At 63.0% G+C, this 111941-nt stretch carries 118 protein-coding genes and 5 tRNA genes (1 of these 123 running past the window's edge); 14 read left to right on the top strand and 109 right to left on the bottom strand.

Annotated features, from left to right (window positions below):
* Window positions 1-546 carry the 5' portion of an endo alpha-1,4 polygalactosaminidase gene (locus tag MFF62_RS21980; RefSeq protein WP_238265225.1) on the bottom strand. 354 nt of this gene lie to the left of the window's left edge, so only the first 546 of its 900 coding nucleotides appear in the window; it begins with the start codon at window positions 544-546; the stop codon falls past the left edge of the window.
* Window positions 547-902: 356 nt separating this feature from the next.
* On the opposite strand from MFF62_RS21980, the gene MFF62_RS21975 reads away from it, so the two are divergent.
* Complete coding sequence (locus MFF62_RS21975; RefSeq protein WP_238265224.1) at window positions 903-2783, top strand: PhoX family protein; 1881 nt, start codon at window positions 903-905, stop codon at window positions 2781-2783.
* Between the two features lie 153 nt (window positions 2784-2936).
* On the opposite strand, the gene MFF62_RS21970 is transcribed toward MFF62_RS21975, so the two are convergent.
* From MFF62_RS21970 to petA, 6 genes are all read right to left on the bottom strand, one after another.
* Window positions 2937-3012, bottom strand: a tRNA-Thr gene (locus MFF62_RS21970).
* Window positions 3013-3064: 52 nt separating this feature from the next.
* The gene (locus MFF62_RS21965; protein ID WP_238265223.1) at window positions 3065-3565 is read right to left on the bottom strand and encodes a ClpXP protease specificity-enhancing factor; all 501 of its coding nucleotides are present in this window, start codon (window positions 3563-3565) and stop codon (window positions 3065-3067) included.
* Between the two features lie 29 nt (window positions 3566-3594).
* On the bottom strand, window positions 3595-4206 hold the full coding sequence (locus MFF62_RS21960) for a glutathione S-transferase N-terminal domain-containing protein (RefSeq protein ID WP_010812311.1): 612 nt from the start codon (window positions 4204-4206) through the stop codon (window positions 3595-3597).
* Window positions 4207-4501: 295 nt separating this feature from the next.
* On the bottom strand, window positions 4502-5245 hold the full coding sequence (locus tag MFF62_RS21955) for a cytochrome c1 (protein ID WP_238265222.1): 744 nt from the start codon (window positions 5243-5245) through the stop codon (window positions 4502-4504).
* Window positions 5246-5282: 37 nt separating this feature from the next.
* A complete protein-coding gene (locus tag MFF62_RS21950) occupies window positions 5283-6686 on the bottom strand; it encodes a cytochrome b (RefSeq protein ID WP_238265221.1) in 1404 nt (467 codons plus the stop codon).
* 2 nt (window positions 6687-6688) lie between these two features.
* Window positions 6689-7306 (bottom strand): ubiquinol-cytochrome c reductase iron-sulfur subunit, encoded by a 618-nt coding sequence (gene petA / locus MFF62_RS21945; RefSeq protein ID WP_238265220.1) that lies wholly within the window; start codon window positions 7304-7306, stop codon window positions 6689-6691.
* Window positions 7307-7549: 243 nt separating this feature from the next.
* On the opposite strand from petA, the gene mscL reads away from it, so the two are divergent.
* Window positions 7550-7984, top strand: a complete 435-nt coding sequence (mscL, locus tag MFF62_RS21940; protein ID WP_283205364.1) for a large conductance mechanosensitive channel protein MscL — start codon at window positions 7550-7552, stop codon at window positions 7982-7984.
* 40 nt (window positions 7985-8024) lie between these two features.
* On the opposite strand, the gene MFF62_RS21935 is transcribed toward mscL, so the two are convergent.
* The gene (locus MFF62_RS21935; RefSeq protein ID WP_238265219.1) at window positions 8025-8771 is read right to left on the bottom strand and encodes a Nif3-like dinuclear metal center hexameric protein; all 747 of its coding nucleotides are present in this window, start codon (window positions 8769-8771) and stop codon (window positions 8025-8027) included.
* Window positions 8772-8791: 20 nt separating this feature from the next.
* On the opposite strand from MFF62_RS21935, the gene MFF62_RS21930 reads away from it, so the two are divergent.
* The gene (locus tag MFF62_RS21930) at window positions 8792-9985 is read left to right on the top strand and encodes a Do family serine endopeptidase (RefSeq protein ID WP_238265218.1); all 1194 of its coding nucleotides are present in this window, start codon (window positions 8792-8794) and stop codon (window positions 9983-9985) included.
* Window positions 9986-10565: 580 nt separating this feature from the next.
* On the opposite strand, the gene MFF62_RS21925 is transcribed toward MFF62_RS21930, so the two are convergent.
* The 27 genes from MFF62_RS21925 to MFF62_RS21795 all read right to left on the bottom strand — a co-directional run bounded on the left by MFF62_RS21925 (window position 10566) and on the right by MFF62_RS21795 (window position 31373).
* Window positions 10566-11639 (bottom strand): porin, encoded by a 1074-nt coding sequence (locus MFF62_RS21925; protein WP_238265217.1) that lies wholly within the window; start codon window positions 11637-11639, stop codon window positions 10566-10568.
* Between the two features lie 254 nt (window positions 11640-11893).
* Window positions 11894-12676, bottom strand: coding sequence for a twin-arginine translocase subunit TatC (gene tatC / locus MFF62_RS21920; protein WP_238265216.1), 783 nt, complete (start codon window positions 12674-12676; stop codon window positions 11894-11896).
* A gap of 2 nt (window positions 12677-12678) precedes the next feature.
* Window positions 12679-13197, bottom strand: coding sequence for a Sec-independent protein translocase protein TatB (tatB, locus tag MFF62_RS21915; protein WP_238265215.1), 519 nt, complete (start codon window positions 13195-13197; stop codon window positions 12679-12681).
* Window positions 13198-13287: 90 nt separating this feature from the next.
* Window positions 13288-13524 carry a Sec-independent protein translocase subunit TatA gene (gene tatA, locus MFF62_RS21910; RefSeq protein WP_238265214.1) on the bottom strand — a complete coding sequence of 79 codons (237 nt, stop codon included), beginning with the start codon at window positions 13522-13524 and terminating at the stop codon, window positions 13288-13290.
* Window positions 13525-13688: 164 nt separating this feature from the next.
* Entirely contained in the window at window positions 13689-14045 is a 357-nt protein-coding gene (locus MFF62_RS21905) for a histidine triad nucleotide-binding protein (protein ID WP_238265213.1), read from the bottom strand.
* 84 nt (window positions 14046-14129) lie between these two features.
* Window positions 14130-14522 carry a DUF4870 family protein gene (locus MFF62_RS21900; RefSeq protein WP_238265212.1) on the bottom strand — a complete coding sequence of 131 codons (393 nt, stop codon included), beginning with the start codon at window positions 14520-14522 and terminating at the stop codon, window positions 14130-14132.
* A gap of 68 nt (window positions 14523-14590) precedes the next feature.
* The gene (locus tag MFF62_RS21895) at window positions 14591-14959 is read right to left on the bottom strand and encodes a phosphoribosyl-ATP diphosphatase (protein ID WP_238265211.1); all 369 of its coding nucleotides are present in this window, start codon (window positions 14957-14959) and stop codon (window positions 14591-14593) included.
* The gene (gene hisI, locus MFF62_RS21890) at window positions 14956-15363 is read right to left on the bottom strand and encodes a phosphoribosyl-AMP cyclohydrolase (protein WP_238265210.1); all 408 of its coding nucleotides are present in this window, start codon (window positions 15361-15363) and stop codon (window positions 14956-14958) included. Before hisI ends, MFF62_RS21895 begins: the two co-directional genes overlap by 4 nt.
* A 2-nt stretch (window positions 15364-15365) precedes the next feature.
* Window positions 15366-16136, bottom strand: a complete 771-nt coding sequence (gene hisF / locus MFF62_RS21885; RefSeq protein WP_238265209.1) for an imidazole glycerol phosphate synthase subunit HisF — start codon at window positions 16134-16136, stop codon at window positions 15366-15368.
* 67 nt (window positions 16137-16203) lie between these two features.
* A complete protein-coding gene (hisA, locus tag MFF62_RS21880) occupies window positions 16204-16947 on the bottom strand; it encodes a 1-(5-phosphoribosyl)-5-[(5-phosphoribosylamino)methylideneamino]imidazole-4-carboxamide isomerase (protein WP_238265208.1) in 744 nt (247 codons plus the stop codon).
* A 173-nt stretch (window positions 16948-17120) separates the two neighbouring features.
* Window positions 17121-17774, bottom strand: coding sequence for an imidazole glycerol phosphate synthase subunit HisH (gene hisH / locus MFF62_RS21875; protein WP_238265207.1), 654 nt, complete (start codon window positions 17772-17774; stop codon window positions 17121-17123).
* Window positions 17771-18394, bottom strand: a complete 624-nt coding sequence (locus MFF62_RS21870) for a YchE family NAAT transporter (RefSeq protein WP_238265206.1) — start codon at window positions 18392-18394, stop codon at window positions 17771-17773. The genes hisH and MFF62_RS21870 overlap by 4 nt, the downstream gene beginning before the upstream one ends.
* A gap of 101 nt (window positions 18395-18495) precedes the next feature.
* Window positions 18496-19083 (bottom strand): imidazoleglycerol-phosphate dehydratase HisB, encoded by a 588-nt coding sequence (hisB, locus tag MFF62_RS21865; RefSeq protein WP_238265205.1) that lies wholly within the window; start codon window positions 19081-19083, stop codon window positions 18496-18498.
* A gap of 7 nt (window positions 19084-19090) precedes the next feature.
* Entirely contained in the window at window positions 19091-20191 is a 1101-nt protein-coding gene (gene hisC, locus MFF62_RS21860) for a histidinol-phosphate transaminase (RefSeq protein WP_238265204.1), read from the bottom strand.
* 22 nt (window positions 20192-20213) lie between these two features.
* Window positions 20214-21551 carry a histidinol dehydrogenase gene (gene hisD / locus MFF62_RS21855; RefSeq protein ID WP_238265203.1) on the bottom strand — a complete coding sequence of 446 codons (1338 nt, stop codon included), beginning with the start codon at window positions 21549-21551 and terminating at the stop codon, window positions 20214-20216.
* Between the two features lie 59 nt (window positions 21552-21610).
* Complete coding sequence (hisG, locus tag MFF62_RS21850) at window positions 21611-22285, bottom strand: ATP phosphoribosyltransferase (RefSeq protein WP_238265202.1); 675 nt, start codon at window positions 22283-22285, stop codon at window positions 21611-21613.
* Between the two features lie 64 nt (window positions 22286-22349).
* A complete protein-coding gene (gene murA, locus MFF62_RS21845; RefSeq protein WP_238265201.1) occupies window positions 22350-23600 on the bottom strand; it encodes a UDP-N-acetylglucosamine 1-carboxyvinyltransferase in 1251 nt (416 codons plus the stop codon).
* Window positions 23601-23676: 76 nt separating this feature from the next.
* Window positions 23677-23925, bottom strand: coding sequence for a BolA family protein (locus MFF62_RS21840; RefSeq protein ID WP_238265200.1), 249 nt, complete (start codon window positions 23923-23925; stop codon window positions 23677-23679).
* Window positions 23926-23960: 35 nt separating this feature from the next.
* Window positions 23961-24788: an ABC transporter permease gene (locus tag MFF62_RS21835; RefSeq protein ID WP_404990813.1), complete on the bottom strand. Its 828-nt coding sequence runs from the start codon at window positions 24786-24788 to the stop codon at window positions 23961-23963.
* Entirely contained in the window at window positions 24785-25735 is a 951-nt protein-coding gene (locus MFF62_RS21830) for an ABC transporter ATP-binding protein (protein WP_238265199.1), read from the bottom strand. Before MFF62_RS21830 ends, MFF62_RS21835 begins: the two co-directional genes overlap by 4 nt.
* Window positions 25736-25989: 254 nt before the next feature.
* On the bottom strand, window positions 25990-26286 hold the full coding sequence (locus tag MFF62_RS21825) for an STAS domain-containing protein (protein ID WP_238265198.1): 297 nt from the start codon (window positions 26284-26286) through the stop codon (window positions 25990-25992).
* Between the two features lie 123 nt (window positions 26287-26409).
* Window positions 26410-27039, bottom strand: coding sequence for an MlaC/ttg2D family ABC transporter substrate-binding protein (locus MFF62_RS21820; RefSeq protein ID WP_238265197.1), 630 nt, complete (start codon window positions 27037-27039; stop codon window positions 26410-26412).
* A gap of 261 nt (window positions 27040-27300) precedes the next feature.
* Window positions 27301-28083, bottom strand: coding sequence for an MlaA family lipoprotein (locus MFF62_RS21815; protein WP_238265196.1), 783 nt, complete (start codon window positions 28081-28083; stop codon window positions 27301-27303).
* A complete protein-coding gene (mlaD, locus tag MFF62_RS21810; protein ID WP_238265195.1) occupies window positions 28080-28655 on the bottom strand; it encodes an outer membrane lipid asymmetry maintenance protein MlaD in 576 nt (191 codons plus the stop codon). Before mlaD ends, MFF62_RS21815 begins: the two co-directional genes overlap by 4 nt.
* Window positions 28656-28678: 23 nt before the next feature.
* Window positions 28679-29455, bottom strand: coding sequence for a lipid asymmetry maintenance ABC transporter permease subunit MlaE (gene mlaE, locus MFF62_RS21805; RefSeq protein ID WP_238265194.1), 777 nt, complete (start codon window positions 29453-29455; stop codon window positions 28679-28681).
* Entirely contained in the window at window positions 29452-30303 is an 852-nt protein-coding gene (locus tag MFF62_RS21800) for an ABC transporter ATP-binding protein (protein ID WP_238265193.1), read from the bottom strand. The genes mlaE and MFF62_RS21800 overlap by 4 nt, the downstream gene beginning before the upstream one ends.
* Window positions 30304-30452: 149 nt before the next feature.
* Window positions 30453-31373, bottom strand: a complete 921-nt coding sequence (locus tag MFF62_RS21795) for a tripartite tricarboxylate transporter substrate binding protein (protein ID WP_404990812.1) — start codon at window positions 31371-31373, stop codon at window positions 30453-30455.
* Window positions 31374-31711: 338 nt separating this feature from the next.
* Here MFF62_RS21795 and MFF62_RS21790 point away from each other — a divergent pair, with 338 nt between their 5' ends.
* Window positions 31712-32266: a GNAT family N-acetyltransferase gene (locus MFF62_RS21790; RefSeq protein ID WP_238265191.1), complete on the top strand. Its 555-nt coding sequence runs from the start codon at window positions 31712-31714 to the stop codon at window positions 32264-32266.
* A 233-nt stretch (window positions 32267-32499) separates the two neighbouring features.
* On the opposite strand, the gene MFF62_RS21785 is transcribed toward MFF62_RS21790, so the two are convergent.
* The 11 genes from MFF62_RS21785 to pilM form a co-directional block, all read right to left on the bottom strand.
* On the bottom strand, window positions 32500-33966 hold the full coding sequence (locus MFF62_RS21785; RefSeq protein ID WP_238265190.1) for a glutamate synthase subunit beta: 1467 nt from the start codon (window positions 33964-33966) through the stop codon (window positions 32500-32502).
* Between the two features lie 113 nt (window positions 33967-34079).
* The gene (locus MFF62_RS21780; RefSeq protein WP_238265294.1) at window positions 34080-38747 is read right to left on the bottom strand and encodes a glutamate synthase-related protein; all 4668 of its coding nucleotides are present in this window, start codon (window positions 38745-38747) and stop codon (window positions 34080-34082) included.
* Window positions 38748-39127: 380 nt separating this feature from the next.
* On the bottom strand, window positions 39128-39862 hold the full coding sequence (locus tag MFF62_RS21775; protein WP_238265189.1) for a transposase: 735 nt from the start codon (window positions 39860-39862) through the stop codon (window positions 39128-39130).
* Window positions 39863-39919: 57 nt separating this feature from the next.
* Window positions 39920-41080 (bottom strand): deoxyguanosinetriphosphate triphosphohydrolase, encoded by a 1161-nt coding sequence (locus MFF62_RS21770; RefSeq protein ID WP_238265188.1) that lies wholly within the window; start codon window positions 41078-41080, stop codon window positions 39920-39922.
* A 55-nt stretch (window positions 41081-41135) separates the two neighbouring features.
* A complete protein-coding gene (aroB, locus tag MFF62_RS21765; RefSeq protein ID WP_238265187.1) occupies window positions 41136-42242 on the bottom strand; it encodes a 3-dehydroquinate synthase in 1107 nt (368 codons plus the stop codon).
* The gene (locus MFF62_RS21760; RefSeq protein WP_238265186.1) at window positions 42239-42838 is read right to left on the bottom strand and encodes a shikimate kinase; all 600 of its coding nucleotides are present in this window, start codon (window positions 42836-42838) and stop codon (window positions 42239-42241) included. The genes aroB and MFF62_RS21760 overlap by 4 nt, the downstream gene beginning before the upstream one ends.
* 213 nt (window positions 42839-43051) lie before the next feature.
* The gene (locus tag MFF62_RS21755) at window positions 43052-45190 is read right to left on the bottom strand and encodes a type IV pilus secretin PilQ (RefSeq protein WP_238265185.1); all 2139 of its coding nucleotides are present in this window, start codon (window positions 45188-45190) and stop codon (window positions 43052-43054) included.
* Entirely contained in the window at window positions 45187-45726 is a 540-nt protein-coding gene (locus MFF62_RS21750) for a pilus assembly protein PilP (protein WP_238265184.1), read from the bottom strand. Before MFF62_RS21750 ends, MFF62_RS21755 begins: the two co-directional genes overlap by 4 nt.
* Window positions 45723-46397, bottom strand: a complete 675-nt coding sequence (locus MFF62_RS21745; RefSeq protein ID WP_238265183.1) for a type IV pilus inner membrane component PilO — start codon at window positions 46395-46397, stop codon at window positions 45723-45725. The genes MFF62_RS21750 and MFF62_RS21745 overlap by 4 nt, the downstream gene beginning before the upstream one ends.
* Window positions 46398-46399: 2 nt before the next feature.
* Window positions 46400-47044: a PilN domain-containing protein gene (locus MFF62_RS21740; RefSeq protein WP_238265182.1), complete on the bottom strand. Its 645-nt coding sequence runs from the start codon at window positions 47042-47044 to the stop codon at window positions 46400-46402.
* Window positions 47045-47061: 17 nt separating this feature from the next.
* Window positions 47062-48132 carry a type IV pilus assembly protein PilM gene (gene pilM / locus MFF62_RS21735; protein WP_238265181.1) on the bottom strand — a complete coding sequence of 357 codons (1071 nt, stop codon included), beginning with the start codon at window positions 48130-48132 and terminating at the stop codon, window positions 47062-47064.
* Window positions 48133-48597: 465 nt separating this feature from the next.
* Here pilM and MFF62_RS21730 point away from each other — a divergent pair, with 465 nt between their 5' ends.
* A complete protein-coding gene (locus tag MFF62_RS21730; RefSeq protein WP_238265180.1) occupies window positions 48598-50976 on the top strand; it encodes a penicillin-binding protein 1A in 2379 nt (792 codons plus the stop codon).
* A gap of 76 nt (window positions 50977-51052) precedes the next feature.
* On the opposite strand, the gene cyaY is transcribed toward MFF62_RS21730, so the two are convergent.
* Window positions 51053-51388 carry an iron donor protein CyaY gene (gene cyaY, locus MFF62_RS21725; protein ID WP_238265179.1) on the bottom strand — a complete coding sequence of 112 codons (336 nt, stop codon included), beginning with the start codon at window positions 51386-51388 and terminating at the stop codon, window positions 51053-51055.
* Between the two features lie 118 nt (window positions 51389-51506).
* On the opposite strand from cyaY, the gene lptM reads away from it, so the two are divergent.
* The gene (lptM, locus tag MFF62_RS21715) at window positions 51507-51773 is read left to right on the top strand and encodes an LPS translocon maturation chaperone LptM (protein WP_404990811.1); all 267 of its coding nucleotides are present in this window, start codon (window positions 51507-51509) and stop codon (window positions 51771-51773) included.
* A 15-nt stretch (window positions 51774-51788) separates the two neighbouring features.
* A complete protein-coding gene (gene lysA / locus MFF62_RS21710; RefSeq protein ID WP_238265178.1) occupies window positions 51789-53051 on the top strand; it encodes a diaminopimelate decarboxylase in 1263 nt (420 codons plus the stop codon).
* Between the two features lie 64 nt (window positions 53052-53115).
* On the opposite strand, the gene msrQ is transcribed toward lysA, so the two are convergent.
* The 5 genes from msrQ to MFF62_RS21685 all read right to left on the bottom strand — a co-directional run bounded on the left by msrQ (window position 53116) and on the right by MFF62_RS21685 (window position 56721).
* Window positions 53116-53802 carry a protein-methionine-sulfoxide reductase heme-binding subunit MsrQ gene (gene msrQ / locus MFF62_RS21705; RefSeq protein WP_238265177.1) on the bottom strand — a complete coding sequence of 229 codons (687 nt, stop codon included), beginning with the start codon at window positions 53800-53802 and terminating at the stop codon, window positions 53116-53118.
* Window positions 53802-54812, bottom strand: coding sequence for a protein-methionine-sulfoxide reductase catalytic subunit MsrP (msrP, locus tag MFF62_RS21700; RefSeq protein ID WP_238265176.1), 1011 nt, complete (start codon window positions 54810-54812; stop codon window positions 53802-53804). The genes msrQ and msrP overlap by 1 nt, the downstream gene beginning before the upstream one ends.
* A gap of 84 nt (window positions 54813-54896) precedes the next feature.
* A complete protein-coding gene (locus MFF62_RS21695) occupies window positions 54897-55727 on the bottom strand; it encodes an anti-sigma factor (RefSeq protein ID WP_404990817.1) in 831 nt (276 codons plus the stop codon).
* Window positions 55727-56260 carry an RNA polymerase sigma factor gene (locus MFF62_RS21690; protein WP_238265174.1) on the bottom strand — a complete coding sequence of 178 codons (534 nt, stop codon included), beginning with the start codon at window positions 56258-56260 and terminating at the stop codon, window positions 55727-55729. Before MFF62_RS21690 ends, MFF62_RS21695 begins: the two co-directional genes overlap by 1 nt.
* A gap of 32 nt (window positions 56261-56292) precedes the next feature.
* Window positions 56293-56721 carry a COG4315 family predicted lipoprotein gene (locus MFF62_RS21685; protein ID WP_238265173.1) on the bottom strand — a complete coding sequence of 143 codons (429 nt, stop codon included), beginning with the start codon at window positions 56719-56721 and terminating at the stop codon, window positions 56293-56295.
* Between the two features lie 294 nt (window positions 56722-57015).
* Between MFF62_RS21685 and MFF62_RS21680 the strand changes: the two genes are divergently transcribed.
* Window positions 57016-57726: a DUF1120 domain-containing protein gene (locus MFF62_RS21680; protein ID WP_238265172.1), complete on the top strand. Its 711-nt coding sequence runs from the start codon at window positions 57016-57018 to the stop codon at window positions 57724-57726.
* A gap of 84 nt (window positions 57727-57810) precedes the next feature.
* Here the strand turns inward: MFF62_RS21680 and ccsB are convergent, their stop codons facing one another.
* From ccsB to MFF62_RS21665, 3 genes are all read right to left on the bottom strand, one after another.
* Window positions 57811-59034, bottom strand: a complete 1224-nt coding sequence (gene ccsB / locus MFF62_RS21675) for a c-type cytochrome biogenesis protein CcsB (protein ID WP_238265171.1) — start codon at window positions 59032-59034, stop codon at window positions 57811-57813.
* 105 nt (window positions 59035-59139) lie between these two features.
* Complete coding sequence (locus MFF62_RS21670) at window positions 59140-61392, bottom strand: cytochrome c biogenesis protein ResB (RefSeq protein WP_238265170.1); 2253 nt, start codon at window positions 61390-61392, stop codon at window positions 59140-59142.
* A 200-nt stretch (window positions 61393-61592) separates the two neighbouring features.
* A complete protein-coding gene (locus tag MFF62_RS21665) occupies window positions 61593-62252 on the bottom strand; it encodes a c-type cytochrome (RefSeq protein ID WP_238265169.1) in 660 nt (219 codons plus the stop codon).
* Window positions 62253-62583: 331 nt separating this feature from the next.
* Between MFF62_RS21665 and yihA the strand changes: the two genes are divergently transcribed.
* The 3 genes from yihA to MFF62_RS21650 all read left to right on the top strand — a co-directional run bounded on the left by yihA (window position 62584) and on the right by MFF62_RS21650 (window position 65817).
* The gene (gene yihA, locus MFF62_RS21660; RefSeq protein ID WP_238265168.1) at window positions 62584-63273 is read left to right on the top strand and encodes a ribosome biogenesis GTP-binding protein YihA/YsxC; all 690 of its coding nucleotides are present in this window, start codon (window positions 62584-62586) and stop codon (window positions 63271-63273) included.
* Window positions 63274-63559: 286 nt separating this feature from the next.
* Complete coding sequence (gene hemB / locus MFF62_RS21655; RefSeq protein ID WP_238265167.1) at window positions 63560-64558, top strand: porphobilinogen synthase; 999 nt, start codon at window positions 63560-63562, stop codon at window positions 64556-64558.
* 17 nt (window positions 64559-64575) lie between these two features.
* Complete coding sequence (locus tag MFF62_RS21650) at window positions 64576-65817, top strand: magnesium transporter CorA family protein (protein WP_238265166.1); 1242 nt, start codon at window positions 64576-64578, stop codon at window positions 65815-65817.
* 21 nt (window positions 65818-65838) lie between these two features.
* On the opposite strand, the gene dsbD is transcribed toward MFF62_RS21650, so the two are convergent.
* The 34 genes from dsbD to MFF62_RS21480 all read right to left on the bottom strand — a co-directional run bounded on the left by dsbD (window position 65839) and on the right by MFF62_RS21480 (window position 86713).
* Window positions 65839-67806, bottom strand: coding sequence for a protein-disulfide reductase DsbD (dsbD, locus tag MFF62_RS21645; RefSeq protein ID WP_404990810.1), 1968 nt, complete (start codon window positions 67804-67806; stop codon window positions 65839-65841).
* A 47-nt stretch (window positions 67807-67853) separates the two neighbouring features.
* On the bottom strand, window positions 67854-68168 hold the full coding sequence (gene cutA / locus MFF62_RS21640; protein WP_404990809.1) for a divalent-cation tolerance protein CutA: 315 nt from the start codon (window positions 68166-68168) through the stop codon (window positions 67854-67856).
* A 165-nt stretch (window positions 68169-68333) separates the two neighbouring features.
* Entirely contained in the window at window positions 68334-68729 is a 396-nt protein-coding gene (gene rplQ, locus MFF62_RS21635; protein WP_010812373.1) for a 50S ribosomal protein L17, read from the bottom strand.
* A 160-nt stretch (window positions 68730-68889) separates the two neighbouring features.
* Window positions 68890-69870 (bottom strand): DNA-directed RNA polymerase subunit alpha, encoded by a 981-nt coding sequence (locus tag MFF62_RS21630; RefSeq protein ID WP_061956534.1) that lies wholly within the window; start codon window positions 69868-69870, stop codon window positions 68890-68892.
* A gap of 172 nt (window positions 69871-70042) precedes the next feature.
* Entirely contained in the window at window positions 70043-70666 is a 624-nt protein-coding gene (gene rpsD / locus MFF62_RS21625) for a 30S ribosomal protein S4 (protein WP_238265163.1), read from the bottom strand.
* Between the two features lie 279 nt (window positions 70667-70945).
* Window positions 70946-71347: a 30S ribosomal protein S11 gene (gene rpsK, locus MFF62_RS21620; protein WP_130393144.1), complete on the bottom strand. Its 402-nt coding sequence runs from the start codon at window positions 71345-71347 to the stop codon at window positions 70946-70948.
* Between the two features lie 24 nt (window positions 71348-71371).
* A complete protein-coding gene (gene rpsM, locus MFF62_RS21615; protein WP_011299299.1) occupies window positions 71372-71737 on the bottom strand; it encodes a 30S ribosomal protein S13 in 366 nt (121 codons plus the stop codon).
* 19 nt (window positions 71738-71756) lie between these two features.
* Complete coding sequence (gene rpmJ / locus MFF62_RS21610; protein ID WP_008642959.1) at window positions 71757-71873, bottom strand: 50S ribosomal protein L36; 117 nt, start codon at window positions 71871-71873, stop codon at window positions 71757-71759.
* Between the two features lie 31 nt (window positions 71874-71904).
* On the bottom strand, window positions 71905-72021 hold the full coding sequence (locus MFF62_RS21605) for a S1 domain-containing protein (protein ID WP_473700886.1): 117 nt from the start codon (window positions 72019-72021) through the stop codon (window positions 71905-71907).
* A 31-nt stretch (window positions 72022-72052) separates the two neighbouring features.
* Window positions 72053-73396: a preprotein translocase subunit SecY gene (gene secY, locus MFF62_RS21600; RefSeq protein ID WP_238265162.1), complete on the bottom strand. Its 1344-nt coding sequence runs from the start codon at window positions 73394-73396 to the stop codon at window positions 72053-72055.
* A gap of 49 nt (window positions 73397-73445) precedes the next feature.
* Window positions 73446-73880 carry a 50S ribosomal protein L15 gene (gene rplO / locus MFF62_RS21595; RefSeq protein WP_238265161.1) on the bottom strand — a complete coding sequence of 145 codons (435 nt, stop codon included), beginning with the start codon at window positions 73878-73880 and terminating at the stop codon, window positions 73446-73448.
* Between the two features lie 19 nt (window positions 73881-73899).
* Entirely contained in the window at window positions 73900-74082 is a 183-nt protein-coding gene (rpmD, locus tag MFF62_RS21590) for a 50S ribosomal protein L30 (RefSeq protein WP_008642953.1), read from the bottom strand.
* Window positions 74083-74092: 10 nt separating this feature from the next.
* The gene (rpsE, locus tag MFF62_RS21585) at window positions 74093-74611 is read right to left on the bottom strand and encodes a 30S ribosomal protein S5 (RefSeq protein WP_008642951.1); all 519 of its coding nucleotides are present in this window, start codon (window positions 74609-74611) and stop codon (window positions 74093-74095) included.
* A 21-nt stretch (window positions 74612-74632) separates the two neighbouring features.
* Window positions 74633-74989 carry a 50S ribosomal protein L18 gene (gene rplR, locus MFF62_RS21580; protein WP_066731243.1) on the bottom strand — a complete coding sequence of 119 codons (357 nt, stop codon included), beginning with the start codon at window positions 74987-74989 and terminating at the stop codon, window positions 74633-74635.
* Between the two features lie 11 nt (window positions 74990-75000).
* Window positions 75001-75534, bottom strand: a complete 534-nt coding sequence (rplF, locus tag MFF62_RS21575) for a 50S ribosomal protein L6 (protein ID WP_238265159.1) — start codon at window positions 75532-75534, stop codon at window positions 75001-75003.
* 9 nt (window positions 75535-75543) lie between these two features.
* Window positions 75544-75939 carry a 30S ribosomal protein S8 gene (rpsH, locus tag MFF62_RS21570; protein WP_238265158.1) on the bottom strand — a complete coding sequence of 132 codons (396 nt, stop codon included), beginning with the start codon at window positions 75937-75939 and terminating at the stop codon, window positions 75544-75546.
* Between the two features lie 27 nt (window positions 75940-75966).
* Window positions 75967-76272 carry a 30S ribosomal protein S14 gene (gene rpsN / locus MFF62_RS21565; protein ID WP_008642942.1) on the bottom strand — a complete coding sequence of 102 codons (306 nt, stop codon included), beginning with the start codon at window positions 76270-76272 and terminating at the stop codon, window positions 75967-75969.
* A gap of 9 nt (window positions 76273-76281) precedes the next feature.
* Window positions 76282-76824: a 50S ribosomal protein L5 gene (gene rplE / locus MFF62_RS21560; RefSeq protein WP_019451027.1), complete on the bottom strand. Its 543-nt coding sequence runs from the start codon at window positions 76822-76824 to the stop codon at window positions 76282-76284.
* A gap of 25 nt (window positions 76825-76849) precedes the next feature.
* Window positions 76850-77158 (bottom strand): 50S ribosomal protein L24, encoded by a 309-nt coding sequence (gene rplX, locus MFF62_RS21555; protein ID WP_238265157.1) that lies wholly within the window; start codon window positions 77156-77158, stop codon window positions 76850-76852.
* Window positions 77159-77167: 9 nt separating this feature from the next.
* Window positions 77168-77536 carry a 50S ribosomal protein L14 gene (gene rplN, locus MFF62_RS21550; RefSeq protein WP_006576237.1) on the bottom strand — a complete coding sequence of 123 codons (369 nt, stop codon included), beginning with the start codon at window positions 77534-77536 and terminating at the stop codon, window positions 77168-77170.
* Between the two features lie 272 nt (window positions 77537-77808).
* A complete protein-coding gene (rpsQ, locus tag MFF62_RS21545; protein ID WP_238265156.1) occupies window positions 77809-78087 on the bottom strand; it encodes a 30S ribosomal protein S17 in 279 nt (92 codons plus the stop codon).
* On the bottom strand, window positions 78084-78278 hold the full coding sequence (rpmC, locus tag MFF62_RS21540) for a 50S ribosomal protein L29 (protein ID WP_238265155.1): 195 nt from the start codon (window positions 78276-78278) through the stop codon (window positions 78084-78086). Before rpmC ends, rpsQ begins: the two co-directional genes overlap by 4 nt.
* A gap of 10 nt (window positions 78279-78288) precedes the next feature.
* Window positions 78289-78705, bottom strand: coding sequence for a 50S ribosomal protein L16 (gene rplP / locus MFF62_RS21535; protein WP_006160465.1), 417 nt, complete (start codon window positions 78703-78705; stop codon window positions 78289-78291).
* Window positions 78706-78707: 2 nt separating this feature from the next.
* Window positions 78708-79505: a 30S ribosomal protein S3 gene (rpsC, locus tag MFF62_RS21530; protein ID WP_066731250.1), complete on the bottom strand. Its 798-nt coding sequence runs from the start codon at window positions 79503-79505 to the stop codon at window positions 78708-78710.
* Between the two features lie 9 nt (window positions 79506-79514).
* Window positions 79515-79844, bottom strand: coding sequence for a 50S ribosomal protein L22 (gene rplV / locus MFF62_RS21525; RefSeq protein ID WP_238265154.1), 330 nt, complete (start codon window positions 79842-79844; stop codon window positions 79515-79517).
* Window positions 79845-79853: 9 nt separating this feature from the next.
* Complete coding sequence (gene rpsS / locus MFF62_RS21520; protein ID WP_092602200.1) at window positions 79854-80129, bottom strand: 30S ribosomal protein S19; 276 nt, start codon at window positions 80127-80129, stop codon at window positions 79854-79856.
* Between the two features lie 22 nt (window positions 80130-80151).
* Complete coding sequence (gene rplB / locus MFF62_RS21515) at window positions 80152-80982, bottom strand: 50S ribosomal protein L2 (protein ID WP_008642926.1); 831 nt, start codon at window positions 80980-80982, stop codon at window positions 80152-80154.
* A 2-nt stretch (window positions 80983-80984) separates the two neighbouring features.
* Entirely contained in the window at window positions 80985-81299 is a 315-nt protein-coding gene (gene rplW / locus MFF62_RS21510; RefSeq protein WP_238265153.1) for a 50S ribosomal protein L23, read from the bottom strand.
* Window positions 81296-81916 carry a 50S ribosomal protein L4 gene (gene rplD / locus MFF62_RS21505; RefSeq protein WP_238265152.1) on the bottom strand — a complete coding sequence of 207 codons (621 nt, stop codon included), beginning with the start codon at window positions 81914-81916 and terminating at the stop codon, window positions 81296-81298. Before rplD ends, rplW begins: the two co-directional genes overlap by 4 nt.
* A gap of 12 nt (window positions 81917-81928) precedes the next feature.
* The gene (gene rplC / locus MFF62_RS21500; protein WP_101680470.1) at window positions 81929-82573 is read right to left on the bottom strand and encodes a 50S ribosomal protein L3; all 645 of its coding nucleotides are present in this window, start codon (window positions 82571-82573) and stop codon (window positions 81929-81931) included.
* A 268-nt stretch (window positions 82574-82841) separates the two neighbouring features.
* Window positions 82842-83357 carry a flavin reductase family protein gene (locus MFF62_RS21495; RefSeq protein WP_238265151.1) on the bottom strand — a complete coding sequence of 172 codons (516 nt, stop codon included), beginning with the start codon at window positions 83355-83357 and terminating at the stop codon, window positions 82842-82844.
* A gap of 1 nt (window position 83358) precedes the next feature.
* Window positions 83359-84600 carry a styrene monooxygenase/indole monooxygenase family protein gene (locus tag MFF62_RS21490; protein ID WP_238265150.1) on the bottom strand — a complete coding sequence of 414 codons (1242 nt, stop codon included), beginning with the start codon at window positions 84598-84600 and terminating at the stop codon, window positions 83359-83361.
* A gap of 31 nt (window positions 84601-84631) precedes the next feature.
* Window positions 84632-85420 (bottom strand): SDR family oxidoreductase, encoded by a 789-nt coding sequence (locus tag MFF62_RS21485; protein ID WP_238265149.1) that lies wholly within the window; start codon window positions 85418-85420, stop codon window positions 84632-84634.
* Window positions 85421-85483: 63 nt separating this feature from the next.
* Window positions 85484-86713, bottom strand: a complete 1230-nt coding sequence (locus MFF62_RS21480) for a dienelactone hydrolase family protein (RefSeq protein WP_238265148.1) — start codon at window positions 86711-86713, stop codon at window positions 85484-85486.
* Window positions 86714-87032: 319 nt separating this feature from the next.
* Here MFF62_RS21480 and MFF62_RS21475 point away from each other — a divergent pair, with 319 nt between their 5' ends.
* Window positions 87033-88046, top strand: coding sequence for an AraC family transcriptional regulator (locus MFF62_RS21475; protein WP_238265147.1), 1014 nt, complete (start codon window positions 87033-87035; stop codon window positions 88044-88046).
* 98 nt (window positions 88047-88144) lie between these two features.
* On the opposite strand, the gene rpsJ is transcribed toward MFF62_RS21475, so the two are convergent.
* From rpsJ to recQ, 6 genes are all read right to left on the bottom strand, one after another.
* Window positions 88145-88453 carry a 30S ribosomal protein S10 gene (rpsJ, locus tag MFF62_RS21470; RefSeq protein WP_006160488.1) on the bottom strand — a complete coding sequence of 103 codons (309 nt, stop codon included), beginning with the start codon at window positions 88451-88453 and terminating at the stop codon, window positions 88145-88147.
* Window positions 88454-88534: 81 nt separating this feature from the next.
* Window positions 88535-89725 (bottom strand): elongation factor Tu, encoded by a 1191-nt coding sequence (gene tuf / locus MFF62_RS21465; protein ID WP_238265137.1) that lies wholly within the window; start codon window positions 89723-89725, stop codon window positions 88535-88537.
* Between the two features lie 78 nt (window positions 89726-89803).
* Window positions 89804-91912 (bottom strand): elongation factor G, encoded by a 2109-nt coding sequence (gene fusA, locus MFF62_RS21460; RefSeq protein ID WP_238265146.1) that lies wholly within the window; start codon window positions 91910-91912, stop codon window positions 89804-89806.
* Between the two features lie 118 nt (window positions 91913-92030).
* Complete coding sequence (gene rpsG, locus MFF62_RS21455) at window positions 92031-92501, bottom strand: 30S ribosomal protein S7 (RefSeq protein ID WP_066734316.1); 471 nt, start codon at window positions 92499-92501, stop codon at window positions 92031-92033.
* Between the two features lie 206 nt (window positions 92502-92707).
* On the bottom strand, window positions 92708-93085 hold the full coding sequence (gene rpsL / locus MFF62_RS21450; RefSeq protein ID WP_008649178.1) for a 30S ribosomal protein S12: 378 nt from the start codon (window positions 93083-93085) through the stop codon (window positions 92708-92710).
* 338 nt (window positions 93086-93423) lie between these two features.
* Window positions 93424-95274 carry a DNA helicase RecQ gene (gene recQ / locus MFF62_RS21445; RefSeq protein WP_238265145.1) on the bottom strand — a complete coding sequence of 617 codons (1851 nt, stop codon included), beginning with the start codon at window positions 95272-95274 and terminating at the stop codon, window positions 93424-93426.
* A 203-nt stretch (window positions 95275-95477) separates the two neighbouring features.
* On the opposite strand from recQ, the gene MFF62_RS21440 reads away from it, so the two are divergent.
* A complete protein-coding gene (locus tag MFF62_RS21440; protein WP_238265144.1) occupies window positions 95478-96098 on the top strand; it encodes a GntR family transcriptional regulator in 621 nt (206 codons plus the stop codon).
* Between the two features lie 230 nt (window positions 96099-96328).
* Window positions 96329-96796, top strand: a complete 468-nt coding sequence (locus MFF62_RS21435) for a 3-hydroxyacyl-ACP dehydratase FabZ family protein (RefSeq protein ID WP_238265292.1) — start codon at window positions 96329-96331, stop codon at window positions 96794-96796.
* Between the two features lie 18 nt (window positions 96797-96814).
* Here the strand turns inward: MFF62_RS21435 and MFF62_RS21430 are convergent, their stop codons facing one another.
* The 14 genes from MFF62_RS21430 to MFF62_RS21365 form a co-directional block, all read right to left on the bottom strand.
* Entirely contained in the window at window positions 96815-97195 is a 381-nt protein-coding gene (locus tag MFF62_RS21430; RefSeq protein ID WP_238265143.1) for a hypothetical protein, read from the bottom strand.
* A gap of 126 nt (window positions 97196-97321) precedes the next feature.
* Window positions 97322-101563, bottom strand: a complete 4242-nt coding sequence (gene rpoC, locus MFF62_RS21425) for a DNA-directed RNA polymerase subunit beta' (RefSeq protein WP_238265142.1) — start codon at window positions 101561-101563, stop codon at window positions 97322-97324.
* A 120-nt stretch (window positions 101564-101683) separates the two neighbouring features.
* Window positions 101684-105790, bottom strand: a complete 4107-nt coding sequence (rpoB, locus tag MFF62_RS21420; protein ID WP_238265141.1) for a DNA-directed RNA polymerase subunit beta — start codon at window positions 105788-105790, stop codon at window positions 101684-101686.
* A 437-nt stretch (window positions 105791-106227) separates the two neighbouring features.
* A complete protein-coding gene (rplL, locus tag MFF62_RS21415) occupies window positions 106228-106602 on the bottom strand; it encodes a 50S ribosomal protein L7/L12 (RefSeq protein ID WP_238265140.1) in 375 nt (124 codons plus the stop codon).
* 60 nt (window positions 106603-106662) lie between these two features.
* Window positions 106663-107184: a 50S ribosomal protein L10 gene (gene rplJ, locus MFF62_RS21410; RefSeq protein WP_238265291.1), complete on the bottom strand. Its 522-nt coding sequence runs from the start codon at window positions 107182-107184 to the stop codon at window positions 106663-106665.
* 368 nt (window positions 107185-107552) lie between these two features.
* Complete coding sequence (gene rplA, locus MFF62_RS21405; RefSeq protein ID WP_019447979.1) at window positions 107553-108248, bottom strand: 50S ribosomal protein L1; 696 nt, start codon at window positions 108246-108248, stop codon at window positions 107553-107555.
* Window positions 108249-108680, bottom strand: a complete 432-nt coding sequence (rplK, locus tag MFF62_RS21400; protein WP_238265139.1) for a 50S ribosomal protein L11 — start codon at window positions 108678-108680, stop codon at window positions 108249-108251. It abuts the gene before it with no gap.
* Between the two features lie 165 nt (window positions 108681-108845).
* Window positions 108846-109427: a transcription termination/antitermination protein NusG gene (gene nusG, locus MFF62_RS21395; protein WP_008649197.1), complete on the bottom strand. Its 582-nt coding sequence runs from the start codon at window positions 109425-109427 to the stop codon at window positions 108846-108848.
* Window positions 109428-109437: 10 nt separating this feature from the next.
* Window positions 109438-109818, bottom strand: a complete 381-nt coding sequence (secE, locus tag MFF62_RS21390; protein WP_238265138.1) for a preprotein translocase subunit SecE — start codon at window positions 109816-109818, stop codon at window positions 109438-109440.
* Window positions 109819-109877: 59 nt separating this feature from the next.
* Window positions 109878-109953 (bottom strand) — tRNA-Trp (locus MFF62_RS21385).
* Window positions 109954-110041: 88 nt separating this feature from the next.
* Window positions 110042-111232, bottom strand: coding sequence for an elongation factor Tu (tuf, locus tag MFF62_RS21380; protein WP_238265137.1), 1191 nt, complete (start codon window positions 111230-111232; stop codon window positions 110042-110044).
* Between the two features lie 44 nt (window positions 111233-111276).
* A tRNA-Thr gene (locus MFF62_RS21375) sits at window positions 111277-111351 on the bottom strand.
* Window positions 111352-111388: 37 nt separating this feature from the next.
* Window positions 111389-111462: transfer RNA gene (locus MFF62_RS21370), tRNA-Gly, on the bottom strand.
* 50 nt (window positions 111463-111512) lie between these two features.
* A tRNA-Tyr gene (locus MFF62_RS21365) sits at window positions 111513-111598 on the bottom strand.
* Between the last annotated feature and the right edge of the window lie 343 nt (window positions 111599-111941).

Here is a 111941-nt window from a genome sequence, read left to right as displayed (position 1 = left end):
GTTGGTGTAGCCGTCGACGTTGTCTGCATCGATGCCATCGCAGCCCTTCGACTTCGCCAGGTCCATGCGCGCCTGCATGATCGCGCGGACATTGGCCGAGCGCGTGTCGAGCCAGCGCTCACCGGCCCAGCCATCGAGCGCGTTGCCCATGTCGGCCGCCTTGAACTTCGAGAAATCGGGGCGCCAGTCCTCGCTGCTGCCAGCCGAGAAGTAGCACACCACCCGCTTGCCCTGCGCCTTCAACGCGTTGATGGTGGCCTGGGGCGTATCGAACAGGTCGATGTTGTAGACCGCGACGTTGTAGCCGGTGTTGATCGTGCCTTGCAGCTGGATCTGCCACGTGTCCGTCAGCGACGGCATCCAGCGCGTGGGATTGGTGATCGTGTTCTGGGAAACGGCACTCGTAGACAGCGTGGTGGCTGCTTCGGACACGCGCACCACCGAACCGCCATCGTCGTCGCTACCACCGCCGCACGCGGCCAGCGAGGCGACAAGGGTTGCCAGCGCCAGTCGCGACGCGCGACGGCCTGCAAGTCTGCTATGCATATTTGACCTCTCCTGTTGTACCCAATAAACCCAACAAAAAATGACCGCTGTGTATTGCCCTTTTCAGGAAGGGTCGATCAGCGTGCTGCCGATTATGCGCGAGACAAGCGCCGATGCCATCTTCGTGTCATCGGACACCGCAACCCTTTTGGGGACTTGCCTGCCTTAGCGTTATCGGAGACGCCATCGCAAACTGAAGCACGCCTCGAATCAGACGCATCGCGCCGGCGATATTGGCTGAATGTCCGGTCATTCAGTAACCAAAACGACACATTTGTTCCCTAGTATCTGCGGCGGCTCTCTCCCCGCCCGTCCCCGCTGCCGCGGAGGACACCCCACAAATACTGGAGGAACACATGTCGTACATCACCGACAAGCTGCGCGCCCCGCGCCGCGAAGCCGAAGGCAACAAGACTGTCCCGGGTCAGACGCTGGAAGAACTGGTTGCCGCCAATCCCGCACGCCGCCGCGTGCTGCGCGGCAGCCTCGGCGTTTCGCTGCTGTCCGCGTTCGGCGGCAGCTCGCTGCTTGCCGCCTGCGGTGGCGACGACGACAACAACAGCGCCGCGCCGGCACCTGCCCCGGCGCCCGCCCCGGCCCCAGGGCCGGCCCAGCAACCGCTGGACTACAGCGTCAACTTCCAGTCGCTGCCCTCGAAGATCACCGAAAACAAGGTGACCGTACCCAACACGTATGACACGTACGTGCTGTTTTCCGCCGGCGATCCTGTGGCCGCTGGCGCGGCCGGCTACAAGGGCGCATTCCAGTCGTCGATGGAAACCGAGCAGCAGGCCGGTGGCAACCACGACGGCATGCACTACTTCGAGGTCCCCGGCGTCGATCCGCAGAAGGGCGGCCTGTTGGTGATGAACCACGAGGCACCGGATTCCGCCATCCTGCTGCCCACCGCCTACAACCCAGCCACCGCCACGCCCGAGGAAAAGCGCATCGTGCTGTCGTCGGTCGGCGTGTCGGTCATCGAAATCGAACTGGTGGCCAACAAGTGGCAGGTCAAGCGCAACTCGCTCTACAACAAGCGCTACTCGGGCAACACGTCGTATCGCGTGTCCGGCCCCGCCGCCAGCGTGGTGGGCCCAGTGGTCATCGGCACGCTGAACAACTGCTCCAGCGGCCATACGCCGTGGGGCACCTACCTCACGTGCGAGGAAACCACCGACAACTACATCGATCCGACGCAAGCCGAGGAAGGCTACGGCTGGGTCGTGGAAATCGACCCGCTGCAGCAGATCAGCGGCATGCCGGTGAAGCGCACCGCCATGGGCCGCTTCGACCATGAAAACACCGCGTTCATGGCCAATGCCAGCAACCGCGTGGCCTTCTACATGGGCGACGACGGCACGCCGGGCTGCATCTACAAGTTCATCCCGAGCAACGCGTTCGATGCCTCCAATCGCCTGAACAACGCCAGCCTGCTGGACAACGGCACGCTGTACGCCGCCAAGTTCAACGGCGACGGTACCGGCGAATGGATCGAACTGACCCAAGGCAAGAACGGCCTGGTCGCGGGCGCCTCCGACCCCGGCAACTGGACCCAGGCCGCCGCAGGCGTGGTGGTGCCAGTCAACGTCGACTTCAATACCCAGGCCGACGTGCTGGTGAACACCAAGGCCGCCGCCCGCGTAGCCGGCGCCACGCTGATGGACCGCCCCGAGTGGATCACGGTGGGCCAGGACAAGACCATCTACTGCACGCTGACCAACAACGGCGGCCGCGTGCAAACCGACGCCGCCAACCCGCGCGCCAACAACCCGCACGGCCACATCGTCCGCTGGCGCGAAGACGGCGATTCGCCGCTGGCCACCAAGTTCAAGTGGGAAATCCTGCTGCTGGCCGGCGACCCGTCAATCGCCGCCGCCAACCAGAAGGGCAACATGATCGGCGCCACCTTCAGCAGCCCCGACGGCATCCGCATAGACCCGAAGGGCCGCCTCTGGATCCAGACCGACGCCGGCACCGGCTCGTCGGTGACCAGCATCTTCGGCGCCAACTCGATGCACTACCTGGACCAGGCAACCCGCGAAGTCCGCCGCATCCTGGTAGGTCCTGCTGGGTGTGAGATCACTGGGTTGGCATATACGCCGGATCTGACGACGTTCTTTGTGAATATTCAGCATCCGACTGGGGATTCCACCGGCCAGTGGCCGGACAAGGCGCTGCCGTCGAGGTCGTCGACGGTGGTGTTGCGGCATAAGGAGGGGAAGCCGGTGGGGGCTTGAGGTTCTGGCTGATTTTTCTTGTTGAGTGATTGCAGGAAAGGACACCGCGGGGGCTTTGATTCTTGCGGTGTTTTTATTTGCTTAAGCGTTCGCGCAAAAGAGACCGCGGAAAGCAAAAAGGCCACGCTCTCGCGTGGCCTTTTCACATGAAACTGGTGCCGGCTGCAGGACTCGAACCCGCCACCTGATGATTACAAATCAACTGCTCTACCTGATGAGCTAAGCCGGCATGTTTGGTGCAGACCGCGATTCTACTGTATGCGGTGTGTCTTGGCGATGGCTTATTTGACTACCTTCAGGGAAGGCTTTTTGCCGCCGATTCGCGGGACGGGGGGCGGGTTGGGATCGTCGTCCGAGCCCTCGATGCCCTCTTCCGCGGTGACCGGTGCTGGCGTGTCGGCGTCGACCGAGGCCAGTTTCGGAGGCGGGTTGTTTTCGCGTTCCGTGGCGGCCTGGGTTTCGGGGATGCTGCGCTCGACGGGGAACGCCATACCCTGGCCGTTTTCACGTGCATAGATGGCGAGCACGTTTTCCACGGGCACGTCGATCTTGCGCGAAACGCCACCGAAGCGCGCGCTGAAGCCGATCCACTCGTTGCCCATATCCAGGCCGCTGGTCGCGTCGAAGCTTACGTTCAGCACGATCTCGTTGTTCTTCACGAACTCGCGTGGCACGTTGGTGTTGCCGTCGACAAAGACTGCGATATACGGCGTGAAGCCGTTATCCGTGCACCATTCGTAGATGGCACGGATCAGGTAGGGCTTGGTGGAGGTTTCTGGCATTACGCTTGAGCGGTGGCGTCGGGGGCGACTTAACGACGCATGACCTTTTCAGACGGGGTCAGCGCTTCGATGTAGGCCGGGCGGCTGAAGATGCGTTCCGCGTACTTCAGCAGCGGCGCGGCGTTCTTCGACAATTCGATGCCGTAATGGTCCAGGCGCCACAGCAGCGGGGCGATGGCCACGTCGAGCATCGAGAACTCTTCGCCCAGCATGTACTTGTTCTTCACGAAGATCGGAGCAAGTTGCGTCAGGCGGTCGCGAATCGCGGCGCGGGCGCGCTCGTGGTTCTTCTCGGCGGCCTTGCCCTTTTCGTTCTCCAGCGTGTACACGTGGGTGAACAGTTCCTTTTCGAAGTTGAACAGGAACAGGCGGGCGCGGGCGCGCTGCACCGGGTCAGCCGGCATCAGCTGCGGGTGCGGGAAGCGCTCGTCGATGTACTCGTTGATGATGTTCGATTCGTACAGGATCAGGTCGCGTTCGACGAGAATCGGCACCTGGCCGTACGGGTTCATCACCGAAATATCTTCCGGCTTGTTGAACAGGTCAACGTCGCGGATTTCGAAGTCCATGCCCTTTTCGAACAGGACAAGGCGGCAACGTTGGGAAAACGGGCAGGTGGTACCCGAATACAACACCATCATGGTTGAATTCCTTGGGTGTGAAGTGCGCCAAATTTATGGAAATTCGGCGAACTTGATCATGCTGGTTCTAGACAGGGCAAACATTCTGCCGGATCGCCCCATCGAAAAGCAAATTAGTTACAAATAGCAGGCGCCCCACTCCGAGTGACTTTTCAGGCTGGTCTCGTGGAAAGGCACAAAACAAAAGGGCCGGCGCGGTGCTGCACTGCTGCAACTTCCGCGCCGGCCCTCGGGGCGGCATTCCTTCGCTGTTACATATTCTGTTACAACTGCCGGCACCGCGCCCTGCTAATACTTACTTCACGTCCTTCCAGAACGCGGCATTCAGGCGCCAGGCGAACACGGTGAAAACGCCCAGGAACAGCAGCACCCAGACGCCTAGCCGCTTGCGGTGGCTTTGCGCCGGCTCGGCCATCCAGTTCAGGTAGTTCACCAGATCAGCCACGGCCTGGTCGTACTCCTGCGTGTTCATCTTGCCCGGCGTCAGCTGTTCCCAGCCGGCCAGCTTGTGCACCTTCTGGCCATGCTCCTCCACCTCGGCGAACTTCGGCGCGCGCTGGCCCTGCAGCTCCCACAGCACGTGCGGCATGCCCACTGCCGGGAAGACCAGGTTGTTCCAGCCCGTGGCGCGCGAGTCGTCACGGTAGAACGTGCGCAGATAGGTGTAGAGCCAGTCGTTGCCGCGTGCGCGGGAGATGACCGACAGGTCCGGCGGGTTGGCGCCAAAGAACGCCTTGGCATCCTTCGGCGGCAGCGCGATCGTCATCGTATCGCCAACCTTATCCCCCGAAAACAGCAGATTCTGGCGAATCTGGTCATCGGTCAGGTCCAGGTCCTTGAGCCGGTTGTAGCGCATCATCGACGCGCCGTGGCAGTTCAGGCAGTAGTTGACGAACAGCTTGGCGCCACGCTGCAGCGACGAGACATCGCTCGTGTCCAGCGGAGCCGGCTCCAGCGGATAACCGCCTTCTGAGGCCATCGCGGGCAGCGCGGCAAGGCATGCGCCGACCAGTGCGAAGATCGAAAGCAACTTTTTCATCTTGTGTCCTTGTCCTCTTGTAGGGTCGCGCAGCGTCTTAGTGCGGATGGAACGTGACGCGCTCCGGCACCGGCTTGAACGTGCCGGCACGGCTCCACAGCGGCATGATCAGGAAGAAGGCGAAGTACAGCAGCGTACCGAGCTGCGACACCTTCTCACCCACCGGCGACGGCGGTTGCACGCCCAGGTACCCGAGGACCAGGAACACCACCACGAAGACGATCAGAATCGACTTGTGGAAAGCGGGACGATAGCGGATGGACTTGACCGGCGAGCAGTCGAGCCACGGCATGAAGAACAGCACGATCACCGAGCCGCCCATCACCAGCACGCCCCAGAACTTGGCGTCGATGAAGTAGAAGCCCACGGCCAGGATCACCATGATGGCCACCGAGCCAATCCTGATGCGTGCGTCCTTCGTGCGCAGGAACACCATGCCCAGCACGACCGCGAAGAACAGCCACAGGATCGGCAGGAAGTTCGACGTCGTGGCGCGCAGCATCGAGTAGAACGGCGTGAAGTACCACACCGGTGCAATGTGCGGCGGCGTCTTGAGCGGATCAGCCGGGAAGAAGTTGTTGGCCTCCAGGAAATAGCCACCCACGTCCGGGAAGAAGAAGATCACGGCCGAGAAGACGATCAGGAAGCCGGCCACGCCCAGCAGGTCGTGCACCGAGTAGTACGGGTGGAACGGAATGCCGTCGAGCGGAATGCCGTTCTCGTCCTTCTTCGCCTTGATCTCCACGCCGTCCGGGTTGTTCGAGCCCACTTCGTGCAGCGCGATGATGTGCGCCACCACCAAGCCCAACAGCACCAGCGGCACCGCAATCACGTGGAACGAGAAGAAGCGGTTCAGCGTGGCATCGCTCACCACGTAGTCACCGCGGATGAACAGCGACAGGTCCTGGCCGATCACGGGGATCGCCGAGAACAGGTTCACGATCACCTGCGCGCCCCAGTACGACATCTGGCCCCAGGGCAGCAGATAGCCCATGAACGCTTCGGCCATCAGGCACAGGAAAATCAGGCACCCGAAGATCCAGACCAGCTCGCGCGGCTTGCGATACGAACCGTACAGCAGGCCACGGAACATGTGCAGGTACACCACGACGAAGAACGCCGAGGCGCCGGTGGAGTGCATGTAGCGCACCAGCCAGCCCCATGGCACTTCGCGCATGATGAATTCCACGCTGGCGAACGCCACCGGAATGCCGGCCGCGTTCAGCGTGCCGTCCGGCTTGTAGTTCATCACCAGGAAGATGCCGGTGACGATCTGGATCACCAGCACCAGCAGTGCCAGCGATCCGAAGAAGTACCAGAAGTTGAAGTTCTTCGGCGCGTAGTACTTGGAGAGGTGGTCTTCCCAGAGCTGGGTGGCGGGAAAACGGGCGTCGATCCAGCCCAGCAGCCCGGTGGTCTTGACTTCTTTTTCGGCCGCCATGATCACGCTTCTCCTTTCTCGTCCTTGCCGATCACAATCTTGGTGTCGGTCAGGAACTGGTACGGGGGTACGTCAAGATTCTGCGGGGCAGGCTTGTTCTTGAACACGCGGCCCGCAAGGTCGAAGGTGGAGCCATGGCACGGGCACAGGAAGCCGGGATCCGCGCCGAGTTGCGGATTGGTACCCGAGGCGAACGGGCCAGAGGGGGAACAACCAAGGTGGGAACAAATGCCGACGACCACAAGCAGATCCTTGTGTTCGGCACGCGACCGCGTCTCGTTCTTGCAATAGTCCGGCGTCTTCATCGTGAAGGGGACGTCGGAACCCGGATCCGCGACTTCAGCGTCGGTCTTCTTGAGAGAAGCCAGCATTTCCGGCGTACGGCGCAGAATCCAGACCGGCTTGCCTCGCCATTCCACCGTCATCATTTCACCGGGTTTCAACGCACCTATGTCGGCTTCGACAGGCGCGCCGGCGGCCTTGGCCTTTTCCGACGGTGCAAAGGTACTGACAAACGGTACTGCTACTGCAACGCCTCCTACGCCGCCCGCGACAGAAGTCGCGATCAACCAATTGCGGCGACCTTTGTCCACGTTCTTCACGTCTTGCTGGTCACTCATTCCAAACCCCAGGGGATGTCATCAATTGAATCTTGCGTCAACAAAAAATTATACCTGAGGCACATCTGGCGACGATAGGCGAACTACTGATAGCCGTGGCGCCGATAATCGGTCATGGGATCGTTTGTGGGATCGCTCGGTGAGCGTTCGAACGCGGCATCCAGACTTGCACTCGAGGTTGCGATGATGCAGTCTTTGTCAAACACAAACGTTAATCTGAAACAACAATTCGGAGAATAACCAATGGGAATGATGAGCGAGTTCCGAACTTTTGCGATGCGCGGCAACGTGATCGACCTGGCCGTCGGTGTGATCATCGGCGCTGCGTTTGGGAAGATCGTTGATTCGGTCGTCAATGACCTGATCATGCCGCTGGTGGGCCGCGTGGTGGGCAAGCTCGATTTTTCGAGCATGTTCGTCGTGCTGGCCGAGCCGCCGCCGGGCGTGCCGAACACGCTCGATGCGTTGAAGAAAGCGGGGGTGCCGGTGTTTGCCTACGGCAATTTCCTGACTATCGTAGTCAACTTTGTCATTCTGGCGTTCATCATCTTCATGATGGTTCGCGCGTTCAACAAGATGCGCGAGCAGAACGAGGAAGCGCCGAAGCCGGCGGAGACGCCCGAGGACATCAAGCTGTTGCGCGAAATCCGCGACAGCCTGCAAACCCCGCGCGCCTGACCCCTAGGGTCGTGCCCTGCTGGTGCCCGGACCCGGTTGCTCAGACCGGGTTCGGGATATCGATGAAGGTGTGGCGCAGGTCGAAACGCTGCGCCAGATGCTCTCCTACGGCCCGGATGCCATAGCGTTCCGTTGCGTGGTGCCCCGCTGCGATGTAGGCCACGCCGCTCTCGCGCGCTAGGTGCGTGGTGGGTTCGGACACTTCCCCGCTGATATAGACATCCACGCCCGCTGCCACGGCCGCCGCGAAGTACCCTTGCGCGCCGCCCGTGCACCAGCCCACGCTGCGAATCGTCTGCTCGGGGTCACCAATCACCAGTGGCTCGCGCTCAAGCACGCCGCCTACATGCGCGGCGAACGCCTGCAGCGGCATCGGTTGCGGCAGCGTCCCGGTCCAGCCAAGCTGGTCGTCGCTGAAACGGCCGTTCGGCACGATGCCGAGCTGCAACGCCAACTGTGCGTTGTTGCCGAGTTCGGCGTGGTTATCCAGCGGCAGGTGAAAGGCCAGCAAATTCACGTCGGCCGCGAGTAGTTTCTTCAACCTTGCGTGCTTTTGGCCGATGACCCGGGCATCTTCGTTCTTCCAGAAATAGCCGTGGTGCACCAGGATCGCGTCGGCCCCGGCCTCGATCGCGGCATCCAGCAGCGCCAGGCTGGCGGTGACACCTGTGACGATATGGGTGACTTCGGGTCGACCTTGCACTTGGAGCCCATTCGGGCAATAGTCCTTGAAACGCGGAACTTCCAACAGGTCGTTCAAGTACAATTCCAGCTCTTTAGTTTTCATTTTCTGGTCAAAACTCCGATATGTTGCGCCGATTCTGGCTGTTCTTTGCTCAGGCCGTCACGGTCGTGCTGGCCGTGTGGTTCGTTGTCGCCACGCTGAAACCCGACTGGCTGCAGCGTGGGCGAGTGGCCGTGCAGTCGGGGTCGCCGATCGTGGCATTGAAGGAAGTCGTGCCGAGCGTGACGGGCTCCGCGGCGCAAGGGTCTTATAGCGACGCCGCCAAGGAAGCCATGCCTGCGGTGGTCAACATTTTCACCAGCAAGAATGGTTCGAAACGGTCGCCCAACCCGCAGGCGGAGGATCCGTGGTTCCGGTTCTTCTTTGGCGACCGGCTGCCGGAACGCCAGGAACCGGTGTCCAGCCTGGGTTCGGGCGTCATTGTCAGCGCCGAAGGTTACATTCTAACCAACCACCATGTGGTGGACGGCGCCGACGAAATCGAGGTGGCGCTGACCGACGGCCGCAAGGCCAACGCCAAGGTCGTGGGCTCAGATCCTGAAACCGACCTTGCCGTGCTGAAGATCACGCTCAAGGATCTGCCGGCGATTACGCTGGGCCGTATCGAGAACGTGAAGGTGGGTGACGTGGTGCTGGCCATCGGCAATCCGTTCGGCGTGGGCCAGACTGTGACGATGGGTATCGTTTCCGCGCTGGGCCGCAGCCACCTTGGCATCAATACTTTCGAGAACTTCATCCAGACCGATGCGGCCATCAACCCGGGCAACTCGGGCGGCGCGCTGGTCGATGCGCAAGGCAACCTGCTCGGCATCAATACTGCAATCTACTCGCGCTCGGGTGGTTCGCTCGGTATTGGCTTTGCGATCCCGGTATCGACGGCAAAGCAGGTCATGGAGTCGATTATCTCGACCGGCAGCGTGACGCGCGGCTGGATCGGCGTCGAGCCGCAAGACCTGACGCCGGAGATTGCCGAATCGTTTGGCCTCGACGCGAAAGAAGGCGCACTGATTGCCGCAGTGGTCCAGGGCGGCCCGGCTGACAAGGCCGGCGTACGGCCCGGTGACGTGCTGGTATCGGTGGACAACCAGGTGATCTCCGACACGACGGCACTGCTGAACGCCATCGCCCAGCTCAAGCCTGGCGCCGAGGTGAAGATGAAGGTCATTCGTCGCGGCAAGCCTTCGGATATCTCGGTGACCATCGGCAAGCGGCCTCCGCCGCCCCGTCGCGCCATGCCGTTGGAAGAGGAAGAGTAATTGAGCGAATGAAGGGTGTGGGCGGACTGGCTGGTGGTTGCTGGCTAGTCTCACCGCCCTGCAAATTGCTGGGTAGTTCGCCTGGAAGGCAAAACCCCCGTCAGAAGTGACGGGGGTTTTTTATTTGGGGCGCGCGTTCTTGTGGAAGGCAGCGCAGGACGTCGCCCTGGCGTTTCAGAGGAAGGTACGTCGCTGACTGCTTGTCACCCCTTCTCCGGTGGATTGTTGTGCGGGGGCTGTATGACCTAGGTCGAGGGGTGACCGTGACGTCCAACCGTCTTTGGAATGCTCTGCGAAGGTGGGGCAGGTGCAAGGCGGTACGGTACGCCGGCACTGGCGCTGGTGTTGGGGATGTCGTTGTTTAGCGTGCCCTACGCTCCCCCCCCCGGCCCCTCTCCCGCGTTGCGGGAGAGGGGCCGGGGGTGCCCGTTCGCTGGATGGCGTCAATTAGACAGTGAGTGCTCCAGCAGCGAGGAGGTCCAGGCTCCCTTACGCCGCCAAAAGACAAAACGCCGGCATCCTTTCGGATGCCGGCGTTTTGATCAAGCCGAATCTGATGCGGGCTTACACCCGCGTCAAATTAGAACTTGTGGCGAACACCAACCACAGCGCCGAACTGGTTGTTCGTGCCGTTGGTCTTGCCGAAGCCGTCCACGCCCATCGTCGAGTCGTCCTTGTTCTTGGCGTACGACACGGTCAGGTAAGCGTCGGTGCGCTTCGAGAACGCGTAGTCAGCCGAAGCGACGAACGTCCACGGATCGCGACCGCTGCTGCGGAAGTCTTGGTAGTAGGTTGCGCCCGTCAGCGACAGAGCCGGGGTCAGTTGGTAACCCAGACCCAGCCAGTACAGGTTCGACGTGTTCTTGCCACCCGGAGCCGGCGTGGTCAGGAAAATCGTGTCGACAGCGTGGCCCCAACGGTAACCAGCGAACACCTTGGCCGGGCCAAAGGCGTACGTACCAGCGACCGAAGCGCGACGCAGGATCTGGTCCTTCGTGGCAACCGACGTAGCAACGTTGGTTTCGTCATACACGGCACCAACCGAGAACGGGCCGCCGACGTACGTCAGGCTTGCGCTGTACTCGCGACCGATCTTGGCCGTACCAGCGACTTCACCGTTGTTGTCCCAGCCGAAGCTGTACAGGGCATTGGCGGTCAGGCCACCGAACGTGCCAACGTACTTGATCGAGTTGTCAGCGCGTTGCGAGAAAGCCGGATCTTGCGACGTGATCGAGTACTTGGTCGAAATGGCCATCGGATCGAAGGCCAGGCCGAATTCATAGAACGGGGTCTGTTGGCGACCCAGGGTCAGCGCGCCCCACTGGCTTTGCAGACCGACGTACGCTTGACGACCGAACAGACGGCTCGTGTTGTTGCTGGTCTGGCCCGTGGTGCCGTTGTCAACGTTGAAACCGCTTTCCAGCACGAAGACGCCCTTCAGGCCACCGCCCAGGTCTTCCACGCCGCGCAGGCCCCAACGGCTGCCCGACAGGTTACCGGAGGTCATGCGAACGACGTCATGGCCGCCACCCGGCTGATGGTTTTGGTATTCGATACCGGCGTCAACCACACCGTACAGGGTCACGCTCGACTGGGCATAGGCACCGCCGGCGGCCAGAGCGGCAACGGCAGCTGCAAACAGTTTCATCTTCATATCGACACTTTCCTTGTCAACTGATTGGGAAATCTTGGTTGCCCAAGTGCTTGGGCGACGCATTAACCTTCACGTCTGCGTCGTATTATGTGTCACCCCCCCAGCGCGTCAGAAGTCTTTTTCGCCGTAAACACGGTTTACTGACGGTTCTTGTTGTGACGAAGCAACAGCAAACTGCAACAGTTTCACCAACTTGGTGCAAAACGCAGCATTCAGCGCCAGGGGAAACAGGCCGTTAACAACTAGCTGGGAACTTAGTCGGGCTGGGTTTCGCCTTCGGCAGGGGTGCCTAGTGGCTGCTTGGTCACAAAACGTGCCATCAGCAGGCCGAGTTCGTACAACAGCACGAGCGGCACGGCCAAAAGCAGTTGCGACATAACGTCGGGAGGCGTTACCACGGCGGCAATGATGAATGCGCCGACGATAACGTAGGGGCGGATCTGCTTGAGTTTGTCGAGTTCCACCACGCCGAACCTGACCAGTACGATCACCACCACCGGCACTTCGAACGTGATGCCGAAGGCCAGGAACGTAGTCATGGCGAAGCTCAGGTATTTGTCGATGTCGGTCGACATGTCCGCGCCGAGTGGCGCGTTGTAATGCGCCATGAAGTGGAACACCGTCGGGAACACCAGGAAGTAGGCGAACGCCACGCCGCACAGGAACAGCACGTAGCTGCTGGTCACGAGCGGCATGATCAGTTTCTTCTCATGCTGGTACAGGCCCGGTGCCACAAATCGCCAGACCTGGTAGAGCACCCACGGCAGCGCGATCAGGAACGCCACCAGCATCGTCACCTTCATCGGCACGAAGAACGAGCCGGTGACATCGGTGACGATCATCCGTCCGCCCTTAGGCAGCGCCTCGGTCAGCGGCGCGGAAAACAGGTTGAAGATTTCCGCGGCCCAGTACACCAGGCACAGGAATACGACGATGACGCCCGCCACCGCCTTTACGAGCCGCTCGCGCAACTCGATCAGGTGGGAAATGAAGGTCTCTTGCTGGGATTCGTCGTTGGGGTCTTGGGTGCCCGCCATGCTTACTCGAAGAAGGAACGGTTGCGGCCGCTGGCCGGGCGGTGGCGCTTCACGCGGGCAGCGCCGGACTGCACCCACACGCGAACATTTTGCTGGCGCTTGAACCAGATCGGCCGGGCGCCCTGCTTGACGCGCCAGCTCTTGCGGCCGTTGTGCGATTTGTGCGCGCTGCTCCAGCTGGGCACATATCCGGTGCTGCCGTCAGTCGTGCCGCCATCGGCCGTGCCGGAAGTCTCCAGCTCGCCCAGTGCTTCGTTCAGCGACTGGGTATGCTCGTTGACTTCCTTGTGGATGGTCTGCTCGACGTCACGCGCGGCGTTCTCGAATTCCGTGCGCATCTTGCGCAGTTCCTCGAGTTCCACCTCGCGGCTGACTTCGGCCTTCACGTCATTGATATAGCGCTGCGCGCGGCCGACCAGTGCGCCGACCGTGCGCGCCACCTTCGGCAGACGCTCGGGGCCGATCACGATCAGCGCGACGGCGCCGATCAGTGCCAGCTTGGAAATGCCGAGATCGATCATGCGAAAACCGGAACTGAGACACGAGACAGGCAAGCCGCGCCATGCGCGGCCGCCGGGAGGGTGACTGACAAGAAAGAAGCAGCCTGCGGATTACTGCTGGCGCTGCTTTTCCTTGGCTTCCACGTCGATCGTGGTGGTGTCGCGCAGCTCCTTGGCTTGCTCCGGCTTGGCGCCGGCTTCCTCGCCGTTTGCGTCCTTCATGCCGTCCTTGAAGCCCTTCACCGCACCGCCCAGGTCCTGGCCAATGTTGCGCAGCTTCTTGGTACCGAAGACGAGCATGACGATCACCAGCACGATCAGCCAGTGCCAAATGCTAAACGAACCCATTTCTTGCTCCTGATAAAGCCGCGGGCATCGGCATTCCGATAGCCCTGCCCCGTAGTTCCGTCCTTCAAAGGCTGCGCCGGGAGACGGTGGCCGACGCAACATTTGGCCGGGACATCACTGTCCCAGCCCCTTTTTCATACCCAGGCCGTCCTGATGCCCTCGGCTCAGAACGCCGGTGACTTCCACTGGTCGCGCGGGCCGCCCAGTACGTGCAGATGAAGGTGAAACACCTCCTGTCCGCCGTCCGTGCCGGTGTTGATCACCGTGCGGAACCCGTTGTTGCAGCCGGCAAGGCGCGCCAGTTCTGGCACCTTGAGCATCATTCTAGCAAGCACATCCGCATCGCCGGGTCCGCAATCGGCCAGCGAATCGACGTGCGATTTCGGAATAACCAGAAAGTGTACCGGTGCTTTGGGATGGAGATCGTGAAACGCGAGCAGGTCGTCGTCCTCATACACCTTGCGGGACGGGATCTGACCGGCAACGATCTTGCAGAAAATGCAATTGTCCTGAGATTTCATGAAGTTCTTGTTGCAGCCTGTCGGCATATTCCAAAAAAATACGCCGCCTTGCTGCCACTTTTATCTGTATCTCTGCGCCCGACGTCAGAACGACTCGTCGGGGTACATCGGCTTGCGGTCGTTCAGGTACAGCCAGCCTTTGACGATACGATACAGTATCCACAGTGACAACACGCAGAAAACGGCGATTGCCAGCGGGAACAGCAACACTGTCACGAACATGAAGCCGCCCGCCACATACCAGACGATCGACCACCAGAACGTGCGGATCTGCCATGCGAAGTGCGAGGCATAGACCGTACCGCGGGTATCGTCGCGCTTCACGTAATTGACGATGATCGCGATCACCGCGGTGATGCCGCCCGTGAACCAGTGGATCGCATAGAGCGCGTAAAGGATATGCGTGAGCTTGCGCAATCCGTCGAGCTTGTCCGCGTCCACGGTTGTCGTGACCTGCGTGGTGTAGTCCGTCGCCATCGTGCCCTCCAGCGTTGCCCCGCGTCATGCCGCGTCCGGACCTGTTCCGGGCGGCCCCTAGCCTAATCCTACTCCTTGCGGTTGGCCTTCTCTGCCAGGCCGGACAACCCTTCGCGCCGCGCCAGTTCGTTGACCACGTCGGCGGGCGACGCGCCAATGTGCGATAGCAGCACCATCGTATGGAACCACAGGTCGGCCACCTCGTAGATCACCTTGCCGACGGCCTCTTCGCCCAGGCCAGCCGCGCGGGCGTCCTTGGCCGCCATCACGGTCTCGGTGGCTTCCTCGCCAATTTTCTTCAGGATGGCGTCGTCGCCCTTGCCGAACAGCTTGGCAACGTAGGACTGGGCGGGGTCTCCGCCGTTCTCGGGCTTGCGCGATTCCAGCGTGGCAGCCACGCGGGCCAGCACGTCGGCGGATTCGGTGTGCTGGCTCATGGCTTGGCGGCGTAGATCGTGGAAGGGTCCTTGAGCACCGGCTCGACGGTCTGCCAGTCACCCGTTTCGGCATCGCCCTCGAACTTCTGGAAGAAGCAGGAATGACGGCCCGTGTGGCAGGCGATGTTGTCCACCTGGGTGACCTTCAGCAGCACTACGTCCTCGTCGCAGTCCAGGCGCATTTCGTGCACCTTCTGCACATGGCCCGATTCCTCGCCCTTGTGCCACAGGCGCTTGCGCGAGCGCGACCAGAACACGGCCTCGCCCAGCTCGACGGTACGCTGCAATGCCTCGCGGTTCATGAACGCGAACATCAGCACGTCATTGGAACCCGTCTCCTGGACGATCACCGGCACCAGGCCGTTGTCGTCCCACTTCACCTTGTTCAACCACTTCTTTGCCATGATCAGATCCGGACGGGAATGCCCTCGCGGGCCATGAATGCCTTTGCTTCGCCAACCGTGTGCTGGCCATAGTGGAAGATGCTGGCAGCCAGCACCGCATCGGCGCGGCCGAGCTTGATGCCGTCGGCCAGGTCCTGCAGGCCGCCCACGCCACCCGACGCGATGACCGGCACCGGCACCGCATCGCTGACGGCGCGCGTCAGTTCCAGGTCGAAACCGCTCTTGGTGCCATCGCGGTCCATGCTTGTCAGCAGGATTTCGCCGGCGCCGCGGCGCGCCATCTCGCGCGCCCATTCCACGGCATCCAGGCCGGTCGCCTTGCGGCCGCCATGGGTGAACACTTCCCAGCGGGCCGGCTCGCCGGGCGCGGAGCTGCGCTTGGCATCGATGGCCACCACGATGCACTGCGAGCCGTACTTGCCCGTGGCGTCGGAAACCAGTTGCGGATTGGCGATGGCCGACGAATTGACGCTGATCTTGTCCGCGCCGGCATTGAGCAGGCGCCGCACGTCTTCCACGGCGCGCACGCCGCCGCCAACCGTCAGCGGAATGAACACCTGCGAAGCCACGGCCTCGATGATGTGCAGGATCAGGTCGCGGCCGTCGCTGGTGGCAGTGATATCGAGAAATGTGATCTCGTCGGCGCCTTGGTCGTCGTAGCGGCGCGCGATTTCCACAGGGTCGCCCGCATCGCGCAGTTCGACGAAGTTGACACCCTTGACCACCCGCCCGTTGGTCACGTCCAGGCAGGGGATGATACGTTTGGCTAACATGAGATTCCTTGCCTGCCGCCGCCCGCCCGGGCAGCGGCTGGTTGTGGCGTCCTGCCGGACAGGCTAGTTACTCTGCACCCAGCTTGTCCGCGTGCGCCTGGGCGTCCGCGAATACCAGGTCGCCCGAGTAGATGGCGCGACCGCAGATCACACCTTCCACGCCTTCGCGCTCCACCGCGCAGAGCTGGTCGATGTCGGCCATGTTCGACAGCCCGCCGCTGGCGATCACCGGGATCGACATCGACTGGGCCAGCTTGACCGTGGCGTCGATGTTGATGCCCTGCAGCATGCCGTCGCGACCGATGTCGGTGTAGATGATGGCTTCCACGCCGTAGTCTTCGTACTTGCGTGCCAGGTCCGCCACCTCGTGGCCGGTCAGCTTGCTCCAGCCATCGGTGGCAACCTTGCCGTCCTTGGCATCGAGCCCGACGATGATGTGGCCGCCGAACGCCGAGCAGGCGTCCTTCAGGAAGCCCGGGTTCTTTACGGCTGCCGTGCCGATGATCACGTACGACAGACCGTCGTCGAGCCAGCGCTCGATCGTGTTCAGGTCGCGGATGCCGCCGCCAAGCTGCACGGGGATTTCGTCGCCCACTTCGGCGATGATCGCCTTGATGGCGGCTTCGTTGCGGGGCTTGCCAACAAAAGCGCCGTTCAGGTCGACCAGATGCAGGCGTCGCGCGCCCTGGTTCACCCAGTGACGTGCCATGGCGGCGGGATCTTCGGAAAAGACGGTGGCCTGGTCCATGTCGCCTTGTTTGAGGCGTACACACTGACCGTCCTTCAGGTCGATGGCCGGAATGAGCAACATAGCGTAACGAGCGTGGTGGTTGTGTAAAAGGGAATAGTCAGCAAAGGCCAGCGCGGTTGCGCGGGCATTCAGGTCATGTCAGTTTTGCAATGGATGCAGTCTGGGTCGGTGGCTCTGAACGGGCGATTGCTGTTGATCTTGTGGCGCTTCTGGTAACAGGTGCTTCTGACGCTTTACGGATTCCAGTGCACGAAATTCCGGTATAGCTGCAAACCCATCGCAGCGCTCTTCTCCGGGTGGAACTGCGTGGCGAAAATATTATCGCGTGCCACCGCACTGGTAAACACGACGCCGTAATCCGTTTCGCCGGCGATATGGGCCGGGTCCCGCGCGTGCACATAGTAACTGTGCACGAAGTAGAACCAGCTGTCGTCCGGAATGCCGTTCCACAGCGGATGCGCCAGCGCCTGGCGCACACGGTTCCATCCCATCTGCGGCACCTTGAAACGCGAGCCGTCGGGCTGCGTCATGCCGTCCAGTTCAAACCGAATCACCTCGCCGGGCATCAGGCCCAGCGCCGGCGTGCTATCTGCGCCCGCCCGAGCTTCGCTGCTACGGTCGAACAGCATCTGTTCGCCAACGCACACGCCCAGCATCGGCTTCGACGCGGCGGCTTCCAGCACGGCCTGCTGCAGGCCCGAATCCCCCAGGGCACCCATGCAGTCAGGCATCGCACCCTGGCCCGGCAACACCACGCGGTCCGCGCCGCGAATGGCTTCTGGCCGGTCCACGACCTGCACGTCCGCTTCCGGGGCCGCCGCACGCAGGGCCTGCGCCACCGAGCGCAGGTTGCCCATGCCGTAATCCACAATTGCTATGGTAGTCATGATTTCAAAACAGGCAACAATGTCTTCAGCCCGTCCACAATGAATTCGACGGCCAGCGCCGACAGGATCAACCCCATCAGGCGCGTACCGATATTGATCCCGGTCCGGCCCACCACCCGCGCGATCGGATCCGCCGCACGGAATGTGCCATACACCACCAGCCCCAGGATGACGCCAATTCCCACCAGGATCAGCAGTTCGTACCAGTGATGCGTCTTGCCCGCATACACGATCACCGTGCTGATCGATCCCGGCCCGGTCAGCAACGGCAGCGCCAGCGGCACCACCGCGATACTGGTCTTGGCCTCGGCCTCGTCCTCTTCCTCCGGCGTGGCCTTGGTGCGGCCAGTCTGGGCATTGAGCATGTTCATGGCCATCATGATCATGATCAGCCCGCCACCCACCTGCAGCGACGCCACCGAGATATTGAAGAACTCAATGATCTGCTGGCCCAGCAACGCCGACAATCCCACCACGATCGCCACGGCAATCGATGCCGTCTTGATCGTCTTTAGCTTCTCCGCCTCCGTCTGCTGCGTGGTCAGGCTGATGAAGAACGGGATCGCCCCGATCGGGTTGATCAGCGCCAGCAGCGAGATAAAAGACTTGAGCGTATCCATCGGATGCGGATATGTCGGTGGTTCTCAGCGTCGCCGCAACCAGCCGGCACGCCTGCTTTTTAGGGGCGCAGGTCAGTGATGAGGGCCGTGGACAGTATGGGTCAGAGCGTGCCCTTGGTCGATGGAATCTGATTGCCCGCGCGCGGGTCCAACTCCACCGCCATGCGCAGTGCCCGGCCAAACGCCTTGAACACCGTTTCGCATTGATGGTGCGCATTGATGCCACGCAGGTTATCAATGTGGAGCGTCACGCCGGCATGGTTCACAAAGCCGCGGAAGAACTCGATCGTCAGGTCGACGTCGAAGCTGCCCACCCGGGCGCGCGTGAACGGCACGTGGAATTCCAGGCCCGGGCGGCCCGAGAAGTCGATCACCACGCGCGACAGGCATTCGTCCAGCGGCACATAGCTGTGCCCGTAGCGGGTGATGCCCTTCTTGTCGCCGATGGCGCGCGCCACGGCCTGGCCCAGCGTAATGCCGACGTCCTCCACCGTATGGTGGTCGTCGATATGGATGTCGCCCGTGGCCTCGACCTCGAGGTCGAACATGCCATGCCGGGCAATCTGGTCCAGCATGTGGTCGAGGAACGGCACGCCGGAAGCCAGCTTCTGGCGGCCGGTGCCATCAAGGTTCAGCGAAACGCGGATCTGCGTTTCCGAGGTATTGCGGGTGACCTCTGCAACACGCATGGTGGGGTTAATCCTGCAACGAGGCGTTGAAAGCCTCAAGAAACTGCGCGTTTTCTTCGGGGGTGCTGACCGTCACGCGCAGACAGTTGGCCAGCAATGCGTGCATTTTACTCACGTTCTTGATCAATACCTTCCGCGCCAGCAACCGGTCGAACGTCTGTGCCGCATTCGCCACGCGGAAGAGCAAGAAGTTGGCAGCGCTCGGGAACACCGTCACGCCCGGAAGGGCGGCCAGGGCATCGGCCAGCTTCGTACGTTCGGCGCGAAGCTGCGCCGCCTGTTCGTCAAGCACGTTCACATGCTGCAGCGCGAACAGCGCGGTGGCCTCGGTCAGCACGTTGACGTTGTACGGCGGGCGAACCTTGTCCAGTTGCGACAGCCATTCCGGCGATCCGGCCATATAGCCCAGACGGATACCGGCCAGGCCGAGCTTGGACACCGTACGCATCACGACCACGTTACCGAACGTGGTCAGGCGCGGCATCCAGCTTTCCTGCGCGAACGGCTGGTAGGCCTCGTCCACTACCACCAGGCTCTGGCACACCTCGCCCTGCGCGGCACGGACGATAGCCTCCATGTCGGCCGCGTCGAACAGATTGCCGGTCGGGTTGTTCGGATAGGCCAGATAGATAACAGCGGGCTTGTGCTCGGCCATGGCCGCCAGCATGGCGGCGCGGTCCAGCGTGAAATCGGCGCGCAGCGGCACGCCCACGAACTCCAGCCCGGCGAACTGCGCCGACATCGCATACATGACAAAGCCCGGCACCGGCGCCAGCACCTTGGCGCCCGGCTTGGACGCCGCCAGCGAAATGATGCTGATCAGCTCGTCCGAACCGTTGCCGAGCATGACTTCCATGCCGTCCGGCACGTTCATCACGTCCTTGAGCTTGGCGCGCAGCGCCTCGCTGCTGGGCACCGGGTAGCGGTTCAGCGCCACCTCGCCCAGCCGCGCGGCCAGTTGCGCGCGCAGTTCGGGCGGCAGCCGGTAGGGGTTCTCCATCGCGTCGAGCTTCACCAGTCCGTGCGAGTCGGCGACATGGTAGGCGCCCATGGCGCGTACGTCGTCACGGATGATGCGTTCGATCAGGGATGGGTCTACGGCTGACATGATGGTCCTCGGGTTGGATGTCTTAGCGTTTGGTGAAGCGGTATTCGGCACTGCGGGCGTGGGCCTGCAAGCCTTCGCCGTAAGCCAGTTCGGCGGCGATCTGGCCCAGCATCTGCGCGCCACCCTCGCTTACCTCGATCAGGCTCGAGCGCTTCTGGAAGTCGTACACGCCCAGCGGCGACGAGAAGCGCGCGGTGCGCGAAGTGGGCAGCACGTGGTTCGGGCCCGCGCAGTAGTCGCCCAACGATTCGCTGGTGTAGCGGCCCAGGAAGATGGCGCCCGCGTGGCGGATCTTCTCGCTCCACTGGCGCGGATTCTCGGCAGAAATCTCCAGGTGCTCCGGCGCGATGGCGTTGGCGATCTCGCACGCCTCTTCCATGTCACGCACCTTGACCAGCGCGCCCCGCCCGGCCAGCGACGCAGCGATGACTTCGCGGCGCGGCATCGTCGGCAACTGGCGCTGGATGCTTTCTTCCACCCGGTTCAGGTACGCCTCGTCCGGGCACAGCAGGATCGACTGCGCCAGTTCGTCGTGCTCGGCCTGCGAAAACAGGTCCATGGCCACCCAGTCCGGATCGGTGGTGCCGTCGCAGATCACCAGGATCTCGGACGGACCGGCGATCATGTCGATACCGACCGTGCCGAACACGCGGCGCTTGGCAGCGGCCACGTAGGCATTGCCCGGGCCGACGATCTTGTCCACCTGCGGCAGCGTGGCCGTGCCGAACGCCAGCGCGCCCACCGCCTGTGCGCCGCCGATCGTGAACACGCGGTCCACGCCAGCGATCTGCGCGGCAGCCAGCACCAGTTCGTTGCGCACGCCACCCGGCGTGGGCACGACCATGATCACTTCCTTGACGCCAGCCACGCGCGCCGGAATCGCGTTCATCAGCACCGACGACGGATACGCGGCCTTGCCGCCAGGCACGTACAGGCCCACGCGGTCCAGCGGCGTGACCTTCTGGCCCAGCATCGTGCCGTCGGATTCGGTGTATTCCCAGCTATGGCTACCGCACTCGATCTTCTGTTTCTCGTGGTAGGCCCGCACGCGCGCGGCGGCCGCTTCCAGTGCGGCGCGGCGCTTCGGCTCCAGGTCTTCCAGCGCAGCTTCCAGTTCGGATTGCGACAGCTCCAGCGCCCCCATCGAGTTGGCTTCCAGGCGGTCGAAGCGGCGCGTGTACTCCAGCACGGCCTCGTCGCCACGGCGGCGCACATCGGCCAGGATATCGGCGGCGGCGCGATCGATCGCCTCGTCTTCGGATGCCTCGAACGCCAGCACCTGGCGCAGGGCATCGGCAAACCCGGGCTCGGTCGAGTCGAGCCTGCGAATCGACAGGTTGTCCATATCGGTTTCGTTCATGACTGCTTGTCCTCGCGGAATCCCACTCGGATTCCGCATCGGTTCAACTGGGTCGTGCCTCAGGCGAGCGCCGCCGAGGCCCGTTCAAATGCATCGAGAATCGGCGCCAGCCGTTCCCGTTTGAGCTTCAGAGCCGCCTGGTTGACCACCAGGCGCGACGAGATCTGCACGATCTCTTCCACTTCCACCAAGTTGTTCGCGCGCAGCGTGCCGCCGGTGCTGACCAGGTCGACGATGGCATCGGACAGCCCCACCAGCGGCCCCAGCTCCATCGAACCGTAAAGCTTGATCAGGTCCACGTGCACGCCCTTCTTGGCAAAGTGCTCGCGCGCGGTCTGCACGTACTTGGTGGCCACGGCCAGCCGCGCACCCTGGCGCACGGCGTTGGCGTAGTCAAACCCGGCCGGCACCGCCACCGACATGCGGCAACGTGCGATGTTCAGGTCGATCGGCGCATACAGCCCGGTCATGCCGTGCTCCATCAGCACGTCCTTGCCGGCCACGCCAAAGTCGGCCGCGCCATACTGCACGTACGTCGGCACGTCCGACGCGCGCACGATGATCACGCGCACGGCCGGATCGGTGGTCGGCAGGATCAGCTTGCGCGAGGTTTCCGGGTCCTCGGTCACCTCGATGCCGGCCGCGGCCAGCAGCGGCAGCGTCTCGGTGAAGATGCGGCCCTTGGACAGTGCCAGCGTCAGCTGGTTGGGCGAGGCATTGAAAGCGGGACTCATCGTCGATTCTTCTAGGTTCAGGGCGGCGCGGGCGGCGGCGTGTGTGTCTGTCGGCTTAAGCGGATCAGGCGATGCGGCGGATCTTCGCGCCCACCGCCGACAGCTTGTCTTCCATGCGGTCGTAACCACGGTCCAGATGGTAGATCCGGTCAATCGTGGTTTCGCCATCAGCCACCAGGCCGGCAATCACCAGGCTGGCCGATGCGCGCAGGTCGGTGGCCATCACGTTGGCGCCCGACAGGCGCGGCACGCCGGTCACCACCGCCGTGTTGCCCTCGGCCGTGATGTTCGCGCCCAGGCGGTTCAGTTCCTGCACGTGCATGAACCGGTTCTCGAAAATCGTCTCGGTGATGCGCGCGGTGCCGTCAGCCACCGCATTCAGCGTCATGAACTGCGCCTGCATGTCAGTGGGGAACGCCGGGTATTCCGACGTGCGGAAGCTCACGGCCTGCGCACGTTGCGACATCGACAGGCGGATCCAGTCGTCGCCGGTCTCGATGGTCGCACCGGCCTCGCGCAGCTTCAGCAGCACCGCGTCCAGGATCTGCGGCGGCACATCGCGCACGACGATATCGCCCAGCGTCGCGGCGGCCGCGCACAGGAACGTGCCGGCCTCGATGCGGTCGGCCACCACGCGGTGCTCGGCGCCATGCAGCTTGTCCACGCCCTGCACGATCAGGCGGTCGGTACCCACGCCGTCGATCTTCGCGCCCATCTTGACCAGCAGCTCGGCCAGGTCAGTCACTTCGGGTTCGCGCGCCGCGTTCTCCAGCACGGTCTCGCCGTCGGCCAGCACAGCGGCCATCAGCAGGTTCTCGGTGCCGGTCACGGTGATCATGTCCGTCACCACGCGCGCGCCCTTCAGGCGGTCTGCACGGGCGTGGATGAAACCGTGCTCGATGCTGATCTCGGCGCCCATGGCCTGCAGGCCCTTGATGTGCTGGTCCACCGGCCGCGCGCCAATGCCGCAGCCGCCCGGCAAGGACACACGGGCCTCGCCGAAGCGCGCCACCAGCGGCCCCAGCACGAGGATCGACGCGCGCATCGTCTTCACGAGTTCGTACGAAGCCTCGGGCGCGTTGATGTCGGCGGCGTTGAGCGTAGCCACGCCGTTCACCATGTCAGCCTTCACGCCCATCTGGCGCAGCAGCTTGAGCATCGTGCGCGTGTCCTGCAGGTCGGGCACATTGCTCAGCGCGAGGGTGTCGGCGGTCAGCAAGCTGGCGCACAGGATGGGCAGCGCGGCGTTCTTGGCGCCCGAGACGCGGACTTCGCCCTTGAGCGGCCCGTTGCCCTGGATCTGGAATTTGTCCATGTTTCAGTCTTATCTGCCGGTCGGGCACTTACCCGCCCGGCGTGTTGTACGGAGATGCAGCAGCGGACGATGCCGCTTACTTGGCGCCCTCGGCCTGCCATTCGGCGGGCGTCAGCGTCTTCATCGACAGCGCATGGATCTCGGCACGCATGCGGTCGCCCAGTGCCGCGTACACACGCTGGTGCCGCTGGATCAGGCGCTTGCCTTCGAACTCACCGCTCACGATCGTGGCGAAGAAGTGCTGGCCATCGCCCTCCACCTGCAGGTGTTCGCATGGCAATCCTTGGGCAATGTATTCCCTGACTTGTTCCGGAGTAGGCAGCATGTCTGTCTCTTAGAATTCGGTGATATTGCGTCGCGTCAGTGACGCAGCTTGTAACCCTTGCGCAGCAGGCGCAGCGCCAGCGCGGCCAGCACCACGAACGCCACGGCCATCACGGCCAGGCTGTGCAGCGGCGACACGTCGGACACGCCAAAGAAGCCAAAGCGGAAGCCGTCGATCATGTAGAAGAACGGATTGGCGTGCGAGACGGCCTGCCAGAACGGCGGCAAGGAGTGGATCGAATAGAACACGCCGGACAGGAATGTCGCCGGCATGATCAGAAAATTCTGGAACGCGGCAAGCTGGTCGAACTTCTCCGCCCAGATGCCCGCGATCAGCCCCAGCGTGCCCAGGATGCCGGCACCGGCCAGCCCGAACACCAGAATCCAGAGCGGATGCGCGAAGTGAAGATTCGCAAACCAGGCAGTTACCGCCAGCACGCCCAGCCCGACGCAGAGGCCGCGGATGATCGAGGCGCCCACGTACGCGCCGAACATTTCCCAGTGCGACAGCGGCGGCAGCAGGATGAACACCAGGTTGCCGGTGATCTTGGACTGGATCAGCGACGACGAACTGTTGGCGAACGCGTTCTGCAGCACGCTCATCATCACTAGGCCGGGCACCAGGAAGGCGGTATAGCTGATCTGGTCATAGACCCGCACGCGATCTTCCAGCACATGGCCGAAAATCAGCAGGTACAGCACGGCGGTCAGCACGGGTGCGGCCACGGTCTGGAAGGCCACCTTCCAGAAACGCAGCACTTCCTTGTAGAGCAGCGTGCGGAAGCCGGTCATGCCGCCGACAGCCATCGAGGCCAGACGTTGTTCTTCGCGCTGGGCCACATTGATCTCCGCGGGATTCTTCATGCCGCGGCCTCCATGGCTGCGTTGGGGGTGCTGCCGGGCATCTCGCCTTCGCGGCGCATGATCTGCACGAACACATCCTCCAGGTCGGCCTTGCTGATTTCCATGTCTTCGATTTCGCAACCGGCGGCACGCAGCGCGGCCAGGATGGGCTCCACGGCCTCGTAGCCAGTCAGCCGCAGGCGGTACGCACGCTCGCCCGGATTGCCAGGCGTGCGCAGCGCCTCCAGTTCGGACGGCAGCGTACCCTTGGAAAGTGTCAGCACGAGTTGCAGTCCAGCAAACTGGTTCAGCAGGCTGCTGGTGCGGTCCAGCGCCACCACCTCGCCAAACTTGAGCATGGCGATGCGGTCGCACAGCGCCTCGGCCTCTTCCAGATAGTGCGTAGTCAGGATGATCGTGTGCCCTTCCCGGTTCAGCCTGGAGATGAACTTCCACAGCGTCTGGCGCAGCTCCACGTCCACGCCGGCGGTCGGCTCGTCCAGCACGATCACGGGCGGCCGGTGCACCAGCGCCTGCGCCACCAGCACGCGGCGCTTCATGCCGCCCGACAACTGGCGCATGTTGCTGTCCGCCTTGTTGGTCAGGTCGAGATTGGCCATGATCTCGTCGATCCAGTCGTCGTTACGGCTCAGCCCGAAATAGCCCGACTGCAGCCGCAGCGTCTCGCGCACGGTGAAAAACGGATCGAAAACCAGCTCCTGCGGCACCACGCCCAGCATGCGGCGCGCCATGCGGTAGTCGTTCACCACATCGTGGCCCAGCACGCTGACCGAACCCGAATCGGCGTGGTTCAAGCCCGCCAGGATCGAGATCAGCGTGGTCTTGCCCGCGCCGTTGGGCCCGAGCAGGCCGAAGAATTCGCCGCGCTCGACGCTGAAACTGACGCCCTTGAGCGCCTGCAGATTGCGGTAGCGCTTGCGGACATCGGTAATTTCGATGGCTTTCATGGCCGAATGTCTTGGGATGGGGCCGCTTGAAGGTCGGCCTCTCCTGGATGTTGGGGGAGCGTCCCGGAGGTTAGCCGCGCAGCACCTGTGAATCGTGTCAGGACACTTGGGGGCGACTTGGGGGCGAACAACCCGGAATTATAGGGGATGCGGGGGCTCTCCCGCTTTGCCCGGCGCGGCGCCAGGCCCGCGGCCCGACGCCGTGGCATCGCATGACCGCACGCAATGGAACGCGCACGGCAACGGATGCCGGTTCAATGTCGGTGGTGGTGGTGTTCCGGGTGGGCGGCGGGGGCCAGGCCAAGCAGGCCTTCGACGCCATAGAGACTGGCCAGCGATTGCAGCTGCGGCGAGGCGCCGGCAATGACCAGCGACTGCCCGCGCTGGGCAGCGGCCCGTTGCCAGGCCAGCAGCACCGCCACGGCGGAGGAATCCAGATGGGTCAGCGCGCTGCAATCCACGGTCACATCGCCCTGCTGCACGCGCGACAGCCCGTCACGCAGCACGGCGGCGGCGTTGCGGTTGGTCAGCGAGGTGCCAAGGGCGGGCATGGAAGGCAGTAGAGGGGCGTGCGGAAAATGGAAGCTCCCGCCCGAAGGCGGGAGCGAGTGGCCATTGTAGACCAGATCCGCCGCGCCGTGCTGCGGCGCAACCGGATCGGCACGAACCGGCTGTCAGCCCTTGGCGTTGGCCAGTTGGCGGTTGCGGTCCTGCAGCGTCTTGATGACGCCATCCACACCCTGCTGGTTGGCGATCGTGTTGAAACTGCCCTTGTAGGCTTCGGTCAGCCAGGCACCCAGCACGTTGATGTCATAGACCTTCCAGCCCTCGGGGGTCTTTTCCAGGCGGTAGTCCATCTGGATCGGCTCGCCCTTGTTGATCACCTGGGTACGGATGGTGGCGTCGGTGTCGTCAGCCGTGCCACGGTACGGGCGGAACTGCACCTTCTGGTCGCGAATCTGCGCAATCGCGCCTGCATAGGTGCGGATCAGCAGCGTCTTGAACTCGTCGGTGATTACCTTTTGCTGTTCAGGCGTGGCCTTCGACCAGTTGCGGCCCATGGCGATCTGGGTGGTGCGCGTGAAATTGGCGTGCGGCAGGATCTTCTGCTCGACCAGTTGCGTGATCTTGCCGATGTTGCCGCCTTGCATGTCCTTGTCGCTCTGTACGGAGGACATCACCTCGCCCACTACGGACTTGACCAGACCGTCCGGCGTCGAAGCATCGGCTTGCTGCGCGTGCGCGGCGCCAGCGCCGGCAAATGCGAAAACGGTCAGGAAGGGAAGCAGGAGTCGCTTGATCATGAGAATTTTTTCCTTTCTTTCCGGGACGGCACCTGCTGGATATCAACAGGTTCGGACCCATCCGACAGTGCGGCACAGCGCGCAGCGTCGGGAATCATTGAAACACAGGCGTCAGCAGTGCATGGTACAGGCACATGGCCCAAACGCCACTTTCAAACACTTTGTTTCAGGGCTCACAGCGCGCTCACAGGCGCCCGTAGCCGTTGCCCTGTCAAGGCTGGCGGGAATACGGCCCGCCCTGCCCCCAGCTTTCCTGCCCGGTCAGCCAACCTTGGTGGCTGGCTTGTCCTCGGCCGGCGCGGGCGGCGCGCCATCCTTGGGCGCGGCTGGCTGCGACGGCTCGTCGTCGTCCTGCGAAGGCGGGTTGCCATCGTAGATCAGATACTGGCGGCGCTGCAGGTACGAATCGCGCAGGAACGCATACTTGTCCAGCGCGGCCGCCTCGATCAGGCTCGTTGCGCCCAGCAACTGGGCGCGGCCGTCGACCACGCGCACCGCGGACACGCCAAGGCTGGCCGACCACGGCGCGATATAGAACGTGGGATCCATGAAGCGGTCCACCACCATGCCCGAGCCATCGCGCACGCTGCTCGGCCCGAACAGCGGCAGCACCAGGTACGGGCCCGGGGGCACGCCCCACACGCCCAGCGTCTGGCCAAAGTCTTCCTTGTACTTCGGCAGGCCGGCCGGCGTGGCGATGTCGATCAGGCCGCCAAGCCCCAGCACGCTGTTGATGGCCACGCGCATGGTGTCTTCCGCCGCGCGCGACGGCTTGCCTTGCAGCAGGTTGTTGGCCGCCGAGTAGACGTCGCTGACGTTCGAGAAGAAGTTGCCCACCGCCGTACGCACCGGCGACGGGACGTAGTCCTGGTAGCCCTCGGCCACCGGCTTCAGCGCGTACTTGTCCAGGTTGTCATTGAACGTGGTCACCCCACGGTTGAACGGTTCCAGCGGATCGGCCGGATTGGCGTTGGGTCCGGTGGCACAGCCAGCCAGGGCCAGCGCGGCCACGGTGGCCGCGGTCAGGCGTCGGAAAGCGCTCATTTGGCACCGCCCGTTCCAGGCGCGGCCGGCAGCGCCGGCAGGGCTGCCGGTTCCGGCGTCGATGCGGCTGGCGCCGACGAGGGTGACGACGAACCGGCATTGCCGCCGCCGGCACCGGCGTCGGCCGCCTTGTTGTACAGGAACTGGCCGATCAGGTTTTCCAGCACCACGGCGGACTGGGTCATCGTGATCTTGCTGCCCTGCGCCAGCATCTTCGAATCGCCGCCAGCCTCCAGGCCAATGTACTGCTCGCCCAGCAGGCCCGACGTCAGGATCTTGGCCGACGTGTCGCGCGGAAACTCGTAGCGTTTTTCCAGGTTCAGGGTCACCGTGGCCAGGTATTCCTTGTCATCGAAGTTGATGGCCGCCACCCGGCCAACCACCACGCCGGCGCTCTTGACCGGCGCGCGCGGCTTCAGGCCGCCGATGTTGTCGAACTGGGCGGTCACTGTATAGGTGTCCTGGAACGACAGGCTGCTCATGTTGCCCGCCTTCAACGCCAGGAACAGCAGTGCGGCAAAGCCCACCACCACGAACAGCCCCACCCAGTAGTCGAGCGAATTTTTCTTCATGCGAGTCTCTTGTCTAATGCTTGTCAGCTGAACATCAGCGCGGTCAGCAGGAAATCCAGCCCGAGCACGGCCAGCGACGCCATCACCACGGTCCGCGTGGTGGCGCGCGATACACCCTCGGGCGTCGGGTTCGCCTCGAATCCCTGGTACAACGCGATAAACGTCACCGCCACGCCAAAAATAAAGCTCTTGATCACGCCGTTCAGTACGTCAGCGCGTACATCCACCCCACCCTGCATCTGCGACCAGAACGCGCCGGAGTCCACGCCGATCAGGTGCACACCCACCAGGTAGCCGCCCAGGATGCCCACGGCGCTGAAGATCGCGGCCAGGATCGGCATGGCGATCACGCCGGCCCAGAAGCGCGGCGCAATCACGCGTTGCAGCGGGTTGACGGCCATCATCTCCATGGCGGTCAGTTGCTCGCCGGCCTTCATCAGCCCGATTTCAGCGGTCAGCGACGTGCCCGCGCGGCCCGCGAACAGCAGCGCCGACACCACCGGCCCCAGTTCGCGCACCAGCGACAGCGCCACCAGCAGGCCCAGCGCCTGCTCCGACCCATATCGGTTCAGCGTGTAGTAACCCTGCAGCCCCAGCACAAAGCCGACGAACAGCCCTGACACAGCAATGATCACCAGCGACAGGTTGCCGACGAAGAACACCTGGTCCGAAACCAGGCGGAAGCGCCGCAGCAGCGCCGGCGACAGGGCCAGCAGGGACAGGAACATGCGCGTGGCGCGGCCCAGGCCGCCCACGAACTGACGCACCGCGGCGCCGATTGTGGTGAAGAAGCCGGTCACCGTGTGCCTCCGGCCATGAAATCTTCGGCCAGGGTCGGGCCTCCGTAGTGGAACGGCACCGGGCCGTCGGCCTTGGCGTGCACGAACTGGTGCACGAACGGATCGCTCGACGCACGCAGGTCCTCGGGCGCGCCTTCGGCGGCAATCTTGCCGTTGGCAATGAAATAGACGTAGTCGGCGATCTGGAACGTTTCCTGCACATCGTGCGAAACGATGATCGTGCTGCCGCCCAGCGCGTCGTTGAGGTCGCGGATCAGGTTGGCGGTCAGGCCGAGCGAAATCGGGTCCAGCCCGGCGAACGGCTCGTCATACATCAGCAGCGCCGGGTCCAGGGCGATGGCGCGCGCCAGTGCCACGCGCCGTGCCATGCCGCCCGAGATCTGCGCCGGCATCAGGTCGCGCGCGCCGCGCAGACCCACGGCGTTGAGCTTCATCAGCACCAGATCCCGGATCATCGATTCGGGCAGGTCCGTGTGCTCGCGCAGCGGGAACGCGACGTTGTCGAAGACCGAGAGGTCGGTGAACAGCGCCCCAAACTGGAACAGCATGCCCATCTGGCGGCGCACCGCGTACAGCGCGCTCTGGTCCATGGCGTCGATATCGGCGCCGTTGAACGTGACGCGGCCGCTGCGCGGACGCACCATGCCGCCAATCAGCCGCATCACGGTGGTCTTGCCGCAACCCGATCCTCCCATGACCGCGACTACCTTCCCGCGCGGAAAGCGCATGGAAAGTCCAGACAGGATGGGCTTGTCGCCTTCCGCGTATGCAAAATCGACATCCCCGAGTTCGACGACGTTCGGGCCTGTAAAGGCCGGGCCAGACGGGTTCGGCACGGTAGCGGTCACGTTGTCACCGGATTTAGACAGGCCGCCATTATAAGGGCTACTACCTATCGGTCGCCGTCCCGTGTGGTGATCTCACCATTGCACAGCGGACAACAATAAGTGACAGATTTGTGGCGTGAACGCTACAAGCCAAGAAATCGGCGGGTCGCTCAGGGTTCCGGGCGGGCCCCCGCCTGGCGCAAGATGACCTGCCATTGCACCGATTCCGCGCGAATCGCCGTGGCAAACGCCTCGGGAGAATCGCGCACTGGCATCAGTCCGGCGGCAATCAACTGGGCGCGCACCTCGCGCTCGTTGGTCACACTGTCCAGCTCCGTAGCCAGTCGCGCGACGATGGCGCGCGGCGTCTTGCCCGGCGCCATGACCCCGTACCACGCCAGTGCGCTGTAGCCATCCATGCCGTCTTCCTGCAGCGTGGGCACATGCGGCATCAGCGGCGAACGCACCGGCCCGGTCACGCCCAGGATGCGCAGCGCACCCGAGCGCACATGCGTTTGCACAGCGGCCCACGAACAGAAGCAGGCGCTGATACGGCCGGCGAGCATTTCCTGCACCACCGCCGTCTCGCCCTTGGCCACCACCAGCGGCACGCCGTTGGGCATGCTTCGCACCGCGTACTCGGCGTAAAGGTGCGACGGGCTGCCGGGCTGGCCATATCCGTAGCTGTACGAGGCGGGACTCGACCGCACCGCCGTGATCCATTGCTGGGTAGTGGTCATCGGCAAATGGCCGTCGATGACCAGGAACAACGGCGAAGCCGCCACCCGTGCCACGGGCGTGAAATCGCGCATGATGTCGTAGGGAACCGGCTCCAGCCCAGGCTGGATCAGCATGTTGGCCTGATGGAACAGCAGCGTGTGGCCGTCCGAGCTGGCCTTGGCGACGAGGTCGCCAGCCATCGTGCCCGACGCACCCGGCCGGTTGTCGACCTCGACCGGTGTGCCGAGGCGCAGGGCAAGCCGCTCCGCCAGCAGTCGCGCGACGGCATCGGCCACGCCTCCCGCGGGAAACGGCACGATCAGACGCACCGGACGCGCCGGGAACGACACCGGGCGGCTCTGCAAATCCATCCGCGAGCCTGGCGGAATGCTGGCAAGCTGAGCCAGTGCTGGAGGCTGAGCAAGGGCAGCCGCCATGCATAGCGCACCGGCGGCACCGAACACCCATTTGGCAGCGAGTATTGGCAACTTCGCTATACCTCGCCAAAGCCGCATGCATTTGCGCACTTCGGACATCAATTCCCTCCGGGCCGTACCCCACCGCTACGGCACCAAATCGGCTGAAAGGATTTCGAGGCAGTCTCTTCTTATCTAGTTTGAGGAAATTGTAAGGACATAGCCCGAGGGGGCACAAACCACGTAAACGCTCTCCGGGAGGACCCCAATGTGAGCGCTCGTATAATCGCCCGATGCCCGAATTCACACTGCGGCTCATGCGCGCCGCCGACCTGCCCGCCATATTGGCCGTCCAGGCGCAGTGCTATGGCGATGCGCTGGTCGAGTCCGCCGATGCCTTGTCCAGCCGCCTTGCGCTGTCGCCCGGCACCTGCTGGGTAGCCGTGCTGTCCGATGGCACGCTGGCGGGATACCTGTTCACCCATGCGTGGCCGGAAGCCACGCTGCCGCCCTGGAATGGCCTGCTCGCATGTGACTGGCCGAACGACGAACCGTTGACGTGGTTCGTCCATGACATGGCGGTGGCGCCGATTGGGCGGGGGCTGGGATTGGCTGTCCAGCTCCACAGCGCGGCACGCGACGTGGCCGCAGCGAGTGGCTTGCGTTCGTCCCGCCTCGTCGCCGTTCAGTCCGCCGACAGGTATTGGCGCAGGTTCGGGTACGCGCCGATGGCCGCTGGCAAGCATGCGGCCAAGCTGGAGATGTACGGAGCGGGAGCGTTGCTGATGGGATGTCAGCTTGAAATGAAAAAGGCCCCATGCGACATGGAGCCTTCTTTAGACAGCTAATCGGACCTCTTCGGCTACTCACACACCTGGGTGTAGATGCGCCTTGTTGCTCCCCTCTCCCGCAAAGCGGGAGAGGGGTCGGGGGAGAGGGCCTGGCGGTGCAAACTGCGACCTGTCGGCAAGCAGAGCCTCGACGCCCTCTCCCCCAGCCCCTCTCCCGCACACGGGAGAGGGGAGCTTACTAACCAGCCATCAGCATGCAGAGGGATCGCAGTTGAGGCCGGAACACCAGCTTAGCGCGGCAGTTCCGTATGGCCCATCAGGAACGCGTCCACCGAGCGGGCGGCCTGGCGGCCTTCGCGGATGGCCCAGACCACCAGCGACTGGCCACGGCGCACGTCGCCGGCGGCGAAGACCTTCGGCACGTTCGTGAAGTACGCGCGGTCGCCTTCGGTCGACGCCTTGGCGTTCTTGCGAGCGTCGGTATCCACACCGAAAGCTTCCAGCATCGAGCCCACCGGGTTGGTGAAGCCCATGGCCAGCAGCACCAGGTCTGCCTTCAGCGTGAACTCGCTGCCCGGCACTTCCTGCATCCGGCCGTCCTTCCACTCCACGCGGCAGGCCTTCAGCGCCGTGACCTTGCCGTTCTCGCCGATCAGTTCCTTGGTGGCCACCGACCAGTCGCGCGAGCAGCCTTCGTCATGCGACGACGACGTGCGCAGCTTGATCGGCCAGTACGGCCACACCAGCGGCTTGTTCTCTTCTTCCGGCGGCTGCGGCAGCAGTTCGAACTGCGTCACCGACTCGGCGCCATGGCGATTCGACGTGCCCACGCAGTCTGAACCCGTATCGCCACCGCCGATCACGATTACGTGCTTGCCTTCGGCGCGCATCTCGTTGATGCCGTCGCCCGCCACTTCCTTGTTCTGCGGAATCAGGAATTCCAGCGCGTAGTGCACGCCGTCGAGCTCGCGGCCCGGCACCGGCAGGTCACGCGGCACTTCGGAGCCGCCCGCCAGCACCACGGCGTCGAACTGGTCCATCAGCGCCTGTGCCGAGATCGATTCGCGGGCGTAGTTCTTGATGCCGGCCGGCAGCTTGTCGCCATCGGTCACCATCACGCCGGCACGGAAGGTCACTCCTTCGGCCTGCATCTGCTCGATGCGGCGGTCGATCAGGTCCTTCTCCATCTTGAAGTCGGGAATGCCGTAGCGCAGCAGGCCGCCGATGCGGTCGTTCTTCTCGAACACGGTCACATCGTGGCCGGCGCGTGCCAGCTGCTGCGCGGCAGCCATGCCGGCAGGGCCCGAGCCCACCACGGCCACGGTCTTGCCGGTCTTGTGCTTCGGCACTTGCGGCGCAACCCAGCCCTCTTCCCAGGCCTTGTCGATGATGGCGTGCTCGATCGACTTGATGCCCACCGGCAGCTCGGTGATGCCCAGCGTGCACGCAGCTTCGCACGGTGCCGGGCAGATACGGCCCGTGAACTCGGGGAAGTTGTTGGTCTGGTGCAGCACTTCGATCGCCGACTTCCAGTCCTGGCGATACACCAGGTCGTTGAAGTCGGGAATGATGTTGTTGACCGGGCAGCCGTTGTTGCAGAACGGGATACCGCAGTCCATGCAGCGCGCACCCTGGATCTTCGCCTCGCTGTCGGAGAGCGCGAACACGAATTCCTTGTAGTGCTTCACGCGCTTGACTACGGGTTCGTAGCCTTCGTTCTGGCGCGGAAATTCGAGAAAGCCTGTCGCCTTACCCATGTTGCATCCTTGGTCTTGCTTGGCGCGAGGCGGCCGGGCCGGCCTCGCGTGGGGTCAGTATCTTGTCGGCACCGCGGCTCATGCCACGACGCCTCTCGTCGTATGGCTGCCGGTCAGGCGGCTACCGCTTCGCGATCGTTGTCGCGGGCAGCCTGTTCCTTCTCGTACATTTCGCCCAGCGCGCGCTTGTACTCGGTCGGGAAGACCTTGACGAACTTGCGGCGTGCCGTGGTCCAGTCGGCCAGCAGCGCCTTGGCGCGCTCCGAACCGGTGTAGCGGAAATGCTGCTCGATCAGGTCGCGCAGGATCACTTCGTCCAGCTGGCGCTTGCCGCCCGACTTGTGCCACTGCGATTCCGGCTGGCCCTTCTGCTGGTCGGCCGAGGCCAGCACTGCTTCCAGTGCCACCATCGACGTGTTGCAGCGCTTGTCGAACAGGCCGTCCTCGTCATAGACGTAGGCCACGCCGCCCGACATACCGGCCGCGAAGTTGCGGCCCGTGCCGCCCAGCACGACCACCGTACCGCCGGTCATGTATTCGCAGCCATGGTCGCCGGTGCCTTCCACCACGGCGGTGGCACCCGAGTTGCGCACCGCAAAGCGCTCGCCGCCCACGCCGTTGAAGAACGCCTCGCCAGCCAGCGCGCCGTACAGCACCGTGTTGCCGACGATGATGTTGCGCGTCGGGTCGCCACGGAATTCGTGCGGTGCACGCACGATCACGCGGCCACCCGACAGGCCCTTGCCCACGTAGTCGTTGGCGTCGCCCACGAGGTCGATCGTGATGCCATGCGCCAGGAACGCGCCGAACGACTGGCCGGCCGTGCCCTGGAACTGGATGTGGATCGTGTCGTCGGGCAGACCTTCGTGGCCGTACTGCTTGGCCACCACGCCGGACAGCATCGCGCCCACGGTACGGTTCACGTTCTTCACCGGCTGGATGAACGACACGCGCTCACCCTTGTCGATGGCAGGACGTGCCTTGGCAATCAGCGTGTGATCCAGTGCCTTGCCCGATTCCACCGACAGGCCGTGATCCTGCACGTCGGTGTGGTAGCGCGGCACGTCGGCGGGGATCGGTGCCTGGAAGAAGATGCGGCTGAAGTCCAGGCCGCGTGCCTTCCAGTGGTCGATGCCGTTGCGGATGTCCAGCAGGTCGGCACGGCCAATCAGTTCGTCGAACGTGCGGATACCCAGCTGTGCCATGATTTCACGCGCTTCCTCGGCCACGAAGAAGAAGAAGTTCACCACGTGCTCGGGCTTGCCCTGGAACTTCTTGCGCAGCGCCGGATCCTGCGTAGCCACGCCCACCGGGCAGGTGTTCAGGTGGCACTTGCGCATCATGATGCAGCCCTCGGCCACCAGCGGCGCCGTGGCAAAGCCGAACTCGTCAGCGCCCAGCAGCGCGCCGATCACCACGTCGCGGCCGGTCTTCATCTGGCCGTCAGCCTGCACGCGGATACGGTTGCGCAGGCCGTTCAGCATCAGAGTCTGCTGCGTTTCGGCCAGGCCCAGTTCCCACGGCGAACCCGCGTACTTGATCGACGACCACGGCGATGCGCCGGTGCCGCCGTCATGGCCAGCGATCACCACGTGGTCGGCCTTGGCCTTGGCCACGCCGGCCGCCACGGTACCCACGCCCACTTCGGACACGAGCTTGACCGAGATGTCGGATGCCGGGTTCACGTTCTTCAGGTCGTGGATAAGCTGTGCCAGATCCTCGATCGAGTAGATGTCGTGGTGCGGGGGCGGCGAGATCAGGCCGACGCCCGGCACCGAGTAACGCAGCTTGCCGATGTAGTCGGACACCTTGTGGCCCGGCAGCTGGCCGCCTTCGCCCGGCTTGGCGCCCTGCGCCATCTTGATCTGGATCTGGTCGGCCGATGCCAGGTATTCGGCGGTCACGCCGAACCGGCCCGATGCCACCTGCTTGATCTTCGAGCGCAGCGAATCGCCGTCCTTCAGCTCCAGGTCCTTTTCCACCACGTGGTCGCCCAGGATGCTCTTGAGCGAGTCGCCCTGCTTGATGGGGATGCCGCGCAGTTCGTTGCGATAGCGCTTCTCGTCCTCGCCGCCTTCGCCGGTGTTCGACTTGCCGCCGATGCGGTTCATCGCCACGGCCAGCGTGGCGTGGGCTTCGGTCGAGATCGAGCCGAGCGACATGGCGCCCGTGGCAAAACGCTTGACGATGTCCTTGGCCGATTCCACTTCTTCCAGCGGGATGGCGCGCGACGGGTCAACCTTGAACTCGAACAGGCCGCGCAGCGTCATGTGGCGACGGCTCTGGTCGTTGATGATGTTCGCGTATTCCTTGTACGTCTGGTACTGACCCTTGCCGTCGTCGGCGCGCACCGAGTGCTGCAGCTTGGCGATCGAGTCCGGCGTCCACATGTGTTCTTCACCACGGATGCGGAACGCGTATTCGCCGCCGGCGTCGAGCATGTTGCTCAGCACGGGGTTGCTGCCGAATGCGTCGGTGTGCAGGCGCAGCGCTTCCTCGGCCACCTCGAAGATGCCGATACCCTCGACGTTCGACGGCGTGCCGTGGAAGTACTTCTGCACCAGTTCGCGCGACAGGCCGATGGCTTCGAAGATCTGGGCGCCGGTGTACGACATGTACGTGGAGATGCCCATCTTCGACATCACCTTGAACAGGCCCTTGCCGATCGCCTTGACGAAGTTCTTGACCGCCTTTTCCGGCGACAGGTCGCCCGACAGGCCAGCCGCCATGTCGGCCAGCGTTTCCATGGCCAGGTACGGGTGCACGGCTTCCGCGCCGTAGCCGGCCAGCAGCGCGAAGTGGTGTACTTCACGGGCCGAGCCGGTTTCCACAACCAGACCGGCCGAGGTGCGCAGGCCCTTCTCCACCAGGTGGTGGTGAATGGCCGACGTGGCCAGCAGCGCCGGAATGGCAACCTGCGTGTCGTCGACGCGGCGGTCGGACACGATCAGGATGTTGTAGCCCGAACGCACGGCGTCCACGGCTTCGGCGCACAGCGACGCCAGGCGGGCCTCGATGCCCTCCTTGCCCCACGCCACCGGGTAGCAGATGTTCAGTTCGTACGAACGGAACTTGCCGCCGGTGTAGTGCTCGATGTTGCGGATCTTGGCGATGTCCTTGAAGTCCAGCACGGGCTGGGACACTTCCAGGCGCATCGGCGGGTTGATGTTGTTCAGTTCCAGCAGGTTCGGCTTCGGACCGATGAACGACACCAGCGACATCACCATGTTCTCGCGGATCGGGTCGATCGGCGGGTTGGTCACCTGGGCGAACAGCTGGCGGAAGTAGTGGTACAGCGTCTTGTTCTTCGACGACAGCACGGCCAGGGGCGAGTCGTTGCCCATCGAGCCCGTGGCTTCTTCACCGGCCAGCGCCATCGGCGCCATCAGGAACTTGACGTCTTCCTGCGAGTAGCCGAACGCCTGCTGGCGGTCCAGCAGCGGCGACACCGGCTTCTTCTCGGCAGCCACGTCTTCCGGCTTGGCATCGATCTCGTCGAGCTTGATGCGCACGGCGTCGATCCAGCTCTTGTACGGCTTGGCGTTGGCCAGGTTGTCCTTGAGTTCCTTGTCGTCGATGATGCGGCCCTGCTCCATGTCGATCAGGAACATCTTGCCCGGCTGCAGGCGCCACTTCTGGACGATGCGCGACTCGGGGAACGGCAGCACGCCGGCTTCCGAGGCCAGCACGACGAAGTCGTCCTCGGTTACGTAGAAGCGGGCCGGACGCAGGCCGTTACGGTCCAGCGTGGCGCCGATCTGGCGGCCGTCGGTGAAGCAGATGGCGGCAGGGCCGTCCCACGGCTCCATCATCGCGGCGTGGTATTCGTAGAAGGCACGACGGTTGTCGTCCATCAGCGTGTGCTGTTCCCAGGCTTCCGGGATCATCATCATCATCGCGTGGACGAGCGGGTAGCCGGCCATCGTCAGCAGTTCGAGGCAGTTGTCGAACGATGCCGTATCCGACTGGCCCGGATAGATCAGCGGCCAGAGCTTGGGCAGGTCGTCGCCCAGCACCGGCGACGAGATCGCGCCGGTACGTGCGTTCACCCAGTTCACGTTGCCCTTTACCGTGTTGATTTCGCCGTTGTGGGCGACCATGCGGTACGGGTGGGCCAGTTCCCAGGCCGGGAACGTGTTGGTCGAGAAGCGCTGGTGCACCAGGGCCAGGGCCGACACGGCGCGCGAATCGAGCAAGTCCAGGTAGTACTCGCCCACCTGGTTGGCCAGCAGCAGGCCCTTGTACACGACGGTACGGGCCGACATCGACGGCACGAAATATTCCTTGCCGTGCTTGAGCTTGAGCGCCTGGATGGCGTGGCTGGCCGTCTTGCGGATCACGTAGAGCTTACGTTCCAGCGCGTCGGTGGTCATGATGTCGCGGCCGCGACCGATGAAGATCTGGCGGATCACCGGCTCGGTGGTGCGCACCGTCGGGGACATCGGCATGTTGCAGTCCACCGGGACATCGCGCCAGCCCAGCACGACCTGGCCTTCGAGGCGTACCGTGCGTTCGAGTTCCTGCTCGCAGGCCAGGCGCGAGGCGTGTTCCTTCGGCAGGAAGATCATGCCGACGCCGTACTCGCCGTTCGGCGGCAGGGTCACGCCCTGCTTGGCCATTTCCTCGCGGTAGAACTGGTCCGGGATCTGGATCAGGATGCCGGCGCCATCGCCCATCAGCGCGTCCGCGCCAACTGCACCCCGGTGGTCCAGGTTCTCAAGGATCTTCAGACCCTGCGAAATGATCTCGTGGGACTTCTTGCCCTTGATATGCGCCACCATGCCGACGCCGCAGGCGTCATGCTCGTTGGTGGGGTCGTACAGGCCCTGGGCCTGCGGGCGGGCGGCGAGATCGGAAGGTTGTTGCGAGTGGTCCACGGGCTGAATTCCGGTGAAGGCTGCGCAGCCAGCAAGGCAGACCGAACGGGGAGAATGTCGCGGCCTCTTTGGCGGGCCTGGCAGACGATTCACCGCAGCGGCGTACACGAGCGTGACGCGCCGCACAATGACTGTGGGTGGAGCAACTATAAGAGAATCGCCTGAAGCCCGCAGAATTATTAAATAGGGTCAGAACACATTAAATATTGCACCATCGCATCCGCTATTTTTAATAGGGACACATTAATTTTGATCCACAAAATCACTGTTATGGTGCGAATTCATCAATCTTTGAGTGTCGTCGCACCTGTCTCGGCTTCCGTCAGCAAAATAGTCGACTTTCTTGGTCGGCCTTTCGGAAGCGGCTGGATGCGCCGGGTGGCGTGTCGTTCCAGTTGCGCCAGGAACGCTTCGCTGCCCAGCGGCCACCCGCTATGCGCATGCTTCTGCAAGGTGGAGAGCGTCCGGCCGGACAATCCCTCGGCCATCAGCGCGCGGTAGTTCGACTGGCGTTCGAATGGCGTATTGCCGAGATCCCAGTAGATGGAGTGATCGCTCACAAGCGGGCTGGCCTCGATGCCGGCGTGATGCCGGTAGCTGCTCCAGCGATCCGCCTCGGGCGTCGCGGTGTCGCCCGCGCGCACGGCGTTGCCTTCGGCGTAGAGCATGGCCGGCAGCAGCCAGTTCTCGGCCTCGATCACGGCTGAACGGAAGCGGCCCTCCCACAGTGTTCCGGTCCGGTCGGCCACGCGGTTGAAATGCCGCGCATAACGCCGGCCCACCGCTTGCATCGTCAGGCTCAGCGAATCCTGGCCCTTGGGCGTGGCAACGAGGTGGATATGGTTGGGCCGCAGCGCGTAGGCGTGGATCGCCAGCTCATGCTCGCGCGCCGCCATGCGCAGGCAATCCAGGTAGTGCAGGTAGTCTTCGTTGCCCAGAAACACCGGCTGGCGGTTGTTGCCGCGCTGCAACACCATGGTGGGCAGGCCGACGGGCGAAAAACGGGGAAGGCGGGCCATCGGGGCATCCTCGACAAGGTGCCCGCATGATAGCCTGATCTGTCCCCTTTTTATCGTTCAGCTGATCGAGTTGCTTTCGCTGACGGCAAAGATGCGGCGGTGCTCGCGGATCGCGTAGCGGTCGGTCATGCCGGCGATGTAGTGGGCAATCAGGCGCGGCTGGTCCGCGCCGTGGCCGGCCTGGTACTGCGGCGGCAGTAGCCGCGAATCCTGCATGAATGCGCCGAACAGGTCGCTGATGATGCGCTGGGCCTTGGCGGACATGCGCATGACCAGGTAATGCCGATACAGATGCCGGAACAGGAAGCGCTTCAGCGCGGCGGCCTCCTCATGGATCTTCGGGCTGAACGACACCAGCGGCCCGGCCGCCCGCACGTCGTCGATCGATTTCGGGTTGGCGGCGGCGATATTGCGCCCGGTGGTCTCGATCAGGTCGACGATCAGCGTGTTGATCATGCGCCGGACGGTCTCGTTGATCGCCCGCCGCCCATTGATGGCAGGAAAAGCCGCCACCACCTCGGCGCGGTGGCGCGCCCACATTGGCACTTCGTCCAGTTGCTCCAGCGTCAGCAAACCCGAGCGCAGGCCATCGTCGATGTCGTGATTGTTGTAGGCGATCTCGTCGGCCAGGTTGGCCAGCTGGGCCTCCAGCGACGGCTGCGCGCCCTCCAGGAAGCGCCGCCCCAACTCACCCAGCGCCGCCGCGTTGACGCGCGAGCAATGCTTGAGAATGCCTTCGCGCGTCTCGAAGGTCAGGTTCAGTCCGTTGAAGCCGCCGTAGCGCTCTTCCAGTTCGTCCACCACCAGCAGGCTTTGCAGGTTGTGCTCGAAGCCGCCGTGATTCTTCATGCAGCCGTTCAGCGCGTCCTGGCCGGCGTGGCCGAATGGCGTATGGCCCAGATCGTGGGCCAGCGAGATGGCCTCGACCAGATCCTCGTTGAGCCGCAGGTTGCGCGCGATGGAACGCGCAATCTGCGCCACCTCTAGGCTGTGCGTGAGCCGCGTGCGGAACAGGTCGCCCTCGTGGTTGACGAAGACCTGCGTCTTGTATTCGAGCCGGCGGAAGGCCGTGCTGTGGATGACGCGGTCACGGTCGCGCTGGAATTCACTGCGCGATGACGATGCCGGCTCGGCATGCACACGCCCGCGCGTCTTCGCAGAGCGCGCGGCGTAGGGAGCCAGGTGGGCGTCGAGGTCTGTCGCTGGAGCGGTGGTCATGCGGGCAATCCGTTTATCCGTTACTGGTTCAGGGTTGCAAGGCATAACCAGCCGCTCACGCGACCGGTGCCTCTGCGGGAGGTTTCAGTACAGCGTGACGCAGCGTGTCACGCAAATCGGGGTCCGGCACGGTGGTAATGAACGCCTCGCCCATCTTGCGCAGCAGAATGAACTTGATGCTGCCGGCCTCGGCCTTCTTGTCCACCTTCATCAGTTCGACATAGCGGTCGATGCCAAGATCCGGGGCCACCACCGGCAGCATCGCCGCCTGCGTCAGCGTGCGGATGCGCGCGCGCGTCTCCACGTCGATGAAACCAAGCCGGTGCGACAGGTCTGCCGCCATCACCATGCCGCAGCCCACGGCCTCGCCATGGAGCCATTCGCCATAGCCCATGCCGGCCTCGATTGCATGGCCAAACGTGTGTCCGAAATTGAGGATCGCCCGCAGTCCGCCTTCCCGCTCGTCCTGGGCCACCACGCCCGCCTTGATTTCGCAGGACCGGCGCACGGCTTCGGCCATCAGCGCAGTGTCGCACGCGTTCAGCCCGGCGATGTTGTCCTCGATCCAGCCGAAGTAGGCGGCATCGGCGATTGCGCCGTGCTTGATCACCTCGGCCAGGCCAGCGGCCAGTTCGCGCGCCGGCAGCGTCTTCAGCGTGTCGATATCGGCGATCACCGCGTTGGGCTGGTGAAACGCGCCGATCATGTTCTTGCCCAGCGGATGGTTGATGCCCGTCTTGCCGCCCACCGACGAGTCCACCTGCGACAGCAGCGTGGTCGGCATCTGCACGAACGGCACGCCGCGCATGTAGCAGGCCGCGGCAAAGCCGGTCATATCGCCCACCACCCCGCCGCCCAGCGCGATCAGGGTCGTCTTGCGGTCGGCGCCCGCCTGCAGCAGTGCATCGAAAATCCGGTTCAGCGTTTCCCACTGCTTGAAGCGCTCGCCATCGGGCAGCACCACCGTGCGCACGGTCTTGCCAAGCCCGGCCAGCGTGGCTTCCACGCGCGCGGCATAGAGCGGACCAACCGTCTCGTTGGTCACGATAACGGCATGCTGGCCGCGCACATGCGGCTGCAGCAGGTCGGCGCGGTCCAGCAGGCCGCCGCCAATAAGGATCGGGTAGCTACGCGCCCCGAGATCGACTTCCAGCGTGATCATGAATGGGTGTCCTGCGCCGGCGGCTCGTCCACCATGTCGGTGTCGGGCTCGGCTTCCGCGGCCGGCAGCGTGAAGCCGGCCATTTCAAGTTGCATGAGAACCATATTAGCAAGCTGCGCCACGGTCGGCTTGCCGGTTTCGATAATGAAGTCCGCCACCTCGCGGTACAGCGGGTCGCGCTCGGCGTACAAGGCCTCCAGCCGGCCCTTGGGATCCTGCGTCTGCAGCAACGGACGGTTGCGGTCGTGCCGCGTGCGCAGCCAGAGATCATGGGGACTGGCGCGCAGGTACACCACGGTACCGTTGGCCTTGAGCGCCGCCCGATTGGCTTCGCGCAGCACCGCGCCGCCGCCGGTGGCCAGCACCACCCCGCTGCGGCCCGTCAGTTCGGCGATGATCTGCTCTTCGCGGTCGCGGAATCCAGCCTCGCCCTCGTGCTCGAAAATCACCGGAATCCGCACGCCGCAGCGTGCTTCAAGCTCGTGATCCGAGTCGACGAACGGGTAATCGAGGCGTCTGGCCACCGAGCGGCCGACGGTGGTCTTGCCGGCGCCCATCAGGCCAACAAAGAAAAGATTCGGGCGATTGGCTGTCACTGGACTGTCTTGCAACGATAAGGCTCACGGCATGGCCGCCCAGGTCGGGCCGCCTTGCTGACGTGATCGATACGCCATTGTGCACCATCGCGGTCCGGTCCCGGCTGGCCGTCGGTACCACCGACGCGCCGCGCTAAAGAAAAAGGCCGCGTCGGAATCCGACGCGGCCTGCCAGTCTACTGCATCCGGGCCCGGTGCTGCACCCGGCCAGTGTTATTTCAACGATACGCTGTCATTCAGGATGCGAGGCGTCAGGAACACCAGCAGCTCGGTCCGGTTGTTGACCTTGGCATTGTTCTTGAACAGGTTGCCCAGCACCGGAATGTCACCCAGCCAGGGCACCTTGTTGATGGTGGTCGACTCGTCCTGGCTGTAGATACCACCAATCACCACGGTGCCGCCGTTCTCCACCAGCACTTGCGTCTGCACGTGCTTGGTGTCGATGGCGAAGCCGCTGACGGTCTGGATACCCACGCTGTCCTTGTTGACGTCGACGTCCAGCAGCACATTGCCTTCCGGCGTGATCTGCGGGGTGACTTCCAGCTTCAGGTTCGCCTTGCGGAACTGCACCGACGTGGCGCCGCTTGACGTGGCCGACTGGTACGGCAGCTCGGTACCCTGCTCGATCAGTGCCTTGATGTTGTTGGCCGTGACCACGCGCGGGCTGGAGATGATCTTGCCCTTGCCGTCGGCTTCCAGCGCGGACAGTTCCAGGTCCAGGAATCGGCCTGCGGCGGTATTGAAGATACTGAACGCCACCGACGCCGGGTTCGTGCCGTTGATCGCAGCTGCCGGCAGACTTACTGCCGGGCCGTTATCCCAGACCGCATCCTTCGTGAACGGCGTCGCCACGTTCTGGTACGTGTTGCCGTAGGCGGCACCCGACCGTTGCGAGGCAAAACCGAGCTTCACGCCGAGGTTGCGGCTGAACGTATCGCTGGCTTCGACGATGCGCGCCTCGATGACCACCTGGCGTACCGGAATGTCGATCTTCTGCAGGAAGTTCTGCACTTCCTCGAGCTTCGAGCCGATGTCGGACACGAACAACTGGTTGGTACGCGGATCGGCGGTCAGCGAGCCGCGCTTGGACAGCATGCGCGTAACACCTGCGGCACCGCCCGCCGCGCCACCCACCGCACCGCCGCCACCACCAGCGCCGCCAGTGACAGCCAGCCCCAGCAGCATGCGGCGCACGTCGTCGGCACGCTGGTAGTTCAGCTGGAACACCTGGCTGCGGATCGGCTCCAGTTCGTTGATCTGCTGCAGCGCCTCAAGCTCGAGCTTTTCCTTGGTGGCCAGCTCGGCCTTCGGTGCCACCCACAGCACGTTGCCGTTGCGACGCGATGCCAGGCCCTTGGAATCGAGCACGATCTGCAGCGCCTGATCCCATGGCACATCCTTGAGACGTAGCGTCAGGTTGCCCTGCACCGTGTCGCTGGTGATGATGTTCAGGTTCGTGAAGTCGGCAAAGACCTGCAGCAGCGATCGGATGTCGATGTTCTGGAAGTTCAGCGACAGGCGCTCGCCCCGGTACCCCTGGCCCGAGATCAGCTTGTTCGGATCTTCCTTGACTTGGCGCACCTCGACCACGAACTGGTTGTCCGTCTGGTACGAGCTGTATTCCCAGTTGCCGCGAGGCTCGATGGTGAGCCGCGCCGCGCCGTTGGCGTCGCTGGCGCGCATGGCCTGCACCGGCGTGCCGAAGTCGGTCACGTCGAAGCGGCGGCGCAGGTCGTTCGGCAGTCCTGTGCCGATGAAGTCCACCACCAGGTTCTGACCCTGCTGCTGGATGTTGATGCCCGAATCGCGCGACGACAGATCGACCACCACGCGGCCGGCACCATCGGTGCCACGGCGGAAGTCGATATTGCGGATCGAGGTGCGGTTAGCCGAGATGGGCTGCATCGCCGGCCCCGCCGGCGCGAACGTGGGGACGGCCGCCGCGGCAGCCTGCGCCACGTTGTCCATCAGCACCACGAACTGCGTGCCGCGCATTTCCGTGCGGTACGTGGCATTGCGCGCCAGGTCCAGCACCACGCGGGTGCGGTCACCGATCTGCATCACGTTGGCGCTCTTCAGCAGCTTGCCCGCATACTCGTACTGGGCCCGTCCCGCGGCAAAACCCGTATCGAAGAAATCAATCGCAATCTTTGCCGGATTCTGCGTGGTGAAGTCCGCCGGCTTCTGCGCCAGCGGCCCTTGCAGGTCGACCGTGAAGACGGTCTGCTCGCCAACGACGTTGGCATCCACCTGCTTGAGCTGGTTGTGTTGTGCCAGTGCGGCCGGAGAGGCCAGCACCAGCGCCATCGCTGAAGCGCCCGCAAGCGCCCGGACCCAACGTGACGTGATCATGCGGATGCCTCCAGCTTCAGGCTGGTCATTTTCTCTTTCCAATCTGAGACCCCTTCCCGAACCAATTCGCGCAACACGATCTCTTGATCGTTGATGCGGACCACCCGGCCATAGCTCTGGCCGAGATACTGACCCACCTTGACGTGATGGATCTTGTTATCTACGCGTACGACACCGTAGGTCTCGCCGTTTTTCTTCAGCATGCCGAGCATCTTGAAGTTTTCCAGCGGGAAATCCTCAAGCGGCTCGTGTCGCCGTCCGGCCTCCGGCGACTCAGACATCGTCTTGTTCAGCTCACCGATCTTCGTCTGCGCGAAGGGCTCGGGCGATGCGCGCCCCCCGTACTCGCGTGGCGTGTACGGCTTGACCTCGGGCAGTGGTTCGGGCGCCGGCGCCTTGGCGGCGCGCGTCTGCGCCATCCATTGGCGCAGGCCGTCGTCGTCGCTCTGGCCGCAGGCCGCCAGGGTGGTCACCGCCAGGGCGACCGCGGCAAGCGTATGCAACGCTACCGGTGGACGTCGGGTATGGCGGCTCACTTGGCGCCTCCATTTTTCTTCTTCGCGGCGGCGTCGGCGGCAGCCCTGCGCTGCGCGGCCTGCTCGTCCGGATCCAGCGCGCGGTAGGCCATCGCCATGCCTTCCATCGACAGCGTGCCGTCCTTGGCGACCGACATGTTCAGGTTACGCATGGAAACGATCCGCGACAGAGCCGCCACGTCGGCGTTGAACAGCGCGACGTCGTGATAGCGGCCGGTGACCTTCAGGTTGACCGGGATTTCGGCAAAGTACGGCTTGACCGCTGCCGCCTGCGGCTTGAACAGTTCGAACTGCAGGCCGCGCGCCACGCCGGCGTGGTTGACGTCAGCCAGCAGCGCGTCCATTTCCGTGCTGTTCGGCAGTTGCCGCTCGGCCAGGGCCACGCGCTTTTCCACTTCGGCCTTCTGCTTGCGCAGTTCTTCGAGGTTGGCCACCTGCGCCACCTTCGAGCGGAACTGCTGCTTGAGCTGCTCGTGCTCGGCGTGCTTGCGGTCCAGCTCGTCGCTCTTGTCGCTCCAGTAGAACTGCCAGCCCAGCACCAGCACGATCACGGCCGCCAGTACGGAAAACAGCAGGCGCGGCGCGGTGGGCCAGGTCTCCGGCTCGTTCAGGTTCAGGCCACGGAACTGCGTAGTGAAGTCCTGCAGGGAGATGTTGGAGTTCAGTGCCATGATCAGACCTTGCCTCCCGCCGGCTTCGCCGCCGCGTCAGACGCGCCGGTTTTCTTCTTTTCCGTCGGTTCCGGCGCGCGGTAGGAGAAGCGCATCGAGAAATCGAACAGCCGGCGCTGTTCGCGCAGGTTGTTGGTCATCGTGACGGCCTTGGACTCCACCAGTTCGGCACGGTCCAGCCATTGCACTTGGCTGATGTTGCGCAGCAGCTCCGATACGCGTTCGTTGGACTGGGCCACACCGGACATCACGAACGTGTCGCCCGTCTGCTTGAGCGTGGTCAGGTAGACGCCTTCGGGCACCTGGCGCACCAGCTCTTCCAGCAGTTGCACCGGCAGGTTGCGTTCCGCCTGAAGGCTCTCGATGGCGCGCTGGCGGTCCAGCAGTGCCTCAATGTCCTTCTTGAGCGAAATGACCTCCTTGATCTGCCCGTCCATGCGGGCATTCTCGGTGGACAGCGTCTGGTTCAGCGTGCTGACTTCGTCGATCTGCGAGTCGATGTAGAAACCGCCGATCAGTACCACAAGCGCCCCCGCGCCCGCGGCCCCGCCAAGCATGCTGTAGACCTTCTTGCGCCGGGCGGCCTTGCGCGCCTCGTGATACGGCAGCAGGTTGACCGACGGAATGGTATTCGTCGTCGTGGACATGCGTGTCCCCCGGTGGCTTATTGCAGGCCGCGCAGTGCCAGTCCCGCACTGACGATGTACGCGGGCAGGTCGCGCTGGAGATAGCGCTCGTTGACCTTGCCTGCGGTCGTCATGTTTGCGAAGGGATTGGCCAGCGTGGTCGTGATCTGCGTCTGTTGCTGGATCGCCGCCTGGACACCAAGCAGCGACGCGTGTCCGCCGGAAAGCAGGATCTCGTCGACCCGGCCGAGGCTGGAGCTGGCAATGAAATTGCCGATTGCCCCCTGCACCTCCATGGCCAGCGCTTCCAACGACGGCTTGAGCAATTGCGCGCGCCACGCTTCGGGCAGCGTGTTTTTGCGCTTCTTGATCTCCGCCTTGAGCGCGTCGAGCGTGAACATTCGTGCGGCGCTCTGCGTGAGCTGGTCGCCGTAGCTGTTCAGAGGCTGCTCGTAGAGTTCCTTCCAGCCCTGGTAGAAGATGGCCTTGGATCGGCTGCCGCCCAGGTGGACCACTGCCACGACGGGCATGTCCTTCGCATCGCTTTCGTTCAGGCCGGCGGGTACGCCAAGCATCTGCACGATCGAGCGCTGCACAGCGTACTCCTCCACGTCCATCACCTGCGGTTTCAGGCCGGCCATTTCGGCTGCCGTCACACGCTCCTGGACACGATCACTGTTGGCAGCCGTGACGCGTACGCCAATGCCGCCTTCGGTTTCGCTGGGACCAATCACCGCGAAGTCGAAATTCACCGCCTGCGATGGCGGATAGAGGCGGTGCGCCTCGGATTCGACCTGCGAATAGAGTTCGTCTTCGGACAGGTTGTCCGGCAGACTGACCGTCTGGGATTCCGTCAGCATGGACGGCACGCCAAGGACTACGTCCTTGGTGCGGATGCCCGCCTTGCCGAGCGCGCGCTTGAGCGCGATGCCCACGGCCTCGATGTTGACCACGTTGCCATCGGCAACGGCGTTGCGGTCCAGCAGTTCGCTGGCGCATTTCTCCAGCCTGAAGTCGTTCTTGCTTGTCCCGACGGACAGCTCAACGACCTTTACGCTGGACGAACCAATATCCACGCCGACCGTAGTCCGGCGTAGAAGACCCGACAAGATGCCCCGTCGCAAGGTTGACCCCCTGACATTTGAACTCGCCCACGGCTTGTTTGCTCTAATGGTGCGAGCCAGTTTCTTGGATGAAACGTTTGCTCTTTTATGTTCGTGGATTCTCACAAAAACCGGAGGCGCTGGCAATGTGCCGGTTTGACCACGCTTTCTTTTTCGGAAGGTCCCTGCCAATCCGTTGCCAAAATCCGACGGTCGATCATGGCGCCACTGCCATGCGTCGTACTGACATGCGCTTGCCATGCCCTCACGGCCCAAGCCTCGTCAGCCTTCACTTAGTCATTCGGCCATGCCGCCAGCCCGCGCCAGCACTGCGAACTGCATGGCGTGACAGGCTGATCTCAACGACATTACATCTTGTAACAGCACCGTAGAGCCTTTCGGGGCACTACCCGGCCGGGGCGTCGAGATAGCGACGATATAATCCCGGGCACTCTTGTTAGGTAAACCCTTATGGCCACAGCACAACAGAAGCCGTCCCTCCCCGTCCGCCGCCCGTTGTGGGCGCGCATCATGTTCTGGGTGCTCGGGCTGCTTGCTGCGGGTGTCGTCGCCGTGGCGCTGCTGGTGGGCTATGCACTGGTCGTGGCGGCACCGAACCTGCCGTCGCTGGACACCATCACCGACTATCGGCCGAAGATTCCGCTGCGCATCTACACCGCCGATAACGTACTGATCGGCGAGTTCGGCGAGGAGCGTCGCAACTTCGTGCCGATCAACGAGATTCCCGACGTCATGAAGAAGGCCGTGCTGGCCATCGAGGACGACCGTTTTTACGAACACGGTGGTGTCGACTTCGTGGGCGTGTTGCGCGCGGGGCTGGCCAACCTGCGGGGCGGCCTGTCGCAGGGCGCATCGACGATCACGATGCAGGTCGCCCGCAATTTTTTCCTGTCCAGCGAGAAGACCTACACGCGCAAGATCTACGAGATGCTGCTGGCGTACAAGATCGAGGCCAACCTGAGCAAGGACCAGATCCTCGAGCTGTACATGAACCAGATCTACCTGGGCCAGCGCGCGTATGGCTTTGCCAGCGCGGCGCGCGTGTACTTTGGCAAATCGATCAAGGACGTGACGCCGGCCGAGGCCGCGATGCTGGCAGGGCTGCCCAAGGCGCCGTCGGCCTACAACCCGGTGGTGAATCCGCGCCGCGCCAAGGTGCGCCAGGAATACATCCTGCAGCGCATGCGCGACCTGCGCTACATCACGCCCGAGCAGTATGACCAGGCCGTGCGCGAGGAACTGAAGGTGCGCAGCGAGGGCAACGAGTTCTCCACGCACGCCGAGTACGTGGCCGAGATCGTGCGCCAGCTGATGTACGCACAATATCGCGAGGAAACCTACACGCGTGGCCTGACCGTGTACACCACGCTGAACAAGGCCGACCAGGACGCCGCCTACGAGTCCGTGCGCAGCGGCATCATGACCTACGAGCGCAAGCACGGTTATCGTGGTCCCGAGGCGTTCATCGACTTGCCGTCGGATTCCGCCGAGCGCGAACAGGCCATCGACGATGCGCTGGTGGAGCACCCGGGTAGCGACGACCTGCGATCCGCGGTGGTGACCAGCGTGACGCCCAAGCAGGTCAAGGCGACACTGCTGTCGGGTGAAGTCGCCACCATCGAAGGCACGGCACTGCGCTTCATCGCGCCGTCGCTGTCGGCCAATGCGCAGCCGAAGGTGAAGATCCGCCCGGGCGCGATCATCCGCGTGACGCAGGACGCCAAGGACAACACGTGGTCGGTGACGCAACTGCCCGAAGTGGCGGCGGCGTTTATTTCGCTGAGCCCCGAGGACGGTTCCATCCGCTCGATGGTCGGCGGCTTCGACTACAACCGCAACAAGTTCAACCACGTGACGCAGGCCTGGCGCCAGCCGGGGTCCAGCTTCAAGCCGTTCATCTATACGGCGGCACTGGAAAAAGGCTTCTCGCCGGCCACGGTGATCAACGATGCCCCGCTGACCATCGGCCCGGATACCGGCGGCCAGGTCTGGGAACCTAAGAACTACGACGGCAAGTTCGAGGGCCCGATGACCATGCGCCGCGCGCTGGCCAAGTCCAAGAACCTGGTGTCGGTGCGCATCCTGCGCGCGATTGGCACGCAGTACGCCCAAGACTACATTACGCGCTTCGGCTTCGAGGCCGACAAGCACCCGGCCTACCTGCCGATGGCGCTGGGCGCGGGTAGCGTCACGCCGCTGCAAATGGCGGGCGCCTACTCGGTCTTTGCCAACGGCGGCTACCGCGTGAATCCGTACCTGATCCAGCGCGTGGAAGATTCGCGCGGCAAGGTCATCTCGGAAACCCATCCGCAGAAGGCCGGCGAGGATGCCGTCCGTGTGCTCGATGCACGCACCGCGTTCATCGCCGACAGCATGCTGCGCGAGGTGGTGCGCAGCGGTACGGCCAACCCGGCCAAGCAGCGCCTGGGCCGCAACGACATGGCGGGCAAGACCGGTACTACCAACGATGCCGTGGATGCCTGGTTTGCCGGCTACACGCCGAAGCTCGTGGCTATCGCCTGGATGGGCTACGACCAGCCCAAGAGCCTGGGCGTGCGCGAAACCGGTGGCGGCCTGGCGCTGCCGATCTGGGTCGGGTACATGAGCAAGGCGCTCAAGGGCGTGCCCGAGAGCCCCGATCGCCAGGCGCCCGAAGGCGTGGTCATGGTGGCCGGCGACTGGACACTGGAAGAAAACGCGGGCGGCGCCGGCGTGGCTTCGGTGGGCCTGGGCGATCCGTGGCCGGGCAAGCCGGAAGAAAGCTCGCGTCCGCCGCAGGACACCGAGCAGGAAAAGAAGAAGATCCTGGAAATGTTCGGCGGTGCCTGACGGCTGCCTGCCCCAGAAACGAAAAACCGGCCTGCGTGGCCGGTTTTTCGTTTCTGGCGGGGTGCTGGACCGCCCGTTACTTCAGGGTCAGCGTGGCGCCCGCCTGCTGGCTCAGATAGCCAGACAGTGCCGCATACAGCTCGGTGCCGCTGCGCGTGTCCACCCACTTGGCGCCGTCGTGACGGAAATGGAAACCGCCGGCCTTGGCCGCGACCCACAGTTCCTGCATCGGCGCCTGGCTGTTGACGATGATCATCGAACCATCCTCGAATTCCAGCTCCATCACGTTGCCGGTGCGGTTGATCTCCACGTCGGCATCGGCCGCGTCGGCGGCGGATTCGATGGCGCTTTCAAGCTGGTCCAGGGCCGCGCCGGCCAGTGCCAGGAAGTCGGTCTCGCTGAGGGGGGGCATGCTACACTCCAAGGCCGCCGGCAGCCCATTCCGACAGGGCATTCGGGCCGGCAATCAAATTGATGGGAAATACGGAAAGCCACGCGCTTTCCAGAGCCATCCGGAAGCCATCCAAACCATGAAAGACTCCCCGATGCTGCGTCGTGGTGCGATTGTATCGGCCTTTGCGATCCTGCTCGCGATGCCCCTGGCCGGGTGCGGTATTCGTGGCCCGCTGTACTATCCCCGCGTGCCACCTGCGCCCACGCCGCCTGAAGTGGCCGATCCGGGCCTGGGCCAGCCGGGTGCGACGCCCCCGGCAGCCCGTCCGATGGGTGAACCGGCCACCTCCACCCCGGTGGTCGCCGACCCCGCAAAGAGCAGTTCCGCCCCTTCCGCACGTTGAGTGCACGCCTCGAACATGACTGATTTTTTCCATCGCCGTGACGACGGCGCCCTGACCGTCGAACAGGTACCGCTGGCACGCATTGCCGCGGAATTCGGCACGCCGACCTACATCTACTCGCGCGCAGCACTGACCGCCGCCTACAACGCGTACGCGGCGGCCTGCAAGGGCCGCAACGCGCATGTGCAGTACGCGGTGAAGGCCAACTCGAACCTGGCCGTGCTGCAAGTGTTCGCGCAACTGGGCGCAGGCTTCGACATCGTGTCGGGCGGCGAATTGCTGCGCGTACTGGCCGCTGGCGGCGATCCGCGCAAGGTAGTGTTCTCGGGCGTCGCCAAGAGCGAGGCCGACATGGCGCTGGCGCTCGAACACGACGTGCGCGGCTTCAACGTGGAGTCGATTCCCGAGCTGGACCGCCTGAACGCCGTGGCCGGCCGCATGGGCAAGCGCGCGCGCGTGTCGCTGCGCATCAACCCGGACGTCGACGCGAAGACGCACCCGTACATTTCCACGGGCCTCAAGGGCAACAAGTTCGGCGTGGCGTTCGACGACGTGCTGCCGACCTATCGCGCCGCCGCCGCGCTGCCGCATATCGAAGTGACCGGCATTGACTGCCATATCGGCTCGCAGATCACCGAAGTGGCGCCGTACCTGGAAGCGCTGGACAAGGTGCTGGACGTGGTGGAAGCGCTGGAGGCCGAAGGCATCAAGCTCGCGCACATCGACGTGGGCGGCGGACTGGGCATTACCTATGACGACGAAACGCCGCCAGACATCACTGGCTTTGCCACGACGCTGATCGATCGCGTGGCCGCGCGCGGACATGGTCACCGCGAGGTGCTGTTCGAGCCGGGCCGCTCGCTGGTGGGCAACGCGGGCGCGCTGCTGACGCGCGTGGAGTTCCTGAAGCCGGGCGCTGCCAAGAACTTCTGCATCGTCGATGCGGCGATGAACGATCTGGCACGTCCCGCCATGTACGAGGCCTATCACCGCATCGAGCCGGTGGCGCCGCGCGGTGATGCCGCGGTGACCTACGACGTGGTCGGTCCGGTCTGCGAATCGGGCGACTGGCTCGGCCGTGATCGCGCGCTGGCGGTGCAGTCGGGCGACCTGCTGGCCGTGATGTCGGCTGGCGCGTACGGCTTTGTCATGAGCTCCAACTACAACACGCGCGGCCGTGCCGCCGAAGTCATGGTGGACGGCGACGCCGTGCACGTGGTGCGCGACCGCGAACTGCCGGCCGACCTGTTCCGCAGCGAACATCTTCTGAAGGGTTGAGCAACACGGCTGCACGCATGACGCGGCACCAATGAATGGGCGACACCTCGGTGCCGCCCTTTTTTCATCCCGCCTGCTCCGCCGTGCGCGGCCGGCGCGCCCACCACCATAGCCGCATGCCCAGCAGCACGAACACCACCGCCGCGTAGATCGATACCTCGCCAAAGTCGTTCTTGCCGGCCTTGTGCCACCAGTAGTGCAGGATCGCCAGCACGGCGATGGCATAGATGGACCGGTGCAACGCCTGCCAGCGTTTGCCACCGAGCCAGCGCACCATCACGTTCATCGACGTGGCCGCCAGCGGCACCATCAGCACGAACGCGGCGAACCCCACGGTGATGAAGGGCCGCTTGCCGATGTCCTTGATCATGTACGCCACGTCGAATCCACGGTCCACCGCGAGCCAGAGCAGGAAGTGCTGCACGGCGTAGAAGAACGTGAACAGCCCCAGCATGCGGCGCAGTCGCTGCAGCCAGTTCCAGCCCGTGAGCCGACGCAGCGGTGTGACGGCCAGCGTCATGCACAGCATGACCAGCGTCCACGTGCCCGTCGAACGGGTCACGAATTCCAGCGGGTTGGCACCGAACTGTGAAGTCGCGCCCAGGTACATCAGGCGCAGGAATGGCAGTAACGCCAGAATCCACACCAGGACCTTCACGCGCCGCACGTGCGCCGGCGTCAGCGTGGCCAGCCCGCCAGGCGTACGACGGCCTGCAGCCGGCTGCGTCCCCCGTAGATCGCGTTCGGCCATCAGAAATTCTTCTTGAGATCCATGCCCTGGTACAGCGACGCCACCTGCGCGGCGTAGCCGTTGAACGGCAGCGTCTTGCGCTTGGGCGCGAACAGCGCCGAGAAGCCACCGCCGCCCTTGTCCTCGCCGATTCGGCGCTCGGTGGCCTGGCTCCAGCGCGGGTGATCCACGTCCGGGTTCACGTTCGAATAGAAGCCGTACTCGTTGGCCGCGGCGAGGTTCCAGCTCGTGGGCGGCTGCTTGTCGACAAAGCGGATCTTCACGATCGACTTGGCGCTCTTGAAGCCGTACTTCCACGGCAGCACCATGCGCACCGGCGCGCCGTTCTGGTTCGGCAGCACCTCGCCGTACAGGCCGAACGTCAGCAAGGCCAACGGGTGCATGGCTTCGTCCATGCGCAGCCCCTCGCTATAGGGCCAGTCGAGCACGCCGCTACCCAGGCCGGGCATCTGCTTCTTGTCGGCCAGCGTGATGAACTGCACGAACTTGGCGCCCGGTTGCGGTTCCACGCGCTTGATCAGTTCGGCCAGCGAGTAGCCGATCCACGGAATCACCATCGACCAGCCTTCGACGCAGCGCAGGCGGTACACGCGCTCTTCCATCGGCGCCAGTTTCAGCAGTTCGTCGATGTCATAGACCTTGGGCTGCTTGACCAGCCCTTCCACCGCCACCTGCCACGGACGCGGGCGCAGCGTGCCCGCGTTGCGGGCCGGATCGGACTTGTCCGTACCGAATTCGTAGAAGTTGTTGTACGTGGTGACATCGGCATACGGCGTGCGCTTGTCTGTCACCACGAAGGTGTTGTTGAGCGTGGCCGGCAGCTTTGCCAGCTTGCCCGGCGCGTCCTGCGCGAAGGCACGTCGCGCGAACCATGGCGACGCCAAACCCGTGGCGGCAGCCGCACCGCCTAAGGTCAGCAGGCGGCGGCGCGACAGGTAGAGCCGTTCAGGCGTGATTTCCGAGGCGGCGATGTCGTCGCCGCGCAGCCATTTGGGAGAAGGAATCAGCATGTTTCGCAACGTTGGGTGGGACTTGCATCATTGGACACCAAAGCAGCGGATTAGGTGCGCGGGCTTCGGTTTGGCATCGGACAACTATCCGCGCTGGTACTGCTGGTAGACCAGTTGGGCCAGCGCCAGCAGCCGCTCGCGCTCCAGCGGCCCCGCCAGCGCGAAGCCCAGGTCGCGGTCCACCCAGTAGAACGCCATCGTGGCGGCACCGGCCGGTTGCCGCGCCGGAGTCCGGGCCGGCAGACGCTCGAGCCGGAATGCGGTGTCCGGCGTACCTTGCGCCATGCGCCGCAGTTGCAGCGACAGCCGCGTGCCGGCGTCGTCTTCGTACATCAGGATGGCCATCGGGCCGCCTTCGGAGGCACCAAGACGGCCGCCGATCAACCGGAACCCCTGCGGGCGCAGGTCGGGGACCTGCAACGAGGTGCCGAGTCGCTTCGACAGCCAGGCCACCAGATGGGCCTCGTCGCTGGCCGGCACCTCGACCACATGCCGCACCTCGGGCGCATAGACCACGTAGCTGGCGAGCGCCTCGCGGGCAAAGCGCTCCATTGGCGCGGCTGCTACGGGATCGGCGCCGGCGCGGTCGCGTGCAAACCATCCGCCAGCGATACCCACCGCCAGCGCGCACAGGCTGGCCGCCATGGCGACGGGCCACGCCGGGCGCCACGCCGCACCGTGACCACGCGGCACGTGCATCCGGCGCGGCAGCGCGGCCATTGGCACGGCCTCGTTGAGCACGCCGTCCAGCCTGGCGTGCAGCGCGGCGGCATGCTGGCGCCAGGCATCCACCTTGCGCGCCGCTTCCGGGTCGGCCGCCAGGAACGCCTCGACCTCCGCGCGGCGCGGGCCGTGCAGCTGGCCATCCGCGTAGGCGTGGAGATCGGCTTCGCTCACCGGTGTCTGGGGGCTCATCATTTCACCCGTTGCAGCACGTTCGGCGCCGCAGCGTCCTTCGTACCGCCTTCAAGCAGGCGGCGCATATGTTCTCGGGCCCGCGCCAGGCGCGACATGACCGTGCCAATCGGCACTGCCAGGACCTGCGCCGCCTCCGCATAGGAAAACTGCTCCAGGCTGACCAGCAGCAACACCGCGCGCTGGGCTTCGGGCAATGCGCCCAGCGCCTGCAGCAGATCGCGCCGCAAACCGGGATCCACCACAGGCGCGGCCACGTCCGGCAATTCGTCGGTGGTGGTGACCACGTCGGACCTGCGCAGCCCATTCAGGCGCAACCGATGCATCAGCGTCAGCAACCACGGCAACAGGCCGTCCGCGCTGTCGCCCCACAGCGCACCGGGGCGAAGACGGAACCGCCAGCGGTAGCGCAGGGCACGCTCCAGCGTGTCCTGCACCAGGTCGTCGGCCAGCGCGGTGTCGCCAGTCAGGCCACGCGCATGGCGCCGCAGCCGCGGCGCCAGCGCCACCAGCTGGCGCTCGAATCCGTCCATACCGGAATGGCTGCGATCAGCTCAGTGGGTGATCAGGGCTTGGCCACGTGCCAGACGTTGTTGAGGTTGTCACCCGTGCGGTCGCCGGGCTTGGCGTCCTTGGCAAAGCGGTACAGCGGCATGCCCTTGTAGGCGTACTGGCGCGCACCATCGTCACGCGTGATCACCGAGAAGCTCCCAGAGGCGGACTTGCCCGGCTCGGCCAGCAACGGCGGCCAGTTGGTGGCGCACATGCCATTGCAGACGCTCTTTCCGCCATTGGCGGGATCGCGATCGAACGTGTAGAGCGTCAAGCCCTGCGGATCGGTCAACACGCCATTGGTCACCTTCACCGTCGGCGGCATCTCACCGCCCCCCGAACCCATTCCCATGCTGGAACAGCCGGCCAGCAGCACGGCGGCGGCGCCGACGGCCAGTGCAAACGGACGAAGTGCGGATACAGCAGTGTGACGAGTATTCATCTTCAGGTCTCCTTCTCCGGGGGCGGGCCGACAGTCGGCGCCGTTCACCCTCAGTAAACACCTGATGTGACGCCTTTATTCCGATTGAGTGCAAAAAAAGTGGCATCCCCTCAAGATAAGTGCCTTTTAGTGCATCGGCTATGTCCATAGACACCACTGCTACGTAGCCTGGCTAGAAACGGCGCGTCTTTTGAGCAATAGCCATGGAACAGCGATGAGCAAGCGCGCCGAATAACCAGAAACTTCCGAATTTTGGTCAGACGGACTGAAGACAGCACAAGGAAGGGCACGACGATGGAATCCTCCGCAACCGAAAACCTGGACATACGCGTCGGTGCACGTCTTGCCACCGCCATTGCCACCGCCATTGTCACCGTCCTTGTCTTCGCCACGACGCTGGGCGGTGCGACCGGCCTGCACGCCGCCGAGTCGGCGGACATGCGTATTGGCGGTCAGATTCGTCCGAGTGCCTGCACGATCGCGCTCTCTCAAGACGCCATCGACTTCGGCACCATCCCCGCCAATTCGCTCGGCCGGGATGCATTGACCACGCTTCACGCCATGCCCTTCCAGGCTGTCATTCAATGCGATGGTCCAGCAGTGACGGCGCTGGAATTCCAGGACAACCGGGCTGGCACCGAGGGCGACGATGCGATGAGCGCGCAGACCTGGTTCGGCCTGGGCGAGGCACGCGGCCGCCCGATAGGCGCCTTCCAGATCCAGCGCGGCGCCGGCGACGTGGTAGCCGATGGCAATGGCGTCCAGACCATCGAGCTCACGCGCAGCGGCATCTGGTTGCAGATGAACACAAGCAGTCCCGAGGTCTCCGCGCGCAACGGATACCTGCTGTCATGGTCGGCAGCCGGTACTGCACCCACGGCCTTCACCACCGTGGTGGTTCCGCTTGCCGTGCTACCCACGCTGCTTACCAGCCAGGCGATGGCACCCGTCGCCGAGGGCATCGCGCTCGATGGCCTGGCAACGATTTCGCTCGTATATCTGTAACGCCGTCTCGCAGTGCGTCCAATGCAAAAAGCCTGTCGCGAAGACAGGCTTTTTGGTATTCCGCGTGGCCGGAGCCGTCGCGAATCAGAGTTCGCCGTAGCTGTGCAAGCCCGACAGGAACATGTTCACCCCCAGGAAAGCGAAGGTGGTGACCAGCAGGCCGACCAGCGCCCACCAGGCCGCTACCGTGCCGCGCAGCCCCTTCATCAGGCGCATGTGCAGCCATGCGGCGTAGTTGAGCCAGACGATCAGCGCCCAGGTTTCCTTCGGGTCCCAGCTCCAGTAGCCACCCCATGCCTCGGCGGCCCACAGCGCGCCCAGGATGGTTGCGATCGTGAAGAACGCAAAGCCCACCGCGATCGCCTTGTACATCACGTCATCCAGCAACTCCAGCGACGGCAGGCGTTCCGCCAGGATGCCGCGCTGCTTGAGCAGGTACGCCACCGACACCATCGCCGCCAGCGCGAACGTGCCATAGCCAATGAAGTTGGCCGGGACGTGGATCTTCATCCACCAGCTTTGCAGCGCCGGCACCAGCGGCTGGATTTCCTGCGCATTGCGGCTGACCGTGTACCACAGCAGGAAGCCCACGGCCGCGGACACCACCAGCATCACAAACGGCCCCAGCGCGCGCGTGGCGTAGCGGCGTTCGTAGTACAGGTAAAACAATGACGTGATCAGCGTGAAGAGGACGAAGACCTCGTACAGGTTCGAGATAGGAATGTGGCCGATGTCGGCACCGATCAGATACGACTCGTACCAGCGCACCATCAGGCCCGTGAAACCCAGCACCACGGCTGCCCAGCACATCTTGCTGCCAATGCTGGAGCCCGTGTCCGACCTCGCGGCAAACCCCACCCAGTAGAACAGTGTCGACAGGAACACCAGCGCGCTCATCCACAGGATGGCCGACTGGCTCGACAGGAAGTACTTGAGGAAGAACGCCTGCTCGGCCCGCGCCAGGCTGCCCTGGTACAGCTGGATGGCAAACAGCGACAGTACCGCGATGCCCAGCATCAGCGGCCGCACCGCTTTCCAGTGCCAGCCAAGCAGTGCGAACGTCGGCACGGCGCCGATCAGCACAGCCTTGTCGTACACGTTCATCCAGTGCCCGTACCGGGCCAGTGCAAACCCCGCGCCCAGTACCAGCAGCAAGGCAAAGGCCCAGTCGACCCAGGTCAGCCTGCGCAGGAACGAAGGCTCCAGATAGTCGGCATCCAGCGCGGTCGCGTCATGGGGGATGTCGTTGGCCTGGGCGGATGGCCGCGGCGTCAGTCCGGGGTTGGCGTGATGGAGATTGGAGGACATGGCATTCCTGCTCTTGCGGTGTGCAACACCTGTTATGTCTGCTGTGTCAATGTGACGCGGCGGTCCGGGCATGGCGCGCCGGGCCGCCGGCAAGCTCTCTTTCTACTATAGCGACGGCCCCTGCTTATCATCGGACCCTGATGCGTCGGATCGCGGTGCCGTGTGCGACATCGACGCCGGCGCGTCGGCTGGCACCGCCGTCACATTCGCGCCTACCGCTCGACCCACATCGTCGCGCAATGTGACAAATTCCTTCTCGAAGTCCATCGTGCGGCGCTGTGTGGACATGGCCATCAGCACGTGACTGCCCGCCGAGTTTCCTGCGTCGTCGGGCTGCCTGTCCTTGACCCAGATCCAGACGCGGCGCTCGCGGATATAGAACATCGAAAAGACGCCAAGTACCAGCAGCAGGCAGCCAAGATACACGATGTTCTTGCCCGGCGCACGGGTCATCTGGAACACGCTCGCCTTGACCTCCTGGAAGTCGTCGAGCTGCAGGAATACGGGTGCCGAGTAGAAGAAACTGTCTGACAGGGCATTGATCGCCTGCTGCAGGAACTGGCCGCTCTTCGCGTCGTTGGGGATGACCGGCAGCTTGTCCTGCTCACGTGCCAGTTGCCACAGTTCCCACATCGAGCCATTAAGAATCTTCAGCAGGACATCGGCTGCTTTCTGCTGTTCGCCCTGTGGCACCGATTTCTCGAGGAAGGCGGCAATCGCGGTGAAGCCGCCGGGCGGCGCATCGGGCGCCGAGCGGGTGACGCCGGCAAAAAGATCCATGGCGCGCAGCGCGCTCTCGGCCAGTTGCTTGCGCAAGGCTTCCTTGTCGGCGCCAGGCATCGACACGTCGGCGAATCGGCGCGCGGCCTCGCCCCGCAGCGCACTGTTCTGCAACGCGCCGCGCAGGCGCATCCAGTCGGCCACGCTAAGCTGATCGTCGGCGGGAATGCGCAAGTAGCGGAACTGTTCGCTCGGCGAATCGCGCATGCCGGCCAGGAACACGGTCTGGCCTTCGAGCTGAACCGGCAGCATGTAGTTGTTGAACTCGCGCGCCTGGCCGGTGCGGTCGCGCAGCTTGTACTGCACCGACGGGCCCACGTTGCGTAGGTTCTTTTCCTTGTCGAGAGTGGCTGCTGCGCCCAGGTGCTGCTCCAGCGCGCCCAGCGACGACTTGCGCGCCACGCCACGCGCATCGGCCTTGCCCGATGCATCGGTCACGGTCTCGACGTTGATCTGCCGGAAGTCGCTGAACTCCACCGTCAGGCTGTCCTGGTCGGCGGCGGTGCCCGTGCCGGCCAGTTGCACGTTGCCGCCCACCGTGCCGGCAAGCGTAAACGTGTCGTGCCTGGCGCCCGTCATCGGATACCCGACGAACTTCAGTCGCGAACCGCCGTCCTCGAAACTCGACTGATAGATGGCCACGCCATCGACAATCAGTGGCTCGTTGACCTTGATGGTCGCCTCGGTCTTCTTGCCCGTGGCACGGTCGGTCACCACCACATCCGACGCGAACAGCTTGGGCATGCCCGTGGAGTAGTAGTCGACGGTGAACTTCTTGAGCGTGATGGTGAACGGCAGGTCCTGCACCAGCGCACCATCGGCAATGTTCAGGATCGCCGTCGACACGGTGGCGCCTTCCGGCACGAACGCGTTGCCCCGGAACCCGGGATTGGAAGCCGACAACCGGTGCTTGGCAGGAATCTCGCTGATGATGGCATTGCCCGAAATGGGCGACTTGCCGCCAAACCACATCTGCGCGCGGATCAGCATGTCGCCGTCCAGCAACCCGCCGATGCAGATCACCACGATGGCCGTGTGCGCCAGGATGTAGCCCAGCTTGTTGGCCGCGCCGGCCTTGGCTGCCAGCAGCGTGGCGCCGTCGTGCTCCACCGGCTTCACGCGGAATCCACGGTTGCGCAGCAGCGCGCCAAGCCGCGCCACGGCATCGGCTCGGCCGCGTGGCGCGTCGTATTCCCCGCGATGATGGAACGCACGCAGGCTGCGTTCGCGAACGTGGTCTTTCCACGACCGCATGTCGACGATCATCTTCGGACCGTTGCGCGCAATACACAGCGAGGTGGAGATGACCAGGAACGCCAGGATCACCAGGAACCACCACGAGCTGTACACCTTCTGCAGCGACAGCGTGTGGAACAGGTCCGCCCAGAATGGTCCGAACTGGTTCACATAGTTCGGATACGGTTCGTTCTGTTTGAGCACCGTGCCGATGATGCTGGCGATGGCAATCACCGTCAGCAGCGTAATGGCGAACCGCATCGAGGACAGCAGCTCGACGGCATCGCGCAGCACGCGGTGTTGGGTCTTCAGGTGCAGCCCTGAAGTGGAAGGGGTCGACATGTGCGGTAAAGCCTGGGAAGCCTGTTTGGCGCTATTTATCTGTGGCGCCAGTGTTACGCGCCGATGTGACGCGAAGTGGTGGCGCCGAAAATGAAAAAGGGTGGACATGCTTTGGCAAGCAGGCCACCCTCTTCGATTGTTGCCCGCACGCCCAGTTCATCCCCTGCGGGAATCCCCGGACACGCGTGCTGCGATACGACTTAGCGGACGCCGGCGACGTAATCCGCCACCGCCTTGATCTCGTTATCCGACATCCTGGCGGTAATCGTGCTCATGACCGAATTGTTCTTTCGGGTGCCCTGGCGGAATGCCACCAGTTGCGCTTCGGTGTACTCGGAATACTGGCCTCCAATACGCGGATACTGGGCCGGGATGCCGGCGCCGGTAGGCCCGTGGCAACCGGCGCACGCCGGCACGCCTTTGGCGGCAATGCCCCCGCGGTAGATCTTCTGACCTTCCTCGATCGTATTCTTGTTCTTGGCCGTGGCGGGCTTGAGCTGCTGCTTGGCCAGGTACGCGCCAATGTCCTTCATGTCCTGGTCGCTCAGCGCCTGGGCATACAGGGACATGATGGGGTTTTCGCGTGCCTTGGCCTTGAAGTCCGCCAGCTGCTTGTGCGTATATTCGCCCTGCTGGCCCGCCAGTTTGGGATTGACGGCGGCCGTGCTGTTGCCGGCGGTACCATGGCAGGAGAAGCATGCTGGAACATTGCGATCGGGGACACCTTGCGTGTATAGCGTCTCGCCCCGGGCGGGATCAGCCTTGGCGGGGGCCTGCTCTGCGGCAGATGCCAACCCTGTCATTGCGCCCAGCGGAACAGCCAGTGCCATGACACCCAAAAGTTTCGCAATGCGGTTCATCCTTACACCTTGTCAGATTTGTTATGAACACCGTATGCATGCCGGTCGCCTTTCTTGCCCTGCCCAGCGGTGAGGAACGCCTTGTCGCAGAACGGGTAACGGGTATGCGCGTCGACTGATTCTTGATCGGGGACAATAACCCGGATCCGATTTCAGACTTCGCTGATGACATCCGGCAAGGATGCCACACGTCACCCGCACAGGAGACCGTAAACCGGGTTATTGTACAATAAATCGCTTTCCGGATTGACTTAGGTCATTCTCTGTGGCGACGTCTGCACTGGCACGCTCGCCAGTGCCCCTTCGTCCGCCCGCCCTACCGCATTTGCGCATGTCTCTTCTACATCAGGCCCGTTTCTTCGATACCGTCAACCATCTGCGAGACCTGCCCACCACGGCAGTGCCGGAGGTGGCATTCGCCGGTCGCTCCAATGCCGGCAAGTCAACGGCCATCAACACGTTGTGCAACCAGAAGCGGCTGGCGTTTTCGTCCCGCACCCCGGGACGCACGCAGCATATCAACTACTTCACGGTGGCGCCGGTCAAGGCCACCGATCCGCTCGCGTTCCTGGTGGACCTGCCCGGCTATGGCTACGCCGAGGTCTCGGGCAGCGCCAAGTACCACTGGCAGGGCCTGCTGTCCGACTATGTGCAGAGCCGGGCCCAACTGGCCGGGCTGATCCTGATGATGGACGCCCGCCGGCCATTTACCGACCTCGATTGCCAGATGGTTGAGTGGTTCCTGCCCACGGGCAAGCCGATCCACGTGTTGCTGACCAAGGCCGACAAGCTGACCAACAGCGACAACGCCAAGGCACTGCGCGAAACAAAGCAGATGCTGGCCGACTACGCCGAGCAGCTGGACAATCCGCCGCCGATGACCGCCCAGCTGTTCTCCAGCCTGAAGCGCCGCGGCATCGAGGAAGCCCAGCGCGTGGTGGCCGGATGGCTTGCGCTGCCGGAAGCCCAGCCGCCCGCAGCCCCCGAGGCCCCTCAAGGCCCCGCTTCGACCCAAGGCTGACCGCGCATCGCCCCCTGTTCCGACCGGACAAAAAAAAGCCCCGTTGCAAGCAACGGGGACAAACTTTCCCACCGGTTCAGGGCGGGTACCCGCTCAGGGAGGAGTAGCGGGGGACACCGCGCTGCGCGAAGCAACACAAGGTGTCCGCGAGTATGATAGCGGGCACGCACAAAAGTTCTTTCTTCTTTTGGCGCATCGCTTTCGTCATTGCCCGGCAGGCCGTTTCAATGCACCGCCAGTGACCTGCGCCGCGCATCCGTTCACGACTTTCTCCCCCGATTTCGCCATGTCCACGTTTCCCGAGTACCGTCCCCGCCGCATGCGTCGCGATGACTTCTCGCGCCGCATGATGCGCGAGAACCGCCTGTCGCCCGATAACCTGATCTATCCGGTGTTCATCCTGGAAGGCCAGAACCAGCGCGAAGCCGTGGCGTCGATGCCTGGCGTGGAACGTGTGTCGGTGGACCTGCTGATGGCGGTGGCCGAAGACTGCGTGAAGCTGGGCATCCCGGTCATCGCGCTGTTCCCGGTCATCGACCCGTCGCTGAAGACGCCCGATGGCGTCGAGGCCACGCGTGCCGAAGGCCTGGTGCCGCGCGCCGTGCGGGCGCTGAAGGACCGCTTTCCGGAACTGGGCGTACTCACCGACGTGGCGCTCGATCCCTACACGAGCCACGGCCAGGACGGCGTGCTGGACGACAACGGCTACGTGATCAACGACATCACCGTCGAGATGCTGGTCAAGCAGGCGCTGGTGCAGGCCGAGGCCGGCGTGGATATCGTCGCCCCCTCCGACATGATGGATGGCCGCATTGGCGCCGTCCGTGCCGCGCTGGAAGACGCCGGCCACATCCATACGCGCATCATGGCGTACTCGGCCAAGTACGCATCGGCCTTCTACGGCCCGTTCCGCGACGCGGTCGGCTCGGCAGCCAATCTGGGCAAGAGCAATAAGATGACCTACCAGATGGACCCGGCCAACACCGACGAAGCCCTGCGCGAGGTGGCCCAGGACATCATCGAAGGCGCCGACATGGTGATGGTGAAGCCCGGCATGCCGTACCTGGACATCGTGCGCCGCGTGAAGGACGAGTTCCACTACCCGACCTATGTCTATCAGGTAAGCGGCGAATACGCGATGCTGAAGGCCGCTGCGCAAAACGGCTGGCTGGACCACGACAAGGTCATGATGGAGTCGCTGCTGGCGTTCCGCCGCGCGGGTGCCGACGGCATCCTCACCTATTTCGCGCGCGACGCCGCGCGGCTGCTTAGGGCTTCCGCCTGACCGGCTGACACCGCCGCATGCAGCTGCTCGGTTTCTCGGCCAGCCAGGTCCATCCGCTCGCGACACTCGACGCGGCGCAGGACTTCCTTTCCGGCAACGCCGCGGCGCGCTTTGTCTGGGCCGACTTCGCCACCGACGAGGTCGCGCCCGCACCCGGCGCGTGGCGTGACGGTCTGATGGCGTTGACCGGCTCGCCGATTCTCGACCTGCATCTGGCCGATGCCACCAATCCAGCGCATCCGTCGTTCTTCGACACGACCAATGCGTACGACATGGTCATCTTCCGCAAGCTGACCTTCGAGACCAGCCGGCAGTTCGCCGAGGCCGACGCCGCACCCGCCGAAGCGGGCGCACCCGGCACCGCCCCGGCTTCGTCTGCACCGGCAGCGGGAACGCCACCGATGCCGGGCCCACGCAAGGCAGCGCGCAAGTATCCCGCTGGCTTCCTGCCGGCGCTGGCACGGATCGACACCCAACCGGTTACGTTCTTCGTATTCGACAATGTGCTGGTCACGGTTCGTCCGTCACCGTCGCGCACCGTCGATCAGGTGCGGCAGCGACTGCTGGACACCTGCGGCGCACCTCCGCCGTCCACGGGGCGCACCAACGGCAGCGCGTCGCTGCTGCATGGCGTGCGGCCGCCCACTCGCCCGGAAGACCTGATGCTGCGGTTGCTGAACGCCATGGTCGACCGCTACCTCGACCTGCGGACGCCGCTGACCCGCCAGCTCGATCGCTGGCAGCGGGCACTGCTGAGTGCACGGCAGAGTTTTTCGAGTTGGGAAGGGCTGCTCGATGCGCGCATCCAGCTACGCCGGCTGGAAAACCTGAGCGAGGAGCAACGCGACGCGCTGCAGGAATTCCGCGACAGCCTGCTGGACAACCGCTACAGCACTGGCGACGCGGATGCCAGCGCCGCCAATCGCGACGAAGTCCTGCTCGTGCGGCTGACGGATCTGATGGAACACATCCTGCGCGTGCTGGCACACGCGCGGCGCCTGGAAGATTCGATCGAATCGGCGGTGCAGATCCACTTCTCGGCGGTCGCGCACCGTACGAATCGCACGATGCGAGCACTGACTATCATCACGGCATTGTTCATGCCGCTGACGTTGATCACGGGCGTGTTCGGCATGAACTTCGCGCGCATGCCGTGGCTGCAGGATCCAAACGGGTTCTGGTGGTCGATCGGGCTCATGGGCGGCGTGGTGGCCACCATCGCAGGTATCTGGGTGCTTGGACGCTGGCTGGACAAATAGGCTGCGTCGCCGCCGGCTTCGTCAGGTCTGAGGAGCCTTGCCGAACGCGCGCTCCAGGCTATCCAGGAAACGGTTTGCCGACTGGTAGCCAATCACTCGCACCGGGCGCTCACGGCCATCGGGCCCGAACAGGATGATTCCCGGCGGACCGAACAATCCGAAACGCTTCAGCAATGCCTTGTCGTCAGCATTGTTTGCGGTGACATCCGCCTGCAGCAGCACCACGTTGGCCAGTCGTGCCCGCACCTTGGCATCGGGGAACGTCAGCTTTTCCATTTCCTTGCAGCTGACACACCAGTCCGCGTAGAAATCGAGCAGCACCGGCCGGCCAGCTGCGGCGGCCTGCGCGATACGTGCGTCGAGTTCGGCCACGCTTCGTACGCGTTCGAACCGGACGCCTTCCTTTGCCGCCGAGACGCCCGAGAGAGCTGTCGGGCCGCTCAGGTGCGACAACGGCTGCAGTGGATCGCGACCACCCGATGCCACGCCGACGATCTGGATCGCACCGGCCAGCGCCGCCAGCAGGCCAAGGCCCTTGCCCAGACGCAGCAACCCGCGCGGATCGGGGCCCAGCGCATCGAACGCGCCCAGGTACACCGATGCAACGATCAGCAATGCCGCCCACGCCAGCATGACCACCCAGGCGGGCAGCACCGGCGTCACCATCCAGATCGCCACACCCAGCAGCAGGAAGCCGAAGAAGCGCTTGGTCGCCTCCATCCACTTGCCGGCGCGCGGCAGCAAGTTGCCCGCACCCACGCCCACCAGAACCAGCGGCACGCCCATGCCTAGCGCCATCGCCAGCAGCGCTGCGCCACCGGTCAACGCGTCCCCAGTCTGGGCGATATAGGCCAGCGCACCGGCCAGCGGGGCCGTTACGCAAGGCCCCACGATCAGCGTCGATATCGCGCCCATGGCTGCCGCGCCGACGATCTGGCCACCCTGCCGGCGATTGGACGACTCGGTCAAACGGTTCTGCCAGCGTTGCGGCAACTGCAGTTCATAAACACCGAACATCGACAGCGACAACGCGATCATCAGCAGGGCAAACACGCCGAGCACCCAGGGCGTCTGGAGCGCCGCCGAAAGACCTTCGCCCGCCAGCCCAGCCGCCACACCCACAGCGGTGTAGACCACGGCCATGCCGAGCACGTAGGCCAGCGATACGATGAGCGCCCGCCCTCGCGTGACGTGCTCGCCGACCACGATCGACGACAGGATCGGCACCATCGGTAACACGCACGGCGTGAACGTCAGCAGCAGCCCCAGCCCAAAGAACAGACCGGCGATCAGCGCCAGATTGCGGCTGGCCAGCGCGCCCGCGATGCGGTCGTTTTCGTCGATCTGGGGACCGCGCAACGCGGGAGTCCTGGGCGATTCGCCCGCCGGCGCTTCGGCCGATGGCACATTCTGCTGCGGCGTAGCGGGGCTGGAGCGCGGCGCCGCATTGCGGTCGGCAAACAGGTTGCCCAGCATCGAGCCGCCCACCTTGTACACGCTCTCCATCGGCGGGTAGCACAGGCCCTTGTCAGCGCAGCCTTGCGAGGTCACGGTCAGCGTCCAGCGACCATCTTCCGGCGCCTGCTCGACCGGCACCTTGACGATCACCGCGCCGCGGTAGGTTTCCATGTCCTTGCCGAAGGTCTCATCGAAATGCACCTTGCCCTGCGGCATGGCGGGCGGTCCAAGTTTCACCCCGGCCGGTTGCGCAGCAAAGGCAAAGCGCTCGCGGTACAGGTAGTAACCGTCCGCGACGTCGAAGCGCACCTCGATGGTCTTTGGGTCGAGCTGTCGGGCCGCAAACTTGAACGCTTGCTCCGGCGGCAGGAAATCGTCATCGGTCGCCGCGTGAGCACCCGACCAGGAAACGAGGCAGACGAGAAGGGTCAGGGCGAATGCGACGATATGCCGCACATCGCACCAACGAAAAAAGCCGGTTGTGGCGTCATTGCGACGCCCACCATTCGCACCGATCCCCGTCATTCCCATAAGTCGTTCCGATACTTGTTCTAGTTCAAGACCTGTCCAAGCCCTGTTCAAGGTCTGTTGGCTGTCCCGGCCGCTTCTTCACGAACCCAGCCCAGATAGGCCGGCAATCCCGCCGCCAGAGGCCATGCCACGAGCTCCGGCACGTCGTACGGATGCTCTGCGCTGATGACGGCCTGGAGCGCCGCATACTGGCGCTGCGTGGTCTTCATCAGCAGAGGCCACTCCTGCGCCTGCTCCAGCTTCCCTTGCCACCAGTACTCCGACTGGCAGGGCGCGAGCCGGTTCACACATGCCACCACGCGCGCCTCGAGCACGGCGCGGGCCACGCGGGCGGCCGAAGCCTCGTCAGGCAGGTTGGTCATCGCGATCCAGACCGGATCGGCGGGGTCCGTCGGGGTCGCTCGTTGAGCAGGATCTGAAACAGTCATGGCTGGATTGAGGCACAAAACAAAAGAGCCAGGCATAAGCCTGGCTCGATTGTAGTGCTGTGACCGATAACCCGTCAGTGACGACGGGCCGGCTCTCACTTATTCCGCAGCTTCTTCTGCCGGGGCTTCGGTGATTTCCGGACGATCCACGAGTTCGACCAGCGCCATCGGCGCGTTGTCGCCCTGACGGAAACCGAACTTCAGGATACGGGTGTAGCCGCCCGGACGGGTGGCGTAGCGCGGGCCCAGTTCGGTGAACAGCTTGGTGACCATGTCGCGGTCGCGCAGACGGGCGAAAGCCAGACGACGGTTGGCAACGGTGTCCTTCTTGGCCAGCGTGATGAGCGGCTCGACAACCTTGCGCAGTTCCTTGGCCTTGGGCACGGTGGTCTTGATCAGCTCGTGCTGGAACAGCGAGTTGGACATGTTGCGCAGCATCGCGAGACGGTGCGACGAGGTGCGGTTCAGTTTCCGCAAACCATGACGGTGACGCATGATGATTCCTTTCGATTACAGTGTTTGACCAGCTCTTCTATCGCTTGTCGCCTGCTCGATGCGGGCTTGGGCGCGGGCCGGTAGTGCTACGGTGCCACAGGCGAATTGCCTGGGGCGCTACGACGGGTGGGATCGTCTTGCGACGGCCCCACCCAGCCAATTACTTCTCCAGACCTGCGGGCGGCCAGTTCTCGAGCTTCATGCCGAGCGTCAGACCACGCGAAGCCAGGACTTCCTTGATCTCGTTGAGCGACTTGCGACCCAGGTTCGGGGTCTTGAGCAGTTCGTTCTCGGTACGCTGGATCAGGTCGCCGATGTAGTAGATGTTTTCGGCCTTCAGGCAGTTGGCCGAACGCACCGTCAGTTCGAGGTCGTCCACCGGGCGCAGCAGGATCGGATCGATCTGCGGAGCGCGGCTCGAAGCAGCCTCGGCAGCCGACTCCGTGCCTTCCAGCGCGGCGAACACCGACAGCTGGTCAACCAGGATGCGGGCCGACTGGCGAATCGCTTCCTCGGGCGAGATCACGCCGTCGGTTTCGATGTTCATCACCAGCTTGTCCAGGTCGGTACGCTGTTCCACACGAGCCGATTCCACGGCGTACGAAACGCGGCGCACCGGCGAGAACGAGGCGTCCAGCACGATACGGCCGATAACCTTGCCCGCTTCGTCGCCAAACTTGCGCACGTTACCCGGAACATAACCACGGCCTTGCTCGACCTTGATCTGCATGTCCAGCTTGCCACCTGCGGACAGGTGTGCAATGACGTGACCCGGATTGATGATCTCGACGTCGTGCGGCAGCTCGATATCGGCAGCCGTGACCACGCCTTCGCCATCCTTGCGCAGCGACACCGTGACTTCGTCGCGGTTGTGCAGCTTGAACACCACGCCCTTCAGGTTGAGGAGCAGGTTGACGACGTCTTCTTGCACGCCATCGATGGTGGAATACTCGTGGACGACCCCAGCGATCGTGACTTCCGTCGGCGCGTAGCCGACCATCGACGACAGCAGGACGCGACGCAGCGCGTTGCCAAGCGTATGGCCATAACCGCGCTCAAATGGCTCCATCACGACTTTGGCGTGGTGGTCGCCCAGCGGTTCGACGGCGATGATTTTTGGCTTGAGGAGTGCTGTTTGCATTAGGTTGTCCTTTTCAATACCCTCGGCTCGTTACACCGATAAGGCTGACGTTTGGAACCTGAAAACCCATCGTACGATGGGCAATAAGCCCGGCGCGCCACGTGGCGCGCCGGGCTGAAAGCGAAGCCTTCGAATCAGGCAAGCGCTGAACCGTTCGACTGTCGGTTCGCGATTAACGCGAATACAGTTCGACGATCAGGCTTTCGTTGATGTCGCCAGAGATATCGGCGCGATCCGGAGCCTGCTTGAACGTGCCTTCGAATTTCTTCGAATCGACGCTCACCCAGGTCGGGAAGCCCGACTGCTCGGCCAGCGACAGGGCCTCGGCGATACGGACCTGCTTCTTCGACTGCTCGCGGATCGACACGATGTCGCCAGCCTTCACTTGAGCCGAAGGAACGTTCAGGGCCTGACCGTTCACCAGAATTGCCTTGTGCGAAACCAGCTGACGCGCTTCAGCGCGGGTCGAGCCAAAGCCCATGCGGTAGACGACGTTGTCCAGGCGCGATTCCAGCAGTTGCAGCAGCTTTTCACCGGTGTTGCCCTTGCGGCGGTCGGCTTCAGCGAAGTAACGGCGGAATTGACGCTCCAGCACGCCGTAAATGCGCTTGACCTTCTGCTTTTCGCGCAGTTGGTTGCCGTAGTCGGACGTACGAGCGCCGGAGGTGCGGCCGTGCTGACCAGGCTTGCTGTCCAGCTTGCACTTGTCGGCCAGCGAGCGACGAGCGCTCTTCAGGAACAGATCGGTGCCTTCGCGGCGGGAAAGTTTGGCCTTCGGGCCGGTATAACGTGCCACTTTATCTTCCTTTGATCGATCACGACGCCGTCAAGACGCGCCGCGAGTCCGTCACCAACTGTGACGGACGGTGGGCTTATGGTTCTTCATCCGCCATGGCCTGGGCCACGCGGAGGCAACGCAAAAGCATGACTATCGTCCTCACCGAGATAACGATCTCAAAGCGCGGACGCAAAACGAAAGCCCGCCGCAAAAAATTGCAGCAGGCCAACGCGGGATACTACCACAGTCCGGAGACACAGGGTTTAACCCCTGCTAGGTCCCCGGAAAGCCGGGCGCTTAGATACGGCGGCGCTTCGGCGGACGGCAGCCGTTGTGCGGCACCGGCGTCACATCTTCGATGATGGCGATCTTGATGCCCAGCGCGTTCAGCGCACGGACAGCCGATTCGCGACCCGGGCCCGGGCCCTTGATGCGCACTTCCAGGTTCTTGATACCCTGGTCTTGCGCAACGCGGCCGGCGTTCTCGGCAGCGACCTGAGCTGCAAACGGGGTCGACTTACGCGAACCCTTGAAGCCCTGGCCACCGGCGGTTGCCCACGACAGGGCGTTACCCTGGCGATCGGTGATGGTGATGATGGTGTTGTTGAACGAAGCGTGGACGTGCGCAATGCCGTCGGCAACGTTCTTCTTGACCTTCTTACGCGCGCGTTGGGCGGCGTTATTCGGACCTTTTGCCATTCGTCTATTCCTCTGCCTTCGGCATTACTTCTTCAGTGCCACGCCGGCCTTGCGCGGACCCTTACGGGTACGTGCATTGGTGCGGGTACGCTGGCCGCGGAGCGGCAGACCCTTGCGGTGACGCATGCCACGATAGCAACCAAGGTCCATCAGACGCTTGATGTTCATCGTGGTTTCACGACGCAGGTCACCCTCAACCGTGACCTTGCCCACTTCGTCACGAAGCTTTTCCAGGTCAGCGTCGGTCAGGTCCTTGACCTTCTTGTCAAACGGTACACCGGTAGCCTCGCAAATCTTGCGGGCGCGCGAGCGGCCGACACCATAAATAGCCGTCAGGCCGATTTCGGTGTGCTTGTGGTTCGGGATGTTAACCCCTGCGATACGTGCCATTCGTCAATCCTCTTTCCGATTAGCCTTGGCGTTGCTTGTGGCGGGGATCCGACGAGCAGATCACGCGCACGACACCGTTGCGCTTGATGATTTTGCAGTTGCGGCAAATGCGCTTCACAGAAGCCAGCACTTTCATGATTTTCCTCTTCCTTCAATTCCAGTTCGCGTCACCTCGTCCTGAAGACGATACGTGCGCGTGACAGATCATATGGAGTCAGCTCAACCGTCACCTTGTCACCCGGAAGAATCCGGATGTGCATCTGGATGACGTCGTCTTTTGCCATACCTGGTGCCCGTCCCAACCCCGCATACTTCTTAACGCAGGGTCAGGTTACCCTTGAAATTCGCCTTCTTCAGCAGCGACTCGTACTGCTGCGACATGACATAGGACTGTACCTGTGACATGAAGTCCATCGTGACGACCACGATGATCAGCAGCGAGGTTCCGCCGAAATAGAACGGAACGTTCCAGCGCAGCACCAGGAATTCCGGCAACAGGCAAACCAGTGTGATGTAAATCGCACCAGCCAGCGTCAGGCGCACCAGGATCTTGTCGATATAGCGCGTCGTTTGCTCGCCCGGACGGATGCCCGGAATGAAGGCTCCACTTTTCTTCAGGTTGTCTGCCACTTCACGGCTGTTATAGACCAGAGCCGTATAGAAGAAGCAGAAAAATACAATTGCAGTCGCATACAGCAGGATGTACACCGGCTGACCCGGCGACAGCGTGGCGGCCAGATCCTTGATCACCCGGCCAACCGTGCCTGTCGAGTCAGACGTGAACCAGCCCGCAATCGTCGCCGGGAACAGAATGATCGACGATGCAAAGATCGGCGGAATCACCCCTGCCATGTTCAGCTTCAGCGGCAGGTGCGACGACTGACCGCCGTACACCTTGTTGCCGACCTGACGCTTGGCATAGTTCACCAGGATCTTGCGCTGGCCACGTTCGATAAACACCACGGCGTAGGTCACACCAGCCACGATCGCCACGATCAGGATCGCCGCGATGATGCTCATGGAACCCGTACGGACAAGTTCAAACAGTCCGCCGATCGCATTGGGCAAGCCCGCCGCGATACCACCGAAGATGATGATCGAGATGCCGTTGCCCAGACCACGCTCGGTGATCTGCTCACCCAGCCACATCAGGAACATCGTGCCCGTCACCAACGTGATCACCGCCGTAGCCCGGAACATCAGGCCAGGGTCGATGACCAGACCCGGCTGCGACTCCAGGGCCACCGCAATCGACAGCGCCTGGAACGTGGCCAGAACCACGGTGCCGTAGCGCGTGTACTGCGTGATCTTACGTTGCCCTGCCTGCCCTTCCTTCTTCAACGACTCCAGCTGCGGCAGCACGATCGTCAGCAATTGCATGATGATCGACGCCGAGATGTACGGCATGATGCCGAGCGCGAAGACGGTAAAGCGCGACAGCGCACCGCCTGAGAACAGGTTGAACATCCCGAGGATGCCACCCGACTGACTCTGGAAAAGCTTCGCAAGCTGGTCCGGATCGATCCCCGGCACCGGAATATGTGCACCGATGCGGTAGACGATCAAAGCCAGCACCAGGAACATCAGCCGGCGCTTGAGATCGCCGTACTTCGCCGTGTTCCTGGCCTGCGCGCTTGCATTGGGTTTCGCCGTGGCCAAACGATGCTCCGACTGTGACTTCGCCTATGCTGCGAATGCTACTGCGTAATTACGCTGCGATCTGGCCGCCAGCGGCTTCGATCGCAGCCTTGGCACCAGCGGTGGCACCCAGACCCTTGATCGTCACCTTGCGGGACAGTTCGCCAGCCTTGATGACCTTTGCGCTCTTGACCAGCTCGCCCACCAGGCCAGCTTGCTTCAGGACCAGCAGGTCCACTTCAGCAGCTTCCAGGCGTTCGATGTCACGCAGGGTCACTTCGGCATTGAAGGCCTTGGTCAGCGAGGTAAAACCACGCTTCGGCAGGCGACGATACAGCGGCATTTGACCGCCTTCGAAGCCAACCTTGTGGAAGCCGCCCGAACGCGACTTCTGACCCTTGTGACCGCGACCAGCCGTCTTGCCCAGGCCGGAGCCGATACCGCGGCCGACGCGACGCTTGGCGTGCTTCGAACCGGCGGCCGGTTTCAGGTTGTTCAGTTGCATGTTGCTCTCCAAGTCCCGATCAGGCCAGAACCTTCACCAGGTACGAGACCTTGTTGATCATGCCGCGCACGGCGGGCGTGTCCTGCAGCTCCGAAACGGAGTTCAGACGACGCAGGCCCAGGCCACGTACGGTGGCGCGATGATCCTCGCGCGTGCCGATCAGGCTGCGCACGAGTTGCACTTTTACGGTTTTCTGCGACATTTCGTTCACCTTAGCCGAGGATGTCTTCGACCGACTTGCCGCGCTTGGCAGCGATTTCTGCCGGCGTGCTCATCTTGGTCAGACCATCGAGGGTGGCGCGAACCATGTTGTACGGGTTCGTCGAACCGTGCGACTTGGTCACAACGTTCGTCACACCCATCACTTCGAAGATCGCGCGCATCGGACCGCCGGCGATCACGCCGGTACCTTCCTTGGCGGGCATCATCAGCACCTTGGCGGCGCCGTGACGACCAACGACTTCGTGTTGCAGCGTGCCGTTCTTCAGGGCGACCTTGACCATCTTGCGACGGGCTTCGTCCATTGCCTTCTGCACGGCCACCGGAACTTCCTTGGCCTTGCCCTTGCCCATGCCGATGCGGCCATCGCCGTCACCAACCACGGTCAGCGCAGCGAAACCGAGGATACGGCCACCCTTCACCACCTTGGTGACACGGTTGACCGAGATCATCTTCTCGCGGAGGCCGTCGTCGCGTTCGTCCTGTTGGACTTTTGCTTGCATCTTTGCCATGACGTATCTCTCTCTGAGCGCTTAGAACTTGAGGCCGGCTTCACGCGCGGCATCAGCCAGGGCCTTCACGCGGCCGTGGAAGCGGAAGCCACCGCGATCGAACGCGACGGTTTCCACGCCAGCTGCCTTTGCCTTTTCGGCAACGCGCTTGCCCACCAGGGTGGCGGCTGCAACGGTAGCACCGCTGCCAGTCAGTTCCTTGCGCACTTCTGCCTCGGCGGTCGAAGCCGAAGCCAGCACTTGCGTGCCGCACGGCGAGTACACCTGAGCGTAAATGTGCGTATTCGTACGGAACACGGTCAGACGATTGATCTTCAGTTCCGCGATTTTCGCGCGGGTCTGACGTGCACGGCGCAAACGAGCGTCTTTCTTGTTCATCATTGGACCCCTTACTTCTTCTTGGTTTCCTTCAGGATGACGCGCTCGTCGCTGTAACGAACACCCTTGCCCTTATAGGGCTCGGGCGGACGGTACGCGCGGACTTCCGCAGCAACCTGACCGACTTTCTGCTTGTCAGCACCCTTGATCACGATTTCCGTCTGCGTCGGCGTTTCGGCCTTGACGCCTTCCGGCATTTCGTGAATCACGTCGTGCGAGAAACCAAGCTGGAGCTTCAGCGCGGAGCCTTGCAGTTGAGCGCGGTAACCCACGCCAACCAGGTTCAGCTTGCGCTCGAAACCGGTGGTCACGCCCTTGACCATGTTTGCCGCCAGGGCGCGCATGGTGCCTTGCAGGGCGTTAGCTTCACGCGATTCGTCAGCCGGCTCGAACGTCAGGTTGCCTTCAGCAACGTTGACCTTCACCAGGCTGTGAATCGGCTGGGACAGCGTACCGAGCGGGCCCTTAACGGAGAGCACGCCAGCCGCCACATTTACTTCCGCGCCTTTCGGCAGCGCGATGGGAGCCTTACCTACACGGGACATGTTTGCTCCTTACGCGACGTAGCAGAGAACTTCGCCGCCCACGCCAGTGGCACGTGCCTTGCGGTCAGTCATCAGACCCTTGGGGGTCGAGATGATTGCCACACCCAGGCCGTTCATCACTTGGGGGATGTCGCTGCGGCCCTTGTACACGCGCAGACCGGGCTTCGAAACGCGCTCGATGCGCTCGATCACCGGACGGCCGGCGTAATACTTCAGACCAATGGTCAGTTGCGCCTTGCCGCCATCTTCCTGCACCGAGAAGTCTTCGACATAGCCTTCGTCCTTCAGGACTTTGGCGATCGCAACCTTCAGTTTGGACGAGGGCATGACCACCGACGCCTTCTGCACGCCTTGGGCGTTGCGAATGCGCGTCAGCATATCGGCGATAGGATCGCTCATGCTCATACTGTTTCTCCTGTAGCCTGTGCGTAATTACCAGCTGGCTTTCGTCAGACCCGGGATTTCGCCCTTGAAGGCGATTTCGCGGATCTTGTTACGCGCCAGGCCAAACTTGCGGAAGGTACCGCGGGGACGACCGGTGATCGCGCAGCGATTACGCTGGCGAGTCGGGTTCGCGTTGCGCGGGAGCTTTTGCAGCTCGAGACGCGCCAGATAACGCTCTTCTTCCGACTTTTCTTGGTCGTCAATAATGGCCTTGAGGTTTGCGCGCTTGTCGGCGTACTTCGCCACGAGCTTTGCGCGCTTCTTCTCACGTTCAATCAGAGCCAGTTTAGCCACGGTTACCCCTTAATTACGGAACGGGAACTTGAACGCGTTCAGGAGAGCCTTGGCTTCCTCGTCGTTCTTAGCCGTCGTCGTGATGCTGATGTTCAGACCACGCAGTGCGTCGATCTTGTCGTACTCGATTTCGGGGAAAATGATCTGCTCTTTCACACCGATGTTGTAGTTGCCACGACCGTCAAACGAGCGGCCCGACACACCACGGAAGTCACGCACGCGCGGCAGGGCCACGGTCACGAAACGATCGAGGAATTCGAACATGCGCTCGCCGCGCAGGGTCACCATCGCACCGATGGGGTAGCCCTGACGGATCTTGAAGCCAGCGATGGCCTTCTTGGCCTTCGTCACTACGGGCTTCTGACCGGCGATCTTGGTCAGGTCACCAACTGCCAGCTCAATGACCTTCTTGTCATTGATCGCTTCGCCCAGGCCCATGTTCAGGGTGATCTTGGTGAAACGCGGCACTTCCATGACCGACTTGTAGCCGAACTGCTTCATCAGCGCCGGCACAACTTGTTCTTTGTAAAACTCTTGCAGACGTGCTGTCATGCTCAACTCCTATCTGTGCCCAGAATCAAGCGGCCAGGACGGCACCGGTCGTCTTCAGCACGCGCACGCGCTTGCCATCTTCGACCTTGATACCGACACGCGACGGCTTGCCATTGGCATCCACGAGCGCAACGTTGGAAATATGCAGCGGCATCAGCTTGTCGACCACACCACCGGTGGTGCCCAGCATCGGGTTCGGGCGAGCGTGCTTCTTGGCAACGTTCACGCCTTCAACCACGAGCTTCTCGCCTTGCACTGCCTGGACGACACCGCGCTTGCCCTTGTCCTTGCCGGTCAGCACGATGACTTCGTCGCCTTTGCGAATCTTGTTCATGGCGGCTCCTTACAGCACTTCCGGAGCGAGCGACACGATCTTCATGAAGCGCTCGGTACGGAGTTCACGAGTCACCGGCCCGAAGATACGGGTGCCGATCGGCTCGAGCTTGTTGTTCAGCAGTACGGCGGCATTGCCGTCGAACTTGACGAGCGAACCGTCAGCGCGACGTACGCCCTTGGCGGTACGCACGACGACTGCGTTGTAGATGTCGCCCTTCTTCACGCGACCGCGCGGCGCTGCGTCCTTCACGGTCACTTTGATGATGTCGCCCACGCTCGCGTAGCGGCGCTTGGACCCACCCAGTACCTTGATGCACAGCACTTCACGCGCACCGGTGTTATCGGCCACTTCGAGCCGGCTTTCTGTCTGAATCATGGTGTTATCTTCCCAACTTAATCCGCCACACCCTCAAAATTGAGGACTGCCGGTCAGTCTTGGTCCCGTCGGAGCCAGGCATTGCGCCAGCACCGCTTGGGTTGATCAACTTGGAAGTCGGTAGCGCTTGCACCCGAAACTACTGGATACAAGCCCTTGCTCGCTCTACAGGCCTGCCCGGTTGGTACTGCTAAGGCGGACGCAATAAAGCGGAAGTCCAGGATTATAGCAACACAATCCTGGACTTGCAAGTCAGCTTAGTACTGTTGTACTTAGATGACGCGCGCAGCTTCTACCAGCCGGGAAACCACCCAGGACTTGGTCCGCGACAGCGGACGCGTTTCCTGGATTTCAACCTTATCGCCTTCCTTGTACTGGTTGGCTTCGTCGTGTGCGTGGTACTTCTTGGAACGCAGCACGTACTTGCCGTACAGAGGATGCTTGACGCGGTTTTCGATCAGGACCGTGACGGTCTTGTCCATCTTGTCGCTCACGACACGGCCCACGAGGGTCCGGCGAAGCTTCGCTTCAGTCTTCGCAGCTTCAGTCATTTCGCGTTCGCCTTCTCGTTCAGCACGGTTTGCACACGCGCGATGTCGCGGCGAACCTTCTTCAGCTGGCTGGTGTTCTGCAGCTGTTGGGTTGCCTTTTGCATGCGCAGGCTAAATTGGGCCTTCAGCAGCTCGGAGAGCTCCTGGTTCAGGCCTGCGGCGTCCTTGCCGCGCAGTTCGGATGCTTTCATCCCAATCTCCTTACGTACCGACCTGACGCACCACGAAATTCGTGGCGATCGGCAGCTTGGCGGCCGCGAGGCGGAAGGCCTCACGTGCCAGCTCTTCGGTCACGCCATCCATTTCGTACAGCATCTTGCCCGGCTGAATTTCAGCCACGTAGTATTCCGGATTGCCCTTACCGTTACCCATACGGACTTCAGCAGGCTTCTTCGAAATCGGCTTGTCCGGGAAAATCCGGATCCAGATGCGGCCGCCACGCTTGATGTGACGGGTCATCGCACGACGTGCCGACTCGATCTGACGAGCGGTCAGACGGCCACGGCCCATTGCCTTCAGGCCGAATTCGCCAAAAGACACGGCGTTGCCACGGGTAGCCTTACCCGTGTTGCGGCCCTTCTGCTCCTTGCGATACTTCCTACGCTTCGGTTGCAGCATTGTTATTCTCCACTCTTCGCGTCTGCGCCAGGCGCAGCACGACGACCAGCACCGGCACCACCGCGGCGGTTACCCGACGGACGGCCTTCGCCTTCACGGCGGCGGCCTTCCGGGCGACCCGGACGACGACGACGGTCTTCTTGCGGCTCTTCCACCACCGGCGCATCGTTGCGGCCCAGGTGATCGCCCTTGTAGACCCACACCTTGACACCGATGATGCCGTAGGTGGTTTCGGCTTCCGAGAAGCCGTAGTCGATGTCGGCACGCAGGGTGTGCAGGGGCACACGGCCTTCGCGGTACCACTCGGTACGTGCGATTTCGATACCGTTCAGACGACCCGAGCTCATGATCTTGATGCCTTGGGCACCCAGACGCATCGCGTTCTGCATCGCACGCTTCATGGCGCGACGGAACATGATGCGGCGCTCGAGCTGCTGCGTGATCGAATCGGCGATCAGCTGCGCATCGGTTTCCGGCTTGCGGATTTCCTCGATGTTCACGTGCACGGGCACACCCATGCGACGTTGCAGCTCGGCCTTCAGCAGTTCGATGTCCTCACCCTTCTTGCCGATCACCACGCCCGGACGCGAGCTGTAAATGGTGATACGTGCATTACGGGCCGGGCGCTCGATAACAACGCGGCCAACCGATGCGTTCTTGAGCTTCTTCTTCAGAAACTCGCGAACTTCGATGTCTTCTTTCAGCATGCCGGCGAACTTCGTGTTGTTGGCGTACCAACGCGAAGCCCAGTTACGGCTGACGGCCAGACGGAAGCCAGTCGGATGAATCTTCTGTCCCATCGTGACTCCTTAGTTGCCGAGCGTCACAGTGATGTGACAGGTTTGTTTCTCGATGCGGTTGCCGCGGCCCTTCGCCCGTGCGGTGAAGCGCTTGAGCGAGGTTGCCTTGTCGACGAAGATGGCCTTGACCTTCAGTTCGTCGATGTCGGCGCCTTCGTTGTGCTCGGCGTTGGCGATGGCCGATTCGACCACCTTCTTCACGATCCCGGCAGCCTTTTTCGGGCTGAAGGCCAGGATGTTGAGCGCGCGCTCGATCGGCAGACCGCGAATCTGGTCGGCGACCAGACGCGTCTTCTGGGCGGAGATGCGGGCACCGCGATGAATCGCTTTCACTTCCATGATGGCACCTTACCTCTTCGCTTTCTTGTCAGCCGCGTGGCCCTTGAACGTGCGAGTGATCGCAAATTCGCCGAGCTTGTGGCCAACCATGTTTTCCGTCACGTACACCGGCACGTGTTGACGGCCGTTGTGCACGGCGATCGTCAGGCCGATGAAGTCAGGCATGATCGTCGAACGACGCGACCATGTCTTGATGGGCTTCTTGTCCTTGCCGGCTACGGCCGTTTCCACCTTCTTCAGCAGGTGGTCGTCGCAGAACGGACCCTTTTTTGCGGAACGAGTCATATCTTTAGCTCCTACCTACCGATTAGCGCTTGTGGCGGCGCTGGACGATCATGCTGTCCGTGCGCTTGTTGCTGCGAGTACGGTAACCCTTGGCCGGGGTACCCCACGGCGACACGGGATCGCGACCAGCAGCAGTCTTGCCTTCACCACCACCATGCGGGTGGTCCACCGGGTTCATCACCACGCCGCGAACGGTCGGGCGAATACCGCGCCAGCGCGTTGCACCGGCCTTGCCGATAACACGCAGGCTGTGCTCTTCGTTGCCCACTTCACCGATGGTGGCGCGGCATTCGATATGCACGCGACGCACTTCACCGGAGCGCAGACGCACCTGAGCGTACAGGCCTTCACGGGCCAGCAGCACGGCGGAACCACCGGCGGCACGGGCAACTTGCGCGCCCTTGCCAGGCAGGATTTCCACGTTGTTGATCGTGGTACCAACCGGGATGTTGCGGATCGGCAGGTTGTTACCGGCCTTGATCGGGGCTTCCGAGCCGTTCATCAGGGCTTGGCCAGCTACCATGCCCTTGGTGGCGATGATGTAGCGGCGCTCGCCGTCGGCGAACAGCACCAGCGCGATGTTTGCGCTGCGGTTCGGATCGTATTCCAGGCGCTCGACCTTGGCGGCGATGCCGTCCTTGTCGTTGCGCTTGAAGTCGACCACGCGGTAGTGGTGCTTATGACCACCGCCCTTATGACGGGTGGTGATGTGACCATTGTTGTTACGACCCGACTTCTGGAATTGCTTTTCCAGCAGCGGAGCGTGCGGGGCGCCCTTGTGAAGGTCCTTGTTGACAACCTTCACCATCGAGCGACGACCCGGGGAAGTCGGCTTGGTCTTGACGAGTGCCATGATTACTTGGCCTCCGCTTCAAAATTGATTTCCTGACCCGGCTTCAGCGACACGTATGCCTTCTTGACGTGGTTGCGACGGCCCATGAAGCGGCCAAAGCGCTTTTGCTTGCCCTTCTGGTTCAGGATCTGAACGGACTGCACCTCGACCTTGAACAGCAGTTCGATGGCGGCCTTCACTTCTGCCTTGTTGGCATCGCGAGCCACTTCGAACACGACTTGTTCATTCTTGTCGGCTACCAGGGTTGCCTTTTCGGAAACCACCGGCGCGAGCAGCACCTGCATCAAACGATGATCGTTCTTGGCTACTTGCGTCATTTCAGCAACTCCTCGATCTGCGCGACAGCTGCCTTCGTCACGAGCACCTTCTTGTAGTGCACCAGCGACAGCGGGTCAGCGTGACGCGGCTCCACGACTGCCACGTTCGGCAGGTTGCGCGAAGCCAGGTAGAGGTTTTCGTCGAGGCTGTCGGTAATGATCAGCACCGAGTCCAGGCCCATGGCCTTGAACTTGTCGGCCAGCAGCTTGGTCTTGGGCGCGTCGACAGCGAAACCGTCCACTACGTTGATACGACCTTCACGTGCGAGCTGCGAATAAATCGAGCGCATACCGGCACGGAACATCTTCTTGTTGACCTTCTGGCTGAAGTTCTCTTCCGGCGAATTCGGGAAGATACGGCCACCGCCACGCCACAGAGGCGAGGACGACATACCGGCACGAGCACGGCCCGTACCCTTCTGGCGCCACGGCTTCTTGGTCGTGTGCTTGACCTCTTCGCGGTCCTTCTGCTTGCGGTTACCGCTACGGGCGTTCGCCTGATACGCAACGACGATCTGGTGGACCAGAGCTTCGTTGTAGTCACGGCCGAACACTTCGGGCGAGGCATCAACGCCGGCGCCGATTTGACCGTTGTCCTGGAGGAGCTTGAGTTCCATTACATGCGCTCCTTAAGCTTTGGCCTTGACGGCCGGGGTCACGATGACCTTGCCGCCCTTGGAACCGGGGATGGCGCCCTTGACCAGCAGCAGCTTGCGCTCTGCGTCGATCTTGGCGATCTCGAGGTTTTGCACGGTACGGGTAACGTCACCGAGGTGACCCGTCATGCGCTTACCCGGGAACACGCGACCCGGATCCTGCGCCATACCGATGGAACCCGGCACGTTGTGCGAACGCGAGTTACCGTGGGTGGCACGACCCGAAGCGAAGTGGTAGCGCTTGATGGTACCGGCGTAGCCCTTACCGATCGACACGCCCTGCACGTCGATCTTCTGGCCAACCTGGAACAGGTCGACCGACAGCGAACCACCAGCTTGCAGTTCGGCAGCCTTGGCTGCATCGATGCGGAATTCTTTGATGATTTCGCCAGCTTCCACGCCGGCTTTGGCGAGATGACCCGCCAGCGGCTTGGTGACGCGGCTTGCGCGTCGGCTGCCAAAGGTGACTTGAACCGCGGTATAACCGTCGGTCTCGTCCGTCTTGATTTGCGTCACGCGGTTGTCGCCGACCTCGACCACGGTAACGGGAATCGAATCACCGTCGTCCGTGAAAATACGGGTCATGCCAACCTTGCGACCTACAAGGCCAAGGCTCATGGTTTGCTCCATTCCCAGCTGCGATTGGCCGGGGCTGATTGATACACGAAACTGTGCGATTTGCGGGTTGCGCGAAAAGGATTGCGCTGACCAAAATGGCCCCCACTACCCGGGGAAACGGGTAGCCTTACAATATAACCCAGCCATTTGGAAAGGGCAAGTCCATTTGCCGAATTGGACGCCAGAGCCCGCGTGGACGAGCAAGATTCGGCGAAATAGCGACGTGAAGCCGACTTCGGGAGGCGCGATGGCGGCCGAAGCCGGCAATTCAGGCGGCTACGCTGATGAAATCTCCGCCGTAAAAGACCAGCGGCTCACCTTCGGAGGCGGCGAAATCGTGGACCGCGCCGACGATCAGCAGGTGATCGCCGAGCGGATCGGCCCGCTCCACGCGGCACGACAGCGTGGCCAGCGCTTCGTCGATGTACGGCACGCCATGTGTGCACCGCCAGTGCGGCACGCCGGCGAACTTGTCCGGCTGCGGCGTGGCAAAGCGGCGAGCCAGTTCACCATGCCCGGCGCGCAGGATGCTCACGCCGAAAGCTGCCCCTGGCGCAAACAGGCCGGCGTTCGGCGAGTGCCGGGCCAGGCTCCACAGAATCAGCGGCGGCTCCAGCGACAGCGACGCGAACGAGTTGACGGTCAGCCCCACCGCATTGCCTGCCTGCCCCACTGCGCCGATGATCGCCACGCCCGTTGCGAAGCGTCCGCAAACCCGCCGCAGGGCACGCGGGTCGGCAGTGGCGGCGGGCGCGGGCGCGCCCTTCAGGGTCCCGGATTCCATGTCAGGCCGCCTGAGCCATATGGTGGTCAATCAACTGCTGGCACGCTGCCGGATCGGTCCACCACGGAAAGAAGTCTGGCGGGTTGTCGAAGCCGTTGGCGATGCGTGCTGCCAGCGCCGGCGACTGGCCGGCCGCGCCCAGCAAGCCGAGGATATGCGGCGGCGGTGGCGTCAGCAAAGAGTTGGTCCAGCCCACTACGTCCTGCGCGTAGTCCCAGTAGCGTTCGAACGTGTCGTACATCCATGCGGCGTCGAACGGCTGCTCGCCACGCGCCAGGATCGCATCGAGATAGACCTTGCAGCATTTCGCCGCGTTGTTCGACCCCTGCCCGGTGATCGGATCATTGACCACCACTGCATCGGCCATGCCGAACACCATGCGGCCCGACGGCAGTGTCAGCACCGGCTTGCGTACTGTCGGTGCGAAGCGGCCGGACAGGATGCCGTTGGCGTCGGTCAACGCCACTTTCTCGCAGCGCTCAGCCTCCCACGGCAGCCACGTTTGCAGGATGCGCAGGCTTTCTTCCAGATGCGCCTCGGGTGTGCGTGCCTCGGACCAGCGATCCATCGGGCCGCCCGGAATGCCTTCGAATACCATGATCTCGCAGGGGCCGGACAACGTCAGCGCCGGAAAGACGAAGTACTCCCCAATGCCGGGAATCAGGTTGAAGCAAACCCGCGAGAACGGCATGCGGGGCGTCATGCCCGTGACGTACGTCAGCGCCAGCGACCGTTGAGGCGCGCTGAAGGGGCTGCGCGCCGCGTCGCGCTCAAAGCGGCCGACGATCTCGCCCTTGCCTGCCGCCAGCAGCACCAGATCGTGTTCCTGCGTCAGTGCTTCGAGTTCGTCGATACCGACATCCATCAGCCGGAGGTCACCACCACGGGCCGTGAATGCCTCCATCCACGCCGGCATTTTCAGCCGCTGGTCCACGGCCTGCGCCGGGCGGTCCAGCCTGGCTGCCCAGTCGATCGCTGTCGCGCTCGCCTGTTCGGGGTGCGGAACCGCGAGTCCGATGCCCTCCACGGGCGGACACGCGTCATCCCACCAATTGAGATTCAGGTCCCGCTCGGTCTGCAGCGCACGGTCGAACATGCACTGGCTGGACATGATCTTGCCTGCGCGGATCTGGTCCGGCGAGCGGTTCGACAGCAGCGTCACCCGATAGCCGTGGGCCTGCAGCCCCAGCGCCATCTGCAAACCCGACTGGCCGGCGCCGACAATGGCAATGCGTTGGCTCATGGTTGTCTCCGTGGTTGTAATCAGGAATGGCTCAGCCCGCGAGCTTGCCGATGGCGGGCACGCTCTGTTCGGGACCCATCGCCGCGTAGCCGCCATCCACGGCATAGTCGGCGCCGGTCACAAAGCTGGCGTGGTCGGAGCACAGGAACAGGACGACCTGCGCGACTTCGTCGGGCTCACCGACCCGGCCGAGCAGATGGAATGGCGCGGCCACGGCATCGGTGCGAGCCCGGTTGCCGCCACTGACTTCGTCCATCAGGCGGCACCAGGTCCATCCCGGCGACACGGCGTTGACGCGGATCCGATCAGGTGCCAGATCCATCGCCATGCTGCGCGTCAGCTGCGCGATGGCGGCCTTCGACACCGGATAGAGCCAGCGCCCGGTCTGGGCAACCCGCGCCGAGATGCTCGTGAAATTGACGATGGCGCCGCCGCCCTGCTCGCGCATATACGGATGCACGGCCTGGGCGAGCATCACCCCGGAGACCACGTTCACATCTAGCGCGGCCAGCCAGTCGGCGCGCGTCGAACGGAAGCCATCGTCCAGGTACGTGCACGCCAGATTGACCAAAAAGTCGACGCGCCCGAAGCGGCTTGCCACGGTTGTCACGGCACTGCGGACCTGTGTGTCCTGCGTGATGTCCGTTGGCACGAACACCGCCATCGAACCCAGCTCGGCCGCGACGCGCTCGCCGCCTGCCGCATCAATGTCAAGAATGGCCACGCGCGTGCCCTGTTCGACGAAGGCGCGCGCAACGCCCGCACCGATCAGCGTGGCGCCACCGGTGACGATGGCAACCTTGTCCTGCAAGCCCTTCATGGTGTGTCTCCTCGTTGTGTGCCGGGCGGCCTCATCGTGCCGCCCGTGCCGTGATGCGTGCGGCTACTTGCCTTCGCTTTTGCTCCAGCTCGCCATCAGCGTGTTCGACGGCCGCGTCTCGTCGAGTAGCTTGCGGGCGGTCTCTACACCAGCCACCGGCAAACCCTTTGGATCGAGCAGGCCCACCTGTACCAGCACGCTGGCCTGGTCCCAATAGATATGCTCGTGGTACAGCTTGTCGCCCCGGAACTTTACGATGGCGATCAGTGGAATTTCGACCCGCTTGCCCGTCGGCGGCACGCCCGGCAGCATCCAGTCGATTTCGCAGGTGTGGGTGAAGCAGAACAGCATCTCGTCCACCACCTGGCTGGCACCAATCGTGCGCGACAGCGGAATCAGGGTGGTATCGGGAGGGTTGCTGTGGACGAAGTGGTGCTGATAGAAGCGCCGGAGCTCGCGATGGCCCACGCCGCCGGTCATCGTCGGAATGTGGTTGACGTAGGGCTGGGGCACCATCGTCGCCATCGTGGCATCCACATCGCGGGTGGCGAATTCGTATTCGCAGTGCTTGTCCCACAGGGCCGAGAAGTCGTAGTGCGGACCCATTTCGGCGCGCAGTGCCGCGATGGAGCGCTGGTGCGCCATCAGCGCCGAGGCCCTGTCGAAGTGCTCGCCGCCAACCCGTGCGAACGCGTGGTCCATACCCGGATACACGTACAGCTCGGTGTTGGGCCGGCCGCCCAGTGCTTCGCGGATGTGACCCTGTGCCTCGGGCGGGCAAAAGCCATCCTGCTCCGCCACATGCAACACCAGCCGACCTCGGATGTTGTCCGCCTCGGCCAGCGCATGCTCGATGCCCACGCCGTAGTAGGCCACCGCGCAGGCCACGTCCGACAGTCGGCACGCCGCTAGGTAGGCGAGCTTTCCGCCCAGGCAAAATCCAAGCACACCGGTCTGGCCCACACACTCGGGGCGCCGGCGCAGTGCCGCCAGTGCGGCCCCCACATCCTGCACGCCAGTGTCTTCGTTGAATTGCTGGTACAGCCCGAGCGCACGCTGGAAGTCTTCGCCACGGTCGGTCAGTTCGATTCCCGGTGCAATGCGCCAGAACAGGTCCGGCACCAGCACGGTGTAGCCCTCCTCGGCGTAATAGTCCGCGACCTGCCGCATCGTGGCGTTGATGCCAAAGATCTCCTGGCACAACACGATGCCGGGCCCCTTGCCCGACGCCGGAATGGCGAGGTATCCGCTGAAACTGCCGTCCGGGGATTCGATCTGGATGGTCTGGCCCATGCCTGTTGTCTCCTGTGGGTTGCGTCGATATGGCCGCCATGCGTGCCGTCGCCCTTGAGTCCATGATGGGAGGCCCGCACCGCAGCAAACTAGCCGTCCAATGCCACGGCTATCCGATTAGTGCAGGAAAATGCGCGCCTGTTCAAGGGGCGCGAGGGGGGGACAGGCGAATCCGCTATAGTGGTGGCCAGCGAATCCGCCGCCGCACGCCACGCCGGCCGGCCGAATCGCCGCCGGAATCAAGCGGCGCGCACGCTCTGCCGGTATGTCGATCCGGACCAAAGCGGCAGCACCGGGGCCGGCCCGCCAGGAGCGAGACATGCCGCAGTTGCCCCCCACCGCCCCGGCCACCGCGCCGTTGGCGGGTGCCCTGCTTCACGACGCCGCAAGGCTGGTGTTCGATTCGGACGACCTCGACACCACGCGAGCGCACGTCGGCGCCGTTTTCAAACCCCATCGGCTGACGTTGCACGGCAACGCATTGCATGCACGCATGCATCACGCACCGTTGGAGGCCGTCTCCTTCAACCGGCTAGCCTATGGCGGCGACGTGACGATCGATCCGGGCCCGCTTGGCGACTTCCTGCTGGTGCAGATGCCGATCGCCGGCGAGGCCGACATCCATTGCGGCGGCCAGCACATCGTTTCTGACCCGGACCTGGCCTCGGTGCTGACACCGAGCGAGCCGTTGCGCATGCGCTGGAGCGCTGACAACGACCAGCTCATCGTTCGCATCGAGCGCAGCGCGTTGGAACGTGTCTGCGCTGCATACCTGGGGCGCAAGCCAGTCCAGCCGCTACGGTTCCAACTCGGCATGGACTGGCGCACGGCCGGCTGGCAGGCACTCGTGCAATATCTGGCCGACATGCTGCGCCTGGCGCCGTCGATCTCCACCCATCCGCTGACTGCCTGCCAATTGGAACAGTTCGTGATTGGCGCGCTACTGACATCGCAGCCCCACAGCCTGTCGGATGCGCTGGGCCGGCATGGCAAGCCGCTGGCTCCGCGGCACGTGAAGGTAGTCGAGGAATATATCCACGCACACGCCGACGCGGCGCTGACACCGGCCTGGTTGGCGGAAATGGCAGGGGTCAGCCTGCGCAGCCTTTATGCGGGATTCCGCGAGCATCGCGGCCTGAGCCCGATGGCTTACCTGCGCACGGTACGGCTGGAACGGGTGCGGCACGATCTGCTCAACGACGCGACACTGTCGTCGGTGACAGCGGCCGCATTGCGCTGGGGATTCGCGCACCTCGGAAGATTCAGCGCCGAATATCGACGTGCGTTTGGAGAATGCCCGGCCGAAACCTTGCGGCGGCGGGGGCGCGGCTGAGGGGCGCGTAGCGCGGCGTCCATCTCCAAAACAAAAACGGCGAACCGAGCGGTTCGCCGTTTTGCTGTATCAGACTGCCGAAGCAGCCCAAAACATATTTACACCTTGATCTCGACGTCCACGCCGGCCGGCAGGTCGAGCTTCATCAGCGCGTCGACGGTCTTGTCCGTCGGATCGACGATGTCCATCAGGCGCTGGTGAGTGCGGATCTCGAACTGATCGCGGCTGGTCTTGTTGACGTGCGGCGAACGCAGGATGTCAAAGCGCTGGATGCGGGTCGGCAGGGGCACGGGACCCTTGACGATCGCGCCGGTACGCTTGGCGGTATCCACGATTTCGGCAGCCGACTGGTCGATCAGGCGATAGTCGAAAGCCTTCAGGCGGATACGGATCTTCTGGTTCTGCATGATTGTTCCTTAAAAGAGCGATGGGCAATGTGCCCGGATTATCGGGAACATGCCCGAAGGCACGTCCCGGAAAAAGGTTGCTTAGTCGAGGATCTTTGCCACAACGCCGGCGCCGACGGTACGGCCACCTTCGCGGATAGCGAAGCGCAGGCCTTCTTCCATGGCGATCGGGGCGATCAGCTTGACGGTGATCGACACGTTGTCACCCGGCATGACCATTTCCTTGTCCTTCGGCAGCTCGATCGAGCCAGTCACGTCGGTCGTACGGAAGTAGAACTGCGGGCGGTAGTTGTTGAAGAACGGCGTGTGACGGCCACCTTCGTCCTTCGACAGGATGTACACCTCACCCGTGAAGTGCGTGTGCGGCTTGATCGAGCCCGGCTTGCACAGGACTTGACCACGTTCCACGTCTTCGCGCTTCGTGCCGCGCAGCAGCAGACCCACGTTGTCGCCAGCTTGACCTTGGTCCAGCAGCTTGCGGAACATTTCCACGCCGGTGCAGATCGTCTTCACCGTCGGGCGGATACCCACGATTTCGATTTCTTCGCCGACCTTCACAACGCCACGCTCGATACGACCGGTCACCACGGTACCGCGGCCCGAGATCGAGAACACGTCTTCCACCGGCATCAGGAACGTACCGTCAACGGCGCGCTCCGGCGTCGGGATGTACGTGTCCAGTGCGTCGGCCAGGGCCATGATCGCCACTTCGCCCAGCTCGCCCTTGTCGCCTTCCAGCGCCAGCTTGGCCGAACCCTTCACGATCGGGGTGTCGTCGCCCGGGAAGTCGTACTTGCTCAGCAGCTCGCGCACTTCCATTTCCACCAGCTCGAGCAGCTCGGCGTCGTCCACCATGTCGCACTTGTTCAGGAACACGATGATGTAAGGCACGCCAACCTGGCGGGCCAGCAGGATGTGTTCACGCGTCTGCGGCATCGGGCCGTCAGCGGCCGAGCACACCAGGATTGCGCCGTCCATCTGCGCAGCGCCCGTGATCATGTTCTTCACATAGTCAGCGTGGCCCGGGCAGTCAACGTGGGCGTAGTGACGGTTGGCCGTCTCGTATTCCACGTGTGCGGTGTTGATCGTGATACCGCGTGCCTTTTCTTCCGGTGCTGCGTCGATTTCGTCGTACTTCTTGGCTGCACCACCGAACTTCGCGGCCAGCACCGTGGCAATCGCTGCCGTCAGCGTCGTCTTACCGTGGTCAACGTGACCGATCGTACCTACGTTCACGTGCGGCTTGGTCCGCTCGAACTTTTCCTTTGCCATGTTTCAGCTCCTAATGGAATACAGTCTGATTCAATTCGTCACACCGCCACGCAGGTCGTGCGTGGCGGTGAATCTTTATTACTTGCCCTTGGCCGTCATGACGGCTTCGGCGATGTTCTTCGGTGCTTCGGCGTAGTGCTTGAATTCCATCGTGTACGTAGCGCGACCTTGAGTGGCCGAGCGCAGTGCGGTGGAATAACCGAACATTTCCGACAGCGGGACTTCGGCCTTGATGATCTTGCCGCCGCCAATCATGTCGTCCATGCCCTGCACGATGCCGCGGCGGGACGACAGGTCGCCCATCACAGTACCCGTGTAGTCTTCCGGCGTTTCCACTTCCACGGCCATCATCGGCTCCAGCAGAACCGGGCTGGCCTTGCGCATGGCTTCCTTGAAAGCCATCGAGCCGGCCATGCGGAACGCGTTTTCGTTCGAGTCCACATCGTGGTACGAACCGAACGTCAGCGTTACCTTCACGTCAACCACCGGGAAGCCAGCCAGAATACCGGCCGGCAGCGTGTCGACGATACCCTTTTCCACTGCAGGGATGTATTCGCGAGGAATCACACCGCCCTTGATGGCGTCGATGAATTCGAAGCCCTTGCCCGGCTCTTGCGGTTCCAGCGTGATCACGGCGTGACCGTACTGGCCGCGGCCGCCCGACTGCTTGACGAACTTGCCTTCGACGTCTTCGGCCTTCTTGCGGATCGTTTCGCGGTAAGCAACCTGCGGCGCGCCGATGTTGGCTTCCACGCCGAATTCGCGCTTCATGCGGTCGACCAGAATTTCCAGGTGGAGCTCGCCCATACCCGAAATGATGGTCTGGCCCGATTCTTCATCGGTACGCACGCGGAACGAAGGATCTTCAGCGGCCAGGCGGTTCAGGGCGATGCCCATCTTTTCCTGGTCGGCCTTGGTCTTCGGCTCGACAGCCTGCGAGATCACCGGCTCCGGGAAGATCATGCGCTCGAGCACGATCGGCGATTGCGGATCGCACAGCGTGTCGCCCGTGGTGGCGTCCTTCAGGCCCACAGCGGCGGCGATGTCGCCTGCCAGCACTTCCTTGATTTCTTCGCGCTGGTTGGCGTGCATCTGCAGAATACGGCCCAGACGCTCCTTCTTCTGCTTCACCGGGTTGTACACGGTGTCGCCCGAATTGATCTTGCCCGAGTACACGCGGAAGAAGATCAGCTGGCCAACGAACGGGTCGGTCATGATCTTGAACGCCAGAGCCGAGAACTTTTCGTTGTCGTCGGCCTTGCGCTCCAGCTTCTTCTCGTCGTCGCTTTCGTCCACGCCCTTGACCGGCGGAATGTCCACAGGCGACGGCAGGAAGTCGATCACGGCGTCGAGCATACGCTGCACGCCCTTGTTCTTGAACGCGGTGCCGCACAGCATCGGCTGGATTTCGCAGGCGATGGTACGGTCACGCAGCGCCTTGACGATCTCGGCGCGGGTCAGCTCTTCGCCGCCCAGGTACTTTTCCATCAGCTCTTCGCTGGCTTCGGCGGCGGACTCAACCATCTTCTCGCGCCATTCGTCAGCAACGGCTTGCAGTTCGGCCGGGATGTCCTGGTATTCGAACTTCACGCCCTGGCTGGCTTCGTCCCAGACGATTGCCTTCATTTCCAGCAGGTCAACAACGCCCTGGAAGCCGTCTTCAGCACCGATAGGCACCACGACGGGCACCGGGTTGGCCTTCAGGCGGGTCTTCAGTTGGTCGTAGACCTTGAAGAAGTTCGCGCCGGTACGGTCCATCTTGTTGACGAACGCCAGACGCGGCACGCCGTACTTGTTGGCCTGACGCCAAACGGTTTCCGACTGCGGCTGCACGCCACCCACTGCGCAGTACACCATGCAGGCACCATCCAGCACGCGCATGGAACGCTCCACCTCAATGGTGAAGTCCACGTGTCCCGGGGTGTCGATGATGTTGAAGCGGTGCTCGGGGTAGTTGCCGCCCATGCCCTTCCAGAAGGCGGTGGTCGCAGCAGACGTGATCGTGATGCCGCGCTCCTGCTCCTGCTCCATCCAGTCCATGGTGGCCGCGCCATCATGCACTTCACCGATCTTGTGGTTCACACCGGTGTAGAACAGGATCCGCTCGGTCGTGGTGGTTTTACCCGCGTCAATGTGAGCCGAAATACCGATGTTACGGTAGCGCTCAATAGGAGTCTTACGAGCCACTTTAATCCTCTATTCGTCCGTGAGGCGCAGACATCTCATGGTCTGCGCCCTTAACACAAACGGGCGAGATGTGTGAAAACACAACCCGCCCGGCAACCAACAACGTTTTTCGCGCGCTTTAGAAGCGGAAGTGCGAGAACGCCTTGTTGGCTTCGGCCATGCGGTGCACTTCGTCGCGCTTCTTCATTGCGCCACCGCGGCCTTCTGCAGCTTCCATCAGCTCACCTGCCAGGCGCAGCGCCATCGACTTCTCGCTGCGTTTTTTCGCGGCCTCGCGCAGCCAACGCATCGCCAATGCCAAACGACGCGACGGACGGACTTCGACCGGAACCTGATAGTTGGCGCCGCCCACGCGACGGCTCTTCACTTCCACCACCGGCTTCACGTTGTTGATGGCAACGGAGAACACTTCGATGGGGGCCTTGCCTGCCTTCTTTTCGATCTGGTCAAACGCGCCATAAACGATACGTTCGGCAACCGACTTCTTGCCGTCCAGCATCAGCACGTTCATGAACTTGGCAACTTCAACATTGCCGAACTTCGGATCAGGCAGAACGTCCCGCTTGGGGACTTCACGACGACGTGGCATCTTCTTTCCTTAAGATTCAGTTGAGAGGCGGGTCAATATTTCCGCATCTCCGGCCACCAACTAGCTTGCCAACTGTCTGGGCAAATTCGCCGGGTGACCACTTACTCGACGGCACGGCGCACAAAAAACGCTCCGTTTTACCGCCGCCTGGTGACAGCTCCATGACTTCGCGCCACGGCTGTCGGATAAACGCTTTGCGTAGAAGCTTAGGCAGCCTTCGGACGCTTTGCACCGTACTTCGAACGGGCCTGACGGCGATCCTTCACGCCTTGCAGGTCCAGCGAACCACGGACGATGTGGTAACGCACACCCGGCAGATCCTTCACACGGCCGCCGCGGATCAGCACGACCGAGTGTTCCTGCAGGTTGTGGCCTTCACCGCCGATGTACGAAATGACTTCGAAACCGTTGGTCAGGCGCACCTTGGCGACCTTACGCAGTGCCGAGTTCGGCTTCTTCGGCGTAGTGGTGTACACGCGGGTGCACACGCCACGACGCTGGGGGCAGTTCTCAAGCGCCGGGCTCTTGCTCTTGATGACTTCAGAGACGCGCGGCTTGCGAACCAGTTGGTTGATAGTTGGCATTGTTCAATCCAGCTTGGTTTTACAAAAACACCCCTTCGCCAGAGGCTGGCCAAGGGGCAACTACGGGTTTTGGACGGGAAAGGTGAGCGGACGCTCTGAAGGAAGGGCTGTGAAGTGACAGACTTGCCAAAAGAGCGCGAGCTCGCCTGGATCCCGCTGTCGTCCTGCCTAGTTGAGCACCTGAAGCGCCACAAATCCGACGGGCGAGCGAAATCCGAAGCCAAAAACTCGAATCTGGCACTCTAGCAGTGGTAATGGCAACGGTCAAGGGGTATACGCGACGTATACCTTGTCACCACCATATGGCCGCCGTGCGCCCCGGATCCCGGCTGGCATGGTCAGACGCCGCGCAGCGTTTCCAGGATTTCGTCGCCGTAGCGTTCGAGCTTCGACGCACCAATTCCGGGCACCTCGGCCAGCTCTTCGATCGACTCCGGCGCGCTGCGGGCCAGTTCGGCCAGTGTGGCGTCGTGGAAGATGACGTAGGCCGGCACGCCGTGCGCCTTGGCAGTTGCCGTGCGCCAGTTCCGCAGCGCCTCCCAGTTGGCCAGCGTGTCCGCATCCATCGTCGCCGTGTGATCGGTGCGCGTGCCACTGCGACCGCCACGGTCGCCGGACTTGCCTGGCTTGCTGGCCTGGCGCCGCAGCGTTACCGATTCCCCGCCTTTGAGCACGTTGCGCGCCGGTTCGCCAAGCAGCAACGCGCCGTGGCCGCCGTGGTCGATCACCAGCAGGCCGTGGGCAATCAGTTGCCGGAAGATGGCGTGCCACTCGGACACGGACTTGTCCTTGCCGATGCCGAAAGTCGACACTTTGTCATGGCCCCACTGCCGGATTTTCTCGTTGGCGTTGCCGCGCAGCACTTCGATCAGGTGCGTGGCGCCGAAATGCACGCGACTGGCCTGCGCGGTGCGATACACGCACGACAGTGCCATCTGCGCCTCGCGCGTGCCGTCCCAGGTAGCGGGCGGCTCAAGACAGGTGTCGCAATTGCCGCACGGTTCCGCCGCTTCCTCGAAATAGGCCAGGATCCGTACACGCCGGCAGCCGGCCGTCTCGCACAGGCCCAGCAGCGCATCAAGCTTGGAAGACGACACGCGCTTGTGCGCATCGTCGGCCTCCGATTCATCGATCATGCGCTTTTGCTGCACCACATCGCCCAGCCCGTACGCCATCCAGGCGTTGGCCGGCAGGCCGTCCCGGCCGGCGCGCCCGGTTTCCTGGTAGTAGCCTTCCATGCTCTTGGGCAGGTCCAGGTGGGCCACGAAGCGCACGTCCGGCTTGTCGATACCCATGCCGAACGCGATCGTCGCCACCATCACGATGCCCTCTTCTTCCCGGAACCGCGCCTGGTGACGTTGCCGCACCTGTGCATCCATGCCGGCGTGGTAGGCCAGCGCCTGGATGCCATGGCCTGCCAGCCACTCGGCGGTGTCCTCCACCTTCTTGCGCGACAGGCAGTACACGATGCCGCTGTCGTGGCCGCCATCGCCATTCATGTGCTCGGCCTTGATGAAGGCCAGCAACTGCTGCCGCGCGTTGTCCTTTTCGACAATGCGATAGCGGATGTTGGGTCGATCGAAGCTGGAAATGAAGACGCGCGCATCGTCGAGCGCCAGCCGTTCGATGATCTCGTTGCGCGTGAGCGAGTCGGCCGTAGCCGTCAGCGCGATGCGCGGCACGTTCGGAAAACGCTCGTGCAGCACTGTCAGCTGGATGTACTCGGGACGGAAATCGTGACCCCACTGCGACACGCAGTGCGCTTCGTCGATGGCGAACAAACCCACACGAGTGCGGTCCAGCAGATCCAGGAAGCGCGGGGTCATGAGGCGCTCCGGCGCCACATACAGGACATCGACCCGGCCCGCCAGCAGGTCACGCTCGACGGCCGAGGCCTCGCTGCTGCTCAATGTCGAATTCAGCACTGCCGCGCGCACGCCGGCTTCGGTCAGCGCCGCCACCTGGTCCTGCATCAGCGCGATCAGCGGTGACACCACAATGCCCACGCCCAGCCCAGCCTGCTGACGCAGCAACGCCGGAATCTGGTAGCAGAGCGACTTGCCGCCACCCGTAGGCATCAGCACCAGGCAATCGCCACCGTCCGCAACATGGTCGATGATTTCGGCCTGCGTGCCACGAAATGCGTGGTAGCCGAAGACTTCTTTGAGGATCGCCAGGGCGCGCGACATGAGACAGCAACGATGTGGAAAGCCGGGAAAGGCGTAACCATACCACTCCGTGGGCAGCCAGGCCCCATGTGCACGCTCCGATGTGGCACGCATGCCAACCCGTGCATGAGAATTTGCCCCACTCTCCCACGGCCTTGCGCCAGCGCAAACCGCCACGGCACGTGCCCGCCCTACGATGGCGCAAACGATCCCCACACGACACCATGCAGCGCCATTCGTTTTCCCTGCCCATCGCGATCGCACGCGATGGCACGGAGCCGTACAAGCGGCGGATCATGCGGCAGGTGGAGCAACTGATCCTCTCCGGCCAGTTGCAGCCTGGCGACAGGCTGCCGTCCATCGCCTGCCTCGTCGCCATGCTGCATGTATCGCGCAACACGGTGGTTGGCGCCTACGAATGCCTGACCGACGCCGGCCTGCTGCGCGGCAAGCCGGGGCGCGGATTCTACGTAGCGGATGCTCCCCCGCGCGCGCCTGCACCGACCTCCCGAATTGTCAGTGCGGCGGCCATGCCATCCAGGGCCGGCATTGGCGTCTCATCGCCCGGCGTCCACGCCATGCCACCACGCTCGCCCGTGCGTTTCGACTTCAAGATTGGGCGCCCCGCGCCGGATGCGTTTCCCGCTCGACGCTGGGCCAGCATCTCGAACCCGCTACTGCGCCAGATGCGGCACGCGCTCAGCGAATACACGCCGGCGGAAGGACTCTGGGGCCTGCGTATGCAGATCGCCGATTACCTGGCGGCGACACGGGCGCTCGCCGTCGAGCCGCAGCAGATACTGATCGTCGGGGGGCGTCCAGGAAGCACTGCATCTGATTGCTGACCTGCTCATTCAGGATGGCGACCGCGTCGTCGTGGAGTCTCCGGGATATGCCGGCTTCTGCAATCTCCCACGTTTATTGCGTGCCAGACAGATTGCCGCGCAATGCGGCCTCACTCTGCACAAGCCTGTCCTTGTGCAAAGCCGGGCCGACGTAGTCGCCCCGACTGGCCGAATGTCACATCGCGCAGTTGGCCTGGTACAGCGCGTCGGCGCGTTGAATAGCTTACGTGATGCGAATCGCGGCCGCGCCTGCCCTGCCCGAAGCGCCTGCGCTGACGCACCGCGAGATCGGGCAACTGCTGCCGCACCGCTATCCGTTCCTGCTGATGGACACGATTCAAGCCTTCCGCCCGAACGAACACATCGTCGCCACGAAGGTAGTCAATCAGGAATCGCCGATCCTTGGCCGCTGCCCGCCGGATAGCTATCCGGCGTCGCTGGCGATTGAATCATTTGGGCAGGCCGGCGTCGCGCTGTTCTATCTGAGCCAACCCGATGGCGCCCCCTCGCACGCGTTGGTGGGCGTCATGCGCGACGTAACCCTGCATCGCCCCATTCCTTACGACGCGGTGCTGACGCTCGACGTACGCATCGACCGACTCCGGTCAAACATGGTGGTGTTCGGCGGAAACATTCTGATCGATAACGAGCCCGTGATCGAAGTAGGCGGTCTTGTGGTCATGATTGCACCGCAATAGCTTGATTCGCTGGCGCATTCACCGACCTCCTGGCAGCGGGATCCCGCGTTGTCGCAACTCATCTGGCCGTTCCGGCGAAGTGATCGGCGCTGGTGAGGCGCTTTGGCGCACCGCGTCCATCTGCTTTTGCCGCGCCTGCTGCTCGAGCATCTCGCACTGCGCCGGGTCATCACGGCCGGCCAGGCAGTCGTAATGCTGCTCGAATTGCTCACGGCGATATTCCTCCACCGTGGTGGTTGAAGGCTTTGGCGTCAGATCAAGCCGGAAATCGTCGGCTGCCGCATATGCGGGCAGCGGCAGGACGCCGCTGGCGACAACAATATGCTGGACGATGCGTTTGCATCGATCTATCCGGAAAGTTAGTGGCAATGGCATGGCGTATCGCTCTCTGATGACCAACCATATCTCCCATCTCCGCCCGGACTACTGACACGAAGCAAGATTCGCACGGTTAAAACGCGCATAAAAAAAGCCCGGCTCTTTCGAGCCGGGCTTTTTGCTACAGACCTACTGAGAGGCTAGCGATCAGACTGCGTCGCCGTCGCCCTCGGTGGCTTGCACCACCGGCGGCTCGATGAAGAGCGATTGCTCTTCTTCGCTGATTGCCTGGGCGCGTTCGCGCTCGGCTGCCTCGCGTGCCTTGCGGGCACGGTGGTAGGCCAGGCCGGTACCGGCCGGGATCAGACGACCCACGATCACGTTTTCCTTCAGACCACGCAGGTCGTCGGTCTTGCCCATGATCGCGGCTTCGGTCAGCACGCGCGTGGTTTCCTGGAACGATGCCGCCGAGATGAAGCTGTCGGTCGAAAGCGACGCCTTGGTAATACCCAGCAGCAGGTTCTCGTGCACTGCCGGACGCTTGCCTTCGGCGATCACGCGATCGTTCTCGTCGAGCAGGTCGGAACGCTCCACCTGTTCACCCGGGATGAACTTGGTGTCGCCCACGTCCTGGATCTGCACGCGGCGCAGCATCTGACGAACAATCACTTCGATGTGCTTGTCGTTGATCTTCACGCCCTGCAGACGGTACACGTCCTGAACTTCGTCCACGATGTAGTGCGCCAGCTCTTCGATGCCCTTCAGGCGCAGGATGTCGTGCGGGTCCGCCGGACCTTCCACGATCATTTCGCCCTTGTTCACCACCTGGCCGTCGTGCACCAGCACCTGCTTTTCCTTCGCGATCAGGAACTCGTGGGCGTTGCCGTCCAGGTCCGTGATCACCAGGCGCTGCTTGCCCTTCGTGTCCTTGCCGAATGACACCGTACCGGTGACTTCCGCCAGCACGGCGGCGTCCTTCGGCGAACGGGCTTCGAACAGCTCGGCCACACGCGGCAGACCACCGGTAATGTCGCGGGTCTTCTGCGATTCGGTCGGGATACGTGCCAGCACTTCACCCACGTGCACTTGCTGACCGTCCTTCACGGTAATCAGCGCGCCCACCTGGAAGCCGATGGTCACGGAGTGGTCCGTGCCCGGAATCTTGACTTCCTGGTTGTTGCCGTCGAGCAGCTTCACCTGCGGGCGCAGACCCTTGGTGGCAGCCGTACGGCGCTTGGCGTCGATCACCACGAGGGTCGACAGGCCCGTGACTTCGTCCATCTGCTTGGCAACGGTCACGCCTTCTTCCACGTTCTCGAAACGGATCGTGCCCGAGTACTCGGAAACGATCGGACGAGTCAGTGCGTCCCACGTGGCCAGCTGCGTACCAGCCTTGATGGCCTGGCCGTCCTGCACCAGCAGCGTGGCGCCGTACGGGATCTTGTGGCGCTCGCGCTCGCGGCCATGGTCGTCCGTGATCAGTGCCTCGCCCGAACGCGAGATCACGATCAGCTCGCCCTTGGCGTTCGTCACGTAGCGCATAGTCGCCGTGAAGCGCACCGTACCGGTGGCCTTGGCTTCCACGCTAGATGCCACTGCCGCACGCGATGCCGCACCACCGATGTGGAACGTACGCATGGTCAGCTGGGTACCCGGCTCACCAATCGACTGTGCAGCGATCACGCCCACTGCTTCGCCGGAGTTCACCAGCACGCCGCGGCCGAGGTCACGGCCGTAGCACTTGGCGCACAGGCCGAAGCGCGTGTCGCACGACAGCGGTGTGCGGACCTTCACTTCGTCCACGCCGATGCTGTCGATCAGTTCGACCAGATCTTCGTCCAGCAGCGTGCCGGTTTCGATCGCGGTTTCCTGGGTTTCAGGATTCACCACATCAGCCACCGTCACACGACCCAGGATACGGTCGCGCAGGGCTTCGATCACTTCACCGCCCTCGACCAGGGCCTTCATGGCCACGCCGTTGCTGGTGCCGCAATCGTCTTCCACCACCACCAGATCCTGCGTCACGTCGACCAGACGACGCGTCAGGTAACCCGAGTTCGCGGTCTTCAGTGCCGTATCTGCCAGGCCCTTACGTGCGCCGTGGGTGGAGATGAAGTACTGCAGAACGTTCAGGCCTTCACGGAAGTTCGCCGTAATCGGCGTTTCAATGATCGAGCCATCCGGCTTGGCCATCAGGCCACGCATACCTGCAAGCTGACGAATCTGGGCCGCGCTACCGCGAGCACCCGAGTCCGCCATCATGTAGATCGAGTTGAACGAATCCTGCTTGACGGTAGCACCAGTGCGATCGATCACGTCCTCGTGCTGGAGCTGCTCCATCATCGCCTTGCCCACCTGGTCACCAGCGGCACCCCAGATGTCCACGACGTTGTTGTAACGCTCCTGGTCCGTCACCAGACCCGACATGTACTGCTTGTCGTATTCCTTCACCTTGGCGGCTGCGTCGGAGATGATCTTCTCCTTCTGCGGCGGCACCAGCATGTCGTCGATGGCGATCGAGATACCAGCGCGCGTTGCCAGGCGGAAGCCCGACTGCAGCAGCTTGTCAGCAAAGATCACGGTTTCGCGCAGACCGCACTTGCGGAATGCCGTGTTGATCAGGCGCGAAATTTCCTTCTTCTTCAGCGGCTTGTTCAGCACCGAGAACGGCAGGCCCTTCGGCAGGATCTCGGACAGGATCGCGCGGCCGACCGTGGTGGCCTGCAGCGTGATCTTGGGTGCGAAACGGGCGTCGCCGTCGGCATCCTTGTTCACGAGTTCGTACTCGGTGATCCGCACGTTCACGCGCGAAGCGAGTTCGACTTCCTTGTTCTCGTAAGCGCGGATGACTTCGCTGATGTCAGCAAACGTCATGCCTTCGCCGCGACCGTTGATCTTGTCGCGGGTCGTGTAGTACAGACCCAGCACCACGTCTTGCGACGGGACGATCGACGGATCGCCGTTGGCCGGGAACAGCACGTTGTTCGACGCCAGCATCAGCGTACGCGCTTCCATCTGCGCTTCCAGCGACAGCGGCACGTGAACAGCCATCTGGTCACCGTCGAAGTCGGCGTTGAACGCCGCGCAGACCAGCGGGTGCAGCTGGATGGCCTTGCCTTCGATCAGCACCGGCTCGAACGCCTGGATACCCAGGCGGTGCAGCGTCGGCGCGCGGTTCAGCATTACCGGATGCTCGCGGATCACCTCTTCGAGGATGTCCCACACCACCGGCGTCTGGCTTTCCACTTCCTTCTTCGCCGCCTTGATCGTGGTGGCGATGCCCATCGTTTCCAGCTTGTGGAAGATGAACGGCTTGAACAGTTCCAGCGCCATCAGCTTGGGCAGGCCGCACTGATGCAGCTTCAGCGTCGGGCCCACCACGATGACCGAACGGCCCGAGTAGTCCACGCGCTTGCCCAGCAGGTTCTGACGGAAACGACCGCCCTTACCCTTGATCATTTCGGCCAGCGACTTCAGCGGACGCTTGTTGGCGCCCGTCATGGCCTTGCCGCGACGACCGTTGTCCAGCAGCGAGTCGACGGCTTCCTGCAGCATGCGCTTTTCGTTGCGCACGATGATTTCAGGGGCCTTCAGCTCCAGCAGGCGCTTCAGACGGTTGTTACGGTTGATGACGCGACGATACAGGTCGTTCAGGTCCGACGTGGCGAAACGGCCGCCGTCCAGCGGAACCAGCGGACGCAGTTCGGGCGGCAGCACCGGCAGCACTTCCAGGATCATCCACTCGGGCTTGATACCCGAGCGCTGGAACGCCTCCAGCACCTTCAGGCGCTTGGCGAACTTCTTGATCTTGGCTTCCGAACCGGTAGCCTGCAGCTCGGCGCGGATCTGTTCGATCTGCTTCTCGATGTCGATGCCGCGCAGCAGTTCACGGATGCCCTCGGCACCCATCATGGCCACGAATTCGCCTTCGCCGTACTCATCGCACTTCGCGATGTAGTCGTCTTCCGACATGATCTGGCTCTTCTTGAGCGGAGTCATGCCGGGTTCCAGCACCACGAATGCTTCGAAGTACAGCACGCGTTCGATGTCGCGCAGCGTCATGTCGAGCACCATGCCCAGACGCGACGGCAGCGACTTCAGGAACCAGATGTGCGCGGTCGGAGCGGCCAGCTCGATGTGGCCCATGCGCTCACGGCGCACCTTGGCCAGCGTCACTTCCACGCCGCACTTCTCGCAGATCACGCCACGGTGCTTCAGGCGCTTGTACTTGCCGCACAGGCACTCGTAGTCCTTGATCGGGCCAAAGATCTTGGCGCAGAACAGACCGTCGCGTTCGGGCTTGAACGTACGGTAGTTGATCGTCTCGGGCTTCTTCACTTCACCGTACGACCACGAACGAATCTTCTCGGGCGAAGCCAAGCCGATCTTGATCGCGTCGAACTGCTCTTCCTGCTGAACCTGCTTAAAGAGATCGAGCAATGCTTTCATTGCAACTCCTTGTATCGCCGCCGGTCCGGAGTTTGTCCGGAGCAGCGGCATTCAATCCTGTGGGAAAACCTTCGCTGGTGGGTACCGGGTTATCGCCCGGCACCCGCATCAAACCTGGGATCAGTAGCGATCCAGGTCGATGTCGATACCCAGCGAGCGGATTTCCTTCACCAGCACGTTGAACGATTCCGGCATGCCGGCATCGATCGAGTGCTCGCCCTTGACGATGTTTTCGTACACCTTGGTACGGCCGTTCACGTCATCGGACTTGACCGTCAGCATTTCCTGCAGCACGTACGACGCGCCGTAGGCTTCCAGTGCCCAAACTTCCATCTCACCGAAACGCTGGCCACCGAACTGGGCCTTACCGCCCAGCGGCTGCTGCGTCACCAGCGAGTACGGACCCGTGGAACGTGCGTGCATCTTGTCGTCCACCAAGTGGTGCAGCTTCAGCATGTGCATCACACCCAGCGTGACCGGACGCTCGAACGCTTCGCCAGTACGGCCGTCGTGCAGCGTGACCTGCTGCTTCGATGCCGTCAGACCCTTCTCGCGAGCGATCTCTTCCGGGTAGGCCAGGTCCAGCATGCGACGGATTTCGTCTTCATGCGCACCATCGAACACCGGCGTGGCGAACGGCACACCCTTCTTCAGGTTGCTCGCCAGTTCCAGCACTTCGGCGTCGCTGAGGCTGTCGAGGTCTTCCGGCTTGCCGCTCTCGTTGTAGATCTGCGCGAGCAGCGGACGGAGTTCCGTCGCACGGACGTTGGCCTTGAGCATGTTGCCGATGCGCTCGCCCAGACCGCGCGCGGCCCAGCCAAGGTGGGTTTCCAGAATCTGACCCACGTTCATCCGCGAAGGCACGCCCAGCGGGTTCAGCACGATGTCCGCCGGCGTACCGTCGGCCATGTACGGCATGTCTTCGATCGGAACGATCTTCGACACCACACCCTTGTTACCGTGACGACCTGCCATCTTGTCGCCAGGCTGCAGGCGGCGCTTGACGGCCAGGTACACCTTTACCATCTTGATCACGCCCGGCGGCAGTTCGTCGCCCTGCGTCAGCTTCTTGCGCTTCTCTTCGAAGGCCAGGTCGAACTCGTGACGCTTCTGCTCGATGGCTTCCTTGACGGCTTCCAGCTGGGCAGCAACTTCCTCGTCGGCCGGACGAATGTCGAACCAGTGATACTTGTCCAGATCGGCCAGGTATTCGCGGGTCAGCTTGGCGCCCTTGGCCAGCTTCTTCGGACCGCCGTTGACGGTCTTGTCGAGCAGCAGGCGTTCCAGACGCTGGAATGCATCGCCTTCCACGATACGCAGCTGGTCGTTCAGGTCCAGGCGGTAACGCTTCAGTTCGTCGTCGATGATCGACTGGGCACGCTTGTCGCGCGTCACGCCTTCACGGGTGAAGACCTGCACGTCGATCACGATACCGCTCATGCCCGACGGCACGCGCAGCGACGTGTCCTTCACGTCCGAAGCCTTCTCGCCGAAGATCGCGCGCAGCAGCTTCTCTTCCGGCGTCAGCTGGGTCTCGCCCTTCGGCGTGACCTTGCCCACCAGCACGTCACCGGCTTCCACTTCGGCGCCGATGTACGTGATACCCGACTCGTCCAGACGCGCCAGTTGCGCTTCGGCCAGGTTCGAGATGTCGCGCGTGATTTCTTCAGGTCCGAGCTTCGTGTCGCGGGCCACGACCGACAGTTCCTCGATGTGGATCGAGGTGTAGCGGTCTTCGGCAACCACACGCTCCGAGATCAGGATCGAATCCTCGAAGTTGTAGCCGTTCCACGGCATGAACGCGACCAGCATGTTCTGGCCCAGAGCCAGCTCACCCAGGTCGGTCGAGGCGCCGTCGGCGATCACGTCGTTGCGGGCAACGATATCGCCAACCTTCACCATCGGACGCTGGTTGATGTTGGTGTTCTGGTTCGAACGCGTGTACTTGATCAGGTTGTAGATGTCCACGCCAACTTCGCCGGCCACGGCTTCGTCGTCGTTCACACGAATCACCACACGCATTGCGTCGACGTAGTCCACCACGCCACCACGCATCGCCTGAACGGCCGTACCCGAGTCAACGGCTACGGTGCGCTCAACGCCGGTACCGACGAGCGGCTTGTCCGGACGCAGGCAAGGCACGGCCTGACGCTGCATGTTCGCGCCCATCAGTGCACGGTTCGCGTCATCGTGTTCGAGGAACGGCACCAGCGATGCTGCGGCCGACACGATCTGCGACGGCGCCACGTCGATGTACTGCACGCGGTCCGGCGTGACCATACGCGTTTCACGCTCGGAACCTTCACGCGACGACACCAGTTCGTCGATCAGGGTGCCGTCGGCGTCAACGGTCGCGTTGGCCTGCGCCACCACGTACTTGCCTTCCTCGATGGCCGACAGGTAGTCCACCTGGTCGGTCAGCTTGCTGTTCTCGACCTTGCGGTACGGCGTTTCCAGGAAGCCGTATTCGTTCAGGCGAGCGTACAGTGCCAGCGAGTTGATCAGACCAATGTTCGGGCCTTCCGGCGTTTCGATCGGGCACACACGGCCATAGTGGGTCGGGTGCACGTCACGGACTTCAAAGCCGGCGCGCTCGCGCGTCAGACCACCCGGGCCAAGTGCCGAGACACGGCGCTTGTGGGTAATTTCCGACAGCGGGTTGGTCTGGTCCATGAACTGCGACAGCTGCGACGAACCGAAGAACTCGCGAATCGCCGACGAAATCGGCTTCGAGTTGATCAGGTCGTGCGGCATCAGGTTCTCGGTCTCGGCCTGGCCCAGACGTTCCTTGACAGCACGTTCCACGCGCGACAGGCCGGCGCGGAACTGGTTTTCGGCCAGTTCGCCGACGCAACGCACACGACGGTTGCCCAGGTGATCGATGTCGTCGACTTCGCCCTTGCCGTTACGCAGGTTGACCAGGATCTTGATGGTCTCGAGGATGTCTTCGTCCTGCAGCACCATGCTGCCCTCGCCGCTCGGGCGCGACAGACGGCTGTTGACCTTCATGCGGCCAACGCGCGACAGGTCGTACGACTCTTCGCTGTAGAACAGACGCTGGAACAGCGCTTCCACGGCGTCCTCGGTGGGCGGCTCGCCCGGACGCATCATGCGGTAGATGGCGATACGAGCGGCCGTCTGGTCGGCGGTATCGTCCACGCGCAGCGTCTGCGAGATGTACGGGCCCTGGTCCAGGTCGTTCGTGTACAGCGTCTGGATCTGCTTGACACCGGCTTCGCGCAGGTTTTCCAGCAGCGCTTCGGTCAGCTCGTCGTTGGCGTTGGCGATCACTTCACCGGTATCCGGATCGATGATGTTCTTGGCCAGCACGCGGCCCAGCAGGTAGTCTTCCGGCACGCTGATGAGCTTGGTGCCCGCGGAGTCCAGGTCACGGATGTGCTTGGCGTTGATCCGCTTGTCCTTTTCCACCACGACGCGGCCGTTCTTGTCGGCGATGTCGAAGCGCGCGACTTCACCGCGCAGGCGCTCGGGCACGAACTCGAGTTGCGCGCCTTCACCTTGCAGCGTGAAGTTGTCGAAGACGAAGAAATGAGCCAGGATCTGTTCCGGCGTCAGGCCGATCGACTTCAGCAGGATCGTTACCGGCATCTTGCGGCGGCGGTCCACACGGAAGTACAGGATGTCCTTCGGGTCGAATTCGAAGTCGAGCCACGAGCCACGGTACGGAATGATACGTGCCGAGAACAGCAGCTTGCCCGAGCTGTGCGTCTTGCCCTTGTCGTGCTCGAAGAACACGCCAGGCGAACGGTGCAGCTGGCTAACGATGACACGCTCGGTGCCGTTAATCACGAAAGAACCGGTCGACGTCATGAGCGGAATTTCGCCCATGTAGACTTCCTGCTCCTTCACTTCCTTCACCTTGCCCGGGTTCTCGCGATCGTTGATGATCAGGCGAACCTTGGCACGCAGCGCCGAATGGAACGTCAGACCACGCTGCTGGCATTCCTTGACGTCGAACGGCGGGTTGGACAGGTGATACGAGACAAACTCCATACGGGCAAGCCCGTTATGGGAGGAGATGGGAAAAATCGCGTTGAAAGCGGCCTGCAGACCCTCGCTTTTGCGACGCGCGGTCGGCGTTTCCGCTTGCAAGAACTGGGTGTAGGATTCAATCTGTGTGGCAAGCAGGAATGGAACCTGATGAACCGTCGCACGCTTCGCAAACGATTTGCGAATGCGCTTCTTTTCGGTGAAGCTGTACGCCATGGGATCTCCGAATCATCGCAGGGCTGGCTGGACCTGGCCGGCACCTGAGGTGTTCAGCGACTGGGAGGGGATTTGGCGGTTGGCCGCTACCAACCTCTGGCTGACGGTACCCGCACGCTGCGGACGGTGTGGTCATTGCACGGCGCAATGCCTGCACACGTCCGGGGGGCACCCGACCAAACTTGTCTTCTGCAGTCGGTTCAGAAGACAAACATCAGCAACCACTTAGTGTGCCACTGATGTTTGGCTTCTGCTGGGGCAGCGATGGATTGTCGCATGCCAAGCATATCCTGAATCACATTTAGCCCGTCCGGGCCGGTTTGCGCCACGCCGAGGTGCGCCTTAAAACACACCTTTCACAAGCGCAAAAAGGCTGGCGCCGGGATTTTCCCTTTGCCAGCCCCTGCTGCGTGCCACAGAGGCACGCGCGGCACCACTTACTTGACTTCGACCTTCGCGCCGGCGTCTTCCAGCTTCTTCTTGGCGTCGTCGGCAGCAGCCTTGTCCACGCCTTCCTTCACGGCCTTCGGTGCGCCATCGACCAGGTCCTTGGCTTCCTTCAGGCCCAGACCGGTGATTTCGCGAACGGCCTTGATCACGCCAACCTTGTTCGAGCCAACTTCGGCCAGAATCACGTTGAATTCGGTCTTTTCTTCAGCAGCGGCAGCACCGCCAGCGCCCGGGGCAGCAGCCACAGCCATGGCAGCAGCCGACACGCCAAACTTCTCTTCGAACGCCTTGACCAGGTCGTTCAGTTCCATCACGGACATCGCGCCTACGGCTTCCAGGATGTCGTCTTTAGTGATTGCCATTTGGATTACTCCTACTAGATTTGATTCGGGATCGGTAATGCGATCTGTATATGCGACAGCTTAGGCAGCCGGGGCTTCCGCTTCCGCGGGGGCGCCTTCGGCGTTCTTGGCAGCCAGTGCGGCCAGCAGACGGGCAAAGCCCGACACCGGTGCCTGCATGACGCCAAGCAGCTGAGAGATCAGTTCTTCGCGGCTCGGGATCGAAGCCAGGGCCTTGACGGCGCCAGCATCGAGAACGTTGCCGTTGTACGAACCTGCGCGCAGGACCAGCTTGTCGTTGGTCTTGGCAAAGTCGTTCAGAACCTTGGCCGAGGCCACTGCATCTTCGGAAATACCGTAGATCAGCGGACCCGTCATCTGCTCTGCGAGGCCTGCAAACGACGTACCTTCGACAGCACGACGGGCCAGCGTGTTCTTCAGAACACGCAGGTACACGCCTTGCTGACGAGCGGTGGCACGCAGCTTGGTCAGATCGCCAACCGCAATGCCGCGATATTCGGCCACGACGATGGTCTGGGCCTTGGCGACTTGCGCCGAAACCTCAGCAACGACGGCCTTCTTATCTTCAATATTAAGTGGCACGGTTAAGCTCCAAAACGATGCGCTTGCGCTGGCGGGCCAGTGCAGACACATCAGTCCAAACGAACGGCGTCCGATTGGCCCGAATCCACCGGATTGCTCCGGCATCATCAATCCCTTCGGGTGCGCCATCTGCGCTGGCGGGCCGGCTGCCATCGGGGCAAGCCCCGCATGTGCCGACCGATTAAGTCCACGCTGCCAGAAGGCGGTGTGAACACCAGCGGTCTTTGATAACCAGCAACATCTCCCGTGCGCCATGCGCGCCGAAGATGCCACTGCCCAAAGCCTTGCGACGATCGCGGCATCGCCACGATCCTCAATTCCTGCCCTAGCCGGCGTTATCGGGTTCCGGTCAGAGGATTGCCGTCAGCTTAGGCCGACAGCGAAGTCTGTTCGACGCGAACGCCAACGCCCATCGTGGACGACACGGCGATCTTGCGCAGGTAGACACCCTTGCTCGTTGCCGGCTTGGCCTTGACCAGTGCGTCCAGCAGGGCGCTCAGGTTGCTCTTCAGCGCTGCGTCTTCGAACGAACGGCGGCCGATGGTGGCGTGGATGATACCGGCCTTGTCGACACGGAACTGCACCTGACCAGCCTTGGCGTTCTTCACTGCCTGGGCCACGTCCGGCGTCACGGTGCCAACCTTCGGGTTCGGCATCAGGCCGCGCGGGCCGAGGATTTGGCCCAGCGTACCGACGATACGCATCGTGTCCGGCGAAGCGATCACGACGTCGAAGTTCAGGTTACCGGCCTTGACTTGCTCGGCCAGGTCTTCCATACCGACGATATCGGCACCAGCAGCCTTGGCGGCCTCAGCCTTTTCGCCTTGGGCGAACACGGCAACGCGAACCGACTTGCCGGTACCAGCCGGCAGCACCACGGAACCACGCACAACCTGGTCCGACTTCTTGGCGTCGATGCCCAGTTGCACGGCCACGTCGATCGATTCGTCGAACTTCGCCGAGGCGCAGCTCTTGACCAGGCCCAGGGCCTCGTCGATCGGGTAGAACTTGGTACGCTCGATCTTCGCCTTGTTGGCGGCGACGCGCTTGGAAACCTTAGCCATTTACAGACCCTCCACGGTGATGCCCATCGAACGCGCCGAACCAGCGATCGTACGCACGGCGGCGTCCATGTCGGCGGCGGTCAGGTCGGCATTCTTGGCCTTGGCGATTTCTTCAGCCTGGGCGCGGGTGATCTTGCCTACCTTGTCGGTATGGGGCTTGGGCGAACCCTTGGTGATGCCTGCTGCCTTCTTGATCAGCACGGTCGCGGGCGGCGACTTCATCACGAAGGTGAAGCTCTTGTCGGCGAAGGCGGTAATCACCACCGGCACCGGCAGACCGGGTTCCATACCCTGGGTCTGGGCGTTGAACGCCTTGCAGAACTCCATGATGTTCAGACCACGCTGACCCAGTGCGGGACCAACGGGCGGGGAGGGATTTGCCTTACCAGCCGGAATCTGCAGCTTGATAAAGCCAATGATCTTCTTGGCCATCTTTACTCCAATCCGGATCCGTTCCTGTTCGGAAATTCAGATCCTGTTGAGTCGTAACGCGCTATCGCCATGCCGGGGCACAGCCTCACGCTCCTCTTCGGGCAGGCCTTTCGGCCGCCCTATCCGTCTGCCAGCACCGTATCCGGCGCCAACAAACAAAAATCCTTAAACCTTCTCGACCTGGCCGAACTCGAGCTCGACCGGCGTCGCACGTCCGAAGATCGTGACCGTCACGCGCAGGCGCGACTTTTCGTAGTTCACTTCTTCGACGTTGCCATTGAAGTCGGTGAACGGGCCGTCCTTGACGCGCACCATTTCGCCCACTTCGAACAGCGTCTTGGGACGCGGCTTCTCGACCCCTTCCTGCATCTGGGTCATGATCTTGTCGACTTCGCGCTGCGAAATCGGACTCGGGCGGTTACGTGCACCACCCACGAAACCGGTCACCTTGCTGGTGTTCTTCACCAGGTGCCACGTTTCGTCGGTCATTTCCATTTCCACCAGCACGTAGCCAGGGAAGAAACGACGTTCGGTCACCGACTTGTGGCCGCCCTTGATTTCGACGACTTCTTCCGAGGGCACGAGGATGCGGCCAAACTTGTCCTGCATCTCTGCGCGCTCGATGCGCTCCTGCAGCGCACGCTGCACGCTCTTTTCCATGCCGGAGTAGGCGTGCACCACGTACCAGCGCTTCTTCGACGAAGGCGATTCTGCGGCCGTGGTTTCCTGCTGAGCGTTATCCGTCATGTGCTACCTCTTATTTCCAGCCCAGGACGAGCGAGAAGATTACCCACTCTATGAGCTTGTCGGCCGACCACAGGAACAGCGCCATGATCACCACAAAGGCAAACACGAGGCCAGTCATCTGGCCAGCTTCCTTGCGCGTCGGCCAGACGACCTTGCGAACTTCCCGGTACGACTCACGAGCAAATCCAACAAAGTCCTTACCGGGCGCGGACACCAGAGCCACGACGACGCCAGCCGCGAGGCCCGCAAAGAGAGCGGCGCCACGGACGTACGACGGCTGCTGAGCCAGCGCGTAGAAACCGATGACTCCGGCAACTACCAGGAGCACCGCTACCACGAGCATCCACTTGCCGCTCGAGGCGCCTACGGTTTCGACATTGGGATTAGCCATGTTTCGCAAACGAGACTAAGCCGCGTCACGATTCTTTCTCGCGACGCGGCTGATTGATTTGGCAGGGGCAGAGGGAATCGAACCCCCAACCTTCGGTTTTGGAGACCGACGCTCTGCCAGTTGAGCTATACCCCTAAAACAACTTCGGGGCCGGCATTAAGCCAACCCCTCTGGCAAACGAACGCGACCGGTTGGTGTCGCGCTCGCCAGTTCAACTGACGAATCAGTCGAGGATCTTTGCCACAACGCCGGCGCCGACGGTACGGCCACCTTCGCGGATAGCGAAGCGCAGGCCTTCTTCCATGGCGATCGGGGCGATCAGCTTGACGGTGATCGACACGTTGTCACCCGGCATGACCATTTCCTTGTCCTTCGGCAGCTCGATCGAGCCAGTCACGTCGGTCGTACGGAAGTAGAACTGCGGGCGGTAGTTGTTGAAGAACGGCGTGTGACGGCCACCTTCGTCCTTCGACAGGATGTACACCTCACCCGTGAAGTGCGTGTGCGGCTTGATCGAGCCCGGCTTGCACAGGACTTGACCACGTTCCACGTCTTCGCGCTTCGTGCCGCGCAGCAGCAGACCCACGTTGTCGCCAGCTTGACCTTGGTCCAGCAGCTTGCGGAACATTTCCACGCCGGTGCAGATCGTCTTCACCGTCGGGCGGATACCCACGATTTCGATTTCTTCGCCGACCTTCACAACGCCACGCTCGATACGACCGGTCACCACGGTACCGCGGCCCGAGATCGAGAACACGTCTTCCACCGGCATCAGGAACGTACCGTCAACGGCGCGCTCCGGCGTCGGGATGTACGTGTCCAGTGCGTCGGCCAGGGCCATGATCGCCACTTCGCCCAGCTCGCCCTTGTCGCCTTCCAGCGCCAGCTTGGCCGAACCCTTCACGATCGGGGTGTCGTCGCCCGGGAAGTCGTACTTGCTCAGCAGCTCGCGCACTTCCATTTCCACCAGCTCGAGCAGCTCGGCGTCGTCCACCATGTCGCACTTGTTCAGGAACACGATGATGTAAGGCACGCCAACCTGGCGGGCCAGCAGGATGTGTTCACGCGTCTGCGGCATCGGGCCGTCAGCGGCCGAGCACACCAGGATTGCGCCGTCCATCTGCGCAGCGCCCGTGATCATGTTCTTCACATAGTCAGCGTGGCCCGGGCAGTCAACGTGGGCGTAGTGACGGTTGGCCGTCTCGTATTCCACGTGTGCGGTGTTGATCGTGATACCGCGTGCCTTTTCTTCCGGTGCTGCGTCGATTTCGTCGTACTTCTTGGCTGCACCACCGAACTTCGCGGCCAGCACCGTGGCAATCGCTGCCGTCAGCGTCGTCTTACCGTGGTCAACGTGACCGATCGTACCTACGTTCACGTGCGGCTTGGTCCGCTCGAACTTTTCTTTTGCCATTTCGCGACTCCTGTCTCGGTAGCAATTGCCAGTGCGGGTATAGATGGTGCCCATGGGCAGGATCGAACTGCCGACCTCTCCCTTACCAAGGGAGTGCTCTACCACTGAGCCACATGGGCGAAACTTGACTTACTATTGCGACGGCAACCGAAGCGGTGGAGCGGGTGAAGGGAATCGAACCCTCGTCGTAAGCTTGGAAGGCTTCTGCTCTACCATTGAGCTACACCCGCCCGGTTACTTCCTGCTTCACAGGCTTTCGCCTGGTTGCTGTCTTGCATTCTGGTGGAGAGGGCTGGATTCGAACCAGCGTAGGCGTAAGCCAACAGATTTACAGTCTGCCCCCTTTAGCCACTCGGGCACCTCTCCGCAGAGAACTTGTGATTATGGTGCAACTTACCGGGGCTGTCAAGCGCTTTCCTTGTCGGTAAGCGGCTTTGCGGTTTGCCCTGGAAGCCTGCAATCACAGCGCTGAGGCCGTGTTTGCCGGGACCAGAATCATCGATCTGAAATCGACGCTCTCACCCTATAGGGGTCCGCAGAAACGGGCCAGGTGGCATTCCAGCGGCTTGGGCGAGAGCTTGCGCGTTTCGCTCGCGCAAAAGCAAAACCCCCAAGCTTTCGGGCTTGGGGGTTCTGGGTATAAGAGCCTGGCGATGACCTACTTTCACACGGGTAGTCCGCACTATCATCGGCGCAAAGTCGTTTCACG

This window comes from Cupriavidus pauculus, from assembly GCF_022179805.1.
Taxonomy (GTDB): domain Bacteria; phylum Pseudomonadota; class Gammaproteobacteria; order Burkholderiales; family Burkholderiaceae; genus Cupriavidus; species Cupriavidus pauculus_E.
This window is presented reverse-complemented; position numbering and strand designations above follow the sequence as displayed.

Coding starts and splice junctions, on each gene's coding strand:
- MFF62_RS21975 (WP_238265224.1), top strand. CDS start 903: ATGTCGTACATCACCGACAAGCTGCGCGCCCCGCGCCGCGAAGCCGAA.
- MFF62_RS21965 (WP_238265223.1), bottom strand. CDS start 3,565: ATGCCAGAAACCTCCACCAAGCCCTACCTGATCCGTGCCATCTACGAA.
- MFF62_RS21960 (WP_010812311.1), bottom strand. CDS start 4,206: ATGATGGTGTTGTATTCGGGTACCACCTGCCCGTTTTCCCAACGTTGC.
- MFF62_RS21955 (WP_238265222.1), bottom strand. CDS start 5,245: ATGAAAAAGTTGCTTTCGATCTTCGCACTGGTCGGCGCATGCCTTGCC.
- MFF62_RS21950 (WP_238265221.1), bottom strand. CDS start 6,686: ATGGCGGCCGAAAAAGAAGTCAAGACCACCGGGCTGCTGGGCTGGATC.
- petA (WP_238265220.1), bottom strand. CDS start 7,306: ATGAGTGACCAGCAAGACGTGAAGAACGTGGACAAAGGTCGCCGCAAT.
- mscL (WP_283205364.1), top strand. CDS start 7,550: ATGGGAATGATGAGCGAGTTCCGAACTTTTGCGATGCGCGGCAACGTG.
- MFF62_RS21935 (WP_238265219.1), bottom strand. CDS start 8,771: ATGAAAACTAAAGAGCTGGAATTGTACTTGAACGACCTGTTGGAAGTT.
- MFF62_RS21930 (WP_238265218.1), top strand. CDS start 8,792: ATGTTGCGCCGATTCTGGCTGTTCTTTGCTCAGGCCGTCACGGTCGTG.
- MFF62_RS21925 (WP_238265217.1), bottom strand. CDS start 11,639: ATGAAGATGAAACTGTTTGCAGCTGCCGTTGCCGCTCTGGCCGCCGGC.
- tatC (WP_238265216.1), bottom strand. CDS start 12,676: ATGGCGGGCACCCAAGACCCCAACGACGAATCCCAGCAAGAGACCTTC.
- tatB (WP_238265215.1), bottom strand. CDS start 13,197: ATGATCGATCTCGGCATTTCCAAGCTGGCACTGATCGGCGCCGTCGCG.
- tatA (WP_238265214.1), bottom strand. CDS start 13,524: ATGGGTTCGTTTAGCATTTGGCACTGGCTGATCGTGCTGGTGATCGTC.
- MFF62_RS21905 (WP_238265213.1), bottom strand. CDS start 14,045: ATGAAATCTCAGGACAATTGCATTTTCTGCAAGATCGTTGCCGGTCAG.
- MFF62_RS21900 (WP_238265212.1), bottom strand. CDS start 14,522: ATGGCGACGGACTACACCACGCAGGTCACGACAACCGTGGACGCGGAC.
- MFF62_RS21895 (WP_238265211.1), bottom strand. CDS start 14,959: ATGAGCCAGCACACCGAATCCGCCGACGTGCTGGCCCGCGTGGCTGCC.
- hisI (WP_238265210.1), bottom strand. CDS start 15,363: ATGGCAAAGAAGTGGTTGAACAAGGTGAAGTGGGACGACAACGGCCTG.
- hisF (WP_238265209.1), bottom strand. CDS start 16,136: ATGTTAGCCAAACGTATCATCCCCTGCCTGGACGTGACCAACGGGCGG.
- hisA (WP_238265208.1), bottom strand. CDS start 16,947: ATGTTGCTCATTCCGGCCATCGACCTGAAGGACGGTCAGTGTGTACGC.
- hisH (WP_238265207.1), bottom strand. CDS start 17,774: ATGACTACCATAGCAATTGTGGATTACGGCATGGGCAACCTGCGCTCG.
- MFF62_RS21870 (WP_238265206.1), bottom strand. CDS start 18,394: ATGGATACGCTCAAGTCTTTTATCTCGCTGCTGGCGCTGATCAACCCG.
- hisB (WP_238265205.1), bottom strand. CDS start 19,083: ATGCGTGTTGCAGAGGTCACCCGCAATACCTCGGAAACGCAGATCCGC.
- hisC (WP_238265204.1), bottom strand. CDS start 20,191: ATGTCAGCCGTAGACCCATCCCTGATCGAACGCATCATCCGTGACGAC.
- hisD (WP_238265203.1), bottom strand. CDS start 21,551: ATGAACGAAACCGATATGGACAACCTGTCGATTCGCAGGCTCGACTCG.
- hisG (WP_238265202.1), bottom strand. CDS start 22,285: ATGAGTCCCGCTTTCAATGCCTCGCCCAACCAGCTGACGCTGGCACTG.
- murA (WP_238265201.1), bottom strand. CDS start 23,600: ATGGACAAATTCCAGATCCAGGGCAACGGGCCGCTCAAGGGCGAAGTC.
- MFF62_RS21840 (WP_238265200.1), bottom strand. CDS start 23,925: ATGCTGCCTACTCCGGAACAAGTCAGGGAATACATTGCCCAAGGATTG.
- MFF62_RS21835 (WP_404990813.1), bottom strand. CDS start 24,788: ATGAAGAATCCCGCGGAGATCAATGTGGCCCAGCGCGAAGAACAACGT.
- MFF62_RS21830 (WP_238265199.1), bottom strand. CDS start 25,735: ATGAAAGCCATCGAAATTACCGATGTCCGCAAGCGCTACCGCAATCTG.
- MFF62_RS21825 (WP_238265198.1), bottom strand. CDS start 26,286: ATGCCCGCCCTTGGCACCTCGCTGACCAACCGCAACGCCGCCGCCGTG.
- MFF62_RS21820 (WP_238265197.1), bottom strand. CDS start 27,039: ATGATCAAGCGACTCCTGCTTCCCTTCCTGACCGTTTTCGCATTTGCC.
- MFF62_RS21815 (WP_238265196.1), bottom strand. CDS start 28,083: ATGAGCGCTTTCCGACGCCTGACCGCGGCCACCGTGGCCGCGCTGGCC.
- mlaD (WP_238265195.1), bottom strand. CDS start 28,655: ATGAAGAAAAATTCGCTCGACTACTGGGTGGGGCTGTTCGTGGTGGTG.
- MFF62_RS21795 (WP_404990812.1), bottom strand. CDS start 31,373: ATGGATTTGCAGAGCCGCCCGGTGTCGTTCCCGGCGCGTCCGGTGCGT.
- MFF62_RS21790 (WP_238265191.1), top strand. CDS start 31,712: ATGCCCGAATTCACACTGCGGCTCATGCGCGCCGCCGACCTGCCCGCC.
- MFF62_RS21785 (WP_238265190.1), bottom strand. CDS start 33,966: ATGGGTAAGGCGACAGGCTTTCTCGAATTTCCGCGCCAGAACGAAGGC.
- MFF62_RS21780 (WP_238265294.1), bottom strand. CDS start 38,747: ATGGTGGCGCATATCAAGGGCAAGAAGTCCCACGAGATCATTTCGCAG.
- MFF62_RS21775 (WP_238265189.1), bottom strand. CDS start 39,862: ATGGCCCGCCTTCCCCGTTTTTCGCCCGTCGGCCTGCCCACCATGGTG.
- MFF62_RS21770 (WP_238265188.1), bottom strand. CDS start 41,080: ATGACCACCGCTCCAGCGACAGACCTCGACGCCCACCTGGCTCCCTAC.
- aroB (WP_238265187.1), bottom strand. CDS start 42,242: ATGATCACGCTGGAAGTCGATCTCGGGGCGCGTAGCTACCCGATCCTT.
- MFF62_RS21755 (WP_238265185.1), bottom strand. CDS start 45,190: ATGATCACGTCACGTTGGGTCCGGGCGCTTGCGGGCGCTTCAGCGATG.
- MFF62_RS21745 (WP_238265183.1), bottom strand. CDS start 46,397: ATGGCACTGAACTCCAACATCTCCCTGCAGGACTTCACTACGCAGTTC.
- MFF62_RS21740 (WP_238265182.1), bottom strand. CDS start 47,044: ATGTCCACGACGACGAATACCATTCCGTCGGTCAACCTGCTGCCGTAT.
- MFF62_RS21730 (WP_238265180.1), top strand. CDS start 48,598: ATGGCCACAGCACAACAGAAGCCGTCCCTCCCCGTCCGCCGCCCGTTG.
- cyaY (WP_238265179.1), bottom strand. CDS start 51,388: ATGCCCCCCCTCAGCGAGACCGACTTCCTGGCACTGGCCGGCGCGGCC.
- lptM (WP_404990811.1), top strand. CDS start 51,507: ATGAAAGACTCCCCGATGCTGCGTCGTGGTGCGATTGTATCGGCCTTT.
- lysA (WP_238265178.1), top strand. CDS start 51,789: ATGACTGATTTTTTCCATCGCCGTGACGACGGCGCCCTGACCGTCGAA.
- msrQ (WP_238265177.1), bottom strand. CDS start 53,802: ATGGCCGAACGCGATCTACGGGGGACGCAGCCGGCTGCAGGCCGTCGT.
- msrP (WP_238265176.1), bottom strand. CDS start 54,812: ATGCTGATTCCTTCTCCCAAATGGCTGCGCGGCGACGACATCGCCGCC.
- MFF62_RS21695 (WP_404990817.1), bottom strand. CDS start 55,727: ATGAGCCCCCAGACACCGGTGAGCGAAGCCGATCTCCACGCCTACGCG.
- MFF62_RS21690 (WP_238265174.1), bottom strand. CDS start 56,260: ATGGACGGATTCGAGCGCCAGCTGGTGGCGCTGGCGCCGCGGCTGCGG.
- MFF62_RS21685 (WP_238265173.1), bottom strand. CDS start 56,721: ATGAATACTCGTCACACTGCTGTATCCGCACTTCGTCCGTTTGCACTG.
- MFF62_RS21680 (WP_238265172.1), top strand. CDS start 57,016: ATGGAATCCTCCGCAACCGAAAACCTGGACATACGCGTCGGTGCACGT.
- ccsB (WP_238265171.1), bottom strand. CDS start 59,034: ATGTCCTCCAATCTCCATCACGCCAACCCCGGACTGACGCCGCGGCCA.
- MFF62_RS21670 (WP_238265170.1), bottom strand. CDS start 61,392: ATGTCGACCCCTTCCACTTCAGGGCTGCACCTGAAGACCCAACACCGC.
- MFF62_RS21665 (WP_238265169.1), bottom strand. CDS start 62,252: ATGAACCGCATTGCGAAACTTTTGGGTGTCATGGCACTGGCTGTTCCG.
- yihA (WP_238265168.1), top strand. CDS start 62,584: ATGTCTCTTCTACATCAGGCCCGTTTCTTCGATACCGTCAACCATCTG.
- hemB (WP_238265167.1), top strand. CDS start 63,560: ATGTCCACGTTTCCCGAGTACCGTCCCCGCCGCATGCGTCGCGATGAC.
- MFF62_RS21650 (WP_238265166.1), top strand. CDS start 64,576: ATGCAGCTGCTCGGTTTCTCGGCCAGCCAGGTCCATCCGCTCGCGACA.
- dsbD (WP_404990810.1), bottom strand. CDS start 67,806: ATGGGAATGACGGGGATCGGTGCGAATGGTGGGCGTCGCAATGACGCC.
- cutA (WP_404990809.1), bottom strand. CDS start 68,168: ATGACCAACCTGCCTGACGAGGCTTCGGCCGCCCGCGTGGCCCGCGCC.
- rplQ (WP_010812373.1), bottom strand. CDS start 68,729: ATGCGTCACCGTCATGGTTTGCGGAAACTGAACCGCACCTCGTCGCAC.
- MFF62_RS21630 (WP_061956534.1), bottom strand. CDS start 69,870: ATGCAAACAGCACTCCTCAAGCCAAAAATCATCGCCGTCGAACCGCTG.
- rpsK (WP_130393144.1), bottom strand. CDS start 71,347: ATGGCAAAAGGTCCGAATAACGCCGCCCAACGCGCGCGTAAGAAGGTC.
- rpsM (WP_011299299.1), bottom strand. CDS start 71,737: ATGGCACGTATCGCAGGGGTTAACATCCCGAACCACAAGCACACCGAA.
- rpmJ (WP_008642959.1), bottom strand. CDS start 71,873: ATGAAAGTGCTGGCTTCTGTGAAGCGCATTTGCCGCAACTGCAAAATC.
- MFF62_RS21605 (WP_473700886.1), bottom strand. CDS start 72,021: ATGGCAAAAGACGACGTCATCCAGATGCACATCCGGATTCTTCCGGGT.
- rplO (WP_238265161.1), bottom strand. CDS start 73,880: ATGCAACTGAACAACCTGAAACCGGCCGCCGGTTCGAAGCACGCCAAG.
- rpmD (WP_008642953.1), bottom strand. CDS start 74,082: ATGTCGCAGAAAACCGTAAAAGTGCAACTCGTGCGCAGCCTGATCGGC.
- rpsE (WP_008642951.1), bottom strand. CDS start 74,611: ATGGCAAAGATGCAAGCAAAAGTCCAACAGGACGAACGCGACGACGGC.
- rplR (WP_066731243.1), bottom strand. CDS start 74,989: ATGAACAAGAAAGACGCTCGTTTGCGCCGTGCACGTCAGACCCGCGCG.
- rplF (WP_238265159.1), bottom strand. CDS start 75,534: ATGTCCCGTGTAGGTAAGGCTCCCATCGCGCTGCCGAAAGGCGCGGAA.
- rpsH (WP_238265158.1), bottom strand. CDS start 75,939: ATGAGCATGAGCGATCCTATCGCCGATATGCTGACGCGCATTCGCAAC.
- rplE (WP_019451027.1), bottom strand. CDS start 76,824: ATGACAGCACGTCTGCAAGAGTTTTACAAAGAACAAGTTGTGCCGGCG.
- rplX (WP_238265157.1), bottom strand. CDS start 77,158: ATGAACAAGATTCGCAAAGGCGACGAAGTCATCGTGCTGACCGGCAAG.
- rplN (WP_006576237.1), bottom strand. CDS start 77,536: ATGATTCAGACAGAAAGCCGGCTCGAAGTGGCCGATAACACCGGTGCG.
- rpsQ (WP_238265156.1), bottom strand. CDS start 78,087: ATGACTGAAGCTGCGAAGACTGAAGCGAAGCTTCGCCGGACCCTCGTG.
- rpmC (WP_238265155.1), bottom strand. CDS start 78,278: ATGAAAGCATCCGAACTGCGCGGCAAGGACGCCGCAGGCCTGAACCAG.
- rplP (WP_006160465.1), bottom strand. CDS start 78,705: ATGCTGCAACCGAAGCGTAGGAAGTATCGCAAGGAGCAGAAGGGCCGC.
- rpsC (WP_066731250.1), bottom strand. CDS start 79,505: ATGGGACAGAAGATTCATCCGACTGGCTTCCGTCTGGCCGTCAGCCGT.
- rplV (WP_238265154.1), bottom strand. CDS start 79,844: ATGGAAGTGAAAGCGATTCATCGCGGTGCCCGCATCTCCGCCCAGAAG.
- rpsS (WP_092602200.1), bottom strand. CDS start 80,129: ATGACTCGTTCCGCAAAAAAGGGTCCGTTCTGCGACGACCACCTGCTG.
- rplB (WP_008642926.1), bottom strand. CDS start 80,982: ATGGCACTCGTCAAGACCAAGCCGACTTCCCCGGGTCGTCGCTCGATG.
- rplW (WP_238265153.1), bottom strand. CDS start 81,299: ATGACGCAAGTAGCCAAGAACGATCATCGTTTGATGCAGGTGCTGCTC.
- rplD (WP_238265152.1), bottom strand. CDS start 81,916: ATGGAACTCAAGCTCCTCCAGGACAACGGTCAAATCGGCGCCGGCGTT.
- rplC (WP_101680470.1), bottom strand. CDS start 82,573: ATGAGCCTTGGCCTTGTAGGTCGCAAGGTTGGCATGACCCGTATTTTC.
- MFF62_RS21495 (WP_238265151.1), bottom strand. CDS start 83,357: ATGGAATCCGGGACCCTGAAGGGCGCGCCCGCGCCCGCCGCCACTGCC.
- MFF62_RS21490 (WP_238265150.1), bottom strand. CDS start 84,600: ATGAGCCAACGCATTGCCATTGTCGGCGCCGGCCAGTCGGGTTTGCAG.
- MFF62_RS21485 (WP_238265149.1), bottom strand. CDS start 85,420: ATGAAGGGCTTGCAGGACAAGGTTGCCATCGTCACCGGTGGCGCCACG.
- MFF62_RS21480 (WP_238265148.1), bottom strand. CDS start 86,713: ATGGGCCAGACCATCCAGATCGAATCCCCGGACGGCAGTTTCAGCGGA.
- MFF62_RS21475 (WP_238265147.1), top strand. CDS start 87,033: ATGCCGCAGTTGCCCCCCACCGCCCCGGCCACCGCGCCGTTGGCGGGT.
- rpsJ (WP_006160488.1), bottom strand. CDS start 88,453: ATGCAGAACCAGAAGATCCGTATCCGCCTGAAGGCTTTCGACTATCGC.
- tuf (WP_238265137.1), bottom strand. CDS start 89,725: ATGGCAAAGGAAAAGTTCGAGCGGACCAAGCCGCACGTGAACGTAGGT.
- rpsG (WP_066734316.1), bottom strand. CDS start 92,501: ATGCCACGTCGTCGTGAAGTCCCCAAGCGGGACGTTCTGCCTGATCCG.
- rpsL (WP_008649178.1), bottom strand. CDS start 93,085: ATGCCAACTATCAACCAACTGGTTCGCAAGCCGCGCGTCTCTGAAGTC.
- recQ (WP_238265145.1), bottom strand. CDS start 95,274: ATGTCGCGCGCCCTGGCGATCCTCAAAGAAGTCTTCGGCTACCACGCA.
- MFF62_RS21440 (WP_238265144.1), top strand. CDS start 95,478: ATGCAGCGCCATTCGTTTTCCCTGCCCATCGCGATCGCACGCGATGGC.
- MFF62_RS21435 (WP_238265292.1), top strand. CDS start 96,329: ATGCGAATCGCGGCCGCGCCTGCCCTGCCCGAAGCGCCTGCGCTGACG.
- rpoC (WP_238265142.1), bottom strand. CDS start 101,563: ATGAAAGCATTGCTCGATCTCTTTAAGCAGGTTCAGCAGGAAGAGCAG.
- rpoB (WP_238265141.1), bottom strand. CDS start 105,790: ATGGCGTACAGCTTCACCGAAAAGAAGCGCATTCGCAAATCGTTTGCG.
- rplL (WP_238265140.1), bottom strand. CDS start 106,602: ATGGCAATCACTAAAGACGACATCCTGGAAGCCGTAGGCGCGATGTCC.
- rplA (WP_019447979.1), bottom strand. CDS start 108,248: ATGGCTAAGGTTTCCAAGCGCGTCGCCGCCAACAAGGCGAAGATCGAG.
- rplK (WP_238265139.1), bottom strand. CDS start 108,680: ATGGCCAAGAAGATCATTGGCTTTATCAAGCTGCAGATTCCGGCTGGT.
- nusG (WP_008649197.1), bottom strand. CDS start 109,427: ATGACGGATAACGCTCAGCAGGAAACCACGGCCGCAGAATCGCCTTCG.
- secE (WP_238265138.1), bottom strand. CDS start 109,818: ATGGCTAATCCCAATGTCGAAACCGTAGGCGCCTCGAGCGGCAAGTGG.
- tuf (WP_238265137.1), bottom strand. CDS start 111,232: ATGGCAAAAGAAAAGTTCGAGCGGACCAAGCCGCACGTGAACGTAGGT.